Below are 91,840 nucleotides of genomic sequence, written 5' to 3' on the forward strand. Positions count from 1 at the left end.
CTCCTCGCGCTGGGCCTGATTGCCTCCGCCCTGCCCGCCGCGCAAGCGCAGGAAACCACGAGCGCCCAGCCCGCCCCCGCCGCCGGCGAAGTGCAGGCCGTGGTCGTCACCGGCACCCGTTCGCTGAACCGCCGCACCCTCGAAACCGAATCGCCGGTCGACGTCATCTCCAGCCGTGAGCTGCTGAGTACCGGCTCGAACGAACTGGCGACCGTGCTCTCGCGTTTGCTGCCTTCAATGAACTTCCCGCGCCCGGTCGGCGCCGATGCCAGCGACGCCGTGCGTCCGGCCCAGCTGCGCGGCCTGTCGCCGGACCAGACCCTGGTGCTGGTGAACGGCAAGCGCCGCCACACCTCGGCCGTGGTCAACGTCAACGGCACCCAGGGCCGCGGCTCGGCGCCGGTCGACCTGAACGCGATCCCGCTGGCCGCGATCGACCACATCGAAGTCCTGCGCGACGGCGCCGCCGCCCAATACGGCTCGGACGCCATCGCCGGCGTGGTCAACATCATCCTGAAGAAAGGCGCCGAAGGCGGCGAGGCGGAAATCCAGTACGGCGAATACGACAAGGGCGACGGCGAACAGACCACCGTACGCGGCTCGACCGGCTTTGCGCTGGGCGACAAGGGCTGGGTGCGCGTGGCCGTCGAAGCCGCCAACCGCAACCCGACCAACCGCGCCTTTCCCGACCCGCGTCCGGAAGCCGGCCCGCGCCAGGGCACCATCACCCAGCGCTACGGCGACCCGGACAGCCGTCCGCGCAGCCTCTTCCTCAACAGCCAGTACAACATCAACGAGAACCTCGACTGGTACGCCTTCGCCAACTACGGCGAGCGCAAGACCTCGTCGGCCGCGACCTGGCGCCTGGCCGGCCGCTCGCCGCTGTACCCGGAAGGCTTCCTGCCGCTGGAGGACAGCAAATCGACGGATGCCTCGCTAGTGACGGGCCTGCGCGGCGACCTCGCCGGCTGGCGCTGGGACGCGAGCCTGAACTACGGCCGCAACCGCTTCAGCCTGGACGTCGACAACACCACCAACCTGAGCGCCGGTTTCCCGAACCCGGGCCAGACCAGCTTCTACGCCGGCAAGCTGACCTCGACCCAGGAAATCGCCAACCTCGACGTGGCGCGCGACATCCCGGTGTCGTGGATGAGCGGCCCGCTGACGGTGGCGCTGGGCGCCGAAGCACGCTACGAGTCGTATGAAATCGGCGCCGGCGAGCCGAACTCGTATTTCGGCGGCGGCGCCCAGGGCTTCTCCGGCTTCCGTCCTGAAAATGCCGGCAAGAACAGCCGCAACAACCAGTCGCTCTACCTGAACCTGGAAGGCGACATCACCAAACAGCTGTCCGGCTCCCTGGCCGTCCGGCACGAGCGCTACAGCGACTTCGGCAACACGACTTCGGGCAAGGTCGCGGCGCGCTACGCCTTCACGCCGCAGTTCGCACTGCGCGGCACCTTCTCGAACGGCTTCCGCGCGCCTTCGCTGGCCCAGGAGTTCTACACCATCACGACGACCAACTTCCTGGTCATCAACGGCCAGAACACGCCGATCGAAACCGGCACCTTCCCGGTCAACAGCGCCGCCGCCCAGGCCCTCGGCGCCCAGCCGCTCAAACCCGAACGCGCACGTAACCTGAGCTTCGGCGCCCAGTGGCAGCCGATCCGCAACTGGACCACCACCGTCGACCTGTACCGCATCGACATCGACGACCGCGTCATCTTCTCGTCCAACCTGCAGCTGTCCGGCGCTGCAGCGGCCGGCCTGAACGCGGCGCTGCAGAACCGCGGCATCTTCGTCGGCGCCGCGCGCTACTTCACCAACGCCGTCGATACCCGCACCAAGGGCGTGGACGTGGTCAGCACCTACCGGATGAACCTCGCCCAGGGCGCGCGCGCGGACTTCACACTAGCCTACAACCACAACGACAACGAAGTGCGCCACGTCGCCGCCACCCCGGCCGTGCTGGCCAATGCGGGCCTGGTGCTGGCGGACCGCCAGACCGTGAATCGCCTGACCGTCGGTTCGCCGAAGGACAAGCTGAGCCTGTCCGGCGACTACACCCGCGGCACCTGGAGCGGCCACGCCAACGTGACGCGTTACGGAAAATTCACCGTCCCGCAAAACAACGTGGCGCTGGACCAGACCTACGATCCGCAATGGGTGCTGGACCTGTCGACGTCCGTCCGCGTGGCCAGCAACTGGCGCGTGACGCTCGGCATCGACAACGTCACCAACCGCTATCCGGCGCAGGTGACGTCCCTGGGCAACCTGAACGTGAACGGCACCCAGCCGTACAGCGTGTGGGCGCCGAATGGCTTCAATGGGCGCTTCTTCTACGGTAAGGTGGGTTATACCTGGTAAGCCAACATAGGACTGGAGAATCGCTTTAAAAACGGCGGGCCGGATTTTTCTGGCGCCGCCGCTTTTTCGCACGCTAGCTATCCATTACCTGGCTTACTTCTGCCGCGCCGCGTCGAAGAACCATCCATCCCAATGGATGACAAGCCGGTCACGGTTTTTGATGAAAGCGATAGTGCAGCCGAGATTCACGACCGTTACCGGATTTGGCAAACCAAGCTTTCGAGCACTCGCATGCGCCTGCTCGCGCAGATATAGCCGAGGCTCGACACGCTCGGCATCGAGGTCGGGCGGGGGACAATTCCGCGATCCGAACTGCACGCTTTCCTGGCTGATCTTGATGGTTTTCCCGACCAACTGACGTGCTTCCCGCTCGTCGATAGACGTGATTTGCGATCCATCGAGTGCTGCAGTCAGCTTCCATTTGCCTAACACGCTTTGCTTCTGCTTTTCCGCGCCTTGAGCGGAACATGTCATCGACGCGGCCAGGCTAAAGACCGCGATCATAAAGAGAAGTCGGATATTTCCTGCCGATGGAGCGCGTATTTGAAGCAACATATTGTCTCCCTTATTGAGTAGCAGCTTCCTGCGTAATTCGAAATGGCGCACTCTCCTCTTCGCGACGCTTGATTAATCCAGGAGCGACAACATACTTTTTCTTGCCTTTCTCCCGGATTTCGACCTTTACCATCCGCGAGATATTCGATGCCGCCCCGTCGAAATCCTTGGCATTCACATAGCCATAAGTACCGCTTGCACCGGTTGGCCCAGTGTTATAGGTAAGGCTACAGAGCGCATCGAACTGTGATTGATTGAGCGGAACTTTGATGTTCCGCCGCACGGCGCGCTCCGCATCCGCGACGCGACGCTCGAACTCCTGGTCGACCATTTCGACAGAGACCTTCTTCCCTAATTCTTCAGGGCTGCAGACGCCCCGATGGGCCAGGATCCCCGCACCCCAGGTGCAATGCCCCTTGTCCTTTCCCATATCGTTGTAGTACTTGTAGATATTCTTTTCGGTAGCGCGCATACGTGCTTTTGCTCCAGGACTCATCTTCATATGCGCCACGGTACTGAGCACTGAAGAATTGACAGGCGTGCCGGTCATGGGAGAACGCCGTTATCGTCGAAACGATCAACGTAGCACTGCAGCTCTTCCATCGCTTGACGCCAAACAAGCAAGCTCAAGGGGACTTGGTTGAACATCGCAAGCTCCACATACCTTGGAGGAATCATGGCAATCGACGTCTACCTGCAAATCGACGGCATCAAAGGCGAGTCCCACGACGATAAACACAAGGACTGGATCGAGTGCGGCACCGTCAACTGGGGCATCCTCCAGCCACGCAGCGCCACTGCATCGACTGGCGGCGGCCATACTGCCGAACGCGTGGAAATTCAGGAAATCACATTCAGCAAGATGGCCGACTTGTCCTCGCCAATACTTATGCAGACCTGCGCCATGGGCAAGACTATCCCAAAGGCAAAGTTTGAATTTATGCGGGCGGACGGCGACGGCATGCCGATCAAGTATTTCGAGATCGAACTCGAGAACGTACTGATTGGCGCGATCGCCCCTGGCATCGAAGCCGGCTCGATACTGGGCGAACACGTCAGCCTGAAGTTCTCGAAAGTAAAATGGAAATACACCCAACAGAAAATTGGCGGCGGCGCGGGTGGTTCGACAGTGGGCGGATGGGACCTGGCTGCAAACAAAGTCGCATAAGTCCGCCGACCGTAGCGAACGCTGCCCCTGGGCCCAGTCTGGTTATCATCGGGGCATGCACAACATACCAATGTGGGCCCAGGCCGGCTTCTGGGGTTTCGTGGCCGGCGCCGCGCTGCTGATCGGCGCGGCGGTCGGTTATTTCATCAAGGTGCCGCAGCGCCTGATCGCCGGCATCATGGCCTTCGGCAGCGGCGTGCTGATCTCCGCCCTCTCCTTCGAACTAATGGACGAAGCCTACCGCCAGGGCGGCTTCGACGCCACCGCCTACGGCTTCCTGGGCGGCGCGGCGGTCTACACGGCAGCCAACTGGTACCTCAACCACCGCGGCGCCAGGCATCGCAAGCGCTCGGGCGAGCAGCAGCCCTCCGAGTCGGAGAACAGCGGCAGCGGCCTGGCGATCGCCGTCGGCGCCCTGCTCGACGGCATTCCCGAATCGATCGTGATCGGCCTGTCGATGCTGAAGGGCGGCGTGGTCAGCACCGTGGCAGTGGCGGCGATCTTCCTGTCCAACGTGCCCGAGGGCCTGTCCAGCGCCGCCGGCATGAAGAAGGCCAGGCGCTCCGCCATCTACGTGTTCGGCATCTGGGGCGGCATCGCGCTCGCCTCGGGCCTCGCCTCGCTGGTCGGCTATACCGTCTTCCAGAACTTCTCCAGCGAGATCGTGGCCGCGACCACCGCGGTGGCGGCCGGCGCGATCCTGGCGATGCTGGTCGATACCATGATCCCCGAAGCTTTCGAGGTGGCGCACGACTTTGCCGGCCTGATTACCGTGGCCGGCTTCCTGGCGGCGTTCGCACTCAGCCGGCTCGGTGGCTAGCCTCTCAGACGCGTGGCGGATCGGTTTGCCACCCCATTCGTGGGGCTAACAACCTGAAACGTCGCGCGCTATCGTGCAGGCCTCGCACCTCCCCATAACGATTAAAGCAAAGAGGCAACCATGACCCGCATTTCTTCCAAGCTTGTTTCCATGTGCGCGGCCGGCGCCTGCCTGCTGGCGATGAACGCCGCCCACGCCCAGTTGTCCGCGCTCGGCGGCCTGGCCAGCAGCCTCGGCGGCATGCTGGGCAAGGCCGTGAACCCGATGGCCGGCGCCGACGCCTACGACGTCGACGCGAATCACATCGACACCTTCGTGCGCAAGTCCGCGGAACTCTCGGAAATCGCCGGCCGCTCGGTCACCGCGATCAACGCCGCTTTCGCCAGCGAAGAACAGCTGATGGCCAAGCGCGCGGCACTGGCGGCCATCGCCGCGGTGACGGATCCGAAGGACCGCGCGGCGCGCTACCGCGCGCTCTACGACCTTGAAGCCAGCGAAACGAAGCGCCTGATCGACTCCGGCGGCATGGAAAAACGCATGGCGGCGCTGGACGGCGAGAAGAAAAAGCTGATCGGCCAGGCCCTGCTGAACTTCGCGATCGGCGCGCTGCAGGCGGTGGAACTGGGCCGCCAGGGCAAGTCGATCGCGGCATCAAGCGCCATGAACCCGGTGGAACTGGTGCGACTGACGCCGGTGAAGGATGCGATCCCGATGCTGGCCAAGGTGGCGATCGATGTGTCCGGGTTCATGGGGACGGTGGTGAAGCTGGCGAAGAGTGCGGATATTGCGGTGCCGAAGGTGGGGGTGGATAGCAAGGCGGTGGCTTTGAATGTTTGAAGCGCTGCGGGGCCACTGGGCACCCATAGCTTGTAAACGTCATTCCCGCGCAGGCGGGAATCCAAGTTAGCGTGAGGAGCCAAGCACTTTTGCTTGCGGCCCGCGACGAACTTGGGTTCCCGCCTTCGCGGGAACGACGGGCATCTGCCGCAGGCCTCACTTCACCCGCTGCTTCTCCAGCTTCCGCGCCAGGGTCCGCCGGTGCAAGCCCAGCCGCCTGGCCGCCTCGGAAATATTGAAATCCGTCTCCGCCAGCACCGCGTGGATCCGCTCCCACTCCAGGGTCTTGATCGAAGTCGCGCGGTTGGTCAGTTCCAGCTCCGTGTTCCCCGCCACATGGCCGAAAGCCGCCTCGATGTCGTCGGTGTTCGAGGGCTTGGCCAGGTATTGCGAGGCGCCCAGCTTGATCGCCTCGACCGCGGTGCCGATGCTGGCGAAGCCGGTCAGCACCACGATCTGCATCTCCTCGTCATGCGCATGCAGTAGCTGCACGCAGGCCAGGCCGGAGCTGTTGCCCTTCAGTTTGAGGTCGACCACCGCATAGTTCGGGTTGTGCTCCTTCAGCAGTTCCTGGGCTTCGTCGAAGCCGGGCGCGTGCAGCACCGTATAGCCGCGCCGTTCGAAGGAGCGGCCGAGGGTGCGCGCAAAGGCGTCGTCGTCCTCGATGATCAGGAGCAGGCGATCCTGATCATGGTCTTCGTCCTGGTCCTGGTCCTGCATGTTCTCTTCTTCGTTCACTCTTGCTCCAATGCGATCGCCTTCAGCGGCAGGCTCAGGCGCACCTCGGCGCCGCCCTGCGGCCGGTTCGAGGCCGACACGCTGCCGCCCAGGGTGCGCGCCACGTTCACCACCAGGAACAGCCCGAGCCCGCCGCCCGGCCGGCCCTTGGTCGACTGGTAGGGCTTGCCGAACTGGGCCAGCATGCCCGGGGCAAAGCCGGGGCCGCGGTCCGTCACCGACAGCTGCAGCGTACCGCCGGCGGCGCTGGCTTCGAGGCCGACCCAGTCGGGCGAGGCTTCCAGTGCATTATCCAGCACATTGTCGATCATCTGCTTGAGGGCCGAATCGAAGGCCACCGGCAAGTCCTTCTCGATGCGGTTCACGTAGGCGAATTCGCGCACGGGCCGCGATTCCTGCCATTCCTCGACCAGTTCATCCATGAAGGTCCGGATGGTGGTGCGCACCGCCGATTCGCCGCGCGCCTCGCCGGCCGACAGCAGAATGCCGCTGACGATGGACTTGCAGCGCTTCAGTTGCGCCTGCATCTCCGTGATCTCCTCGATCAAGTCCGGGTTGGCCTTGAATTCGCGCATGCGCTTCCAGTCGCCCAGGATCACCGACAGGGTTGCCAGCGGGGTTCCCAGTTCGTGGGCCGCACCCGAGGCCAGCAGGCCCATGCGAACGATATGCTCTTCCTCGGCGGCGCGCTGGCGCAGGTCGGCCAGCTGGGCGGCCTTGCCGCGCAGGGTGTTCGTGATGCGCGAGATGAAGACCACCAGCAGCGCCGCGTTCAGCACGAAGCAGATCAGCATGCCCTGCACGTACAGGCTGGAGATGCCGCGCGCGTGGTCGAAGGGCAGCGGCAGCGGGCGCGCGAAGATCGACAGCCCGGCCAGGCAGGCCAGGGTGATGCCGACGATGGTCCAGGTCGACCAGGCTTCCAGCAGCACCGCCGACAGGATCACCTGCAGCAGGAACAGGAAGGCGAAGGGATTGGTGGTGCCGCCCGACAGGTAGAGCTGCATGGTCAGGCTGGCGACGTCGACCAGCAGGGCCAGGAACAGTTCGTTGTTGGTGACGGGGCGGTGCTCGTGCCAGCGCAGGTGGCTGGCGACGTTGAAGGCGATCAGGCAGGCCAGCACCTCGAGCATCTGCACCAGCGGCAGCTTGACGTCGAAGATCAGGATCGCGCCCGCGATCGTGGTGATCTGGCCGATGACGGCGATCCAGCGCAGCTCGATCAGCTGCAGCATGTTCTTGTGGCCGGCGACGTATTCGACGTCGGCGGCGGTGTTTTTCAGTACGTCAGTCGTCGTGCTCATCGTTCCCTGCCCTGCCCGGATCGGCTGCCGAAGCGCCGGCGCCGCGCGTGACCCACCACCAGGCGGCGGCCACCATCAAGGCGAGAGCATACCAAGTCACGGCATACATCAGGTGGCTGTTGTGGAAACTGACCACCGTGAGGCCGCCCTGTGGCTGGTCCGGCGAACCGGCCGGGTTCTGGCCGGCGGCGGCGTCGATGAAGTAAGGCGCGGTGAGCGTGGCCGGCAGGCCGCGCGCGGCGGCGATCGCCGGCACGTCGCGCGCGTACCAGCGGTTCGCGGCCGGATCGTTGGTGCGCAGGAAGAAGCCCTTCGGCTCGCTGATCCGCAGCAGGCCGACCAGCTGCACGGCGCCGCCGGCGTTCGCGGCGCAGGGATAAGCCTCCGACTTGCGCGGCGCATAGCGGGTGCGTTCGCCGGGCGTGGCGGGAATGAAGCCGCGGTTGACGAGGATGACGTGGCCGTCCGTGGTGCACAGAGGCGTCAGCAGCCAATAGCCGCTGCCCCGCTCGGTGAGCGCCTGGACCGGTGTGGTGTATTCGTAGAGATAGGTGCCGGCGACCTGCACCCGGCGGTATTCGTCGGATTCGGCAGTGATGCCGGCCCAGCGCGCCATCGGGGGCGGCGCGACGGGGGCGGCGTGCACGCGCTGTTCGACGCGCGCCATCAGGTCCAGCTTCCATTGCAGGCGCACGACCTGCCAGGTGCCCAGACCCGCGAAGAGAACGATCAGCAGCAGCGCGAAGGCCGCCAAGATCAGGCGCGGGGCCCGCCCGGGGCCGCTCGCCGCTGCCGCTGGATCGCTTACTGCCATTTACTGCATGTCGTGCATGCCATGCACGGACGAACCCTCGTTGCTCATGCTAGGCATCATGTTGGCGTTCATGTGGTACATGACCCAGATCGAGCCGGTCATCACGATGAACAGCAGGATGACGGTCAGCAGCAGCGCCATCATGTTCCAGCCGCCCTCGGACTTCGAGTTCATGTGCAGGAAGTAGACCATGTGGACCACGAGCTGCACGGCGGCGAAGCCGAGGATCACGGCCTTGGTCGTGCCCGGGGCCAGCTGGTGGGTCATCACCAGCCAGAACGGGATCGCGGTCAGGATCACCGACAGGATGAAACCGATCGAGTAATCCTTCAGGCTGCCGTGGGCTTCCATGTGGTCGTGGTGGTCCACGCCGTGGCCGTGGCCATGGTCGTCGTGGCCGTGAGCGTGGGTGTGGTGATCGCTCATGGCAGAACTCCCATCAGGTAGACAAAGGTGAACACGCCGATCCAGACGACGTCCAGGAAGTGCCAGAACATCGACAGGCAGGCGAGGCGGCGGTAGTTGGCGGCGGTGATGCCGTGCTTACCGAGCTGGAACATCAGCGTGACCAGCCACACGATACCGAAGGTCACGTGCAGGCCGTGGGTGCCGACCAGCGAGAAGAACGCGGTCAGGAAGCCCGAACGCCACGGACCGAAGCCTTCGTGGATCAGATGCGCGAACTCGTACAGTTCCAGGCCCAGGAAGCAGGCGCCCAGCACGCCGGTGATCGCCAGCCAGAGCTGGGTCTTGCCCAGGTTCTTCTGTTGCGCGGCCAGCATGGCGAAGCCGTAGGTGATCGACGAGAACAGCAGGAAGCCGGTATTCACGGCCACCAGCGGCAGCTCGAAGATCTCGGCGCCCGACGGGCCGCCTGCGTAGTTGCGGCCCAATACGGCGTAGGTCGCGAACAGGCAGGCGAAGATGAGCGTGTCGCTCATCAGGTAGATCCAGAAACCGAGCAGCGTGCCGTTTTCCGGGTGATGCTCGCGCGCATAGAAGCGCGAGCTGATGTCGGCGCCGGTGGCGCTGACGGTGTTGGTATTAATGTCAGACATGGGCTTCCAGCAGTCGGGTATGGGCTTCTTCCGTACGCGTCACTTCTTCCGCAGGGATGTAGTAATCGCGCTTGTAGTTGAACGTGTGGTAAATCGTGATGGCGACCGTTGCCACGAAGGACAGCGCCACCAGCAACCACATGTGCCAGATGATACCGAAGCCCAGCACGAAGGTGGCCATCGGGATCACCGGGCCGGCCCAGGTGTTGGCCGGCATGTGGATCGCGACGAAGTCCTTCAGCGGACGCTTGTAGCCGGCCTTCTTCATGTCGGCCCAGGTGTCGTTGTCGAACACGACCGGGGTGAACGCGAAGTTGTAGTCAGGCGGCGGCGACGAAGTGGCCCATTCCAGGGTACGGCCGTTCCACGGATCGCCGGTGACGTCGCGCAGCTTCTTGCGGTTGATGATGGACACGGCGAACTGCATGATCATGCAGCCGATGCCGGCGGCGATCATCAGGGTGCCCAGCAGCGACACCTGGAACAGCCAGTGGATCGACGGATCTTCGAAGTGGCTCAGGCGGCGGGTGACGCCCATGAAGCCCAGGACGTATGGCGGGGTGAAGGCGACCCAGAAACCGATCGACCACAGCCAGAACGAGTACACGCCCCACTTGCGGTCCAGCTTGAAGCCGAACATCTTCGGCCACCAGTAGTTCACGCCTGCGAACAGGCCGAACAGCACGCCGCCGATGATGACGTTGTGGAAGTGGGCGATCAGGAACAGCGAGTTGTGCAGCACGAAGTCGGCCGGCGGGACCGCCAGCATCACGCCGGTCATGCCGCCGATGATGAAGGTGATCATGAAGGACACGGTCCACATCATCGGCAGTTCATAGCGGATGCGGCCCTTGTACATGGTGAACAGCCAGTTGAAGATCTTGGCGCCGGTCGGGATCGAGATGATCATCGTGGTGATGCCGAAGAAGGAGTTCACGCTGGCGCCCGAACCCATCGTGAAGAAGTGGTGCAGCCACACGAGGTAGGACAGGACCATGATCACGACGGTCGCGTAGACCATCGACGAGTAGCCGAACAGGCGCTTGTTGCAGAAGGTCGCGACGACTTCCGAGTAGATGCCGAAGGCCGGCAGGATCAGGATGTACACCTCCGGGTGGCCCCAGATCCAGATCAGGTTCACGTACATCATCGCGTTGCCACCCAGTTCATTCGTGAAGAAGTGGGTGTCGAACAGGCGGTCCAGACCCAGCATCGCCAGGGTGACGGTCAGGATCGGGAAAGCCATCACGATCAGGATGTTGGTGCACAGCGCGGTCCAGGTGAAGACTGGCATCTTCATCAGGTCCATGCCCGGGGCGCGCATCTTGACGATGGTGACCACCAGGTTGATACCCGACAGCAGCGTGCCGACACCGGCAATCTGCAATGACCAGATGTAGTAGTCCACCCCGACGTCAGGACTTGCCAGGATGCCGGACAGCGGCGGATAGGCCAGCCAGCCGGTACGGGCGAATTCGCCGACGAACAGCGAGGCCATCACGAGCAGCGCGCCCATGGTGGTCATCCAGAACGAGAAGTTGTTCAGGAAGGGGAAGGCGACGTCGCGCGCGCCGATCTGCAGCGGCACCACGTAGTTCATCAGGCCCGTCACCAGCGGCATCGCCACGAAGAAGATCATGATCACGCCGTGGGCGGTGAAGACCTGGTCGTAGTGGTGCGGCGGCAGGAAGCCATGCGAATCGCCGAAGGAGAACGCCTGCTGGGCGCGCATCATCAGTGCGTCGGCAAAGCCGCGCAGGAACATGATCAGACCAAGGATCATGTACATGATGCCGATCTTCTTGTGGTCGATACTGGTGAACCAGTCGTTCCAGAGATAGCCCCACAGCTTGAATTTGGTGATGGCGCCGAGGACGACCAGGCCGCCCAGGATGACCATGGCAAAGGTACCGATCAGGATCGGCTCGTGATAGGGAATCGCTTCCCAGCTGAGCCGACCGAAGATCAACTTCATTAAGTCTAGTTGCTCGTGCATGATTACTTCTTCTTCACAGATTCATCGGGCGTGGTGCAGACCTCGCCGTTGTTGGCCTGGGCCAGGCGGGTCGCTGCCGCGTGTTGGGGCATCCGGTTCATCGCCATCTCACGCGCCTTGCGGGCGTCGTCCATCATCATCTTGTCCTGGCACACGACGCCATCGGCGACGCAGCGGTTCAGGATGCGATAGTACATATCGTCGTCGACGGAACCGTAGTGGCGGACCGGATCCTTGATGCTCGGCTTTTCCAGCACCAGGTAATTGGCGCGGTCCAGCTTGCCGGTACCGGTGCTCTTGACCGAAGCGACCCAGGCGTCGAAGTCGCCCTGGGCCACGCCGCGGTAGCCGAACTTCATGTCCGAGTAACCGGCGCCGCTGTAGTTGGACGAGATGCCGAAGGACTGCACCGGCTTGTTCTGGACCGCGTTCAGCGTGATTTCCATGCCCGGCATCGCGTACACCATGCCTGCCAGTTCCGGCACGTAGAAGGCATTCATGACCGAAGTCGCGCTGACCTTGAAGCGGACCGGCACGTCGACCGGGACCACCAGTTCATTGACGGTGGCGATGCCCTGCTCCGGATAGATGAACAGCCATTTCCAGTCCATCGCCACGGCCTGCACGACCAGCGGCTTGGCGGTGGCGGGAATCGGACGGCCCTCGGCGATGCGGTCGAGCGGACGGTAGGGGTCGAGCTTGTGGGTGTAGATCCAGGTCACCAGGCCGAGCACGATGACGATCAGCAGGGGCGCGCCCCAGATCACGAGTTCGAGCTTGGTCGAGTGGTCCCAGTCCGGCTCGTAGGCCGCTTCGGTATTGCTAGCGCGGTATTTACGGGCAAAGTAGATGATGAGGAACATCACCGGGACGATAATCAACAGCATCAGGATCACCGAAACGATGATCAGATGCGCCTGCTGCTTGGCTATGTCTCCGGAAGGATTCATCACCACCGTGTTGCAGCCCGCCAGGGCCGCCAACAGGGGGGTGAGAAGCAATCCGCGACTTACGGTCTTGGGAATCATGCTTGTGTTTTACGTTACATGGGAAAAATAACATGCTAATGTAACGCCAACGGTGCACGTTTGGCGATTGGACGTTTTGTCCCACCCTTCGCACTTTTTTTGTTGTTGACGTTTCATCCCGAAGGGTATTGCCCAGTTGTCATTGACTATAGGAGAAGAAATATGCAGCAGAACACCACCACCACTTACGGCGACGCAGCCGCTTCTCCCATCACTGCGCCGCACAGCGGCGCGCGCAACATCAATTCCCGCGATACCGCCATTTCTCCCGGCGACATCGCCGTCGGCGTGGTCATCGGCCGCGCCTCGGAATACTTCGACTTCTTCGTCTACGCGATCGCCTCGGTGCTCGTGTTCCCGGCGGTCTTTTTCCCCTTCGCGGACCGGCTGGAAGGCACCCTGTACTCGTTTGCCATCTTCGCCCTTGCCTACATCGCAAGGCCGATCGGCACCCTGGTCTTCATGTCCATCCAGCGCCACTTCAGCCGCGAGATCAAGCTGACCATCGCCCTGTTCATGCTGGGCACGGCCACCGTCGCCGTGTCCGCCCTGCCGACCTATTCGCGCTGGGGCGAGTGGGCCATCATCGCGCTCGCCGTACTGCGCCTGGGCCAGGGCTTCGCCCTGGGCGGCACCTGGGACGGCCTGCCTTCGCTGCTGGCACTGAACGCCCCCGAGCACAAGCGCGGATGGTACGCGATGTTGGGACAACTTGGCGCACCGGTCGGATTCATCATCGCCGCCGGCGTGTTTTCCTACCTGATGGCCGAGCTCTCGCAGGACGATTTCCTGGTCTGGGGCTGGCGTTTCCCCTTCTATGTCGCCTTCGCCATCAACGTGGTCGCGCTGTTCGCCCGCCTGCGCCTGATCTCGACGCCGGACTACACCCACCTGCTGGACGAGCACCAGCTGGACGCCGTGCCGGTCCGTGAAGTGGCCGGCAAGCAGGGCAGCACCATCGTGCTGGGCGCCCTCGCCGCCCTGGCCAGCTACGCGCTGTTCCACCTCGTGACCGTGTTCCCGCTGTCCTGGCTGCAGCTCTACGACACCCGCTCGATGTCGGACTTCCTGGTCGTCCAGATCTGGGGCGGCGGCCTCGCGATCGTCGGCGTGCTGGCCTCCGGCCTGATCGCCGACAAGTTCGGCCGCAGGAATACCCTCGGCACCCTGGCCGCGCTGATCGCCCTGTTCTCGGGCTTCGTGCCGACCCTGATGGACGGCGGCGTGACGGGCCAGAACACCTTCATCCTGGTCGGCTTCCTGCTGCTCGGCATGTCCTACGGCCAGGCCGCCGGCGCCGTGACCTCGAACTTCCTGCCGGAATACCGCTACACCGGCGCGGCCCTGACCTCCGACCTCGCCTGGCTGGTGGGCGCCGCCTTCGCGCCATTGGTCGCGCTGGGCCTGGCCGCCAACTACGGCCTCGGCTACGTCAGCCTCTACCTGCTCTCGGGCGCGCTCGCCTCGCTGGCGGCGCTGAGCCTGAACCGCGCGCTGGAGATCCGAAACTGAGGCTAAAGTAGGAAGCAGCAGAGCTTACGCCCCGGCCGATGCCGGGGCTTTTTTTTGCGCGCTGCGTGTTTACGCCCCTCGCTATAATCGCCCAACCAGTGCCGGCCCAGCCCGGCATTGCCGGGTTGGCGTTCCAGGGGGCCATCATGCGAAGACAGTTGACGTTCGGCCTCACGCTGATGCTGGCTCTGGCGGCGCTCGTCCTGCCGCCCTGGCTGGCCTGGCGCGAGGCCGAGCGCCAGGCCTTCGACGCCGAGACTGCCCTCACGCTGGGCTACGCGCGCGACGTGCTGCACCGGACCGACGAAACAGGCCGCCAGGCCCTGGCCGGGATCCAGGCCCTGGTCCATTCCGGGCTGCCGCCCTGCTCCAACGGCGCGCGCGAGCTGATGCGCGAAATCGACCTGACCTCGACCTACCTGCAGGCGATCGGCTATGTGCGCGACGGTGTGATGGTGTGCTCCTCGATGACCGGGGCCCCTGTGCCGCTCGGCGCGATGAGCTTCCGCACGTCCAGGGATGTCGAGTTCTATCTGGACGTGCCGATCCGCACCACCTACGGCCACCCGCTGCTCGCGATGGCGAAGGATGGCTACGCGGTCCTGATCCACCGCGACCTTCCTCTCGACATCTGGACCGACGTACCCGACGTCTCGCTCGCCATGATGCACCTCGAGCGCCGCCGCACCAGCGTTCAGCGAGGCCACATCGATCCCGCCTGGCTCGATCGCCTCGGCAAGGAGACCGGCGCCACCTTCAGCGACGGCCGCTACCTCGTCACCATCACACGCTCGCAGCACTTCCTGACCGCCGCCATTGCCGCCACCCCGATTTCCCACCTGAACGCGCGCACCCGCGAGATCGCCATGCGCCTGGTGCCGGCCGGCCTGTTCGCCGGCCTGGCGGCGGCCGCCGCGGTGCTGCTGCTGGCGCGCCAGCAGCTGTCGCTGGTCTCGAGCCTGCGCGTGGGCCTGCGCCGCAACCAGTTCTTCCTCGAGTACCAGCCGCTGATCGACCTGCGCAGCGGCCATTGCGTGGGCGTCGAAGCGCTGCTGCGCTGGCGCGACGGCGCCGGCGAGCTGGTATCGCCGGACATCTTCATCCCGGTGGCGGAGTCCAGCGGCCTGATCGGCAAACTGACGGAAAGGGTAATCGAGCTGGTGTGCAACGATGCCGGCCATTTCCTGGCCAGCCATCCCGGCTTTCATGTGGCGATCAACCTGTCGCCGGCCGACCTGCGCTCGACCGCCATCGTCGGCATGCTGGACCGCATGATGGCGCGCAGCGGCGCCCTGCCCTCCAACGTGATCGTCGAGATCACGGAGCGCGGCTTCGTCGACAAGGAAAAGGCGCGCGAAGTGATCGCCGCCCTGCACGCGCGCGGCATCGAAGTGGCGATCGACGATTTCGGCACCGGCTATTCGAGCCTGTCCTACCTGGAGTCGCTGGATCTCGACTTCCTGAAGATCGACCGCTCCTTTATCGAATCGATCGGCACCGGGGCGCCCACCAGCCAGGTGGTCAGCCACATCATCGGCATGGCCCACAACCTGGAGCTGAGGATGATCGCCGAGGGGGTCGAGAACCACGAGCAGGCGGCCTTCCTGCGGGTGCGCGGGGTCGGCTATGCGCAGGGCTGGCTGTTCGGCCATCCGGGCCGCTTCGAGCATGCCGCCAATCTGCACCGCGCGGCGCTCGAGAGCCGGGCCCGATGCCTGCCGCAGCCGACGCATGCAGGCCCGGAGGCGGAACCGGGCCAGGGCGGTTAGCCGAGCGCGGTATCCAGCACCGTCATCAAGATGAAGCCGAAGATCAGCGCCACGCTGGCCCAGGTCCCGTGGCCGTGCTGGTGCGATTCCGGCACCACGTCGTTGGCGATCACGAACAGCATCGCGCCCGCGGCCGCAGCAAGAGCGAACGGCAGCAGGCCGGCCGAGATGCCGATCAGGGCGACCCCGAGCACCGCCGCCACCGGCTCGATCAGGCCGGAGGCCACGCCCAGCGCGGTGGAGAGGACCCGCCCGTAGCCGACCGTGCGCAGCGCCAGCGCCACCACCAGGCCCTCCGGCACGTCCTGGATCGAGATCCCGGTAGCCAGCGAATTCGCTTTGCCGAGGTCGACGCCGGCATAGGCAACGCCGATCGCCAGCCCTTCCGGCATGTTGTGCAGGGACACGGCCCAGACGAAGAGCCAGGCGCGCTTGAAGGAGATGTTACTGAGGGAGATGTTACTGCGGGAATGGGCGCCGCCCGGCTCGTTCGGCTTGAGGATGCCGTCGGTGGTGATCAGGCGGTCCAGCGCCAGCAGCAGGCCGGCGCCCATCAGGATGCCGGCGCCGACGCTCAGGCTGGCGCCCCAGTTGCCGGCGCCGCCCGCCTTGGCGGCGGCAAGCGCCGGGATCACCAGCGAGAACGAGGTGGCGCCCAGCATCACGCCGGCGCCGAAACCGAGGAAGCAGTCGTAGGTCCGCTTCGAAAAATTTTGCGACAGCAGCACCGGGATGGTGCCGAGCGCGGTCGCGGCGGCAGCCGTCCCGCCGCCGATCAGCGCGGCGCGCAGGTTGGTCGTGCCATCCATCAGCTCGGCGAACAGTCTGGTGAGCAGCAGTACGCAGCCCAGGCCGCAGATCAGGATACCGATCGCCTTGCGCGGCGTCAGCGCGCGTATCACTTGTGTATTCATGCATGTCCTTCCAACGACAGGCGCCGCACAGCGGAATGCTGCGCGGCGCCAACGGTCACACTTCCCGCGCGGATGGGTTTACTTGCCCTTGCCCTTGCCCTGCACGGTGGCGCCGTCCGCCATGGTCTGGTTGCCCATGCCCAGTTCGGCGCCGGTCGGCGGGTCGATGGACGGGTCCGACTTGGTGCGCTCGGCCATGGCGCGCAGGATGTCGATGTCCTTGGCCGGCAGCTTGACTTCGGCCTCGCCGCTGCCGCCATCCACCGCCATCTGCTTCTCGCGGTCGGTGACAAAGTCCCATTTCTCGCCCTGGTTCCAGGAGCCGCGCATTTCGCCCGGGCCCTGCGACATGTTGAAATAGGTGTCGGCAAAGCGCGGGTCGCCCGGCAGCTTCCCGGCCGGGAAGTTCGGATTCATCGAGTACAGCGCTTTCTCGAAGGACTTCTGGTGCGCGATCTCGCGCGTCATCAGGAAGCCCAGCGCCTCCTTCACGCCCGGGTCATCGGTGCAGGCGATCAGGCGTTCGTAGACGATCTTGGCGCGCGCCTCGGCCGCGATGTTCGAGCGCAGATCGGCGCTCGGCTCACCGATCGAGTCGACATAGGCCGCGCTCCAGGGCACGCCTGCGGAGTTGATCAGCGCCGGGCCGCCGCCGTAGAGGATCTGGGTCACATGGCTGTCGTTGCCGGCGCCGTTGATCTTGCGGTACATCTCGGCGGCGCTGTCGGTGGCCTCGGCCAGCTCACCCTTGGCGGCCTTGTTCAGCATGGCGACGATGTGGCCGATGATCTCGAGGTGGCTGAGCTCTTCGGTTGCAATGTCGAACAGCATGTCCTTGCGGCCCGGATCGTCTTCGCCGACGGCCTGGGTGAAGTAGCGCATGGCCGCAGCCAGCTCGCCCTGCGGGCCGCCGAATTGTTCCAGCATGAGATTGGCCAGTCCCGGATTCGGCTCGCTGACGCGTACCGTGTACTGCAGACGTTTGTTGTGTGCAAACATTGCCTGTCCTCCGTTTATATATGTTGGATTCGCGCGCCGGAACGCGTCCTGCCTTGCCGGCGCAGCCTGCCGGCCGCACTGTTGTGCAACCGGCCATGGCCCATCATCGCAGGCTTGCCGGCAGTGGGCATCAGCGTGTTCGCCGTGTCCGTGTAGGACGGAAAGCGACATCCAGTTGATGTAAACCAATAGCAATGTAATAATGCAATAAACGCCATTCATAGCCTGGTTCTATCGATCCGATAGCGTTTTTCCTTTCCTGTCGCTGCTCATGCACACCTCCTTCACGCTCCGCGATGCCCAGCCCGCCGATGCCGCCGCCATCGCCGCCATCTACAACCATTACGTGGCCACCACCACGATCTCGATGGAGTCCGATCCGGTCGCGCCCGAGGAGATGGCCCGGCGCATCGCCGACATCCAGGACGGCGGCCTGCCCTGGCTGGTGCTGCTCGAAGACGGCGAACTGCGCGGCTATGCCTACGCGAGCAAATGGCGCGCCCGCCCCGGCTACCGCAACTCGGTCGAGTCCAGCGTCTACGTGGCGCCGGGCCAGCGCGGCCGCGGCCACGGGCTTGCCCTTTACCGCCCGCTGCTGGCGCGCCTGCAGGGACATTTCCATAGCGTGATCGGCGGCATCGCCCTGCCGAACGCCGCCAGCATCGCCCTGCACGAACGCCTGGGCTTCCGCCAGGTGGCCTGCTTCCACGAGGTGGGCTTCAAGTTCGGCGCCTGGGTCGACGTCGGTTACTGGCAGCTGACCCTGCCCTGACGGGGCGGCGGACGGCACGGTTTTCCCGACTGCGGGCCTGGACGGTCCGGACCATGGCTTCTGCGCTGACAAAGCCATGCGCCGCGCTCCTACGCGGCGGCCATGGCGTGCGCACTAACATTTGTCTATCCGACTACAACGACAGGAGAAGATGATGTTTTCTCTAAAAAAACTGAGCCCATCGATCACCGACATGATCCGCTTCGATCACTCGCATGTGATGGTGACCTTCCACCAGTACACCGGCGACAAGCGCCCGAGCGTGAAGAAGGCCCTGGCCGAGACCATCTGCGACGCCCTCGAGATCCACGCGACGCTGGAGGAAGAAATCTTCTACCCGGCGATGCGTCCGCGCGCCGCCAACCAGAAGGTGATGGAAAAGAGCGAGCCGGAGCATATGGAAATGCGCCGCCTGATCCATGAACTGCGCAATACCGACCCGCGCGACAGCCGCCACGACGAACTGGTGTTCGAACTGATGCGCGACGTCCAGCACCACGTGGCCGACGAGGAAACCGTGCTGCTGCCGGAAGCCGAGCAGACCATGACCAAGGACCGCCTGTCGGAACTGGGCACCCAGATGACCAAGCGCCGCCTGGAACTGGTGACGCCGAAGGCCGGCAAGATCGCGAAGAACACCGCGGTCGGCTTCTCCGGCAGCACCGCCGCCGTGGTCATGGGCGTGGCCGGCGCCCTGTTCGCCGCGCGCGCCTTTACCCGCAAGCCTTCCTGAGACCCGCGGCTTTCCGCAGCGGCCCTGCCGTTTGCGCTCCCCCGGCACGCGCTCCCGCCGTGCCAAGCCCGTCTTCGCGTGAATGCGCGAGGACGGGCACCTCCTTCTTCGCTATGCGTGTAAAGTAACGCCGCGGGTCACCATGTCCGCCAGTCCCTGCTGCGAGAGCGCCGGGCTGAAGTAATACCCTTGCATCTGGTCGCAGTCGTGGTCGCGCAGGAAGACCATCTGCTCACGGGTTTCGACGCCCTCCGCGATCACCTTCAGTTTCAGGCTGTGGCCGAGGGCGATGATGGCGCGCGTAATCACCGAGTGGCCGTTGCTGTCGACGTTGCAGAGGAAGGAGCGGTCGATCTTGATATGGTCGACCGGAAAGGCCTGCAGCTGGCTCAGGCTCGAATAGCCGGTGCCGAAATCGTCGATCGACAGGCGCACGCCGAGCTTCTTGAGGTGGGCCATCACTTCCTTGGCTTCCTCGGGGCGCTCCATCAGCAGGCTTTCGGTCACCTCCAGCTCCAGGCAGGACGGCGGCACATCGTGGCGGCGCAGGCTGTCCGCCAGGCGGTCGACGAACTGGCGCTGGCGCAGCTGGCGCAGCGACAGGTTGACCGAGATGACGAAGTCGTCGATGCCCTGCCGATGCAGGGCCTGCAGCGCGCCGCAGGCCTCGTCGATCACCCATTCGCCCAGCGGGACAATGAGGCCGGTCTGCTCGGCCACCGGGATGAAGCTGTCCGGCCCCATCAGGCCATGTTCGGGGTGGTTCCAGCGTACCAGCGCCTCGGCGCCCACCATCCTGCCGCTGCGCAGGTCGACCTTGGGCTGGTAGCCCAGCACCATTTCATGGTTGCCGATCGCGCGGCCCAGGCTGGCCTCGAGCAGCAGGTGCTCGTGCACCAGGCGGTTCAACTCGGTCGAGAAGAACTGGCAGTTGTTTTTGCCCAGGCTCTTGGCGTGGTACATGGCGGCGTCCGCGGCGCGCATCACCTTGTCGACCGAGCCGCCGTCGCGCGGGAACAGCGCCACGCCGATGCTGGTGCCGGACACCACCTCCTTGCCGTCCAGGAGCATCGGCCGTGCGACGCTGCGGCGCACCCGTTCGACCAGGTCGGCCACCTGTTCCGGACTGCCCTGGTCGCAGATCACCAGCACGAATTCATCGCCGCCGACCCGCGCCACGGTGTCTTCCTCGCGCATGTTGGCGCGCAGGCGTTCGGCCGTTTCGCGCAGCACGGCGTCGCCGATGTCGTGGCCCAGGTTGTCGTTGATGTGCTTGAAGTTATCGAGGTCCAGGAAAGCCAGCGCGCCCACCGTGTGGTTGCGCGTCGCATGCTGGATGGCCTGCTTGAGGCGCTCCTGCAGCAGGGTACGGTTGGCCAGTCCGGTCAGGGGGTCGTGGTGGGCCAGGTGGTGCAGGCGGCGCTCGTAGTGGCGGGCCTCGGTGACGTCGTTGATCACGGCCACGAAGTGGGTGACTTCGCCGTCGGCGTTCATCACCGGATCGATGCGCAGGTCGTTGTAGAACACCTCGCCGTTCTTGCGCGCATTGCGCAGCACCGAACGCACGCTCTGCTTCTTGCGCAGGGCCTCGTGGATGCGCTTGTGCTCGCCGCTGTCACAGCCTTCGATGCGCATGAAGCGCGGGTCGCGGCCCTTGATCTCGGCCAGATCATAGCCGGTGATGCGTTCGAAGGCCGGGTTGACGTATTCGATGCGGTTGTTCGGGCCGTCGCAGCAGGTGATGCAGATCGCGTTCACGCTGGCGAAGATGGCGCGCTCGCGCACCTTCAGCACGTGTTCCGCCTCCTTGCGCATGGTGATATCGAGCCCGGTGCCGAACACGCATGGCAGGCTGCCGACGCTGGTGCGCGCGCACTGGAACAGGTAGCTGGTGCGCTTGCCGTGGCGGCCGACCAGCTCCGCCTCGTGCCAGGAGGAGCCGTGCTCGAAGGCGTCCAGGATCTTCTGCACGATCGCGGCCCGGCTGGTCTCGTCGAAGAAGTACTTCACCTCGACCGTCGGCAGGTCCTCGCTCGGCATCTCCAGCGCTTCCTCGAGCTGGTGGTTCCAGAGCAACAGGCGGCCGCTCTGGTCGATCACATAGAACACGCAAGGCAGGCCTTCGATGATGTCGTTGACCGGCAGGTCCTGGATCAGCGCATAGCGCGAGGGCGCGGTGGCCCCGCGCGGCACCACGATGACGCTGTAGCTGCCCTGCTGTTCGAGGTCCAGCGACTGCGGGGCAACCGTCACGCGCACCGGCACGCGGCGGCCATCCGCGCACACCAGGCAGCCTGCGCTGTCCTGGTCGACGCGCGCCTGGATCGATGCGTTTTTGCCCGCGCTGTCCTCGAATTCGACCAGATCGGCGAGCGTACGGCCGCGCATCTCGGCGGCGGTGTAGCCGGCGAGCTTTTCGCATGCCCGGTTCCAGCTCGTGATCGCGCCGCTGGCATCCGCGACGAAGACCGCGAGCGGCAGTGGAGAGAGATTCAAGACGTTCTCCTGATCCAGACTACCTGGGAGAACAATGATACGCCGCCACACGCCTGTTGGCGCGCGATACGTTCCAGCGCCCGCCTAGCGCCCCATCCACCCCAGCAGCAAGGGCACCAGCCAGGGCGCGAAGATTGCCGTCAGCACGCCGTTCAGGCCCATCCCGAGGCCCGCGTAGGCGCCCATCTCCGGACTGACCTGGAAGGCGCGCGCGGTGCCGATGCCGTGCGCGGCCACGCCCAGCGCCAGCCCGCGCGCGGCATGCGATTCGATCCGCAGGGCGTTCAACAAGAACCTTGCAGTGATGGCCCCGAAGATGCCGGTGCCGATCACCAGCACCGCGGTCAGCGCCGGGATCCCGCCCAGGTGTTCCGAAACCGCCATCGCGATCGGCGTGGTGGCCGACTTCGGCGCAATGGTGCGCGCCAGCTCGGGCGAGGCGCCCAGCATGACGGCCACCACGACCGCGGTCACGATCGCCGCCACGCAGCCGCAGACCAGCGCGCAGGCCAGCGGGAACAGGCTGCGGCGCAGGCGCGGCATCTGGCGCGCGAGCGGCAGCGCCAGTGCCACCGTGGCCGGGCCGAGCAGGAAGTGGACGAACTGGGCGCCGGCAAAGTAGCGCTGGTAGGACATGCCGCTCGCGACCAGCACCAGGCTGATGAGGGCGATCGCGATCGCCACCGGGTTCGCCAGCGGCGACATGCCGCAGCGTACATAGACCCAGTGCGCGAACACATAGGCGCACAGGGTCAGCGTGAGACCGAGCAGCGGCGAGGCGGACAGGTAGACCCAGAAGTGGGTCAGCTCTTCGAAGCCCAGTTCATTAAAACTAAACATCCTTCCGCTCCGGCGCCGGCTTGGCGCGCGGCATCAGGCTTTGAAGGACGAGCGCCGTGAGAGCCAGCGTGACCAGGGTGCTGGCCACCACCGAAGCCGCGATCGCCAGCCACTGCCCGCTGCCGCTCGAGGCCGCGACGACGATGCCGACCCCGGCCGGCACGAACAGCAGGGACAGGTGGCGCAGCAGCTCATTGGCGCCGCTCTCCACGACTTCCTGCAGGCGCGGAAAGGCGACCAGGGCAGCCAGCAGGAGCAGCATGCCGGTCACCGGGCCAGGCACGGGCCAGCCGAACAGGAACACCAGGCCTTCGCCCAGGCATTGGAACACCAGCAGGACGGCAAACGCTTGCAGCAAGATTTTCTCCGGATCGGGTCGATCCGGCGAGGATATCAGAAGCGGCGGGTAAGGCTCAGCACCATCGCGCGGCGGCCGGCACTGGCGGCCCAGGGCCGGCCATCGGCCCGCACGTTGCCGGTGCTGTAGCGGTCGTAGATGCTGGTGCCGCCGCCCCCCCGATCGCGCGGGTCAGGTTCAGGGCCACCAGCCAGCCGCCTTCCAGCCGGGTGCTGAGGCCGGCCGCGAGGTCGCGCCAGTTCCAGACGCCATTGCCGGCGCCGGCCACGCGGCCATCGCCGGCGTGCAGCTTGAGCAGCAGGCCCGGGCCGAATTCGTGCCTGGCGCCGAGGTCGAGATAGCCGGTGCCGCGCGCGTCGGCGACGCCGAAGAAGTCGCGGGTGAACGTGTAGTTATATCTGGCGTAGACCGCCTTCCAGCTCAGGCCGGCCGCCAGCTCGCCGTAATCGAAGCCGATGCTGCTGCCCGGCACGCGCGCGCCCGGATAGTGGTACCAGGTGGCGCGGGCGCTGTAGCCGAGGTCCCCGACCGTGCGGCTATAGCCGGCGTAGACGTCCATTTCGAGCGAGCCGTTGTCGATGAAGCGGTCGTCGACGGTGGAAGTCCAGGCGCCGGCGCGCCAGCCGTCCGGGCGCACGTAGTCGATGCCGGCCTGCAGCGCGGGCCGCCCCCAGCTCTGGCGGATGCCGCGCGAAACGTACTGCGAAGCGACGGTGACGCGCGCGCTCAGCGGCGCCGGTGCGAGGGCGGATTCGATGGCGGCGGCGTAGGGGCCGGTGCTGGGTGCGACGTCGGCGGCATGGGCCAGCGGCATGACGGCCGCAAGCAGCAAGGCTGCGCAGGGCGCGAGCCGGAGTGCTGGATGCATGGGATTGTCCGTGTGGGGTGGCGTGGAGAGATTCCACACGGCAATTCTAGAAGGATCAGCGGCGGATTTGCGCGGATCGGGGGTGAAAAACTACCGGAAATGCGGCTATGCGGTGCGCATACAACACTTTTGGTAGTGAACGATGACGAACTGAAAATACAGCTTGGCTACATTGGGCCCTGCGGCCCCAATACGTCATTCCCGCGGAAGCGGGAATCCATACTGAGCAACCGATGTCCGAACCGGCAGCATTGCGGCTTCGCCACATTCAGCATGGATTCCCGCTTTCGCGGGAATGACGGCAAATCACGCCGCCGTCTTCAAGGCCCCACGCTTCAACTGATCCCGCTCCATCGACTCGAACAGCGCCTTGAAATTCCCCTCGCCAAAGCCCTCATCCCCCTTGCGCTGGATGAACTCGAAGAACACCGGCCCCAACTGGTTCTCCGAGAAGATCTGCAGCAGCAGGCGTTTGGAACCGTCTTCGACCTTGCCATCGACCAGCAGGCCGCGCGCTTTCAGGGCGCCGACGTCTTCGCCGTGGCCAGGCAGGCGGGCTTCGAGCATTTCGTAATAGGTTTCCGGCGGCGCCGCCATCAGCGGGATGCCGGCGGCGCGCAGGCCGTCGACGGTGGCGAAGATGTCTTCCGTCAGCAGGGCGATGTGCTGGATGCCTTCGCCGTTGAAGCGCAGCAGGAATTCCTCGATCTGGCCGCCGCCGGTCTTCGATTCCTCGTTCAGCGGAATGCGGATCTTGCCGTCCGGCGCGGTCATCGCCTTCGAGGTCAGGCCGGTGTATTCACCCTGGATGTCGAAGTAGCGGATCTCGCGGAAGTTGAACAGCTTCTCGTAGAAGCCGGCCCAGTAAGCCATGCGGCCGCGATAGACGTTGTGGGTCAGGTGGTCGATGATCTGCAGGCCGTGTCCCTGCGGATGACGATCCACGCCCTCGATGAATTCGAAGTCGATGTCATAGATGGACTTGCCGTCCTCGAAGCGGTCGATCAGGTACAGCGGCGCGCCGCCGATGCCCTTGATGGCCGGCAGGCGCAGTTCCATCGGGCCGGTCGGGATCTCCAGCGGGATCGCGCCCAGTTCCAGCGCGCGGGCGTAAGCCTTGTGCGCATCCCTGACGCGGAAGGCCATGCCGCAGGCCGAGGCGCCGTGCTCGGCCGCGAAATAGGCGGCGGCGCTTTTCGGCTCGTTGTTGACGATGAAGTTGATCTCGCCCTGGCGATACAGCACCACGTCCTTCGAGCGGTGGACGGCCACCCTGGTGAAGCCCAGTTTCTCGAAGATCGGCTCGAGCATGCCCGGGGTCGGCGAAGCGAATTCCACGAACTCGAAGCCCATCAGGCCCATCGGATTCTCAAACAGGTCAGCCATTGTCTTGTCCTCTATCTCATTAGTTATGTACTACTCCGCGAACACGTCCGCGATCAGTCCCCGCAGCCACTGGACGCCGGGGTCATGGTTGAAGCGCCGGTGCCAGAACACGTTGGTCTGCAGGGTCGGCAGCTCCAGCGGCGGCGTAATCCATTTCAAACCGAACGGCGCCGCCGCGCTTTCCGCCAGCTTCTGCGGCACCGTCACCACCAGGTCGGAGCCAGCCACGATATACGGCACCGCGGTGAAATGCGGCACCCTGAATCTCGCCTGGGCCGTCACGCCGGCCTTCTCGAGCAGCGCGTTGATCCGGTCGTAGGGGCTCTGGGCCGCGTCCACGATCAGATGCGTCGCCTGCACGAAGCGCGCCAGGTCCACCGCGCCCGCCGCCAGCGGATGCCCCTTGCGGAACATGCTGACGAAAGGCTGCCGGAACAGCTGGCGCTGGTACAAGGCCTCCGACACCTCCTCGAAGGCGCCGATTGCCAGGTCTACCCTGCCCGTCTCCATGTCGTCCTTCAGCGTCAGCGGATTCGCCCGCCGCGACGCGATCTCCACGCTCGGCGCAAGCGCGCGGCAGCGCTCGATCAGCACCGGCATGAAGTAGACCTCGCCGACGTCGGTCATCGCCAGCGTGAAGCGGCGCGTGCTCGTCGCTGGCTCGAAGCGGCTGCGCTGGCTCAGCGCCAGGGCGACCTGGGCCATCGCGGCGCCGATCGGCTCGGCCATCTGCTGCGCCAGCGGCGTCGGCTGCATGCCGTGCGCGGTACGCACGAACAATTCGTCGCCGAAGGTACGGCGCAGGCGCGCCAGCGCATTGCTGACGGCAGACTGGGTCAGGCCGAGGCGGCGCGCCGCGCCCGAAATCTGGCGCTCGCGGTAGACCTCCTGGAACACGGACAACAGGTTCAGGTCGATGCTAGACGGTTCGATCATGCGCTCGATAGTGTTATTGATGTGCTGAATAGTCTACATTTTTATATTCATCTCGTAAAATTGGCCGGTCTCCTCTACAGTGACAAAAACGTCACACCGATCATCAGGAGATTGCATTGACCCAGGGATACATGTCCGGCTTCGCCAACGAGTTCGCCACCGAAGCCCTGCCCGGCGCCCTGCCGGCGCACCGCAACTCGCCGCAGCGCGTGGCTTACGGCCTGTACGCCGAGCAGATCTCCGGCACCGCCTTCACCGCCGCACGCAGCCATAACCGCCGCTCCTGGCTTTACCGGATCCGCCCGGCGGCCATGCACGGGAGCTTCGTGCCGCTGGCACAGACCCGCATCGTGGGCGGCTTCGACGGCCTGGCGCCCTCGCCCAACCAGATGCGCTGGAGCCCGCTGCCCATCCCCGACGTCCCCACCGACTTCGTCGACGGCCTGGTCACCATGGCCGGCAACGGCTCGCCGGGCGCGATGGCCGGCTGTGCGATCCACCTGTACGCGGCCAACCAGCCGATGAAGGGCCGCTACTTTTACTCTGCCGACGGCGAACTGCTGGTCGTGCCGCAACAGGGCCGCCTCTCCATCGCCACCGAACTCGGCCTGCTGGAAGTCGAACCGCAGGAGATCGCCGTGATCCCGCGCGGCGTGCGCTTCAGCGTAGCCCTGCCGGACGGCGCGGCGCGCGGCTACATCTGCGAGAACTTCGGCGCCCTGCTGCGCCTGCCGGACCTGGGCCCGATCGGCTCCAACGGCCTGGCGAATCCGCGCGATTTCCTGAGCCCGGTGGCGCGCTACGAGGACGTCGAAGGCGAGTTCGAATTGATCGCCAAGTTCGGCGGCAAGCTGTGGGCCGCGCCCATCAGTCACTCGCCGCTGGACGTAGTGGCCTGGCACGGCAACTACGCCCCTTACAAATATGACCTGCGCCACTTCAACACCATCGGCTCGATCAGCTACGACCACCCGGACCCGTCGATCTTCCTGGTGCTGCATGCGCCCACCAGCACGCCCGGCGTGGACGACCTCGACTTCGTGATCTTCCCGCCGCGCTGGCTGGCCGCGGAAGATACTTTCCGCCCGCCCTGGTTCCACCGCAACGTCGCCAGCGAATTCATGGGCCTGATCCACGGCGCCTACGACGCCAAGGCCGAAGGCTTCGTGCCGGGCGGCGCCAGCCTGCACAACTGCATGAGCGGCCACGGGCCCGACGCGGCGACCTTCGACAAGGCCAGCAGCGCGGATACCTCGAAGCCGCACAAGGTGGCGGACACCATGGCCTTCATGTTCGAGACCCGCACGCCGATCGCGGCGACGGAATACGCCCTGAATTCGCCGCAGCTGCAGCAGAATTACCAGGATTGCTGGGCCGGGATTGGCAAGCATTTCTCGCCAAATCAGCCTTAAAACAGAGAATAACGGCAGAGCTCAATCGTGCGCGAGTTGGCGCACGATTGCCGCCGTGCGATGATCAGGCCGACAACCAACAGGACCTGCATGGCCGACATCATCATCATTCTTGCCCTCATATTGCTCAATGGCATCTTCGCAATGTCCGAGCTGGCCGTGGTCTCGGCCAAGCGCCTGCGCCTCGAAAAGATGGCACTCGACGGCAGCGCCGGCGCCCGCAGCGCCATCAAGCTTTCCGACGATCCCAGCCGTTTTCTTTCCACGGTACAGGTCGGCATCACCCTGATCAGCATCTTCAACGGCGCATTCGGCGAAGCCTCGCTGGTAGCGCGCCTGGCGCCCAGCCTGACCGCAATGGGAATGGCCGACAACTACGCCCGGCCGGTGGCCCTCACCATCGTCGTGGTGGCGATCACCTTCGCCTCGATCGTGCTGGGCGAACTGGTCCCCAAGCGCATCGCCATACTCTATCCGGAAGTGCTCGCCTCGCGCGTGGCGCGTCCGCTGCGCCAGCTCTCGCGCCTGATGCACCCCTTCGTGCAGCTGCTGTCGCTGACCACCGACGCCATCATGCGCCTGCTCGGCATGCGCCACCACAAGGACGAAACGCCCACCGAGGAAGAAGTCACCGGCATGATCAAGGAGAGCACCGACGCCGGCGTGTTCGAGAAGGCCGAATACGACATCGCCGCGCGCGCGCTGCGCCTGGACGACTGGCATCTGCGCGCCCTGATGACGCCGCGCGTCGACCTCGAATTCCTCGACCTCGGCGAACCGCTGGCCAAGAACCTGGCGCGGCTGGCCGAGATCCCCTTCGCCCGCTTCCCGGTCTACCGCGGCGACCGCTCCCAGGTGCTGGGCATCGTCAACGCGCGCGACCTGTTCCGCCAGGCGATCCGCAAGGGCTCGCTGCAGGAGATCGACATCGAGGCCGAGCTCGACGTGCCGCTCTACGTGCCGGAATCCGTGAGCGCGATCGACTTGCTCGAACAGCTCAAGAAGAACCACGCGGAACTCGCCATGGTCGTCGACGAATACGGCGAAATCCAGGGCATGATCACCCTCACCGACGTCATGACCGCGCTGGTGGGCGAAGTGCCGGCGGTGGAGGACGAGGAAGCGCCGGACGCCGTGCGGCGCGAGGACGGCAGCTGGTTCATCGACGGCGGCATGGTCCTCGACCGCTTCCGCTACCTGACCGGCGCCGAGCTGAGATTCCCGGACGAAGGCGACGACGCCTACCACACGCTGGCCGGCTTCATCCTCTACCAGCTCGGCTACATCCCCAAGCCCGGCGAAACCCTGGACTGGGAAGGCTGGCGCTTCGAGGTGGCCGACATGGACGGCAACCGGATCGACCGGCTCATGGTGATACCCGTCAAGCGCGCCGAGGGCTGACGCAGGAACCGCCCAGCCGGGCGCAGGTCTATTGTTGAACGCACCAGGAGACCACATGCAGCCTAGCACGCTCATTGCCGCCGCCCTCTTTGCCGCATGCGCATCGGCATCCACAGTAACCCTGGCCGGCGCAGCCCAGGACTCGAAGCCGCAGGTGGCGCCCGCCGGCGAAGCCAAGGCGCCCAGGACCCGCGTGCTGGAAGCCGGCGCCAGGGTCCTGCAGCGCAATGCGCCGCTGGCGAAATTCGACATCTACCTGAACGGCTTCCACCCGATGAAGGACCAGCCGGACCAGCAGGTCGAGGCCCACCACTTCTGCCACCAGATGAACGAGGACATGGCCCAGTGCGCCCTGTTCGACGGCAACACGAGCAACGCCAACCTGAACGGCATCGAATACATCATCTCGGAAAAGCTGTTCAACACCCTGCCCCAGGAGGAGCGCCGCTTCTGGCACCCGCACAACGGCGAGATCCTGAGCGGCCAGCTGGTCGCACCCGGCATCCCGGAAGCCGCCGAGCACGAGCTGATGAAAAAGAAGATGAACAGCTACGGCAAGACCTGGCACGTCTGGAACACCGGCGCCAACGGCAAGGAGGGCGACAGCCTGCCGCTGGGACCCGCGATGCTGGCCTGGTCCTTCAACCGCGACGGCGAAATGCTGCCCAACCTGCAGGAAGAACGCGACACCCGCATGAAAATCCGCACCGCGGAAAAACGCAGGAAGCGCGCCGACCTCGGCAAGCTGGCCAGGCCGCAGTCGGGAGTGGACGACCTGAAAGGCAAGTTCGGGCGCGCCAGCCAGGAGATCCCGGGCGTCAGCGACAGCCGGACCCAGCAATAATCTATTGAATTATATAATATCGTTTGATAGACTGAAGTCATGAAAGACGATATCCGTTCCACGCCAGACTTCGATCCGGCAGCCATGCGCGTGGCTGCCCGCCGCGCCGGCGCGCTACTGAAAGCCCTCGCCAATTCCGACCGCCTGCTCCTGCTGTGCCAGCTTACCCTGGGCGAACAGCGGGTCGGCGAGCTCGAGAACGTACTCGACCTGCGCCAGCCCTCGCTGTCCCAGCAGCTGGGCGTGCTGCGCCAGGAAGGCCTGGTCGCCACCCGCCGCGAAGGCAAGCAGATCTATTACAGCATCGCCAGCGAGGAAGCGCTGGCCGTGTTGCGGCTGCTGTACCGGCTTTATTGCAAGCAGGAGGTAACAGCATGAGCATCGACTGGCTACACTTCACCCCGCTGGCATCGACGGCTGGCGGCCTGCTGATCGGGCTCGGCGCCGCCCTGCTGCTGCTCGCCAACGGCCGCATCGCCGGCATCAGCGGCATTACCGGCGGCCTGCTGCGCCCGGCGCGCGGCGATATCGGCTGGCGCTTGGCCTTCCTGCTCGGCCTGCTTGCCTCGCCGCTGATCTGGCTGGCGATGCAGGCCATGCCGCCGGCCCAGATCGACCACACGCCCGGCCTGCTGGCCGTGTCCGGGCTGCTGGTCGGCCTCGGCACCCGCTTCGGCTCGGGCTGCACCAGCGGCCACGGCGTGTGCGGCATCGCGCGCGCATCAAAGCGTTCGCTGGTGGCCACGGCCTGCTTCATGCTGGCCGGCTTCGCCACCGTTTTCGTGATGCGTCACATCATCGGAGGCTGAGATGCCCATGCTGACCGCCTTCATCGCCGGGCTGCTGTTCGGCTCCGGCCTGATCCTGTCCGGGATGAGCAATCCGGCCAAGGTGCTGGCCTTCCTCGACATCGCCGGGCGCTGGGATCCCTCGCTCGTGTTCGTGATGATCGGCGCGATCCTGGTCGCCGCCATCGCCTTCCGCATCGGCGGCGCGCGCGCCCGCACCGTGTTCGGCGGCGCCAATCACATGCCCGGCGCGGCGCGCGTCGACGGCCGGCTGGTGCTGGGCGCCGTGGTGTTCGGCGTCGGCTGGGGCCTGGTCGGCTACTGTCCCGGCCCGGCGCTTACCAGCCTCGGCGTGGGCGGCTGGCCGACGCTGCTGTTCGTGGCGGCCATGATCGCCGGGATGGCCGTGTTCGAAGTCAGCGAGCGCATCGCCGCCTGGCGCTCGACCCGGAGGGACCCACACACCGCCTAGGAGGTGAAAATGAAACGCGAAGAGGTATTCATCGCCGGCGCCGGCCCGACCGGCCTGGTGCTGGCCCTGTGGCTCGCGCGCCAGGGCGTGGGCGTGCGCATCGTCGACAAGACCCCAGGGCCCGGCACCACCTCGCGCGCCGTGGTGGTGCACGCGCGCACGCTGGAGCTCTACCGCCAGCTCGGCCTGGCCGAGGAAGTGGTGGCGGCCGGCATGCCCAACCCCGGCATCAACCTCTGGGTGCACGGCAAGCGCCGCGCCCACATCACCTTCGGCGATGCCGGCGCCGGGCTCACGCCCTACCCCTTTATCCTGGTCTACCCGCAGGACCGCCACGAACGCCTGCTCATCTCGCATCTGGAAGACATGGGCGTGCGGGTCGAACGCGAGACCGAGCTGCTCGGCTTCGAACAGCATGATGATCACGTGCAGGTGCGCCTGCGCGGACCGAGCGGCGAAGAAACCTGCGAAGCGCGCTACCTGGCCGGCTGCGACGGCGCCAAATCGCCGGTCCGCCACGGCCTGAACGCCAGCTTCGAGGGCGGCACCTACGACCAGCTGTTCTATGTGGCCGACGTGATCGCGGCCGGCCCTGCGGCCGACGGCCAGGTTCATCTGTCGCTCGACGACGCCGACTTCCTCGCCTTGTTCTCCTATACCGCCGACGGCCAGGCGCGGCTGATCGGCAGCATTCGCGAGGACCGCATCTCGCCGGACCGCGATTTGACTTTCGACGACGTCGGCGAGCGCGCCCTTCACGGCCTCGGGGTCGAGGTGAAGAAGGTGAACTGGTTCTCGACCTATAAAGTGCACCATCGCCTGACCGAGCACTTCCGCCACGGCCGCGTCTTCCTGCTCGGCGACGCCGCCCACATCCACAGCCCCGCCGGCGGCCAGGGCATGAACACCGGCATCGGCGATGCCATCAACCTGGCATGGAAACTGAAAGCAGTGCTGCGCGAGGAAGCCGACGAGCGCCTGCTGGACAGCTTCGACAGCGAGCGCCTGGCCTTCGCCCACAAGCTGGTCGAAACCACCGACCGCGTATTCACCTTCGTCTCTGCCGAAGGCAACTTCGCGAACTTCGTCCGCACGCGGATCGCGCCGCTGTTCGTCAGCGCGGCCTACAGCGTGGACGCGGTGAAGGAGTTCATGTTCCGCCTGGTCTCGCAGTGCATGCTGAACTACCACGGCAGTGCGCTCAGCCATGGCGCCGCCGGCAAGGTGAAAGGCGGCGATCGCATGCCCTGGGCGGCCGGCGCAGCCATCGACAACTTCGCACCGACCGGAACGGTGGACTGGCAGGTGCACGTGTACGGCGCCGCCAGCGATGCACTGTCGAGCTGGTGCCACCAGGCCGGACTGCCGCTGCGCGTGTTCGACTGGGAGCGGGCGCACGAGCATGCTGGCTTGATGCGGAATGCGGTTTACCTGGTGCGGCCGGATGGGTATGTGGGCTTGGCGGATGCCGGTGGGAAGGTGGAGGGATTGCGGGATTATTTCGAGGGGATCGGGTACAGGCGCTTCACCTGACGTCGTTCCCGCTGCCCCTCGTCGTTCCCGCTGCCCCTCGTCGTTCCCGCGCAGGCGGGAACCTAAGTTCGGCGAACAGCGACAAACCGTGCCGCCGGCCCGCCTGCACCCTGGATTCTCGCCTTCGCGGGAATGACAGTGGTTGCGGCATGGTTCTCACCATGGCACACTGCGCCATCAAGCAACCTGTATAGGCATCGCATGAATCCCATCCAGCTCTTCGACCCCGTCTCCTCGACCTTTACCTACATCATCGCCGGCCCCGGCGACAAGGACGCTGCGATCATCGACCCGGTCGACGAGCACTGGGAGCGCGACCTCGCGCACATCGAGCGCCTGGGCCTGCGCCTGGCCTACATCCTCGAGACTCACGCCCATGCCGACCACGTGACCTCGGCCGGCCGCCTGCGCGCGCTGACCGGCGCCAAGGCCGCGGTGCCGAGCGGCTGCGGCATCCCGCCCGCCGAGCTGCAGCTGTGCGACGGCGACACCATCCGCTTCGGCAAGGACGAAACGATCGCCGTGCTGCACACGCCCGGCCATACGGCGGGCAGCATGTGCTACGTCTGGAGGGGGAATGTGTTCACCGGCGACACCCTGCTGATCGACGGCTGCGGCCGCACCGACTTCCAGGGCGGCAGCGCGGCGGCGCTCTACGACAGCGTGACGCGCAAGCTGTTCGCGCTGCCGGACGCAACCCGGATCTGGCCGGGCCACGACTACAAGGGACAATCGGTGTCGACCATCGGCTGGGAAAAGCAGCACAACGCGCGCCTGGCGAACCGTTCGCTCGCCGATTTCGTCGTGCTGATGGGGCAGCTGAACCTGCCCCGGCCGAAGCTGATCGACGTCGCCGTACCGGCAAACCGCAATCTTGGTTTGCCGCACAGCGTTTAATTACATTCCCGGGCCGCCGCCGCCGAAGCCGCCAGGGCCGCCGGGACCACCCGGCGGCGGACCGCCACGCCAGCCTTCGCCGCCCGGACCACGGCCTTCACGCCCTTCGCGGCGCTGGCTCTGCACGCCGCCGAAGTGATAGGACAGGCCGATGAAGGCGGTGCGACCGGCGTAGCGCGTGATCGAGTGCTGCTTCAGGTAGTCGGTATCGGTGATCGTCTCCGTTTTCTGGGAGCGGAATACGTCGGCCACATTCATCACCAGGCTCAGTGACGGCGTGAGGCTGCGCTTGTAGCTCAGGTTCAGGGTCGCCATCGGTTCGCGGTAGCCGGTGCCCGCCAGGGTCTTGCCCTGCGCGTTGACCATCACCTGCAGCTGGTCCTGCGGAGTGAGCGAATAGTTGAGGCGCCCGCGCACGGTCAGCGAGGAAGCCGAGCGTTTGTACTCGGCGCCGGTGATGTCGATCTGTTCCTGCTCGGTGAAGGCCAGGTTGCCGCTGGTGTTGATCGAGAGCTTGGGCGTGAGCTTGCCGCTCAGCGTGAACTCCAGGCCGCCGGCGCGGTTGCTGCCGCCGTTCTCCAGCGTCGTCAGCAGGATGGTGTCGTTGACCACCGTCTGGCGGCTGCGGATCATGTCGCGGTCGGCGCGATAGTAGGCGCGCAGGTTGGCGTTCAGCTGGCCCGCCTTGGTCTCGTAGCCGATCTCGAAGGAGTCGGTCTGCACCGGCTTCAGCTTCGGATTGCCGCTCGACTCGTTCAGCTCATCCTGGTAGACCACGAAAGGATTCAGCTGGTTTCCGGTGGCGCGGCGGATCCGGTGCGCGTAAGCGAAACGCAAATTGGTATCGGCGCTCAGCTTGTAGGTAGCGAAGGCGCTTGGAATCCAGTTCATGTAGCTGTTGGTGACGCTCGAGCCCATCGTGACCTGGTCCAGGTCCATGTGCGTGTACTCGGTGCGCATGCCGACCAGGGCGCCCCAGCGCTCGCTCACTTTCCACTGGTAGGAACCATAGACGGCGGCGTCGCGCTCGTCGACCTCGAAGGCGTTCGTCAGCCGCGCATTCGCCAGCGCGGCGGCGGTGACCGGGTCGAGATCGTAGTAACGGTTGTCGAACTGGCTGTTGGTGTCGATGATCTTGTAGCCCAGCTTGACGATGGCGCCGCTTTCGAGCGGGGTCTCGTAGTCGCCGGTGTAGTCGACGATCCGGATTTTCGTGGCCGAATCCTGCAGGCTGGTCCCATCGATGCCCGAGAACGGCATGCTCGGATCGATTGGATGCGGCGCCGAATACAGGTAGTCGTTGGTCGCCGTGACCTCGTTGCTGTTGTCGGTGTTCGAAACGCGCAGGTCCATCCGGAACAGTTCGCCCAGCTTCTCGCCCTTGTGGTCCCAGCGCGCACCCCAGGTCGAGTTGGTATTCTCGCCGCTGCGCTTCGACGTACGCACGTAATCGCGGTACGGCACGCCATCGTTGGCGATGACGTAGTGGTTCTGGCTGACGTTGTCGTTGTCGCGCTTGAGGAGGCCGGCGTTGGCTTCCAGCGTGTCGTCCTGGCCGAGATTGTAGGTCAGCTGGCCGCGCGCGCCGGCCATGTCGTTCAAGCCGGTGCTGGTGCCCGTCGTGGTCGTGTGCTGGTCGACGCCGGTCCGCGGATCGATGCGGTCGCGCTCCGACTCGCTGGTCGAGTCGCGGCCGTCGTGGCGGACGTTGACGCCGCCCTGCACGCCCCAGCGTCCGGTGTTGTACTGCCCGTTCAGCTGTGCGTTGTAGCGCCCCGCCGTGCCGTAGTTCGCATTGACGACGCCGAAACCGCCGGGACGCCGCGAACGCTTCATGACCAGATTGAGGATGGGCCCACCGCCGCCTTCGTTGCCGAATTCCGCGCCGGGGTTGTTGATGACTTCGATCGAATCGATGTCCTCGGCCGGCATGGCCTGCAGCACCCCGCCGCGGCCCTCCCCCTGCAGCATGGCCGAAGGCTTGCCGTCGACCAGGATCTGGACGTTCGTATTGCCACGCAAGGAAACGGTGCCGTCCGGGTCGACGCCGACCGAAGGCACGTTGCCAAGCGCGTCGGCGGCGCTACCGTTGGAGCTGTTGACGTCGCTCTTGACGTCGTACACCTGGCGGTCGATGCGGTTGGTCGGGCGCTCGCCGACCACGGTCACGGCCTGGATCTTGCCGTCGCCGCCAGCCTGGCCGGACGTGGCGGCGCCGGTCGATGCCGCGGCCGCTGCCGTACTTGTGCCGGTGCTGGTGCCGGTGCTTGCTGCCGGTGCGCTCTGCGTCGACTGCGCCATCGCGGGCTGCAGGGCGACCAGGTCGCACAGGGCCAGGCCAAGCGCCAGATAATGCGCGCGACGGCGCCGGGACGCGCCACCGGTGCGCTTTCGTGGGGAGTGGTTCATTTGATTGTTGTAGGCGTTGCCGGACGAACGAAGCGTGAAGAATACCTGAACGGCCGAGAAAGTTGCCGGCCCTTACAATTCTTTGCACACGTCAATACAGACTGTCAGCCCTACGTGCGCGGGATAAATCTCCCCGCCTCCCCGCGCATGGATTATTATTCCTGTCTTTTAGGCAATATCATCAAAGGCGGGTACCGATGGCGCTCCACGAAAATCACCTTAAGCGCGGCCTCAAGAGCCGGCACATCCAGCTGATCGCCCTCGGCGGCGCCATCGGCACCGGCCTGTTCCTCGGGGTGGCCGAGACGGTCAGGATGGCCGGCCCTTCGATCCTGCTCGGCTACGCGGTGGCCGGCCTGGTCGCCTTCCTGATCATGCGCCAGCTGAGCGAAATGATGGTCGACGAGCCGGTGGCCGGCTCGTTCAGTCACTTCGCGGATAAATACTGCGGCCGCTTTGCCGGCTTCCTGACCGGCTGGAACTACTGGGTGCTCTACGTCCTGGTCAGCATGGCGGAATTGTCCGCGGTCGGCATCTACGTGCAGTACTGGTTCCCGGAGATACCGACCTGGGTCTCGGCGCTCGGCTGCTTCGTGTTCGCCAACGCGATCAGCATGTTCAACGTGCGCGCCTTCGGCGAGACCGAATTCTGGTTCGCCGTGGTCAAGGTGGTCGCCATCGTCGCCATGATCATCTACGGCATCTTCCTGCTGTTCTCCGGCGGCGCCGGCCCGCAGGCTGGCGTGGCCAACCTGTGGCAGCACGGCGGGTTCTTCGCCCATGGCGTCTCGGGGCTGGTGATGTCGATGGCGGTGCTGATGTTCTCCTTCGGCGGGCTGGAAGTCATCGGTATCACTGCGGCGGAAGCGGACAATCCGTCCAAGTCGATTCCGAAGGCGACCAACCAGGCGCTGTGGCGCATCCTGGTGTTTTATGTCGGTTCGCTGGCGGTGCTGTTGTCGCTTTATCCGTGGGACCAGATCAAGCCTGGGGCCAGTCCCTTCGTCCTGATCTTCAAAGCGCTGGATGCCGGCGTGGTTGCGCACGTGCTGAACCTCGTCGTGCTGACGGCCGCGGTGTCGGTCTATAACAGCTGTGTGTACTCGAACAGCCGCATGCTGTACGGCCTGGCGACGCAGGGGCATGCGCCGCGTGCGCTGCTGAAGGTGAATGAGCGTGGGGTGCCGCTGGTTTCGCTGGGCGTGTCGGCGGTGGCTACCGTTATTTGCGTGGCGGTGAACTTTGCCATGCCGGGCAAGGCGCTTGGAATGCTGATGGGGCTTGCTGTGGCGGGGATGATGATTAACTGGGCGATGATTAGCTGGAGCCATTTGCGGTTTCGGCAGGCGAAGGCGGTGCAGGGTTTCAAGCCGGTGTTTGGCAGCCCGTTTTATCCGGTGACGAACTGGTTATGCCTGGCGTTTTTGGCGGGGATTTTGGTGATCATGTTCCTGACGCCGGGGATGCAGGTGTCGGTGTACCTGATCCCGGTCTGGCTGTTGGTGCTGGGTGTGGGCTTCTGGCTACGCCAGCGGCGCGAACTGGCGCCGGCCCAGAGCTCCTGACCGTTTTCCTTCAAATCGCGTCCAAGCAAAGCCATGAGTACCAAGCCTCCAGCCGCGAAATTCGAGATGTTTGCCCGCCCGGGCGCCGGGCAGCACGGCGAGTTGCTGCAATACGTGTCGAGGGACGCGACTTTCCCCACCGCATACCTCAGAGCGGTGGCGGCCATCGCCGGCTCCGACGGCGTCGTCAACATCGCCGACTTCAATGCGTTGAACGATGTGGCATCTCTGCTGGGCGACTCGGCATTGGCAAAGGTCGTACTGCTCGAGGGAATCGAGCAACCCTTGCCATTAAAGGACGCTCTCGCTCAACTCAACACCGCTTCCGCCGACATCGACCAGGCAAGCGCTGCCACCGCCTTTGGCGCGGCACGCGCGCTCTTGTCGCTGCAGGGTACGCGCAGCCGGGAGCTGGCGAAGAGCCTGGCTGCCGCCCTGCGCTACGAATGCCGTCCGGGCGAGCTGGAGGCCTTCCCGGCCGACGAACAGGGCATCTGGAGCAAGCTCAGTACAGGCTCGACGCGCATCCTCAAGGGGCGCAAGTACGCGGACCTCGCTGACCTGTGCATTCGTGCCACTGGCGACCTGGCGCTCGCCAAGGCGGTGCTCGAATACGAAAACGGCACCCAGGACAAGGCCGAACTTGCTCGACGCATGAACACGGCATGCGCGCGCACGAGCCAGGACATCGCTGTCTTCAACCAGCGCATCGCGGACTTCGAAAAGACCCGCGAGATGGCATCCGCCTTCCTGGAGTCCGCCTATGCGCTGCAGAAGCAGGTGAGCCAGCGCCTGGCGATTGCCGATGCGCGCATCGAATTCGAGCGCGACACGTTCGACGAAGATCTCGAAGAAACCATCCACGACGGGGGCAATGCCTTCGAACGCGAGGTTGCCGAGCGTCTTGGAACCGACCAGTGGAAACGCGCGATCGTATGGGAAAGCATCGCCAAATCGAGCTTTGGCAAGGAGTTGGAGCGCAGGGTCAACCGCATCATCGCACGCCGCGAGGAGTCGCTTCGCCTGATCCGTGAAGACCTGCGTCTGTTCCAGGAAGAGATGGCGCTATCGCGCAGCACCCTGCTCAAGCGCATGCACCACAGCCAGCTCGCCGACGCGGCGCCGGGCTTACGCTGGAGTACGCGCGTCCTGAACGGCGTCGAGACCGCTGCCGACACGACCCTGAAAGTCGGCGGTCTCGCCATCCTGGGCACAGGCGCAGCCTACTTCCTGGGCGCGAGCGCCGTGTTGCCGGTCGTGGCGCCGGCAGCGCCCATCGTCGGCGGCGTGCTGCTGGTCGCCGGCGTGTTCAAGTGGCTGATGAATCCGGCGGAGCGCAAGGCGGGAGAAATCGGCCACAAGCGCGAGAAATTCGAGCAGGTGTTCCGGGAACAGCTCGATCTGGCGCGCCAGGCGTTGGGCACGCAACTGGATGTCACCGCGGCGCAGTTCCACGAGGCCGCCGAGCGCTTGGTGCAGCCTGTGGTTCTCGAAGCGCAGGCGGCGGACCGGCTGGCCGTGCTACATCTCGAGCTGGCGCGCAAGCTGAACGAACACTCCCAAAAGGCGCTCGCGGACATGCTCGCGGAGCTCCCCGACTAGGCGTTTGTCCCCGCCGGGGCGCGGCCACCCGGCGGGACATCAGAAGGCGTGCCGCAGCCCGATCATCGCCGATCTGTTACCGGTCCCCGACTCGATCGCACTACCCACCGTATAGCTCGCCCCATTCCGGTTATCGATCTTCGCTATCGCCACATTGACGTCAGTCCGCTTGGACAAACTATAGCGATATCCCAGCGCGATCTGTGAAGCATCCTGATTGAACCCCGTCCGGTCATCCTTGCGGATGTACGAAGCCAGCAAGGCATGTACGCCAAACGGCACCGTCAGGCCGATCAAGGCATCCCGGCTGTCGGTCGAGGCCCGCGCCGGCCGCCCGAAGAACTCGGTGGTGCTGCGCAGGACCGAACTGTTCAAGCCCCGGTTCCAGTCATACAGCCCATGCAGCTTGACCACACCGAAGTCATACACCGCGGCCAGCACGGTATTGCGGGCATTGTCGGTACCGTGCAAAGTAGCGGTATCGTTGTTCCGGTCATGGTAGCCAAGCCGCACCTGCAGCGGCCCATTCGTCCAGGCCAGCGACCCGCCCAACTGCCGCCCGGACGCACTGCTGCCGCTCACCTCACCCGGCGCCGCAGCCAGCTCCGCACTGAATCCACCGACGACGGGCGAGATGTACTTGACCGTGTTATCCATCCGGCTGAACGAGTTGCCGGTGGTGCCAAGCAGGTTCTTCGAGTCCCCCACCCAGCCCGAGCCGAAGGGATCGGCAAACACCTGCACCATGTAGTGCGGCGTGTACTGCCGCCCCGCCAGCACGGTGCCGAAGCCGCCCTGCAGGCCGACATAGGCCTGGCGCCCGAACAGCAGGCCGCCCTGCCCCATGGCGCCGGTGTCGCCCTGGAAGCCGTTCTCCAGCAGGAAGACCGCCTTCAGGCCGTTGCCGAGATCCTCGCTGCCCTTGAAGCCGAGCCGCGAGCCGCCGGTGGTGCCGCTGGTGACCTTGGTCGCCGGCCCGGCCACGCCGCCGCTCTCGCGCACCGCCGCCATGTCGATCATGCCGTAGATGGTCACGTTGCTCTGCGCGCTGGCCAGCGGCGCGGCGGCCGCCAGCATTGCGGATACGATTAACTTCTTCTTCATCCAGGATCTCCGCATCATTTCGGGTTGACTGCCTTGGCGGGCAGCGCAAAGGTCAGCGCGCAGCCGACCAGCAGGCAGACGGCAATCGCGATCACGCCGGCGTTGGTGCTGTTGGTCATGGTCTTCACCACGCCCAGCATGTACGGCGCAATCATCCCGGAGACGCTGCCGACCGAGTTGGCCAGCGCGATGCCGGCGGCGGCGGCGGCGCCGGTGAGCACAGCCGGCGGCAGCAGCCAGAATTGCGAGATCGTGGTGATGATGCCCATCGTCGCCAGGGTCAGCGCCAGCATGGCGATCGGCGTGTTGTCGCCGTAGGCCGCACTCCAGGTCAGGCCGACCGCACCGGCGACGCCCGCCAGCGCCAGGTGCCAGCGCCGTTCGCGCCGGATGTCCGAGCTGCGCCCAACCAGGATCATGGTGACGGTAGCGGCTGCGTACGGAATGCTGGTCAGCATGCCAATGTCGAAGGTACTGGAGACACCGCTGGCCTTGATGATGGTCGGCAGCCAGAAGCTGATGCCGTACAGGCCCATGGTGTAGAACAGGTAGATCGCACTCAGGAGCCAGACCCGCGGGTTCACCAGGCCGTCGCGCAGGTTGTGCAGGTGGCCGCCCTGCTTGTCCTGGTTCAGCTCATGCTCGATAAGCGACTTCTCGCTGTCGTCCAGCCACTTGGCGTCCGCGACCTTGTCGTCGAGGTAGAACCAGGCCATGCAGCCGAGGATGATGGTCGGGATGGCCTCCAGCACGAACACCCACTGCCAGGCGTGGTAGCCGCCCACATTGTCCATCGTGCCCATGATCAGGCCGGAAAGCGGGCCGCCGATCACGCCGGACATCGGAATGCCGGTCATGAACAGCGCCGTCACCTTGCCGCGGCGGCCGGCCGGGAACCAGTAGGTGAGGTACAGCAGGATGGCCGGGAAGAAGCCCGCCTCGGCGACGCCCAGCAGGAAGCGCAGCGCGTAGAAGCTGGCCGGCGTCGACACGTACATCATCGCGGCCGAGATCACGCCCCAGGTCACCATGATGCGGGTGATCCACTTGCGGGCGCCGACCTTCAGCATGACGATGTTACTGGGAACTTCGAACATGAGGTAACCGGCGAAGAAGACGCCGGCGCCCATGCCGTAGACGGCCTCGGACAGCCCGAGATCGGACATCATCTGCAGCTTCGCGAAGCCGACGTTGACGCGATCGAGATAGGCAAAGACGTAGCACAGGAATAGAAATGGTAGAAGACGCCATGCGACCTTCGAATAGGCTTTCGAAGCCTCATCGATGGTCGATGCGCCTACTGCGACTTTGGTTGAGCTCAGCATTGTTTTGTCTCCAGATATGGTTGTGAACGTGCCCGGTTAGCGCGGCATCTTGTGGATGCCGCATCCGTGGTCTGTCATGTGAAACAATGGAGCAGCGGGATACTTAATCGAACATATCGGGCTGCGTATTCTTCAGTTGGTCCCAGATCGGCTGGAAGTGCAGCCAGCCGATGTATTCGCTGCCGACGTGCTCGCGGCTGTAGCGCGAACGGTCCGGCGGCACCAACACCGGCTTGATGCCGGTCGCTTCGATCATCAGCTGTTGCTGGCAGCAGCGTTCCAGCGCGATGAACCAGAATGCCGCCGATTCGATGCTGTGGCGGCTGGCGGTCAGCAGGCCGTGGTTCTGGTGGATGGCCGCTTTCACGCCCTTGAACCAGTCGCACACTGCCGTGCCGGCCTTTTCTTCCACCGCCACCTGGCCCGCTTCTTCGCGGATCACCACGTGGTCCTCGAAGAAGGCGGCGGCGTCCTGGCTGATCGGCTCCAGCTCGCGGCCCAGCGATGCGAAGGCGGTGCCGTACACGGTGTGCGCGTGGCACATGGCGACGATGTCCGGATGCGCCTCGTGCACCGCGGCGTGCAGCACGAAGCCGGCGCGGTTGATCGCGTACTCGCCTTCGACCACGCGGCCCTGGTGGTCGGCCAGGATCAGGTTCGACACCTTCACCTGCGAGAAGTGGACGCACATCGGATTGGTCCAGTACAGCTCCGGATGCTCGGGGTCGCGCACCGTCAGGTGGCCGGCGAAGCCGTAGTCGAAGCCGTGCTGGGCGAAGGCGCGGCAGGCGGCGACCAGCCGCTCCTTGCGGTGGCGGCGTTCCTGCGCGGGATCGTCGAAGGACGGGATCTCGGGATAGATGACGTCGGCCTGGCGCGGGTGGTAGATGGAGCGGATCGCGTCCTGTTGCGACTTCGCGATGCGCTCCGCCTCGACGGGGGCGATCTGTTTTACTTTGTCCAGCATGATGTCTCCTTCAGTGATTTATAGGTCGAGTACCAGCACCGGGCTGGTGGCGCGCGACACGCAGGCGGTCAGGAACTGCCCGTGCTCGTCGTCGCCGAGGATGTAGTCGCGGTGGTCGACCTCGCCCTCGAGATAGCGGATCTTGCAGGTCGCGCAGAGGCCGGCCTGGCAGGATGTCTCGATGCGGATGTCGTTCTGCTCGAGGACGTCGGCGATGCTGCGGTCGGCCGGCACCTCCAGCATGGCGCCGGTGCTGGCGATCTTCACCATGAAGGCGCCGGGCGCCAGTGTTTTCGCGTCTGCCGCAGGTTCGGGCGCCTTGAAGTGCTCGAAGTGGACGGCGCCCGCCGGCCAGTGGCTCGCAGCCTCCGCACAGGCCTTCATGAAGCCGGCCGGGCCGCAGTAGAACAGGTGGGTGCCCGCTTCCGGTTCGCGCAGCAGGCCGGCGATGTCGAGGCCTTCTTCCGGCTTGCCATGGTCGAAATGGTGCACCAGCTTGCCGTGGGCCCAGGCGATGCCCAGCTCTTCGCGGAAGGCCGCGCAGCCGGGATTGCGGGCGCAGTAGTGCAGCTCGAAGGGGATCCCGGCCTGGTCGAGCGCATGCGCCATCGACTTCAGCGGCGTGACACCGATGCCGCCGGCCAGCAGGATCACCTTCCTCGCTTCCGGTATCAGTTCGAAGTTGTTGCGCGGCTGGCTGACCAGCGCCAGGTCCTGCACGCGGAGCAGCTCGTGCAGCGCTTTCGAGCCGCCGCGGCCCTTCTCGTCGCGCAGCACGGCGATCACGTAGCGGTGCCGCTCGGCCGGCGAATTGCACAGGGAGTACTGGCGCGTCATCCCGTTCGGCAGGTGAATGTCGATGTGGGCGCCGGCGCTGAAGGCCGGCAGCTCCTCGCCCTGCGGGTGCACCAGCTCATAGGAGTTGATGCCGCTCGCCTCGAAGCGGATCTGGCGCACCAGCAGCGAGAGCCTGGTTTGGTCGCGGCTGATGATATGGGTCTGGGTCATTTCCATGTTCGTTCTCCCGGCGGATCACTTCCTGGTCGACTGTTCGAGCTCGTCGAACTTCTGGCGCACGAAGGCTGCGCGCTCATCACCCTTCAGGCTTTCGCTTTGCGTCAGGATGGCGACGATCTGGCGCGTCACGTGACGGCGGCGCGTCACTTCCTCCTCGACGGTCTCGCCTTCCGGCACCTCGAGCACGTTGCCCGAGCAGTAGCTGTTCGGTGCGGCGGCGTTATCGCGCAGCCACTGCGCGAATTCCTGCGGGCCGGCGGCCGGGTTGCTGCCGCGGACGGCGTCGCGCAGCATCTTCCGGAACAGGAATACGCCGGCGTCGAACTTGGTCGGGTTCTCCAGCGCGTGCACCGCGATCGGGCGCTGGCTGATGATGGCTTCGTAGTCGCCCGGCGCATACTGGCATTCCTTGTAATTGGCGCGGGCGCGGTGGTCGGACGGGATCGGCGGCATGTCTTCCAGCTTGTACTTGCCGAAGCGCTCCGGGCGGCGCATCGCCACTTGCCCCTCGAGGAAGTCGATGGTTTCGTAGCCGACCATCTCCTTGTTGCCGATGCCGCGGGTGTCGATGCCCGGACCCATCACGCGCCAGCCGATCATCTTCGCGTTGACGTCGTCGACCGGTACGGTCCAGCGCACGATGTGGAAGCGGCTGAACAGCTTCTTGTTCGAGCCGTCTTCGGACGTGTAGGCGTGCAGGCTCAGGTTCGGCAGCACCTGGTGCTGGACGCGCACGAACAGCTTGTCCTTGTTGACGCGGCGGGCGCCGGCGCAGGCCAGGCCGCGGCCGCCGTGCACCGGAATGAACTGCATGTCCGGCGCGACTTCCATCGAGGCGGCGCCGACTTCGTCGAAGGTCGTGCCCTGGTACTGCTTGTTGACGACGTTCTTGGCCGAGTGCAGTGCGGTCGGGTGGAAGTTGTCGGCCGCGTTGTCCTGTACCTGCAGCCAGTTACAATGCTGGAAGTTACTGTAGGGGACAAGCTCGTCGCCCTCGGCCACCGTGAAGTTGCCCTCCCATTCCGGGAACGGCGGCTCTTCTTCCGGCGGGCCCATATAGGCGAACACCAGGCCATTGCGCTCGAAGGCCTTATAGGCGCCCTGCTTGATCGAGCAGGCGTACTTCTCGGCTTCCCTCTCCTCGCCTTTCGGGAAAGGCACGTGCAGGCAGGTGCCGTCGATGTCGAACACCATCCCGTGGTAGCAGCACATGATGCCCTTGTCCTGGATCGCGCCGTACTCCAGCGAGGCGCCGCGGTGGACGCAGTGGGCATGCAGCAGGCCGATGCGGCCGGAACCGTCGCGGAAGGCGACCAGCTCTTCGCCGAGGATCTTCAGGAAGTGCGGCGTGTCGGTCAGTTCCATCGACATGCAGACCGGATGCCAGAAGCGGCGCATGTACTCGCCCATCGGGGTGCCCGGACCAACCTCAGTCAGCTCCGGATCGTGGCCCGGCACCTTGTTGGTGTGGTAGCCGCCGAAGGGGATCAGCTTCTTGACGACCGGCTGGGTCTGGGCGGCGGCTTCTGCGGTCTTGTCGCGGGTGTTCATGTGTGTCTCCTCTGGCTCGATGGTGGCTGCATTCTGTGGCGCAACCGTGTTCCGTATTCTGTATACAAAGCGTTCGGACAAAATTTTTGCGCTTTTCCCGCTCCGCCTCGTACACTCTGTGTTCTGTATACAGAGTACAGTTTCGACCTGTCCCGCTTCGATGTCAACCACTTTTTTTGTAACGCGCGCCTGCGATTCGGCCGGTCGGGTTCATAAATTGACTTTAAGTCGGCCTCACGTATACTGAATACAAAGGTGAACACATGCTCAAACAATTATCGAAAATCCAGGTACGTCCCGACCTCGTCGACCAGGTCTACCAGTCGCTGCTGGACGCCATCAGCGACGGCTCGCTGCCACCCGGCGCCCGCATCACGCAGGAAGAGATCGCCGAGCAGATGGACGTCTCGCGCTCGCCGGTTCTGCAGGCACTGCGGCTACTGAAGAAGGATGGGCTGGTGCAGGACGCGCCCGGGCGCGGCGTGCTCGTGGCCGAACTCGATCCCGAGTGGATCGGCAACCTCTATCAGGTGCGCGGCGCCCTCGACACGCTGGCGGCGCGCCTGGCGGCGGAGCGCAAGGCGGCGATCGACCCGGACATCATTGCCAAAGGCCGCAAGGCGGCGCGCGGCAAGGACGTTAAGGCCATGATCGACGCCGACATCGCCTTCCACACGGCCATCTATAAAGCCTCGGGCAATCCGCTGATCTTCGAAACCACGCAGTTTCATTGGGTGCACCTGCGCCGCGTGATGGGCGCGGTGCTGCAATCGGCGGTACAGCGCGAGTCGATCTGGGACGAACATGAGGCGATGGCGAAGGCGATCGCCGAAGGTGACGTGGCGCGGGCGGTCGAGATGTCCGACCACCATGCGACCGAGGCGCGGGAGAACCTGGTGGCGCGGCTGACCGAGGTGCTCAAGGAGCCGGCGCACCTGGCCCGGCGCGCCTCGTAGGCAGCGTTCAGCGCGCGCCGATGAAGCGAAGACGGTCGATCGCGATCACGTTGCCTTGCGCAGCCGCCAGACCATACCAGCGCCGTGCCTCCTCCAGGTTTTTCCCGACCTGCGTCCCATGTTCGTACATCGCAGCCACCGCAAGCTGCGCCATGGCCTCGCCGCCTTCCGCGGCGCCGAACTCCAGCTCCAGCGACGCACTTCGCTCGCGCTCCGTTTTGCCCTGAATCTCGAGGATGGCGCCGAGTACATAGCGCGACCGCGCATTACCCTCGAGGGCTGCCTTCGCAAGTCTCTGCATCAACCTGCCGGTTGAGGGTTCGAGCGTCCAGAAATACTGCATGGGCAGCCACATTTGATGTGCTTGGCCGTCCACGGTCCCAGGCATGTAGCGGCATTTCTGAAAGGCGAGCTCCGTGGTCTCGTCCAGGACGCGCGAGCCGCTCGACAGCAGGACTTTCGTCTCGAGGACGGCGCCGTTCGCGTCCACGTGGACGCCAAGAAAGAGCAGGCCTTCCTCCTCGTTCTTCAAGGCGGATTTCGGATACTGCGGATACGCGCACTGTTTCCAGTCGACTGAAGGCATGCTGACGACGGGTTCCCTGGCAAAGGCAGGTCCGTCAAACAAGGATATGGTCGCGACAAGGACAAACGTCGAAGTGATGCGGTTCATGGGCGCTCGATGTTCGAATGGGCGGATCGGCAAAGATGAGCTATTGACAGCCCAGCAGCAGGCTTTGTTCCCGTCTACGTCCGCTAAAGCGCTTCCGGTGTTCCCGGCATGGAACGGCGCCCCGATCGGTCCAAGCGAAAAGGAGGATTTTTGATCACCAACGTCACCGTGGGCGGATCGAAGATCGGTTGATGATTACCAATATTCCTGCGGTAGATAAAGGCAAGAATGCACCTTTCGCTGCCACTATGGAGGTGCATTATGGCGATTGAGGGTGAATCAGCCGAAGAGCGCTACCGCATCGACTGCCGGAGGCCATACTGCAGAACGCTGCGAACACAAAAGCATCTCGTTGACCAAGCTGACCGATCTCGCATCGCCAATACTGATGCAGACCTGTTCCGCCGGCCGCACAATCCCGAAAGCCAAGCTTGAATTCATGCGTGCGGACGGAGATGGAAATCCCATCAAGTATTACGAAGTCGAACTGGAAAACGTGATCGTTGGCAGCATCGATCAGGTCAGTCATCCTGGGTCAGGATTGCACGACACTTTCACACTCAAGTTTTCGAGAGTCCGCTGGCGCTACACGCAGCAGAAAATCGGCGGCGGCGCAGGCGGCTCGACTGTCGGTGGGTGGGATCTTTCGACCAACCGACTCGCTTGATGGGTGCTCCCCATGACTGAAGTTCCTCCCCAGGATTCACGCAGTTTCTTCATGCTTCCCCAAGCTCCCGAAGGCGCAGGCTACTACGTATATGGCATCCCAAACCGCGGCGCCGCACAATACGCCCACCCGGCGATGATGACGCTGTTGCTGATGGTTGAAAGAGAATGGGCCCTTATCGACCGGCGCAAATTCGGGGTTGGCAATATCAGCGTCGCCGGAGGTTTGTATTTCGGGCACAAATCACACCGAAAAGGACTGGAAGTTGACGTGCGGCCGGTTCGAAAAGATGGCTTGCATGAGCCTGTCACCTACCTGAGTCGCGATTACGACCTTGAAGCAACACGCGTTCTAATCCAGTTATTTCGCGCCTGCACCGCCTCTCCACTAGTAATCTTCTTTAACGATAACAGGATTCCTGGCGTACTACCGCTGGCAGGCCATGACAACCATTTTCATGTTCAGTTTTAGGGTATGAAACAAAAACACGTCCTTATGATTGCCGCCGCAATCGCAACAACATCGATCGCCTATGCGGGAGCAAAAAAAAATTGGGATGGCACCTACGCCAGCGCCACGATCCATTACCTGTTCTATTCGAACGATCTGGATGAAGCCCAAGCGCCAACTTCCACCGACCAGCGCCTGTCGATCGCAATCACCGGCGACCCGGCCAAACAAATCTTCGACGCGATCGGGCCGGACCTGAAGGTCGGCTGCGGCACAACGCTGGGGATGCGCCAACGCCAGCGAGGCGACATCGACTGCTCCTACGACAAGGAGCAGTCGCCCTCACCCTATACCTGCCATTTCGGTTTCAACCTGCGCAAGGGGAAAAGCATCGCCGGCGCCACCTGTTGATGCTGCTTAGTGCGCCGGCATCACCAGCAACTGCACCCCCGAAGCCGTCTGCGCCGCATGATAAACCCGCTGCATCGCCGCCTTGAAATCCTCCGGCCTGGCCTTCGGGATCGAGGTGAAGGTCTGTGGATTCAGGTCGATCAACGGGAACCAGGAGCTCTGCACCTGCACCATGATGCGGTGGCCGCGGCGGAAGGTGTGGTTGACGTCGCCGAGGTGGTAGCTGATTGCCTCGACCTTGCCCGGCACGAAAGGCTCGGGCTTCTCGAAGCTGTTGCGGAACTTGCCGCGCAGCGGATTGCCGCGCACCAGCTGCTGGAAGCCGGCGAGGCTGGTTTCCGGTGCGCCGACGTCCTTGCCGCGCTGCTTCTGCTCGCCCGACGGATATTCGGACGGATAGACGTCGATCAGCTTGACGACCCAGTCGGCGTCGGTGCCGGTGGTCGAGACGAACAGCTTGGGCGTGACCGGGCCGGCCACCGTCACGTCTTCGTCCAGCACGTCCGACTGGTAGGTCAGCACGTCCGGACGGGTGGCGGCGAAGCGCTGATCGGACACCATGTACTCCTGCGGCACGTGGGTCGACGCATAGCCGATATAGGGCACCGGCTTCTTCGGGTCCGACACGTACTCGTCATAATCGGACTGCGCGGCGCCGCCGGCAGGCTGGGTCCAGGACAGCTTGCCGCCGGCGCCGAAGTACAGCGTGCGCGCCCTGGCCTGCACCGGCGGCCAGGCCGTGTACTGGCGCCAGACGTTGGAGCCGGTCTCGAAGGCGGTCACCTCGGCGATCGGCTTGTTGGGCTTCACGCCCTTCAGGTGCTGCTCGAAGAAGGGGAACTGGAGCTGGGTGCGGAAGTACTCGCCGGTCTTGCTGTCGAAGCGCACGTGGCCCAGTTGCGCGCCGTCGTAACGCGCCCAGCCGCCATGTACCCAGGGGCCCATCACCAGTCCGCTGAAGGTGCCCGGGTTGTACTTCTTGACCGCGTGGTAGGTCGTGAACGGACCTTGCGGGTCTTCGGCGTCGAACCAGCCGCCCACCGTCAGCACGGCGGCCTTGACTCCCTTCAGGTGGCGCGAAATGTCGCGGGTCTGCCAGAACTGGTCGTAGGTGTCGTGCTCGATGGTCGGCGCGAGGTAGGCGCGCTGGCCGTCGGTGAGCGTGCCGAGGATGTTCGGCATGCTCTGGTGCTTCAGGAAGAAGTCGTAGGCATCGGCCGCGCCGTAGTCGAAGCTCTCGCGGTTCTTCGGCCCGGTGGTCGGGTTCTTCTGCTCGACGAAGTTCGCGTAGAAGCCGAAATTGGCGGCTAACATGAACGCGCCGCCGTGGTAGGAGTCGTCGCCCATGTACAGGTCCGTCACCGGCGCCTGCGGCGATGCCGCCTTGATCGACGGGTGCGAATCGATGATGCTGGCCGCGGCGTAGAAGCCCGGATAGCTGATGCCGTAGATGCCGGCCTTGCCGTTGTTGTTGGGGACGTGCTTGAGCAGCCATTCCATGGTGTCGTACATGTCCTGGCTTTCCTGGCCCTCGCCCGCCGCGCGCTTCGCGCTCACGTGCGGCGTCATCTCGACCCACTTGCCCTCGGACATATAGCGGCCGCGCACATCCTGCTTGACGAAGATGTAGCCGGCGTCCTCGAACTCCTTCGACGGGCCGATCGAGGCCGGGAACCAGTCCTCGCCGTAGCGCAGCTGGCCGTCGGCGTAGACGCCCGAGCTGTACGGCGTGCGGTTCAGCAGGAAGGGATAGCTCTTCGACGCGTCCTTCGGCACGTAGACCACCGTGAACAGCTTGGTCCCGTCGCGCATCGGGATGCGGTACTCGTACTTGGTGTACAGCGAACGGAGGTCGCGCTGCGGCGCGGGCGCGTCGGCTGCCGACCCGGCTGCGGCTGCGGCCGTGGTGCCGGCATGGGCGCCGGCGGCAAAAGCGAGGGACAGCGACAGCGCGATGATCGAGAGGCGGCGGTTCATAAGGGTCCTGGTGGTCCTTGGCGGAATGACAAAACCACGAGTATAAGGTCGATGATTTGTGACTGCCAATCAAAAATACTTCGACAGGTAATAAACGCCCGAATCCGGGAACACGGTCGCCACCCGCAAGCCTTGCAGCCTGGGCAGCAGTTGCGCAATCCCGGCCGCCACGCAGCCGCTGGAGCCGCCCGCCAGGATGCCCTCCTTCTGTGCCAGTCGCCGGCACCAGTCGAGCGCGTCCTCGTCCCTCACCTGCACCACGTCGTCGACCACGGCCGGGTCGAAGCTGCGCGAGGCCTGGCGCTTGCCGACGCCTTCGATCGCGCTCTTGAAGACCCCTTCGGCCGGACGGTCGGTCACGAGCTTGCGGTAGGCGGAATGCGGCGGCTCGACGCCGATCACGCGCACGCGTGCATCCTGCTCCTTCAGGTAGCGCCCGATGCCGGAGATGGTGCCGCCCGAGCCGACGCCGCAGACGAAGACGTCGACCTCGCCGGCCAGCTGGCGCCACAGTTCGGGGCCGGTGTCGCGGTAATGGGCCTCGCGGTTCAAGGGCGTGCAGTACTGGTCCAGGTAGTGGGCGTCATGCTCGTCGACCAGGCGCTCGGCGGCGGCGTGGTAATCGTCGGGGGCGCACAGGTGGACCGCTGCGCCGTAGGCCGCGATGCGCTTGACCTTCTCGCTGCTGGTGGTATCGGGCACCGTGACGTCGCAGCGCAGGCCCATCACGGCGCTGGCCATCGCCAGCGCCGCGCCAGTGTTCCCGGACGAGCTCTCGACCACGTGCGCGGTCCCCGACGGCATCCCGCGCAGCATGTGCCGCACCATGCGGTCCTTGATGCTGCCGCCGGGGTTCATGTACTCCAGTTTGGCGACCACGCTCGCCGCCGGAAATATCCGGCCCAACCTGACCACGGGCGTCTCGCCGATCGCCTCCATCACCGATGCTTTTACTTGGGATTGCACGCTATCTCTTCCTTGGGGAGTTTCCACAAAGAAACGTTAGCACGTGCAGAAATTTACCGGCGCGAGATTGGCAATCGTGCAAACGCCGGCTCAGGCGCGCTTGCCGCGACGGGTATGTTCGTCGACGGCCGCCAGCAGGGCGTGCTTCAGCTGCATGTCGGTGAAGGGCTTGGTCAGCACCCGCGCCGCCATGTCGGACGCCCCCGCCACCAGGCTGCCGTAACCGGAGGCGAACACCAGCGCCACGCCCGGATGGGCGGCGACGATGCGGCGCGCCAGGCTGAGGCCATCCTGGTCCGGCAGGCTGTAGTCGACCACGGCTGCGTCGAAACGTTCGCGGCCCAGGATCTCCATCGCCGCGGCCGCGGTCGGGGCCTCGGCCACGCGGTAGCCGGCCGCTTCCAGGATGTCGCGGTAGAGCTCGCGCGCCTGCGCATCGTCTTCGATCAGCAGCACGCGCAGGCCGTCCGGCCGGATCTCGCGCGCGGCCTTGGCGGCCGGCGCCGCGGCCGGCTGCTCCTGCCCGCCCAGCATCTGGCGCACCTTGGCGGCCAGCTTCTCGCGCCGATACGGTTTGCTGAGCAGCTCCACGCCCGGGTCCAGCCGGCCGCCGTGGATGATGGCATTCTGCGTGTAGCCCGAGGTGTACAGTACCTTCAGGTTGGGCAGCAGGGCCCTGGCTTGGCGCGCCATCTCGGGGCTCTTGATCTTGCCCGGCATGACGACGTCGGTGAACAACAGGTCGCAGCGCACGCCGGCGCGCAGTACGGCCAGCGCCATTTCCGCGTTATCGGCGCGCAGCACCTGGTAGCCGAGTTCGGACAGCATGCCGACCACGGTGGCCTGCACGTTCAGGTCGTCCTCGACCACCAGGATGGTCTCGGTGCCGCCGCGGACGTCGCCGGTCGCCTGCTCCGGCAAGGCCTGCTCCGCCTCCAGCGAGCGCGGGAAGTAGGCCTTGATGGTGGTGCCGTCTCCGACCTCGCTGTAGATGCGGAAGTGGCCGCCGCTCTGCTTGACGAAGCCGAAGGCCATCGACAGGCCCAGGCCCGTGCCCTGCCCCTCGCCCTTGGTCGTGAAGAAGGGTTCGACGGCGCGCGCCAGCACCTCGGGCGCCATGCCGGTGCCGGTGTCGCTGATTGCCAGCAGCACGTACTGCCCCGGCGGCACCCCGTGCGCTGCGCTCACATAGCTATCGTCGAGCATCGTATTCGATAGCTCGATCGTCAGCTTGCCGCCGTGCGGCATGGCGTCGCGCGCGTTGATGGCCAGGTTCAGCACCACGTTCTCGAGCTGGTGCGGGTCGATCAGGGTATTCCACAACGAAGCCGAAACCGCGGTCTCCACCTCGATGGTCTCGCCGACGGCGCGCTGCACCAGGTCTTCCAGGCCGCGCACGACGCGCCCGGCGTTGAGCACCACCGGCTGCAGCGGCTGGCGGCGCGCGAAGGCCAGCAGCTGGGCCGCCAGCTTGCCGCCGCGATCGACCGCCGACATCGCCATGCCGAGGTGGCGCTGCGCGGCAGGAATCCCGGCCACGGTGCCGCTCAGGAGCTGCAGGCTGCCGCCGATGACTTGCAGGATGTTGTTGAAGTCGTGCGCCACGCCGCCGGTCAGCTTGCCGACCGCTTCCAGGCGCTGCGAGTGCTGCAGGGCTTCGCGCGCATCCTCGAGCTGGGTGCGCTGGGTGACGTCGCGGGTGATCTTGGCAAAGCCGACCAGCTTGCCGTCGGCGTCGTGGATCGCATCGATGACGACGTTCGCGCGGAAGGTGCTGCCGTCCTTGCGTACCCGCAGGCCTTCGGCTTCGAAGCGGCCCTGCTGGCGCACCTGTTCCAGGATCCTTTCCGGCAGGCCGGCGCGGCGGTCCTCGTCGGTATAGAAGCGGCTGAAATGGCTGCCGACGATCTCCTCGGCCGTATAGCCCTTGATCTTGCGCGCACCGGCATTCCAGGTCGTGACCACGCCCTCCGGCGACAGCATGTAGATCGCGTAGTCGACCACGCTGTCGACCAGCAGCCGGAACTGCTCCTCGGTGCGGCGCAGCGCCTCGCGCGCCAGCTTCTTGTCGGTGATGTCGCGGGTGATCTTGGCAAAGCCGAACAGCTGCCCGCTATCGTCGTGGATGGCGTCGATCACGACCGAGGCCCAGAACCTGGTGCCGTCCTTGCGCACGCGCCAGCCTTCGGCCTCGAAGCGGCCGCTTTCCAGCGCCGTCTTCAGCGCGTAGGCGGGCACGCCGGCTGCGCGGTCCTCGTCCGTGTAGAAGCGCGAGAAATGCTGGCCGAGGATCTCCTGCTCCGTATAACCCTTGAAGCGGCGCGCGCCGGCATTCCAGCTGGCCACCGTGCCGTCGGGATTCAGCATGTAGATCGCGTAGTCGGCCACCCGCTCGATCAGGAGCTGGGCGCGGCGCTGGGCATTGAAGTCGCTCGACATGAATTAGGGGCCTGGAAAGTATGGTGCGGCGAGTATAACAGCCAGATATGGAGCGATGTCATTTTGAACACACCACCGCTGCCTGCAGCGATTCGCCGCGTCTTATACAATCGTTATCGGGCCAATCCGCAACGACAGGAGAAAAGCATGTCCGGTTACAGCATCAACATCGAAGAAAAAACCCTCGCAGGGAACAACTTCCGCGAAGTCCTCTACACGACCCAGCGCAGCCAGCTGGTCATCATGACCCTGCAGCCGGGCGAAGAGATCGGCATGGAGCACCATACGGGTCACGACCAGTTCATCCGCGTCGAAGCCGGCACCGGCATAGCCATCCTCGACGGCGAAGAACACCAGCTGGAAGACGGCGTGGCCGTGGTGATCCCGGCCGGCACCGAGCACAATGTGATCAACAAATCGCAAACCGAACCGTTGCGCCTGTACACGCTGTACACGCCGCCGGAGCACCCGGACGGCATCGTGCATGCGACCAAGGCCGAGGCCGACGAGTACGAGAAGCACCACCACGAAGAATAATTCTTAACCCTTGCAAGCAAAGCCGTAGCGGGTCATTTCGCAGCCGCGCTGGATGCACTGGCGTTCGTCGTAGCCGTGGGCGCGGCATTGCAGCAGGGTTTCTTCACGGCGCTGGCGGGCCGAGGGTTCCGCATCCGGGATGCGGGCCCGGGCCACCTGCTGCGGCCTGGCCTGCTTGCGTTCCTTGCTGCGCTGGCGCTTCGGCGGCGCGATGGGCTCTTCGCCGAGGGCGACCGGCTTCACGGTGCGGTCGGTAACGCTGAAAGACGAGGTGTCGACGGCGCCGGCGCCGGAGGCCGTCGACGGGCCCACCGAACCGCCGACCGCGCCGATGCCCGCTCCTGTTCCCGTGCCTGCTCCAGCCGCCGCGCCCGGCGTATCCGGCGCAACGGGCCTTGCGGCGGGCACCGTTGCCGGCGGCAGCGCGGACACCGGCGCCAGGATCGCGGCCGAACTGTCGGCCTTGGCGGCCGGGGCGCTTTGCGGCGCCGGCTGCGCTTCCGCTACCCGGCCCGTTCGCAGCACATTCGCTTCCGGCGACGGGTTTGTGTTCGCCACCACCACCAGTGCCCCTTCCACCCGGCTCTGCTCGTACAGCCAGAAGCCGCCGCCGGCCACCAGCGCCAGCAGCACACCCGCCGCGCCCCAACTCAGGACACGGGTCTTCCAGCGGCCGTTCCATTCCGCACGATCGTGCACGGCCACGTCGCGCGCCAGACGCTCCGTGAGCCAGTCGGGATCGCCGCCGGCCGCGGGCGTATTTGGCGGCCACTCGCGCACCGTGGTGTCGGACAGCGGCGGCGTGAGGCCGGACGCGGTCGGCTGGGGTGCGAAGCCGCGGGCACGGCCGGGGAGCGGCGCGGTGGCCTGCGTGCCGTCCGGGGCCTGTGCCTGTGCCTGCACCTGCGGCGACGGTGGCGGCTCGAGTGGCGGTGACGCTGGCATCACGGGCGGAGGGAATTTTACCGTGGCGCCGGCATCCACTTGCTGATGCGGACGCTGCCACACGGCCGGGCGCGGCCGCGCGGCGGGACTGGGGACGGACGTAGCCGATGGCGGCGGCGTGGTCGACGCGGGTGGCGGCGCCGCAGCGTCGACAGGCGCAGCCGGTGCCGGGGGCAGGACCTCGGCCGGCACAACCGTTGCCTCAATTTCCGCAGGCGCAGCAGGCGCGGCAGGCGCGGCAGACGCAGGCGGTGCGGCAGGCGGCTCAGGCGACGCGGCAGGCGGCTCAGGGCGCGCGCCGGCGCCTGGCCGCGGCGTGCCGGCATGGTCCGCGCGGCTGTCGTTGAAATCCTGTAGCAGTTGGGTCTTCATGGGCGATCGCGTCGCTTCTGCGTTCCGGACTCCCAGTCTACCGGATCGCCCACCTTGCCGGAGCGCGCCTGAACGCGTCCGGCTTACTGCTCAGCGCTATAACTCATCAGTAAAAACAAGCACTTACAGCGTCACCGACACCGTCATCGCACTCTGGCGCAGGGCCGGCAGGTCGACTTCCAGCAGGCGCTTATGGGCGTTCCAGCGGTAGGCCAGGGCCTTGCCGCCGGCCTGCACCGCGCGTGGCTTGCGCGCGACGTTGTGCACCTTCAGCGCGAAGCTGTGCGACGACGCGGCATAGCTGGCCCCGGCTTCCGGCGCCATGCCGATCTCGAGCTTGCCGCCGTCGAAGCGGCTGCTAAAGCGCACCAGCTCGTACTTGCCGGCCGCCCAGGCATTCGGCGTCTTGCCGTCGTCGTCGTACAACTGGCCGCTGGAGGCCGCTACGCCCTCATCGTGCCAGTAGTGCAGATCCAGCGCGCGGGTGTTGTAGTCGCGGGTGCTCTGCACCACCTTCGCCATCGGCACGAAGGCGCCGGCGCGCACATAGGTCGGGATGTGGCCGGCAACCGGCGTCACGATTTCTGTAATGCCGCCGCGGTGCGGCTGGTCGTCATAGAAATCGAACCAGACCGAACCCCTGGTCGGGAAGTGGATCTCCTTGCGCGTCGCGCCCGGTTCGACCACCGGCGCCACCAGGAAGCTCGGGCCCCACAGATAGGTCGACGAGATGCCTGCCGCGCCTTCGTCGTCCTGCTCCTCGAACAGCATCGGACGCATCATCGGCATGCCGCTGCGGCTGTTCTCGAAGGCGATCGTGTAGTTATACGGCAGCATGGCATAGCGCAGCCGCACCGCCTCGCGCGCCAGCGCCTTCGTCTTCGGCTCGCGGAACACGGGTTCCGGCGCCACGTCCTCCTGCGCATGCGGACGGAACACCGGCTGGAACACGCCGTACTGCAGCCAGCGCACGTACAGCTCGTCGTCCAGCACCGGCCCGGCAAAGCCGCCCAGGTCGGAGTGCATCCAGGCCTGGCCCTGCATGCCCATCTGCAGCGAGATCTCCATCTGCGATTGCAGCCCGCCCCAGCCGCGGCTGACGTCGCCGGACCATGGGATCATGCCGAAGCGCTGCGAGCCCGAGTAACCCGAGCGCATCAGGATGAAGGGACGCTCGGCCGGATAGTCGCGCGCGTAGCCGTCGTTGATCATGCGCGCCCATTCGTGGCCGTAGATGTTGTGGACCTGGTCGGCGCTGCCCGTCGCATGTTGTGCTGCCGCCGGATGCATCTCCGGCTCGCCGAGGTCGCCCCACCAGCCGGCCACGCCGCCCGCCTTCAGCTCCTTGTAGATGTTCCAGAACCAGTCGCGCGCTTCCGGCTTGAACACGTCGACCAGGCCGGTGTTTCCGAAATAGAAATCGTAGGTGAAGGGCTTGCCGTCCGCGCCTGTCGCCAGGACCTGCTTCTGCGCGGCTTCGTTCCAGCGGCTGGAAGTCGTCAGGATGAAGGGTTCGGTGATCACCACCGTCTGCACACCCTTCTGCTTCAGATCCGCCATCATCTTCTCGGCATGCGGGAAGGTATCGCGGTCCCAGGCCAGGTTGCCCATCGTGCCCTTGACGGTCTTGCCGAACCAGTAGAGGTCGAGCACCACGGCGTCAAGCGGAATGCCGTCGGCGATGAACTTGTCGACCACGGCGCGCGTCTCCGCCTCGGTGTGGTAGCCGAAGCGGCTGGCGAAGTTACCGAAAGCCCAGCGCGGCGGCAGCGGCTGGCGGCCGGTCAGGCGGGTGTAGCCGTCCATGACCTGGGCCCAGTCGTCGCCGGCCACCACCTGGTAGGTCTTCGGACCGCCGATGGCCTCGAAGCGCAGCGTGCCGTCCTTGCGGCTGTCAAGGTCGAGGTAGCCGGCCTGCGGATTGTCGAAGTGGATCGCATAGCGCTTCGACGACAGCGCCATCGGAATCCCGTAGCCCATCTGCTCGGCATGCGCGCCGAAACCATAGGACGCCTTGTTATACAGCGGGAAGCGGTAGCCGCGGCGGTTCATGCCGACCGCACGCGAGCCGGCGCCGTACAGGGCTTCGTTGCCCTCGACCGCGAATTCGATCTCCTCGAGCTTGTCCCGGTGGGTATAGCCGCGCTTCTCGGCCACCAGCGGCTTGCCCTTGTAGCTGTAGCCGATGCGGAAGGGCGACTTCTCGACCGTCACCGTGATGCCTTCGGTGGCCAGCACGATGCGGTTCGCGTCTTCCTGGACTTTGGCTTTGATCTGCTCTGGGGCCAGCACCACTGCATGCGAAGGGGCTTGCGGCTTGCCCTCCTCTGCTGACGGGATGAAGCTGGTCTCGACGATGTTGGTCGCGTAGGGCTTGATCAGGTAGCGGCCGTCGCTGGTGGCGATCTCGATGCCGTTGCCAACGTTTTTTACACCGATGAAATGGCGGTCGGCGTTCTGGGCGTGGGCCAGCGGGCCGGTGGCCAGGGTGGCGAATGCCGCGGTCATGGCCGCCGCGAAGGGAGTGAATTTCATGGTCTCGTCGTCGTTGTGATGATCGTATGCCGGCCATGCAGGCCGCAGCCGAAAGCATGCCAGAATTTGCACGCCTAAGGTAGTAAATTTACAGCGATACAATACCTTGTCAGCACCGGACACTAAATCTCGCGCAATTGCTTTCGTAGTTTGACTACTTCCACGCAATGGCGCCGACTGGGTTCCTACCTTCCGCCCACCCCTGTCGGCGTTTTTTACATCTCCCTCCGAGTTTCGGCGCCCTAATCCGCCAAACTGCTGTTTCTTAAGGAAAATAATGCGTTGGCACAAGTCTTGCGTATTGACGATTTCTAATTAAAAAAGGGGAGTTACCATGAAAAAGATCGCCTTGCTTATGCTCGTCGCGGGTATTTGCGGCGCCGCCAACGCCTCTGTGACCTACATGCCGACAGGGGTTCAAACCAACGTTGCCCTGACGACGGTGGTGAATGGGGGCTGGACGCAATGCTATGCAGCTACCTTCGGCGCCATCATCGGCACTTCCGGCGAGTCCGTCCTGAACGCCTGCCACGGGGACAACCTGATGATGGCCGGCCGTGCCACCGGCAGCGACACCTTCCTCGTCCTGGCCGCCGCCGACTATGCCGACACGATCATCGACACCGGCAAGACCTCGAACACGCACCTTGCGAATGGCTCGGCGTGGTACTACTCGCCCGACTGGTCGTGGGGATTCACCGCGGCCGCCGACACGGTCGAAAACAGGCAATGCGATGTCGGCGACAGCCCAACCAGCATGTGCCTTCATACCGTGGACTTCACGGGCGGCTACCGGATTAACAACATCATTGCCCTGAACGACTCCTCGGCCTATGAAAAGGTCTTTTTCGTGTCCAACGATGCCGTCGACCCGGGCGTGGTACCCGAGCCTGCATCGCTCGCCCTCTTCGGGCTCGGCGCCGCAGGGCTGGCAGCTCTGCGCCGCCGCCACGCAAAGCGCGCCTGAGGCCGGCCCCACCCGGCGGGCGGCCTTCCGGCGTCTTGCCCGAAGGCCGCCTGCCGAGGCGGGCGCAAGCCGGGCAGGTGTTCAGGTATCATCGTTTCAGTCCAAGTCCTACGGATACCGAGCATGAAACGACCCATGAGGATCGCCACCTTCAACGTCAACGGCATCAACAGCCGTCTCCCCGCCCTGCTTCAATGGCTGGAAGAGACCCAGCCGGACGTCGCCTGCCTGCAGGAGCTGAAGGCGCCGCAGGAAAAATTCCCGGAGATGGAAATCCGCGCCGCCGGCTATCACCCGATCTGGCACGGCCAGAAAAGCTGGAACGGCGTCGCCATCCTGGCGCGCGATGTGGAACCGCAGGAAGTCGGGCGCGGCCTGCCGGGCGATCCGGAGGACGAGCAAAGCCGCTACATCGAGGCGGCGGTGAACGGCATCCTGATCTGCTGCCTGTATCTCCCGAACGGCAACCCGGCGCCGGGTCCCAAGTTCGACTACAAGCTGCGCTGGTTCGCGCGCCTGCACAAACGCGCCCAGGAGCTGATCGACAGCGGCGCCCCGGTGGTCATCTGCGGCGACTACAACGTGATGCCCACCGAACTGGACGTCTACAAGCCCGAACGCTGGCTCGACGACGCCCTGTTCCGCCCCGAGACCCGCGCCGCCTGGCGCAAACTGGTCGACCAGGGTTGGCTGGATGCCCTGCGCGCGACCCACCCGGATGAGGTCATCTACACCTTCTTCGACTACATGCGCGACGCCTACGGCCGCAACGCCGGCCTGCGCATCGACCACCTGCTGCTCAGCCCATCGCTGGCGCCGAAGCTGAAGGCGGCCGGCGTCGACCACGAAGTGCGCGGGCGCGAGAAGCCGAGCGACCATGTGCCAACCTGGGTCGACCTGGACTGGCCCTGAGCCAGCCTAGGCAAGCGCGGGCCGGGGCTCCACCATCACCAGGCGCATCGCGCTGTCGGTCACGCTGTCGATGTCCGGCGCGTAGCCATCCTCGATCCAGCGCAGCGCGATGTGGATCACGCCGCCCACCACGCCCGCCTGCAGCAGCGGATCGGACACGCCGGCTTCCGGTCCGGCGATGCGCGCGACTTCTTCGCCGATCGCGCGCAGCGAGGTGTCGAAGGCCTTGTCGACGGCGCGGCTGACGCCGCGGATCTCGACCAGGAACACGCGTGCCGAGCGCGGATCGCGCTGCAGCGCCGCGAAGTAGGCGCGCAGCATCGCGCGCGCCCGCTCCGCGCGGGTGGCGCCCGACGACACGCCGGACGCGCGGATCTCGCCGAACACCGCGTAGGTCACCGCGTTGTAGGACGCGATCAGCAGGTCCTCGCTGTTGGCAAAGGATTCGTAAAAATAGCGTTCCGTCAGGCCGGCCGCTTCGCACACCGCCTTCACGGTGGCCTGCCGATAGCCGCGCTCTCCATACACCTGGATGGCGGCTGCGATCAATTGGCTGCGCCGCTGGGCGCGGCGTTCGTCCTGCGACACGCCCCGGTAGGGACGCGCTGGTGGGGATTCTCGAGACATCCTTCTATTTTGCCACGGAATGTTGTCAGAACAAATGTGACAATGTAGAGTGTCACTATAAAGAACCAGAACAAAGAGACAACATGCACTCCCCTTCGAACCGGCAGGACGCGCATCTGGACGCTCCCCTGGACGTCCTGATCGTCGGCGCCGGCCTGTCCGGCATCGGCGCGGCCTGGTACCTGCAGCGGCGCTGCCCGCACAAGCGCTACGCCATCCTCGAGGCGCGCGAGGCCATCGGCGGCACCTGGGATCTGTTCCGCTATCCCGGCGTGCGTTCCGACTCCGACATGTACACGCTGGGCTACGCCTTCCAGCCCTGGACCGCCGGCAAGGCCATCGCCGACGGCCCCTCGATCCGCAACTACATCCAGGACACCGCGCACGACAACGGCATCGACCGCCACATCCGCTTCAGGCACAAGGTGACCAGTGCCGCGTGGTCGAGCGCGGACGCCTGCTGGACGGTGGAGGCCGAGCATGCGGGCGCTCCGGTGACGATCCGCACCCGCTTCCTGTACATGTGCAGCGGCTATTACAGCTACGAGGAAGCTTACCGCCCGCGCTTCGAGGGGGAAGATGAATACCTGGGCCGCATCGTGCAGCCGCAGTTCTGGCCCAAGGATCTCGACTACCGGCGCAAGCAGGTGGTGGTGGTCGGCAGCGGCGCCACCGCGGTGACCCTGGTGCCGGCGATGGCCGAGAAGGCCGCCCACGTTACCATGCTGCAGCGCTCGCCGACCTATGTCGTCACGCGGCCGTCCGAATACGCGTTCGCGAAACGCTTCCGCAGCTGGCTGCCCGAAAAGGCCGCCTACTGGGCCACGCGCTGGCGCGTGATTTTCGAGAGCATGCTGCTGTACCGCGTCGCGCGCAGCAAGCCGGAGCTGGCCAAGCAGAAGATCGTGGCGATGGCGCGGCACCAGCTAGGTAAGGATTTCGACGTCGACACCCACTTCACGCCCGACTACAAACCCTGGGACCAGCGCGTCTGCGTGGTGCCGGACGGCGACATGTTCAAGGCCATCCGCAAGGGCTGGGCCTCGGTCGTGACCGACCACATCGAGCGTTTCACCGAGACCGGCGTGCTGCTCAAGTCGGGCAAGGAACTGGCGGCCGACGTGGTGGTGCTGGCGACCGGCCTGAAGATCAAGATCCTGGGCGGGATCGCCATCACCGTCGACGGCAAGCCTTTCCACCCCAGCGAAGCGATGTCCTACAAGGGCATGATGCTCAGCGAGCTGCCGAACTGCGTGATGACCTTCGGCTATACCAACGCCTCCTGGACCCTGAAGGCCGACCTCACTGCGGCCTATGTGTGCCGGCTGCTGCGCTACATGGACCGCAAGGGCATCGCCATTGCCATGCCGCGCCGCGAGGCCGGGGTCGAGCCCGAGCCCTTCCTGAACTTCACCTCGGGCTATGTGCAGCGCGCGAAGGGAGAACTGCCGCAGCAGGGTTCGCGCAAGCCCTGGCAGGTCTACCAGAACTACCTGCAGGACATGATCACCATCCGCTACGGCCGCATCGCCGACGGCGTCATGCATTTCGGCGCCGCCAAAGCCCAACAAGAAGGAGCCACGCCTTGAAGCTCAGTAACCGCGTCGCCGTCATCACCGGCGCCGGCAGCGGCATCGGCCGCGCCACCGCACTCGCCATGGCCCGCCGCGGCTGCCACCTCGCCCTGGCCGACATCAACGAAGCCGGCGCCCACGACACCGCGCGCGCGGCCCAGGCCCTGGGCGTGCGCGCCACCGCGCACCGCCTGGACGTGGCCGACCGCGCCGCCGTCGCCGCCTTTCCTGTGGAAGTAAAACAGGCGCACGAGCGCGTCGACATCCTGATGAACAATGCCGGCGTGGCGCTGGGCGGGAACTTCGAGCAGGTCGGCGAAGCCGATTTCGACTGGCTCATGGAAATCAACTTCCATGGCGTGGTGCGCATGACCCGCGCCTTCCTGCCGCTGCTGCACGGCTCGGACGACGCCCGCATCGTCAACGTCTCCAGCATCTACGGCATCATCACCCCGCCCGGCCAGGCGGCCTACTCGGCCAGCAAGTTCGCGGTGCGCGGCTTCTCGAACGTGCTGCGCCACGAGCTCGAAGGCAGCACGGTCGGGGTCTCGGTGGTGCACCCGGGCGGCATCGCCACTTCGATCGCGAGGAACGCGCGCATCCCGGCCGGCGCTCCGGCGGACGAGGTGGAACGCGGCCGCAAGACCATGGAAAAGCTGCTGCGCATGCCGCCGGAACAGGCCGGCGAGATCATCGTGCGCGGCATCGAGAAGCGCCAGGCCCGCATCCTGGTCGGCAGCGACGCCAAGGCCGCCGCCCTGCTGGAACGCCTGGCGCCCGTGGGTTACTGGAACCTCCTCAAGAAAGCGATCAAGCGATGAACATTGTCCTTACCGTGATTGGTTTCCTGGCCGGCTTCGTGCTGCTGTCTGTCGTCATCCTCGCCCTGTTCACCGCCTGGACCGCGCGCAAGGTCGAAGCGGTGCTGCCGGCCAAAGGACGCTTCATCGACGTGCCGGGCGCGCGCCTGCACGTCCGCGACTTCGGCGAGGCGCATGCCGAACGCCCGTCCATCGTGATGATCCACGGCCTGGCCGGCCAGCTGTCGCACTACACCTATGGCGTGGCCGGCAGGCTGTCCGCGCATCACCGCGTGATCGTGGTCGACCGCCCGGGCTCGGGCTACTCGACGCGGGCGCCGGGGACCTCGGCCGACCTGTCCGCGCAGGCCTCCGCGGTCGCGGCCCTGATCCGCACCCTGGGCGCGGGCCCGGCCTTCGTGGTCGGCCATTCGCTGGGCGGCGCGGTGGCGCTGACCCTGGCCCTCGAGCATCCGCAGGTGGTGGCCGGCCTGGGCCTGCTGGCGCCGCTCACGCATCTGCGCGAGGACGTGCCGCCGGCGTTTGCCGGGCTGACCATCCAGTCGTCTTTCGTGCGCAAGCTGGTGGCGTGGACGCTGGCGGTGCCAGCCTCGATCAGGAAAAGCGCCGCGACCCTGGACATGGTGTTCGGGCCGGAAGCGGTGCCGAAGGATTTCGCGACCAGGGGCGGCGGTTTACTGAGCCTGCGCCCGTCGGCGTTTCTCTCGGCGTCTGCCGACCTGCAGGCCTTGCCGGCGCGCCTGCCGCTGGTGCAGGAGCGCTACGGCGAGCTGCGCGTGCCGGTGAGCGTGCTGTATGGGAAGGATGACCGGATCCTGGACTGGAAGGCGAACGGGCAGGCGCTGGTGGACAAGGTGCCCGGGGCGCGGCTGGAGCTGGTGGAGGGTGGGCATATGCTGCCGGTGACGCAGGTGGAGAGGACGGTGGCGTTCATCGAGCAGGCCGTGCATGGCTTGTCCGCGATCCCGGCTAGTGACGCTGCAGCTGGCTGACTCGTTAGCTCGTCGTTCCCGCGGAGGCGGGAATCCAAGTTTTGCATGCGTTACGTTAGCTCGTCCAACTTGGATTCCCGCCTGCGCGGGAATGACGGTTTTTAGGTCAACACTACGTTTGACAGCACGTTAGACAGCGCTGTCAAATCATACGGCTTCCTCAGCACCACCGCATCCGGCCAGTTATTCACCTCCCCCTTCCCGGTCGCGAACACGATCCGGATCCCGGGCGCCAGCACGCGCGCCTCGGCCGCCAGCATATCGCCCGACATGCCCGGCAGCTGAACGTCGGTGATGAGCAGGTCGGACTCGCCGCAGATCAGTCCCAGCGCTTCCTCCGCGGTCCCGGCCGAGCGCACTTCGTGGCCGAGGTGGACAAGCAAGGCCTCGGTGGCGTCGCGGATTTCCTCTTCATCCTCCACCAGCACGATACGCAGCGATGCGGCTTCCGAACGCTCGTCCGCACGCGGATGCAGCACCGGCGGCTCGCCCAATGCGCGGCTGCGCTGGTTGGCCAGCACCTGGCGTATGCGGCGCGCCAGGCTTTCGCGGGTGTAGGGCTTGCCCAGCAGTTCGACGCCGGGGTCGAGGCGGCCGCCGTGCACAATCGAGTTTTCGGTATAGCCCGAGGTGAACAGCACCGCCAGCTTGGGCAGGCGTTCGCGCGCCATGCGCGCGAGTTCCGGGCTGCGGAGTAGGCCGGGCATGACCACGTCGGTGAACAGCACGTCGATCGGCACGCCGGATTCCACCACCGCCAGCGCGCTGGCTGCGTCGGCCGCCTTCAGCACGCGGTAGCCGAGGTCGGTCAGCATTTCGACCACCGTGCTGCGCACCGCTTCGTCGTCTTCGGCCACCAGGATGGTCTCGGTACCGCCCACCGGCGGCGCGAGCTCGGCCACCGGCGCCAGCACATCCTCGGCCGCCAGTGTGCGCGGCAGGTAGATCTTGACGGTGGTGCCCCGCCCCGGCTCGCTGTAGATCTTCACGTGGCCGCCGGACTGCTTGACGAAGCCGTACACCATCGACAGCCCCAGGCCGGTGCCCTTGCCCTCGTCCTTGGTCGAGAAGAAGGGTTCGAAGGCCTGGCGCAGCACCTCGGGCGACATGCCGGCGCCGGTGTCGGTCACGCCGATCATCACGTACTGCCCGGCCGCGACCTCCGCGTGGTTGCGGCAGTACAGGTCGTCCAGCACCGCGTTGTTGGCCTCGATCGTGAGCCTGCCCGCGCCGGCCATCGCATCGCGCGCATTGATCGCCAGGTTCAGCACCGCGTTCTCGACCTGGGCCACGTCGACGGCGGTGTTCCACAGGCCGCCGGAGATCACCAGCTCGACCTCGATCTCTTCGCCGAGCGCGCGGCGCAGCATGTCCTCCATGCCCATCACCACGCGGCTGATCTTGACGACGCGCGGCTCCAGCGGCTGGCGGCGGCCGAAGGCCAGCAGGTAGCTGGCCAGCTTGGCGCCCTTCTCGACGGCCGAGCGGGCATTGCCGATCCAGCGCTGGACCTCGAGGCCCTCGCAGTGCACTTCGAGCAGCTGCAGGTTGCCGGAGATGATCTGCAACAGGTTGTTGAAATCGTGGGCCACGCCACCGGTCAGTTTGCCGATGGTCTCCATCTTCTGCGACTGCTGCAGCGCCAGCTCGGTGCGGCGGATCTGCTCGGCCTGTTCGCGGTCGGCCGTGATGTCGCGTCCGATCGCGTGGATAAAGGCGGCGTCCGGCGCGGCCGACCAGGACAGCAGGCACCAGCTGCCGTCCTTGCGGCGGTAGCGGTTCTCGAATTTATAAACGTAATGGCCGCTGCCCAGCGAATCCATCTGCGCCGCCGTAGCGGCATGGTCGTCCGGGTGCACCAGGTCGAGCACGTTGCGGCCGGCCACGTCCGCCTCGCTCCAGCCCAACAGCGACGCGAACGCCGGGCTGACCGCCTCGATGCTGCCATCGAAGCCGGCCACCAGCATGATGTCCTTCGACAGCCGCCACATGCGGTCGCGCTCCGCCGTGCGTTGCGTCACCGCCTGTTCGAGGCTGGCGTTCAGGTGCTCGAGCCGCCGCTCGCTTTGCTTGCGGTCTTCGATATCGGTATTCGTGCCGACCCAGGCGCTGACCTCGCCATCGCCGCCGCGCAGCGGCACCGCGCGGCACAGGTGCCAGCGCCAGGCGCCGTCATGCGCGCGCAGGCGCATCTCCGCTTCATAGGTCGAACCGGACGCCACCGCGGTCGCCCAGCGCGTGGTCACCTGTGGCCGGTCGTCCGGGTGGACGGTCGCGGTCCAGCCGGTGCCTTTCAATTCTTCGAAACCGAGGCCACTGTAGGCATAGGCATAGTCGTTGAACCAGTCGTTCTTGCCGTCCGCGGTGGCGCTCCACACATGGTGAGGGATCGCCTGCGCGAAGCTGAGGAAGCGCGCCTCGCTCTCGCGCTGCGCCTGTTCCGCCAGCACGCGTTCGGTGACGTCGTGGCCCTGCACGAAGACGCCGGTCACGCTGCCGTCCTCGCCGCGCAGCGGCTGGTAGACGAAGTCGATGTAGTACAGGCGGCGCTCGAAATCGCCCTCGGACAGCCACAGCGGCGCGGCGGTGGCGGCAAACGACTCGCCGCTGCGGTAGACCCGGTCGAGCTGCTCGACGAAGCCCTGCGGCACCGTCTCCGGCAGCGCCTGGCGCACCGGGCGGCCGAGCACCGGGCGTTCGCCGATCAGGGTGCTGTAGGCCGCATTCACGAGCGCGAACACGTGCTCCGGGCCGGTGAGCTGGGCGACGAAGCCCGGCGCCTGCTGGAAGATCGCGCGCAGGCGGCTGTGTTCGGCGTCCAGGCCTGCCTCGGCCTTGACCTTGGCGGTGCTTTCGACCACCACCGCCATCACGCCGAGCACCTCGCCGTTTTCGTCAGCCACCGGCGAATAATCGAGGTCGAACCAGCACTGGGCCGGCCTGCCGTCGCGCTCCAGCGTCATCGCGATGTCGCGGTAGGACAGCGTGCCGCCGTCCAGCACGACCTTCAACACCTTGGCGTTGAATTCGGCGGCTTCATTCCAGGCTTCGCAGACGGGCTTGCCGAGCATGGCCGGGTGGCGCGACGCGGCAATCGCCGCATAGCCGGCGTTATAGATCATGACGCCCTCAGACCCCCACAGGATGGCGATCGGCGCCGGCGAGCGCAGCACCAGTTCGACGGTGGTGCGCATGGCGGCCGGCCAGCTGACTATGGGACCGAGGCTGGTGGCGCTCCAGTCGTGCTCGTCGATCAGTTTGCCGAGGATTCCGCCGTCACTGCCAAAGGTCCTTGCCGGGGCCGCGTCGCGCATCGCCATGTTGTCAATATGCCTACTATTCTCGTGAAGTCGGCAATTGTAAAGGGTTTGAAGATTCGAGGAAACACAATTCAAAAGGGCTTCGCACGCTTGGCGCAGTCCACACGGCTTCGCTGCGGCGCATGCTAGTGTCTTGTCCTGTGCCTGCCGAGAGAACCTGCCTTTAAGGGCGTTTTTCGTGCTGCAGGGCAGCAGAAAAATATTCTCGCAAAACATGCGTGTGCAGCTTCGCCGCAATTAATATGTTTTCTGCTGCACACACCTTTACCGAGGGAAAATGAACTATGAGCCAGAGTCAACCTCTGTCGCTGCACGTCCCGGAGCCTACCGGCCGTCCGGGTTGCAAGACTGATTTTTCGTATCTTGGATTGAATCCCGCCGGCGTCGTGCCGCGCCCGCCCGTCGACGTCCGCTACCAGGACACGGCGGATATCGCTTCCAGCCTGATCCGCGTACTCGACGAAAACGACGACGCCGTCGGCCCCTGGGCGCCGGAACTGGACAAGGAGACCCTCCTGGCCGGCCTGCGCACCATGATGAAGACCCGCATCTTCGACGCCCGCATGGTCATCGGCCAGCGCCAGAAGAAGATGTCCTTCTACATGACCTCGCTGGGCGAGGAAGCCATCGGCACCGCCCACGCGCTGGCGCTGAAGGATGGCGACATGTGCTTCCCGACCTATCGCCAGCAGAGTCTGCTGATGGCGCGCCAGTATCCGATGGTCGAGATGATCTGCCAGCTGCTGTCCAATGAACGCGATCCGCTGAAGGGACGCCAGCTGCCCGTGATGTACTCGTCCAGGAAGGACGGCTTCTTCACGATTTCCGGCAACCTCGCCACCCAGATCCCGCAGGCGGTCGGCTGGGCCATGGCCTCGGCCATCAAGGGCGACACGAAAATCGCCTCCGGCTGGATCGGCGACGGCGCCACCGCCGAAAGCGACTTCCACACCGGCCTCACCTTCGCCCACGTCTATCGCGCACCCGTGATCCTGAACGTGGTCAACAACCAGTGGGCGATCTCCAGCTTCCAGGCCATCGCCGGCGGCGAGAGCGTGACCTTCGCCGCGCGCGGCGTCGGCGCCGGCATCGCCTCGCTGCGGGTGGACGGCAACGACTTCCTGGCCGTGTATGCGGCCTCCTGCTGGGCCGCCGAGCGCGCCAGAAGCAACCTGGGTCCGACCCTGATCGAGTGGGTCACCTACCGCGCCGGTCCGCACTCGACCTCCGACGACCCCGCGCGTTACCGCCCGGCCGACGAATGGACCTATTTCCCGCTGGGCGACCCGATCGGCCGCCTGCGCCGTCACCTGGTCAAGAAGGGCTGGTGGTCCGACGCCGAACAAGAGGCGCTGCAGACCGAGCTGGAAGCCGAAGTCCTGGCCGCGCAAAAGGAAGCCGAGCAATTCGGCACGCTGATCGATGGCCGCGTGCCGAGCGCCGCATCGATGTTCGAGGATGTCTATAAAGAGATGCCCGAGCACCTGCGCCGCCAACGCCAACAACTGGGGGTGTAAAGTGATGCGAGATATCGAAAAGAGTTCCGTCGGCGCCGATGAGGCCGCGGAAGAAAAGACGACGCCGATGACCATGATCCAGGCCCTCCGCTCGGCCATGGACGTGATGATGGAACGCGACGACAACGTGGTCGTCTACGGCCAGGACGTCGGCTATTTCGGCGGCGTGTTCCGCGTCACCGACGGCCTGCAGGCCAAGTACGGCAAGCACCGCGCCTTCGACGCCCCGATTTCCGAGGGCGGCATCGTCGGCACCGCGGTCGGCATGGCCGCCTACGGCCTGCGCCCGGTGGTCGAGATCCAGTTCGCCGACTATTTTTATCCGGCAACCGACCAGATCGTCTCCGAGGCGGCGCGCCTGCGCTACCGCTCGGCCGGCGATTTCACCTCGCCGCTGACCATCCGCATGCCCTGCGGCGGCGGCATCTACGGCGGCCAGACCCATAGCCAGAGCCCGGAAGCCTTCTTCACCCACGTCTGCGGCCTGCGCACCGTGATGCCCTCGAATCCCTACGATGCAAAAGGCCTCCTGATCGCCTCGATCGAGAACGACGACCCGGTGATCTTCCTGGAGCCCAAGCGCCTGTACAACGGCCCCTTCGACGGCCACCACGACCGCCCGGTCACTTCATGGTCCAAGCACCCCTTGGGCAAGGTACCCGAGGGCTATTACACGGTCCCGCTGGACAAGGCGGCGATCTTCCGCCCCGGCGCGGATCTCACCGTGCTGACCTACGGCACCATGGTCTGGGTATCGGAAGCGGCGGCGAACGAAACCGGCATCGACGCCGAGATCATCGACCTGCGCACCCTGTGGCCGCTGGACCTGGACACCATCGTCGAATCGGTCAAGAAGACCGGCCGCTGCGTGGTGGTGCATGAGGCGACCAAGACCAGCGGTTTCGGCGCGGAACTCGCCTCGCTGGTCCAGGAGCACTGCTTCTACCACCTGGAAGCGCCGATCGAGCGTGTGACCGGCTGGGACACGCCCTACCCGCATGCGCAGGAGTGGGCGTACTTCCCGGGACCGGACCGCGTCGGCGCGGCATTCAAACGAGCAATGGAGACATAACAGGTGGGTATTCACATCATCAAGATGCCCGACGTGGGCGAAGGCATTGCGGAATGCGAAGTGGTGGCCTGGCGCGTCCAGCCCGGCGATACGATCACGGAAGACCAGATCCTGGCCGACGTCATGACCGACAAGGCCACCGTCGAGATTCCGTCGCCGGTCCATGGAAAAGTCATGGCGCTCGGCGGCAAGGTCGGCGAATCGCTGCCGGTGGGCGGCGAGCTGATCCGCATCGAAGTCGAGGGTGCGGGCAATTTCAAGGGCGATGCAGCGAAGCCGGCTGCTGCCGCGCCTGCTGCTCCCGCTCCTGCGGCGGACGAGCCGGCGGAGGTGCCGCATGGTTTCGTGCCGGAGCCGCAGCGCGTTGCCGCTGGTGCAGCCAGCGTGTCCGCCGCCGCTGCGCCTGCCGCCGCGGCGCGCGCACCTGCCGCTGCCCCGTCGCCGGCAGCGCGTTCGGCGCGGCCTGAACCACAAGGAAACGGCGCCGCTTCGCGCGCGCTTTTCCGTGATCCGAACGAAAAGCCCCTGGCCGCGCCCGCCGTGCGCAAGCGCGCCTGGGACATGGGCATCGAACTGCAATACGTGGCCGGCAGCGGCCCGGCCGGCCAGATCACCCATGCCGACCTCGATGCTTACGTATCCGGAAGCCGGCGCGGCCACGCCACCGAGGCGGGCGGCGACAAGCGCTATGCCGAACTGCATGGGGAGGAAGCGGTGCCGCTGATCGGCCTGCGCCGCAAGATCGCCGAGAAGATGCAGCTGTCGAAGCGGCAGATCCCGCACTTCACCTACGTGGAAGAAGTCGACGTCACCGAACTCGAAGCCCTGCGCGCCCAGCTCAACGATCGCTATGGCAAGGAGCGCGGCAAGCTGACCCTGCTGCCGCTGCTGATGCGCGCGGTGGTGCTGGCGATCCGCAAGTTCCCCGAGGTGAATGCGCGCTTCGACGACCAGGCCGGCATCGTCACCCGCTACCAGCCGGTTCACCTGGGCATCGCTACCCAGACCGACGCCGGCCTGATGGTGCCTGTGATCCGCAATGCCGAGGCCCGCGACCCGTGGTCCAGCGCGAAGGAAATCCTGCGCCTGGCGGAAGCCGCGCGCACCGGCAAGGCGGCGCGCGACGAGTTGTCCGGCTCGACCATCACCATCACCAGCCTGGGTCCGCTGGGCGGCATCGTCTCCACCCCGGTGATCAACCATCCTGAAGTGGCGATCGTCGGCGTCAACCGCATCCTCGATCGCCCGGTCGTGAAGAACGGCGGCCTGGTGCCGCGCAAGCTGATGAATCTGTCGTCCTCCTTCGACCACCGGGTTATCGACGGCATGGTCGCGGCCGAGTTCATCCAGACCGTCCGCGGCTACCTCGAGTCGCCGGCAACGCTGTTCGTCGAATAAGGGTTTACCAAGAAGATGACGATGGAAACGACTTTACTCATCATCGGCGGCGGACCGGGCGGCTATGTGGCCGCCATCCGCGCCGGCCAGCTGGGCATCAAGACCGTGCTGGTCGAAGGGGCGCAACTGGGCGGTACCTGCCTGAACGTGGGCTGCATCCCGTCCAAGGCGATGATCCACGCGGCCGAGGAATTTCACAAGGCCTGCCATTACGCGGGCGATTCTCCGCTGGGCATCCGCACGGCCACGCCCAGTATCGACGTGGGCCGCACGGTCGCCTGGAAGGAAGGCATCGTCAAGCGCCTGACCGGCGGCGTCGGCGCGCTGCTGAAGAAGAACGGCGTGCAAGTGGTGCGCGGCTGGGCCCGTATCCTGGACGGCAAGACGGTCGAGGTGCGCGGCGTGGAAGGCGGCGGCAGCACGGGCGCCGGCGCGGCCAACGATGCCGGCGGCCAGACTACGCGCATCCGCTGCGAGCACCTGCTGCTGGCTACCGGTTCGGAAGCCGTCGAGCTGCCCTTCATGCCTTTCGGCGGCAATGTCGTCTCGGCCACCGAAGCGCTGTCGCCCGAGACCCTGCCGGGCCACCTGGTAGTGGTCGGCGCCGGCTACATCGGCCTGGAGCTGGGCACCGCCTACCGCAAGCTGGGCGCGCGCGTGACGGTGGTCGAAGCCGCCGGCCGCGTGCTGCCGGCCTACGACGACGAACTGGTGCGTCCGGTGGCGGCGCGTTTGAAATCACTGGGCGTCGAGCTGCATCTGGAATCGAGCGTGCTGGGCATGAGCGAGGACGGCAAGTCCGTGCGCATGAAGAACGCCGGCGGCGAGGAAGTGGCGATCGAGGCCGACCGTGTGCTGGTGGCCGTCGGCCGCCGCCCGCGCACCGCCGGCTTCGGGCTGGAAAGCCTGATGCTGGACATGAACGGACGCGCCGTCCGCATCGACAACCAGTGCCGCACTTCGATGCGCAACGTCTGGGCGATCGGCGACCTGACCGGCGAGCCGATGCTGGCCCACCGCGCCATGGCGCAGGGCGAGATGGTGGCGGAGATCATCGCCGGCAAGCGCCGCCACTTCATGCCGGCGGCGATTCCGGCGGTCTGCTTCACCGATCCGGAAGTGGTGGTGGTCGGCCTGACGCCGCAGGAGGCCGCCAAGCAGGGGCTGGACTGTATCGTCGCCAATTTCCCCTACGCCGCCAACGGCCGCGCCATGACCATCGAAGGCACGGAAGGCTTCGTGCGCGTGGTGGCGCGCAAGGACAATCACCTGATCGTCGGCTGGCAGGCGGTGGGCAGCGCGATTTCCGAGCTCAGCACGGCGTTCGTGCAGTCGATCGAGATGGGGGCGCAGCTGGAGGATGTGGGTGGGACGATTCATGCACATCCGACCTTGGGCGAGGCGGTGCAGGAGGCGGCGTTGCGGGCTTTAGGGCACGCGCTGCACATTTAATAGCTAACCCGTCGTCCCCGCGCAGGCGGGGATCCAAGTTGGACGCGCCACGTTAGCGCATACAGAACTTGGCGGGAATCATGCCGGGGCATGATTCCCGCCTGCGCGGGAACGACGGTTATTTATTCCGCTTATCCTCTTCAGACTGCCGGCTCCCGGCATTCCCGGTACTCAGGCTCTCGACCCCGCCCAAGCCAGTCTGCAACTCGCCAGCCTCCTCGATGCCGGCCCCGGTATCCGACCCGACCACATCATCCAGCCGCGAATCCGACTGCCTGTTGCCGCCGACGTCGCTGTGCCCCCAGTCATTGTGCTGGTTACCGGCGCCGCCAATGTCGGCACCGCCCTTTGGTTCTTTCGGTCCGTTGTCTATCGTCATCAATCGCTCCTTCACTGGCGGTTGCCGGATTTATCGCGGTTCGTGTTGCCGCTCAGCTTCTCGATACCTTCCATGCCCGTCTTCAATGAATCCGGTGCGCTGGGGCGGAAACCCTGGCGTTGTTCCTGATCGCTGTCGGAAGTCATCAGGTCGTCGGTCCGCGTATCCGACTGGGAATTGCCGGGGCCGGCTTCGCCCGACATCCGGCCGATGTCGCCGGTCCCGCCCGTGCCCATGGTGCCGGCCGAGCTGGTCCCGTCCTTCGTGACCTGATCGTAGTTGCGCCCTTTCGGGTCCTTGCCTTCGCTCTGGTTCGACATGAGGTCCTCCTTTCGGTAAGGTCATATTCATCATAGCCCTGGCGGTGGCGATGACAAATAGGCAGGCGCCCGGCTGGCTTGTAGGACATGTCGGGCGGGGCATTGTGGAATAATCAAGATCATGAACAAACAACATATCCTCGTCCTGTACGCCCACCCTGCCCCGCAGCGCTCGCCGCTCAACCGCCGCCTGGCCGACGCCGCGCGCGCCACGCCCGGTGTCCTCGTCCAGGATCTGTACGACACCTACCCGGACTTCGACATCGACGCGGAACGCGAACGCGCCCTGGTGCAGGACGCCAGCCTGCTGGTCTTCCTGCACCCGATCCGCTGGTACGGCATGCCTTCGCTGCTGAAAGAGTGGATGGATGTGGTGATGGTACCCGGCTGGGCCTACGGCAAGCCGGATTCCGTGCTGCGCGGTAAAGGCTACTGGCTGGTGGCCACCACCGGCAGCGGCGAGGACGCCTACCAGCCGGGCGGCCTGCACGGGCGGCCTTTCAGTGACTTCCTCGCGCCCTTCGAGCAGACCGCGGCCCTGTGCGGCATGGACTGGATCGCGCCGCTGGTGATGCACGGCGCGGCGCAGGCAGCCGAGCCGGCGGTCGACGCCCACATCGCCGAATTCACGCGCCGGCTGCACGCTTATGCGGCGCCGCTGCAGGCCGCGCAGGCCGCGCAGGCGCAGGAGTAAACGATGGAACACAGCATCCTCACCAATGCCCTCGTCTACCTCGCGGCGGCCGTGGTCGCCGTCCCGCTGTCGAAACGACTGGGCATGGGCACCGTGCTCGGCTACCTGGCGGCCGGCATCCTGATCGGACCCTATGGCCTGAAACTGATCGGCAACGTCGAAGACGCCCTGCACTTCGCCGAATTCGGCGTGGTGCTGCTGCTGTTCCTGATCGGCCTCGAACTGGAACCGGACCGCCTTTGGGCGCTGCGCCGGCCCATCTTCGGCTGGGGCGGCGCCCAGGTCGCGGCCGTCGCGCTGGCCCTGTTCGGCGCCGCGCTGCTGGCTGGCGTCGGCTGGAAGCTGGCGCTGATCGCCGGACTCGGGCTGTCGCTGTCCTCGACCGCCATCGCACTGGCCTCGCTGGAAGAGCGCAACCTGATGCCCACGCCCGCCGGCCAGGCCGGCTTCGCGATCCTGCTGTTCCAGGACATCGCCGCAATCCCGATGATCGCCATCGTGCCCCTGCTCGGCATCCCCGACGAGGCCGGCTCGAGCGGCAACTTCTGGCTCGCGACCCTGAAAGTGGTCGGCGTGCTGGCCGGGATCATCGTCGGCGGCCGCTACCTGGTGCGCCCGCTGCTGCAGATCATCGCCCGCACCGACACGCGCGAGATCTTCACCGCTTTCGCGCTGCTGCTCGTGATCGCGATCGGGCTGCTGATGCAATGGATCGAGATGTCGATGGCGCTGGGCGCCTTCATGGCCGGCGTGCTGCTGGCCGATTCCGAATACCGCCATGCGCTCGAGACCGACCTCGAACCCTTCAAGGGCCTGCTGCTCGGGCTGTTCTTCATCGCGGTCGGCATGTCGGTGGATTTCGCGGTCTTCCTGGCGCGGCCGCTGATGATCCTGGGCCTGGTGGCGGCCTTCCTGCTGATCAAGACCGCGGTGCTGTACGGGCTCTCGCGCATCTTCGGCATCGCGCGCGGCCAGCATTTGCAGTTTGCGCTGCTGCTGTCGCAGGGCGGCGAATTCGCCTTCGTGGTGTTCGGCGCGGCCGCCACCGCCAGGGTCTTCACCGACGATGTCGCCTCGATGCTGGTGGTCGTTGTGGCGCTGTCGATGGTGGTCACGCCGCTGGTGCTGATGGCCTGGGACCGCATCATGGCCCGCCGGGAGTGCAAGGACAACAAGCCGGACGCCGACGCCATCGAGCCGAACGAGGACCACGTGATCATCGCCGGCTTCGGCCGCTTCGGCCAGATCGTCGGCCGCTTCCTCAATGCGAACGATGTGAAGCTGACGGTGCTGGACCACGATCCCGACCAGATCGAGGTGCTGCGCCGCTTCGGCTTCAAGGTCTTCTACGGCGACGCCACCCGCGCCGACCTGCTGCGCGCCGCCGGCGCCGCCCGCGCCCGCGCACTGGTGGTGGCGATCGACGACGTCGACGACAGCCTGGAACTGGTCGAAACCGTGCGCCGCGACTGGCCGGACCTGCAGATCTTTGCGCGCGCCCGCAACGTCACCCACTACTACCAGCTGATGGACCGCGGCGTGACGATGATCGAGCGCGAGACCTTCGAATCATCCCTGCAGATGGGGCGCGCGGTGCTGACTGCGGGACTCGGCCACAATGCCTACCGCGTGCGCCAGGCGGCGCTGAAGTTCAGGAAGCACAATATCGCCAACGTGCATGCGGTCTATCCCTACTACAAGGATCGCGAGCAGTACGAGTCGATGGCCAAGCGGGCGCGCGAGGAGTTGGAGGAGATGATAGCGCGCGACCGCCGCGCGCAGGAGGGGGAGACGCGCCACGACTGGGATTGAGCGGCGCCGGCAAGCGCAGCCTCAGCGCGGATAGGTGAAGCCCGTGCGTATATCCATCGGCAGCAGCCGTCCGCCCTCGCGCACCATCACGCGCTTGGGCGGCTCGTCACCCGCCAGCGCGCCTGGCGCCACAGTCAGGCCCTCGCCCTTGCGCATCAGCGGATCGCAGCGTTCGTACACGTTGGCGCAGCCCGTGGCCTTGATCAGGGCCTGGACAACCGCCACTTTCCATTGGTCGACGCCGCCGGCGTTGAACTGGCACACCAGATAGCCGTCCGCCCCGCCATAGCTGTGGACCAGCAGGCCAGGCAAGCCGTCCTTGTCGCCGTCGACCAGCAAGACCAGCGTCTCCGGATCCGCACTGCGCAGCGCATCGGCGCGCAAGGCGACGCCGGCCTGGACGCGCCGCTTGATCATCGCGTGGTCGACCGGTTCGTCCTCGCGCAAGGTCCAGACGCGGGCGGCGACTTGCGATTTGGCGTTGTAGGCGGCGCGGGCGAGGAACTGCCGCGACGAGGACAGCACGACCGCGGTCGCGCCGGGCTTGTTTCGCGCTGAGGGCTTACCCTCGACCTTGTCGATGGCGGAAATATAGATCAGCGGGTCGCCGGCAAGGATGCTTCTTTCCTTGCCCTGTTTGATGGTAATGGTGAGCATGTGCAGCTTTCGTTAGCAGGGACGGGATGATACAGCAAGCTGCGGATGCGTCCGGCGCAAGCACAACGCCAGCACCAGTCATTCGCGACTTTGACGGGGTGTCCTGAGACACGCGCGAAGTGAAATCGTGCCCATTCCAGTATTGATCGATCCAGAGGCAGGCAAGCTTCCTATCCTGCTAGCCTGATTCTGGAAGAATCACAGGAGGCGCGTCATGGTGGATGAGCCGGATCCGGGACCCGAGTCGTCGTCGCTCCAATTCGAAATCAAGAAGCACGCGCATGAACGATGGTGGCGCGAGGACGAACTCGTCAACCAGCGGATGACCTGGCTCTTGACGACTCAGGGCGTACTCGGGACTGCCTTTGGATTCATCCTTTATCGAATTGCAGAGGTTAATTACACCCTTGAAAGCCCGCCGAAACTCGATACCGTCCATTACGTCAACATCCTCTCATTGTTTTCTAATTTTTTGGTAGCGATTGGCATCGGAAGCTCTTTCATGTCCTTCATCGGCATATTGGCCGCATGCTTGGCACAATATTCTTTACGCAAGCAGTGCGGCGACTTCCTCGGCGTGACGGTCTGGACGACCTGGATGGGCCATCTGGTTGCCGTCTTCACACCGATACTGTGCGTCGTCGCATGGAATTATGGCTTGCTGCTGCTCTTAATATTGATTACCAAAAAATAGAGAGGGCCCGACGGTTCAGGTGTCGCGGCGACGGGCAAGAACACTATCATTTCTTTCAGGAAGCTTTTCCAGCTCTGACACGTTAACATCCTGCTCAGCTACCCGCTCGGCATTCGTCGAACGGGTTCCCAATGATGAGTCAGGAGACACGATGCGCGCAGCAACACTCTTACGCCGATTCACCCTCAAAGCGGTCTGCGCAGGCGCAGCCCTCACCCTGCTCGGCGCCTCCGCCGCCGCCTTTGCCGCGCCTTTCGAGTCCACCCGCATCACGGTCCGTACCGAAGGCGCCGGCCCGGATGTGGTGCTGATCCCCGGCCTGAACTCCTCGCCGCGCGTCTGGACCGAAATGGTCGCGGCCGTGCCGGGCTACCGTTATCACCTGGTGCAGGTGTCCGGTTTCGCTGGCCAGCCGAAAGGCGGCAACGCCGAGGGTACGGTCGCCGCGCCGGTGGCCGAGGAGATCGACCGCTACATCAAGGAATCCGGCCTGAAGCAGCCGGCCGTGATCGGCCACTCGATGGGCGGGACCATCGGCATGATGCTGGCGGCGCGGCATCCGGCCGATTTGTCGCGGCTGATGGTGGTGGACATGGTGCCTTTCCTGGGCGTGTTCTTCGGCGGCCCGGGCGCGAATGCGGCGAACATCGTGCCGGTGGCCGACCGCATCGAAGCCGGCATGCGCGCGGCCACGCCCGACGACCGCAGCAAGCGTGCGGTCGCCACCATCAACAGCATGGTCGACACGGAGTCCATGCGCGCCGGCGCGATCGAGGATTCGCAGCGCAGTGACGTTGACGTGGGCACGCGGGCTTACCGCGAGCTGATCGTCACTGATCTGGGGCCGGAGCTCTCGAAGATTTCGGTGCCGGTGACGGTGCTTTACATCCAGCCGAAGTATGTGCCGGTTCCGGCCGAGCAGTTCGATGCGGTGTACAAGGGGGCGTTTGCGCCGGTGCAGAAGCTGGCGCTAAAGCGGGTGAATGACAGTGCGCACTTCATCATGTGGGATCAGCCGGCCAGGTTCCAGGCGGAGGTGAAGGAGTTTTTGGCCAGATAATCGTCGTTCCCGCGCAGGCGGGAACCCAAGTTTGCTCGCGCAGACGTAACGCATGGAGAACTTGGGTTCCCGCCTGCGCGGGAACGACGGTTATTTTGGCGCCGGCTGTTCAGTCCACGTAGGCCCCATCGTCACCGGCTTCCCTTCGACCCAGTCCACCCTGTCGATACACATCCTGCGCGCGGTTCTAGCCGGATCCCAGGCGTGGTACACGATCCAGTCCTCGCTCCCATCCGGCGACACCGTGAACGAGTTATGCCCTGGCCCCAGCAACTCGCCGGACGAAGGCGTCCGCATCAGCAGCGCTTCGTGCCCGCCCTCCGGCCGGCGGTAGGGCCCCTCGGCGTGCCTGGCCACCACATAGCTAACGCCATAGTTTTCCTTCTCCCAGGCGCCGCCGCTGTAGAAGCAGTAGTAGTGGCTGTCGCGGTAGAGCACCGCAGCCCCCTCCACCGTGTGCCAGTCGTAGACGCTGCCATACATGGGCCGGTCCTTGCGGAACACGTGCCAGTCCTGGTGGGGGCGCACCACCACGCGCGGCTCGCCGGCCAGGGTCGTCATGTCGAGCAGCTTGTCGACCACGATGCCGGTGCCGATGCGCTCGTCGTGCGAGGCTTCGAGGAAGTCGACACAGTAGAACAGCCACCACTGCCCTTCGTCGTCGCGGAAGGGATGGGCGTCGATCGAGAAGGGCTGGCCGGGCACCAGCACCTTGCCGGCGTCCAGGAAGGGGCCTGCCGGATGGTCGGCTACCGCGACCCGCAGCTTCTGGTCGGTGCCCTCGGGCGCATTGCCGGACGAGTAGTACATGTAGAAGCGGCCGTCGTGGCTGGCCACTTCCGGCGCCCAGAAGTGATAACCCTGCTCCGCCTCCATGCCGGCGGCCGGCACCAGCGCGTGGCCCAATGCCTCCCAGTTCACCAGGTCGGTGGAGCGCAGCACCGGGATCTGCCGGCCACCGGCGGCGCCCGGTGCGGTGCCGTAGGCGTAGTAGACCCCGTCGTGCCGCAGCACGAAGGGATCGGCAAAGATCTCCGGATAAACCGGATTACGGTAGGTGCTCATAGCGAGAAGCGCAGCCCCAGCCCGTAGGTGGTCGGGTTGTAGCGAATGTCGCGCGGACGGATCGGGTCGTTCAGGTAGCTCTCGAACTTCTCCTTGGTGATGTTGATCGCGTCGAATTGCAGCGAGATGTTGGGCGTGATCGCATACGACAGGCTCAGGTCGACGAAGGTCGCGGCCTTGACGTGGCGGTCCTGGCCGAAGCGCGGCTCGGCGATCTGCTCGACGTAGTCGCCGCGGTGGGTGGCCGACAGGCGCCCGGTGATGCCGTTACCCTCATACAGCAAGGCGAAGTTGTAGTTCTTCTTCGCCACGCCGATCAATGGCGTGGTCGTGAACTGGTTCCCCGTCGACGAGACCAGGGTCTGGTTCTCGCCCGAAATCCAGGTGTAGTTGGCCTGCGCGCCGAAGTTGCTCCAGATACCGGGCAGGAAGTCGAAGAACTTCTGGATGCCCAGCTCGGCGCCCTTCAAGGTGCCCGAACCGGAATTCTGCGGCCGCGTGACGCGGTAGTTCAGGCCACCGATGGTCTCGTTCGACTCCATGTTCTGCAGGTAGCCGTCGATATCGCGGTGGAACAGCGCGATCTGCGCATAGCCGTTCTTCGGGAAGTAGTATTCCAGGGTCGCGTCGAAGTTCTTCGAGCGGGTCGGGCTCAGGTTCGGGTTACCGGCCGATCCCGTGCCCGGCGCATTCACTGTCGGCGGAATCAGGGACAGCGCCGGGTTCAGCGAAGCGAAGTCAGGATAGGTCAGGGTCTTGCCATAGGAGATGTGCGACTGCAGATCCGGCATCCACGAAATCACCGCCGAAGCGCTGGGCAGGAAGTTGTTGTCGCGCGAAGACACGTCGATCGGGCTGATCACGTCGCCGATACGGCTATTGCCGAGCAGGCTGCGGCTGATGCGCATGTAGCGCCCGCCGATGGTGCCGCTGACGCCGATCTCGTTGAATTTGGTCTCCCAGCGGCCCTGCAGGTAGAGGGTCGTGTTGTTCTCGTTCTGGCTGAAGGCGCGGGTCGGGTCTTCCGCCACGCGGCCCGGCGCGGCGCCGTAGAAGGCGCGCACGGTGTCCGCCTGGTCGATCAGGAAGTCGTGCGAAGGCGTCATCCACGGGCCGCCGAGGCGGTCCAGGCCCGGCACCAGGGTCTCGAAGGACGGACCGAAGGCGCCGATCGGCGAGGCGCGGGTGCCGCTGATGTCGCTGTGGCCTTCGGCGCCCTTGAAGCCGGCGCGGCGCTGCGACAGGCGGATGCCGCTGTCGATGCTGCGCAAGAAGCCGTCGCCCAGGCGGTAACTGCTGTCGAAGCGCCACTGGGTCTGCTCGCCGGTCGAAATGCCCCAGTTCTGCACCATCCCGCGCAGCACGAACTGGTTGGGGTCGCGCAGCGCGGCGCTGCTGGTGGGCGTGGTGACGGTGTTGTAGCCGCCGTGGCCATCGCGGCCATAGGTGTAGACATCGATGCTGGCGCCCGGGATCTGCTGGTCGACGATCACGGTGTCGTTGACGAAGGTCGACTTGGTCCAGGCGAAATTGGACGAAGCCTTCCACGGACCGTTCCTGTAGTTGACCGCGAGGTTCATGTAGTGCGTGGTCGTGTGCTCCTTCTGGCCCCAGGTCGAAGTGGCGGTGTACGGGTCCCAGTCATAGGGACCGCCGAACTGCGCCGCGCCCGCATGGGCCGACTGGATCGGGCAGATCGAACCGTTGGGCGTATTGCAGTAGTCGCCCTGCGGCGCCAGCACCACATTGGTCAGGCGCGGCGTCCAGGTGACGATGCCGAGGATGTAGTCGACCGCATTGCGCGCGCGGTAGCCGGTGCCGAGGTACTGGGCCGTGACGTCCATCTGCGGGCTGATCTTCCACTGCAGGGCGCCGTGGATACTGCCGCGGTCGCGCTTGCCCTGGTTGTAGATGCCGCCGACGTTCGGCAGCTCGCCCAGGCGGTCGCCGGGATTCAGCGGCGCGATCGGCTGGTCGTCGTTCAGGCGCACCGCGGTGCCGTCCGGGCTCACCGAGAAGATACGGTCGGGACGGTCGACCCACTGCACCGGATAGCCCCAGTTCTCGCGGTTGAACTGGACGTCGACCAGGGCGCCGATCTCGCCGTAGCTGGTGTTCCAGCGGTTGCTGACGGCAAAGCCGCCGGCCGGATTGTTCTTGTCGCTGGTGGCGCTGGAGCCGTTCACCTTCTGGCGGCGGTCTTCGAGGAAGCCGGTGGCGCTGAAGCCTTTCACATCGAAGGGCGAGCGCAGGCGCACGTTGACGGCGCCGGCGATGCCGCCTTCGAGCTGGTTGGCGGTAGCGCTCTTGTAGACATCCAGGCCGCCGATCGACTGCACCGGCAGGTCCTGGTAAGAAAGGCGCCGGCCATTGCCGGTGAAGATCTGGTTGCCGTCGATGGTCGTAACCACGTCCGGCAGGCCGCGGATGATGACGGTGCTGGTCTCGCCGCGGTCGCGGCCGACCTGCACGCCGGCGATGCGCTGCAGGGCGTCGCCGGTGGCGCGGTCGGGGAACTTGCCGATGTCCTCGGCGTTGATCGAGTCGACCACCTGGTCGGCATTGCGCTTGATCGCCTCCGCGCTGCGGATGCTGCTGCGCAGACCGGTGACTTGCACCTGCTGGATCTGCGCGGGCTGGGCCGGCGCGGCCGGCGTGACCTCGGTCTGGGGCGGCGCGTCGGCATTGGCGGCGCCGGCGGTGCTGGCAGAGGCGTCGGTGCTCTGGGCGAAGGCGGCGTGGGCGATCAGGGCAAGAACGGCCGCGCACACCGGGCGAAGCTGGAAGGTGGTCATTAGCGAGTCTCCTGAAAAAATATTAGTAATAATTTTTATCAGGAAGCTAACGCAAAAGACCTGGGCGGAGCGCGCGCTTGGCCGGAATCCGTATCGGTTTTACAACGCCGGCGGCGCCACCGAATCGCGGCTCACCAGCGGGCATTCACTCTTGAAAACCGTGTTTTCGACGCGCCCGCCGCGCGCCTGGGCGATCAGATTTTCCGCGGCCCAACGCCCCATTTCGTAGTTTGGTAACAACACTGTGGTCAAGGGCGGATGGGTGTAGCGCGCCAGATCCTGGTCGTCGTAACCGACCACGGACAGCGCGCGCGGCACCGCCAGTTTCAGTTCGCGCGCCGCATCCAGCGCCCCCAGGGCCATCAGGTCGTTGGCGCAGAACAGCGCACTGGGACGGTCGGACGCGGTCAACAGCGACAGCGCATGCGCATAGCCGCTGTCGACCTGCCAGTCGCCTTCCCGCACGAGCTGCGGGTCGAAGGCGATGCCCGCCTCCGCCAGCGCCAGCCGGTAGCCCTTCAGGCGGTCGCCGGCGGCCTCGATCCAGGCTTCGCCGTTGATGAAGCCGATGCGGCGGTGGCCGTTCGCCACCAGGTGCATGGTGGCCGTGTAGCCGCCCTGCTGCTCCGCCGGCACCACCGCCGGGTGGCTGCGTTCGCGTTCGTGGCAATTCAGGAGCACCGTCGGCACGCCTTCCAGCGCCGGCGGCAGGGTCACGGCGCGCGTGAAAATGGTGGCGTAGATTACGCCAAGCAGCGCCGGGTGGTCGAGCATGCGCGCCAGCACCGCCTGCTCCTGTTCGGGGTCGCCGCGGGTGGCGAAAGCGGCCACCAGGCAGTCCTGGTCCCAGGCGCCGTCCTTGGCGCCGTCCATGGTCTGCATCGCGTGCGGGCTGGTGGTCAGCTCGTCGGTCAGGTAGATGATGAGGTTACGGGCAGCGCCGGGACGGTTGTCGTGGCGGCCGTGGTGGCGTTCGAGCGGATACCCGAGTTCGCGGGCGATGCGCAGCACCGTCTCGCGGGTCGCGCGCGCGACCTTGGCCCCGCTCAGGTGATTGATCACCAGCGAGACCGTCGACTGCGACACGCCGGCCAGCTTGGCAATGTCGGTCATGGTCGGACGGCGGCCGCGCGCCGGCCTGCTCATCGCGGGCGCCCCTATAGAGCCGGCGCCGCCGTCCGGCTGCTGCGTTCGCGCGCCGGCATGGCCGCGCCGTCGGCGCCGAACAGATAGGCCTGGCCCGGTTCGAAGGCCAGCAGCACCGGCGAGCCGACCGCCGGCGCAGGCTGGCCGCCGCCGCATTTGACGGCCACCATCTCCGGCACGCCGTCGACCTGCACGTAAGCCAGGATGACGTCGCCCAGGTATTCGACCAGGCCGACCGTGCCCGGGATGCCGCCGGCCGCGCCCTCCCCCGCGCGCTGCATACGCAGATGCTCGGGCCGCACGCCCAGCGTCAGCCTGGCGCCCACCGCCGCGTTGTCGGCATCGGCGGCGACCTCCACCTGCGCCTTGCCCGCCAGGCGCACGGTGGCGATGTGGCCCTGCTCGCCCACCAGGCTGGCCTCCAGGAAGTTCATGCGCGGTGAACCGAGGAAGCCGGCCACGAACAGGTTCGCCGGCCGTTCGTACAGCTCGAACGGCGTGCCGACCTGCTCGATGCGGCCGCCGTTGAACACGACGATCTTCTGGCCCAGGGTCATGGCCTCGACCTGGTCGTGGGTCACGTAGATCATGGTGGTGGCGAGTTCGCGGTGCAGCCGGGCCAGCTCGACCCGGGTCTGGGCGCGCAGGGCCGCGTCCAGGTTGGACAGCGGTTCGTCGAACAGGAAGACCTCGGGTTTGCGCACGATGGCGCGGCCGATTGCCACGCGCTGGCGCTGGCCGCCCGACAGCGCTTTCGGCTTGCGCTCCAGCAGATGCCCGATCTGCAGGATCTCGGCGGCGCGCTGCACGCGGTCCGCGATCTCGTCCTTCGGCACCTTCGCCAGCTTGAGCGCAAAGCCCATGTTCTCGGCCACCGTCATGTGCGGGTATAGCGCATAGCTCTGGAAGACCATGGCGATGCCGCGCCGCGACGGATCGACGCCCAAGCTGGGCACGCCGCCGATCTCGAGCTCGCCGTCGGTCACGTCTTCCAGACCGGCGATGATGCGCAGCAGGGTCGACTTGCCGCAGCCGGAGGGACCGACGAAGACCACGAACTGGCCATCCGCGATGTCGAGGTCGATGCCCTTGATGACCGGGTTGTCTCCGTAGTCCTTCCTGATGCCGCGCAGCCTTACAGATGCCATATCGAGATTCTCCTTGTTCTTATCCTTTTAGTCCGCTGGCTGCCAGGAAGCCTTGCGTCACCCGGCGCTGGAAGGCCACGTAGGCCAGCGCCACCGGCATCGCCCCCAGCAGCGCCGCCGCCATCAGCTGGGCATAGCGCACCCCGAAGGCGTCGTAGGTCTGGGTCAGGCCCAGCGGAATGGTCATCATATCGTTCGAGGTGACGATAATGAAGGGCCAGAGGAAGTTGTTCCAGGCCGCGATGAAGGTCACGATGGCCATCGCCCACACGATGTTCCCCGAGATCGGCAAATACACGCTCCACAGCACGCGCAGCGGGCCGGCGCCGTCCATCGTCGCCGCCTCCCTGAAGTCGGCCGGGATCTCGTCGAAGAACTGCTTGAACACGTAGATGACCACCGGCGCCACCACCTGCGGCAGCACGATGCCCGCATAGCTGTTGATCAGGCCGAGCTGGTTCATGGTGCGGAACAGCGGCACCAGCAGCGCCTCGAAGGGCAGCAGGAAGGCCAGCATGGCGATGCCGAACAGGAGCGAGCGGCCGCGGAAGCGCAGCTGGGAGAAGGCGTAGGCCGCCATCAGGCTGATCGCCATCGTCACCACCGTCACCAGCAGCGCCACCAGGAAGCTGTTGAAGAGCCAGCGCAGCACGTTGCCGGCGGCCAGGGTCCTGGCGAAGGCGTCCAGGGTCCAGGTCTGCGGCAGCCAGTGGAAGTCCGCAGAGACGGTTTCCAGTTCCGGCCGCAGCGCGGTAGACAAGGCCCACAACAAGGGCGCGGCCCACAGCGCAGCCAGGACCACGGCAGCAAGTATGCCGACGATCGTCCAGCCCATATTTGAACGGCCGTTCATATGTCCCTCCTCGCCAGCCAGCGCACGACCCCGGCCTGCAGCACCGACAGCAGGATCACGATGGTCACGAAAGCCATCGCGATGGCCGCGGCATAGCCGGCGTCGCTCTGGGTGAATGCGGTTTCGTACATGTAGTGCAGCGTGACCCGCGTGGTGTTGAAGGGTCCGCCGGAAGTGAGGATATAGGTCTGGCCGAACACTTTTAATGAAGCGATGATCTGCAGGATCAGGGCAGTGGTCGCGACCGGACGCAGGGCCGGCCAGGTGATCGAACGGAACAGCGTGAAGCCGCGCGCGCCGTCCAGCGCCGCCGCTTCGTACAGGTCGGCCGGGATGTTGCGCAGGCCGGCCAGGAACAGCAGCATGTTGAAGCCGACCGTCCACCACACGGTGCCGATGGCCACCGCCGGCAGTGCCCAGTACGGGTCCGCCAGCCAGGGCCGCTGGCCACCGAGGATGTGGTTGATCACGCCGCTCGAGGGCTGCAGCATCCAGTCCGCGATCAAGGTCATCACCGAGATCGGCAGCACGAAGGGCAGGAAGAACACGCCCTGCAGCCAGGCCTGGGCCTTGACGAAGCGGTTCACCAGCAGCGCCATCACCAGGCCCAGGGCCGTCAGCGGGATCACGGTCAGCAGCGCGAAATAGAAGGTGTTCAGCACCGAGTCCCAGAACGAGGGATCGTTGAGCAGAGTGTGGTAGTTGGCCAGGCCGACGAAGGCATTGGTACGGGTCAGGCTGCTCTCCGTAAGGCTCATCCAGAAGGTGACGCCGGCCGGCACCAGGAAGAACAGCAGGAAAACGATCAGGAAAGGCGCCAGCAGCATCGTGGCCGGCAAGCCTTCGCGGCGGGCGCTCCTCAAGGCCAGGTCGTTCGGTTTCATCCGGCGTTCATCCTTGGGTCCTCATTAATAACGCGGCGGGTTCTTGCGGATCAGCCGGGCGCCCTCGGTCTCGAAGCGGTGGATCGCCTGCGCCGGCGTCATGTAGCCGTACAGCGCGGCCGGCAGGAACTTCGAGGCGATCGCTTCCAGCGGCCCGGCGGCGCCCATGTACCAGCCGTCCGGATCGTAGACCACGTTGTGCGCGGCCTCCGCGTACTGGGCATTCGGCTGCAGGGCCAGCGCCTCGGGCGACTCCGCCACCGCGCGGTAGGCCGGGATGTGGCCGCCCTCGGCCCAGCCCATCGAGTGCTTGCTGACGTAGGCGACAAAGGTAAGGATGGCCTTGACCTTGGCCGGGGACGGCGCATTGCCGGCGTTCGCGGGCATGGCGAAGGCGTGCGAATCGGCCCAGGCGCTGGCGTTCGCATACATTTTCGGGAGCGGGACGATGCCGTATTCAAAGCCCAGGGTGCCGGCTTTCGAGGCGCGCACAAGCTCGGGTACTTCCCAGACCCCATTCAACATGAACGCTGCGCCGCCACCCATGAACTGGCTGGTCGAGGCCGGGTAATCCAGGCCAGCCTGGGCATAGCCCTTGCGGAACCAGTCGCTGATGCGGGTGAGGGTCGCCGTGCCGGCCGGGCCGTAGCTGTACTTGCCGTTGCGGACGATGGCGATGTTCTGCTGGGCCAGCATCGACAGCCACAGGCGCCAGATCGCAAAGGAGCTCTGGCTGCTCTCCATGGTCAGGCCGCGGCGGTGGGTGGTCTCGGTGGCGATCCGGAAGGCGTCGGTCAGCGCGTCGACGCCTTCGATGGGCTTCAGATTGCCCGCGGCGTCGAGCAGCCCGGTCGGCTTCAGCAGGGTCTTGTTGTAGTAGAGGACCAGCGGGTGCATGTCCAGCGGGACCGCCCAGGTCTGGCCCTGCCAGCGCGACTTCTCCCACTGGCGCGGCAGATAGTCGCTCCCTTTGAGGCCGACTGCCGCCAGTTCGGCGTCCGTAATCGGGCGCAACACGCCGCCGCCGGCCAGGTTGACCAGGCGCGACAGGTGCACGGTAGCCAGATCCGGCCCCGCGCCGACCACCGACGCGGTGATCAGCTTCGTATAAAACGGCTCGCCCCATTTCAGGGTCGTGCTCACCACGCGCACCTCGCGCTGGCTGGCGTTGAAGTCCTCGACCAGGGCCCGCATACGGGCGCCGTCGCCGCCGCTGAGCAGCGTCCACATCCTGACTTCGACCTGCGCCCACGCCGGCGCCGGCCCTGCGGCCAGCGTCACCAGCAGCGCGACGGCGGCGGCGAGGGTCCATCCTCGTCTCGCCACATCGCCTCCTTGTTTTTTATATCGGAGCGCCGCCGTGTCAGTCAAACCGATCCAGTCAGGCCGCCTTGCGCCGTGCACGCGCTCCCGCGCCGCCACGGCTCCGGCGTTCGAATCCTCCGGGACCGGTGGGCGGACTGGCCGGCGGATCGTCCGGACCCGGATCGTTCGGCCCCGACGCCGACCCGTTGACCACGCCCTGGCGCTCGCCCGGATAGGCTAACACTTCTGCAATTTCTCCGACGCGCGTCCATTCTATAGGGAAATCCGGCCCGCGCCGCGCCAGCCAGCGCCTGGCGTGGCCGAGGGGGTCGAGATGCCAGTCCTGCAGATGGGCGTCGGGGCCGCGGGTGGCCTTGGCCAGCGCCTCCACCGGCGCCTTCGGCACCCGGTCCTCGGTCAGCAGGCCGTTCTTTTCGAGGAAGGTGTCGGTCAGCTGGGTGTAGCAGAAGCCGGACAGCGGGCGGCAGGCGTGGACCGCCGCCATCAGCTGCTGGTAGCGGGCCAGCAGTTCCTTGCCGTCCTTGGCCTTCGAATAGCCCCAGCCCGGCTCCTCGCTGGTCTTCATCAGGGCGATGCCGCCGAACTCGGACAGGAACAGCGGCTTGCCGACGCCCGTGAAACCGTCGATGACCAGGCGCCGGCGGTCCGGCTGCACGTGCTGCAGGGTGTAGGCGACGGCGTCGCGGCTGCCGTAGCGCTCGACCAGCACCTTGGGATCCTGCTCGTAGTCGTGCACGCAGACCAGGTCGCCGCAGGGCATCTCCCAGCCGTCGTTGCCGACCACAGGGCGTGTTCCGTCCAGCGCGCGCGTCATGTGGTACAGCGCGCGCACGAAGTCGACCTGGCGGCGGTCGTTCATCAGTTCCGGCACGCCCCAGGATTCGTTGGTCGGCACCCAGGCCACGATGCAGGGGTGGGAGATGTCGCGCTCGACCAGCTCCTTCCACTCTTCCATCACGCCGTGCACGGTGGCGCTGGAGAAGCCGTAGGCCGAGGGCATCTCGCCCCACACGCACAGGCCCAGCACGTCGCACCAGTAGAGCCAGCGCGGGTCTTCCGACTTCTGGTGCTTGCGCACGCCGTTGAAGCCGAGCCGCTTGATCAGCAGGACGTCGTGGCGCAACTGGTCGCTGGAAGCCACCATCAGGCTGTCCGGCCAGTAGCCCTGGTCGAGCACCATGCGCAGATAATACGGGCGGCTGTTCAGCACGAAGCGGTCGCCCTCCACGCTCACCGTGCGCAGCGCCGTGTAGCTCTGCACGCTGTCGATCAGGTTGCCGTCCGCGGTGCGGATTTCGATTTCGGCGTCGATCAGCTGCGGGCTCTCCGGGCTCCACATCCACAGCGCCCGCGCATCGTCGATGCCGGGATCGGGCAGCTGGAAGATGCGCGACAGGCGCGGCCCGGTCAGCAGGCAGCGGTCGGCCACCAGCAGCTTGTCGCCCAGCTTCAGGGTGACGTTCGCCATCCCGCCTTCCGGCACGTGGGCGACGTCGGCGTCGAGCCGGATCTGCCAGGACGCGACGTCCGCGGTCCAGCGCAGCTGGCTCACGTGGGCGCGCGGGACCTTCTCGATCCACACCGTGCGCCAGATGCCGCTGGAGCGCGGATACCAGATCTTGTGCGGCTCGGGCTCCCAGTCCATCTTGCCGCGCGCCTTGTGCATGTCCTGCGGGTCGTCCTCGGCCTGCACCACGACCTCGAGCAGCGAACCGTCTAGGTGGCGGCTGACGTCGATCGAGAACGGGCTGTGGCCGCCGCGGTGCTCGACCGCGAAGCGGCCGTTGACCCACACGCGGGCGCGGTAGTTGACCGCGCCGAAGTGCAGGATCAGGCGTTCGTCGCGCGAGGGCGCCATCGACGGGTCGAGCTGGATCTGGCGCTTGTACCAGACCCGGCGCCGGTAGCCGCGGTCATGCACGCCGCTGGCACGCGCCTCGGGCGGATACGGGACCACGATGGTGCGGTCCCAGTCGACTTCCGATGGGTCGGCGCAGACGGCGAGGTCGTCGAGCATGGCCTGCCATGGGCCATCCAGGCTGCGCCAGGCGGCGCGGCGTAATTGGGGGCGGGGGTATTCCACGATGTGCTCCAGATGTCTTCTTATGAGCCTATTTAATGACCCGCCGCACCCGAAAGCAAGCGCTTTCGCCTGCCGTTACAACTGGTTTCACGCCCTGTATTTTTATGGCGACAGCGCGCTGACGGCGACCCGCACGAAGGTGGCGCGCCGGCCCGCGCCGCCCATCGCGACCAGCCCCAGACGGGCGTCCCGGCCGAGCCGGTGGCGCCAGGTGCCGCCGCCGACCCAGTTGCGTCCATCCTGGCTCGAATACCCTGTATAACGTTCGAGGTCCCCGGTCCGGTGGACATCGAGCCGCAGCCAGGTGGTGGCGCCGGGCGTACCGGCCAGCGTGTTGCCGTAGCGCGGGTGGTAAGCTTCGACCGGCGCCATCTCCTTCGCGAACTCGACCTGGCGCAAGCCCTCGCGCGCCATCTCGACCAGCTTGACGTAGTTGTCGTCGTCGCGCATGACGACCAGGCCCGCCTGCACCGCGGTGGTGCAGCAGTCTTCCGGCGCGTCCAGCCGGATCTCGGCTTCGATACGGTAGTCGCCCTGCGGCAGCGCGGCCTGCAGCACGCCGGCCGTGTTGCGGTCGACGTAGAGGTCGCCGTTCTGGGTAGCCAGGACCAGGCCTTCGCGGCCGAGCGACCATTCCTTGTCGGCGCGCGGCCGGAGCCATGACCAGCGCGGGTTCAGCGCGCGGCCGCGGAAGTCGTCATGCCACAGCGGCTTGGCGCTCGCCGCAGCCTGCACTGCCAGCGGATGCGGCTCGGCGCTGTCGCCCTCGGCGACGATGGGTGCGGCCATCGCCTGGTCGCTCGGCGCTCGCCCTCCACCCGCCACCGGCCAGCCGTCGACCCAGTCGATGCGGTCGAGCAGCGCCAGGCGCCGGGTCAGCTTGTCCTTCGCGCTGAAAAATGGCTCGGCCTGGTCGATGCCGTGGTAGATGGTCCACCACTGGCCGGCGGCGTCCGTGAACACGGTGTTGTGGCCGACGCCGATCCAGCGGTTGCCGTTCTGGAGCAGCAGCGGCGTGCCGCCCGATCGCCCCTTCGCCATGTCGTTGCCGTAACGGTCGAGGAAAGGCCCCTCCGGTCTGCGGGCGCGACCGGTGTAGACGGCGTAGCCGGTCAGCGGCCCGTTGCAGCAGTCGGTGGCGGAGGCGAACATATACCACCAGCCGTCGTGGAACTTGAGCTCGGCGCCCTCGTAGCGGCCGGGCGCGCCGACCATGGTGGCCCGCCCTTCGGCGCGCAGGCCGTCGTCGCTCAGCCGCGTCACGAAGATGCCGCCGCCGTAGCTGCCGTAGTAGAGATACTTGCGTTTGTCGGCTTCGATCACCTTGGGGTCGAAGGTCCAGTCGAAATTGCAGCCGGCCTTGGCGCGCCGCGGCATGACCACCGGCGTCGTGCTGGCGCGCCAGGGGCCGGTGGGCGAATCGGCCGTGGCGACGCCGATCGCGCTGTCGTTGCCGCAGCCCTTTTCCGGGCTGTGCGCGTCCACCACATCGGTGACCGTGAAATAGAGGTAGTAGCGGCCGTTCAGGTATTCCGGCTCCGGCGCCCACAGGCCGGAGGTCGGCGCGGCCAGGCCGGCCGGGCGGTCGGAGAAGGCGTCGCTGACGAAATCCCAGTGCACCAGGTCGGTGGAGCGGTAGATCGGGATCATGCGGAAATGCCAGCCGCCGTCCTTGCCGGCCGGGTCCCTTTCCTTCTTGCTGACCGGGTCGCTGGTGCAGTACATGTACCACGTCGGCGTTTTGGCGCGTGGATCGCGCAGCACGGCCGGGTCGGCGCAGTTCTGGGCTGGTTCGCCGCTGGCGAGGCGCACGGTCAGGGGGTTGTGGTAGGCGCGGGTGGCCGGGGCTTGATCGGCGGCGCCGGCGAGCAGGGGCAGCGTCAGCAGGACCGCGGCAAGGGAGCGGAACGGGGGCATCGGTGTCTCCTCGGATTTTTGCGGAAGAGGATACCGTAGGGTTTTAGTGGGTGTTGCACGTTTGAAAACCAGAACCCGCTACGCGTGAACGTCGTTCCCGCGTAGGCGGGAACCCAAGTTCATGGTACTGCCCGCGGCGTCACTACGCGCCGGCGCCTTGGATTCCCGCCTGCGCGGGAATGACGTTTACGGGCAGCGGGCTACACTAATGCCCAGCCGTCTTCGAAAACAGATTCATCACCAGCACCCCCGCCAGGATCAGCGCCATCCCCGCC

Annotated in this window: 78 protein-coding genes and 1 pseudogene; 36 read left to right on the top strand and 43 right to left on the bottom strand. The window is 65.8% G+C overall.

Translation table 11 applies throughout. The annotated features are described in order from the left end of the window. Window positions 1-2,364: TonB-dependent receptor plug domain-containing protein (locus LQV39_RS23225; RefSeq protein ID WP_374199464.1), on the top strand; the 2,364-nt coding region annotated here is incomplete at its 5' end. A gap of 93 nt (window positions 2,365-2,457) precedes the next feature. Here the strand turns inward: LQV39_RS23225 and LQV39_RS23230 are convergent. Next, window positions 2,458-2,868, bottom strand: coding sequence for a hypothetical protein (locus LQV39_RS23230; RefSeq protein WP_230029557.1), 411 nt, complete (start codon window positions 2,866-2,868; stop codon window positions 2,458-2,460). A gap of 61 nt (window positions 2,869-2,929) precedes the next feature. Beyond that, entirely contained in the window at window positions 2,930-3,469 is a 540-nt protein-coding gene (locus LQV39_RS23235; RefSeq protein ID WP_230029558.1) for a lysozyme, read from the bottom strand. Between the two features lie 126 nt (window positions 3,470-3,595). Between LQV39_RS23235 and LQV39_RS23240 the strand changes: the two genes are divergently transcribed. The 3 genes from LQV39_RS23240 to LQV39_RS23250 all read left to right on the top strand — a co-directional run bounded on the left by LQV39_RS23240 (window position 3,596) and on the right by LQV39_RS23250 (window position 5,744). Then, entirely contained in the window at window positions 3,596-4,087 is a 492-nt protein-coding gene (locus tag LQV39_RS23240; RefSeq protein ID WP_230029559.1) for a type VI secretion system tube protein Hcp, read from the top strand. A 55-nt stretch (window positions 4,088-4,142) separates the two neighbouring features. Further along, the gene (locus LQV39_RS23245; protein WP_230029560.1) at window positions 4,143-4,907 is read left to right on the top strand and encodes a ZIP family metal transporter; all 765 of its coding nucleotides are present in this window, start codon (window positions 4,143-4,145) and stop codon (window positions 4,905-4,907) included. A gap of 120 nt (window positions 4,908-5,027) precedes the next feature. Next, window positions 5,028-5,744, top strand: coding sequence for a hypothetical protein (locus LQV39_RS23250; RefSeq protein ID WP_230029561.1), 717 nt, complete (start codon window positions 5,028-5,030; stop codon window positions 5,742-5,744). A gap of 156 nt (window positions 5,745-5,900) precedes the next feature. Here LQV39_RS23250 and LQV39_RS23255 read toward each other — a convergent pair whose 3' ends face one another. The 7 genes from LQV39_RS23255 to cyoA are packed head-to-tail and all read right to left on the bottom strand — an operon-like array spanning window position 5,901 to window position 12,682. Continuing rightward, window positions 5,901-6,464: a response regulator transcription factor gene (locus tag LQV39_RS23255; protein WP_230029630.1), complete on the bottom strand. Its 564-nt coding sequence runs from the start codon at window positions 6,462-6,464 to the stop codon at window positions 5,901-5,903. A 14-nt stretch (window positions 6,465-6,478) separates the two neighbouring features. Beyond that, window positions 6,479-7,786 (bottom strand): ATP-binding protein, encoded by a 1,308-nt coding sequence (locus LQV39_RS23260; protein ID WP_230029562.1) that lies wholly within the window; start codon window positions 7,784-7,786, stop codon window positions 6,479-6,481. Beyond that, on the bottom strand, window positions 7,770-8,600 hold the full coding sequence (locus tag LQV39_RS23265) for an SURF1 family protein (protein WP_230029563.1): 831 nt from the start codon (window positions 8,598-8,600) through the stop codon (window positions 7,770-7,772). The genes LQV39_RS23260 and LQV39_RS23265 overlap by 17 nt, the downstream gene beginning before the upstream one ends. Next, entirely contained in the window at window positions 8,601-9,026 is a 426-nt protein-coding gene (gene cyoD, locus LQV39_RS23270) for a cytochrome o ubiquinol oxidase subunit IV (RefSeq protein WP_230029564.1), read from the bottom strand. Continuing rightward, window positions 9,023-9,658 carry a cytochrome o ubiquinol oxidase subunit III gene (gene cyoC / locus LQV39_RS23275; RefSeq protein WP_230029565.1) on the bottom strand — a complete coding sequence of 212 codons (636 nt, stop codon included), beginning with the start codon at window positions 9,656-9,658 and terminating at the stop codon, window positions 9,023-9,025. Before cyoC ends, cyoD begins: the two co-directional genes overlap by 4 nt. Continuing rightward, entirely contained in the window at window positions 9,651-11,654 is a 2,004-nt protein-coding gene (gene cyoB, locus LQV39_RS23280; protein WP_230029566.1) for a cytochrome o ubiquinol oxidase subunit I, read from the bottom strand. Before cyoB ends, cyoC begins: the two co-directional genes overlap by 8 nt. A gap of 2 nt (window positions 11,655-11,656) precedes the next feature. Next, complete coding sequence (gene cyoA, locus LQV39_RS23285; protein ID WP_230029567.1) at window positions 11,657-12,682, bottom strand: ubiquinol oxidase subunit II; 1,026 nt, start codon at window positions 12,680-12,682, stop codon at window positions 11,657-11,659. Window positions 12,683-12,844: 162 nt separating this feature from the next. Here cyoA and LQV39_RS23290 point away from each other — a divergent pair, with 162 nt between their 5' ends. Both LQV39_RS23290 and LQV39_RS23295 read left to right on the top strand, forming a co-directional pair. Further along, window positions 12,845-14,194, top strand: a complete 1,350-nt coding sequence (locus LQV39_RS23290) for an MFS transporter (protein WP_230029568.1) — start codon at window positions 12,845-12,847, stop codon at window positions 14,192-14,194. A gap of 146 nt (window positions 14,195-14,340) precedes the next feature. Next, on the top strand, window positions 14,341-15,963 hold the full coding sequence (locus LQV39_RS23295) for an EAL domain-containing protein (protein WP_230029569.1): 1,623 nt from the start codon (window positions 14,341-14,343) through the stop codon (window positions 15,961-15,963). Here the strand turns inward: LQV39_RS23295 and LQV39_RS23300 are convergent. Both LQV39_RS23300 and LQV39_RS23305 read right to left on the bottom strand, forming a co-directional pair. After that, window positions 15,960-16,877 (bottom strand): ZIP family metal transporter, encoded by a 918-nt coding sequence (locus tag LQV39_RS23300; RefSeq protein ID WP_230029570.1) that lies wholly within the window; start codon window positions 16,875-16,877, stop codon window positions 15,960-15,962. The two genes, LQV39_RS23295 and LQV39_RS23300, sit on opposite strands and share 4 nt — an antisense overlap. A gap of 78 nt (window positions 16,878-16,955) precedes the next feature. Then, on the bottom strand, window positions 16,956-17,876 hold the full coding sequence (locus LQV39_RS23305) for a manganese catalase family protein (RefSeq protein ID WP_230029571.1): 921 nt from the start codon (window positions 17,874-17,876) through the stop codon (window positions 16,956-16,958). Window positions 17,877-18,147: 271 nt separating this feature from the next. Between LQV39_RS23305 and LQV39_RS23310 the strand changes: the two genes are divergently transcribed. After that, window positions 18,148-18,648 (top strand): arsinothricin resistance N-acetyltransferase ArsN1 family B, encoded by a 501-nt coding sequence (locus LQV39_RS23310; protein ID WP_230029572.1) that lies wholly within the window; start codon window positions 18,148-18,150, stop codon window positions 18,646-18,648. A gap of 154 nt (window positions 18,649-18,802) precedes the next feature. After that, window positions 18,803-19,381 carry a hemerythrin domain-containing protein gene (locus LQV39_RS23315; protein ID WP_230029573.1) on the top strand — a complete coding sequence of 193 codons (579 nt, stop codon included), beginning with the start codon at window positions 18,803-18,805 and terminating at the stop codon, window positions 19,379-19,381. Window positions 19,382-19,492: 111 nt separating this feature from the next. On the opposite strand, the gene LQV39_RS23320 is transcribed toward LQV39_RS23315, so the two are convergent. From LQV39_RS23320 to LQV39_RS23345, 6 genes are all read right to left on the bottom strand, one after another. Then, a complete protein-coding gene (locus tag LQV39_RS23320; protein WP_230029574.1) occupies window positions 19,493-21,877 on the bottom strand; it encodes a bifunctional diguanylate cyclase/phosphodiesterase in 2,385 nt (794 codons plus the stop codon). A gap of 84 nt (window positions 21,878-21,961) precedes the next feature. Next, window positions 21,962-22,717: an LrgB family protein gene (locus LQV39_RS23325; protein ID WP_230029575.1), complete on the bottom strand. Its 756-nt coding sequence runs from the start codon at window positions 22,715-22,717 to the stop codon at window positions 21,962-21,964. Further along, window positions 22,710-23,075, bottom strand: a complete 366-nt coding sequence (locus tag LQV39_RS23330) for a CidA/LrgA family protein (RefSeq protein WP_230029576.1) — start codon at window positions 23,073-23,075, stop codon at window positions 22,710-22,712. Before LQV39_RS23330 ends, LQV39_RS23325 begins: the two co-directional genes overlap by 8 nt. A 55-nt stretch (window positions 23,076-23,130) precedes the next feature. Continuing rightward, a complete protein-coding gene (locus LQV39_RS23335) occupies window positions 23,131-23,943 on the bottom strand; it encodes a TorF family putative porin (protein ID WP_230029577.1) in 813 nt (270 codons plus the stop codon). A 306-nt stretch (window positions 23,944-24,249) separates the two neighbouring features. After that, window positions 24,250-25,329 (bottom strand): 4-hydroxyphenylpyruvate dioxygenase, encoded by a 1,080-nt coding sequence (hppD, locus tag LQV39_RS23340; RefSeq protein WP_230029578.1) that lies wholly within the window; start codon window positions 25,327-25,329, stop codon window positions 24,250-24,252. A 30-nt stretch (window positions 25,330-25,359) separates the two neighbouring features. Further along, a complete protein-coding gene (locus tag LQV39_RS23345) occupies window positions 25,360-26,265 on the bottom strand; it encodes a LysR family transcriptional regulator (protein WP_230029579.1) in 906 nt (301 codons plus the stop codon). Between the two features lie 131 nt (window positions 26,266-26,396). Here LQV39_RS23345 and hmgA point away from each other — a divergent pair, with 131 nt between their 5' ends. The 8 genes from hmgA to LQV39_RS23385 all read left to right on the top strand — a co-directional run bounded on the left by hmgA (window position 26,397) and on the right by LQV39_RS23385 (window position 33,612). After that, a complete protein-coding gene (gene hmgA, locus LQV39_RS23350; protein ID WP_230029631.1) occupies window positions 26,397-27,677 on the top strand; it encodes a homogentisate 1,2-dioxygenase in 1,281 nt (426 codons plus the stop codon). 90 nt (window positions 27,678-27,767) lie between these two features. Beyond that, window positions 27,768-29,078, top strand: coding sequence for a hemolysin family protein (locus LQV39_RS23355; RefSeq protein ID WP_230029580.1), 1,311 nt, complete (start codon window positions 27,768-27,770; stop codon window positions 29,076-29,078). Window positions 29,079-29,133: 55 nt separating this feature from the next. Beyond that, the gene (locus tag LQV39_RS23360) at window positions 29,134-29,922 is read left to right on the top strand and encodes an OBAP family protein (protein WP_230029581.1); all 789 of its coding nucleotides are present in this window, start codon (window positions 29,134-29,136) and stop codon (window positions 29,920-29,922) included. A 39-nt stretch (window positions 29,923-29,961) separates the two neighbouring features. After that, entirely contained in the window at window positions 29,962-30,300 is a 339-nt protein-coding gene (locus LQV39_RS23365) for a helix-turn-helix transcriptional regulator (protein WP_230029582.1), read from the top strand. After that, window positions 30,297-30,731: a YeeE/YedE family protein gene (locus tag LQV39_RS23370; RefSeq protein WP_230029583.1), complete on the top strand. Its 435-nt coding sequence runs from the start codon at window positions 30,297-30,299 to the stop codon at window positions 30,729-30,731. Before LQV39_RS23365 ends, LQV39_RS23370 begins: the two co-directional genes overlap by 4 nt. Window position 30,732: 1 nt before the next feature. Then, window positions 30,733-31,182, top strand: coding sequence for a YeeE/YedE family protein (locus LQV39_RS23375; RefSeq protein ID WP_230029584.1), 450 nt, complete (start codon window positions 30,733-30,735; stop codon window positions 31,180-31,182). A gap of 9 nt (window positions 31,183-31,191) precedes the next feature. After that, window positions 31,192-32,715 carry an FAD-dependent monooxygenase gene (locus tag LQV39_RS23380; protein WP_230029585.1) on the top strand — a complete coding sequence of 508 codons (1,524 nt, stop codon included), beginning with the start codon at window positions 31,192-31,194 and terminating at the stop codon, window positions 32,713-32,715. 201 nt (window positions 32,716-32,916) lie between these two features. Continuing rightward, on the top strand, window positions 32,917-33,612 hold the full coding sequence (locus LQV39_RS23385; RefSeq protein ID WP_230029586.1) for an MBL fold metallo-hydrolase: 696 nt from the start codon (window positions 32,917-32,919) through the stop codon (window positions 33,610-33,612). On the opposite strand, the gene LQV39_RS23390 is transcribed toward LQV39_RS23385, so the two are convergent. After that, entirely contained in the window at window positions 33,613-36,021 is a 2,409-nt protein-coding gene (locus LQV39_RS23390; protein ID WP_230029587.1) for an outer membrane beta-barrel family protein, read from the bottom strand. A gap of 197 nt (window positions 36,022-36,218) precedes the next feature. Between LQV39_RS23390 and LQV39_RS23395 the strand changes: the two genes are divergently transcribed. Further along, on the top strand, window positions 36,219-37,586 hold the full coding sequence (locus tag LQV39_RS23395) for an amino acid permease (RefSeq protein WP_230029588.1): 1,368 nt from the start codon (window positions 36,219-36,221) through the stop codon (window positions 37,584-37,586). 33 nt (window positions 37,587-37,619) lie between these two features. Continuing rightward, window positions 37,620-39,188 carry a hypothetical protein gene (locus LQV39_RS23400; RefSeq protein ID WP_230029589.1) on the top strand — a complete coding sequence of 523 codons (1,569 nt, stop codon included), beginning with the start codon at window positions 37,620-37,622 and terminating at the stop codon, window positions 39,186-39,188. A gap of 39 nt (window positions 39,189-39,227) precedes the next feature. Here LQV39_RS23400 and LQV39_RS23405 read toward each other — a convergent pair whose 3' ends face one another. The 5 genes from LQV39_RS23405 to LQV39_RS23425 form a co-directional block, all read right to left on the bottom strand. Then, window positions 39,228-40,292 (bottom strand): porin, encoded by a 1,065-nt coding sequence (locus LQV39_RS23405; protein WP_230029590.1) that lies wholly within the window; start codon window positions 40,290-40,292, stop codon window positions 39,228-39,230. A 14-nt stretch (window positions 40,293-40,306) separates the two neighbouring features. Next, a complete protein-coding gene (locus LQV39_RS23410) occupies window positions 40,307-41,617 on the bottom strand; it encodes an MFS transporter (RefSeq protein ID WP_230029591.1) in 1,311 nt (436 codons plus the stop codon). A 103-nt stretch (window positions 41,618-41,720) separates the two neighbouring features. After that, window positions 41,721-42,584 (bottom strand): class II aldolase/adducin family protein, encoded by an 864-nt coding sequence (locus tag LQV39_RS23415; protein WP_230029592.1) that lies wholly within the window; start codon window positions 42,582-42,584, stop codon window positions 41,721-41,723. 18 nt (window positions 42,585-42,602) lie between these two features. After that, complete coding sequence (locus LQV39_RS23420) at window positions 42,603-43,598, bottom strand: 2Fe-2S iron-sulfur cluster-binding protein (RefSeq protein WP_374199465.1); 996 nt, start codon at window positions 43,596-43,598, stop codon at window positions 42,603-42,605. 18 nt (window positions 43,599-43,616) lie between these two features. After that, window positions 43,617-45,152: a Rieske 2Fe-2S domain-containing protein gene (locus LQV39_RS23425; protein WP_230029593.1), complete on the bottom strand. Its 1,536-nt coding sequence runs from the start codon at window positions 45,150-45,152 to the stop codon at window positions 43,617-43,619. 263 nt (window positions 45,153-45,415) lie between these two features. Between LQV39_RS23425 and LQV39_RS23430 the strand changes: the two genes are divergently transcribed. Next, a complete protein-coding gene (locus LQV39_RS23430; RefSeq protein ID WP_230029594.1) occupies window positions 45,416-46,108 on the top strand; it encodes a GntR family transcriptional regulator in 693 nt (230 codons plus the stop codon). A 7-nt stretch (window positions 46,109-46,115) separates the two neighbouring features. Here LQV39_RS23430 and LQV39_RS23435 read toward each other — a convergent pair whose 3' ends face one another. After that, on the bottom strand, window positions 46,116-46,781 hold the full coding sequence (locus LQV39_RS23435; protein ID WP_230029595.1) for a TonB family protein: 666 nt from the start codon (window positions 46,779-46,781) through the stop codon (window positions 46,116-46,118). A gap of 274 nt (window positions 46,782-47,055) precedes the next feature. Here LQV39_RS23435 and LQV39_RS23440 point away from each other — a divergent pair. From LQV39_RS23440 to LQV39_RS23450, 3 genes and pseudogenes are all read left to right on the top strand, one after another. Then, window positions 47,056-47,448 (top strand): annotated as a pseudogene (locus tag LQV39_RS23440) (Hcp family type VI secretion system effector); the annotation flags it as partial. Between the two features lie 12 nt (window positions 47,449-47,460). Continuing rightward, window positions 47,461-47,919 (top strand): penicillin-insensitive murein endopeptidase, encoded by a 459-nt coding sequence (locus LQV39_RS23445; RefSeq protein WP_230029596.1) that lies wholly within the window; start codon window positions 47,461-47,463, stop codon window positions 47,917-47,919. Between the two features lie 3 nt (window positions 47,920-47,922). Then, entirely contained in the window at window positions 47,923-48,309 is a 387-nt protein-coding gene (locus tag LQV39_RS23450) for a hypothetical protein (protein ID WP_230029597.1), read from the top strand. Window positions 48,310-48,315: 6 nt separating this feature from the next. Here the strand turns inward: LQV39_RS23450 and LQV39_RS23455 are convergent, their stop codons facing one another. The 3 genes from LQV39_RS23455 to LQV39_RS23465 form a co-directional block, all read right to left on the bottom strand. Beyond that, a complete protein-coding gene (locus LQV39_RS23455; RefSeq protein ID WP_230029598.1) occupies window positions 48,316-50,286 on the bottom strand; it encodes a CocE/NonD family hydrolase in 1,971 nt (656 codons plus the stop codon). Between the two features lie 69 nt (window positions 50,287-50,355). Continuing rightward, entirely contained in the window at window positions 50,356-51,252 is an 897-nt protein-coding gene (locus LQV39_RS23460) for a PLP-dependent cysteine synthase family protein (protein WP_230029599.1), read from the bottom strand. A gap of 90 nt (window positions 51,253-51,342) precedes the next feature. Continuing rightward, window positions 51,343-53,691, bottom strand: a complete 2,349-nt coding sequence (locus LQV39_RS23465; RefSeq protein ID WP_230029600.1) for a PAS domain S-box protein — start codon at window positions 53,689-53,691, stop codon at window positions 51,343-51,345. A 147-nt stretch (window positions 53,692-53,838) separates the two neighbouring features. On the opposite strand from LQV39_RS23465, the gene LQV39_RS23470 reads away from it, so the two are divergent. Further along, on the top strand, window positions 53,839-54,228 hold the full coding sequence (locus LQV39_RS23470) for a cupin domain-containing protein (RefSeq protein WP_230029601.1): 390 nt from the start codon (window positions 53,839-53,841) through the stop codon (window positions 54,226-54,228). 3 nt (window positions 54,229-54,231) lie between these two features. Here LQV39_RS23470 and LQV39_RS23475 read toward each other — a convergent pair whose 3' ends face one another. Together LQV39_RS23475 and LQV39_RS23480 are read right to left on the bottom strand one after the other, a co-directional pair. Continuing rightward, window positions 54,232-55,545: a hypothetical protein gene (locus LQV39_RS23475; RefSeq protein ID WP_230029602.1), complete on the bottom strand. Its 1,314-nt coding sequence runs from the start codon at window positions 55,543-55,545 to the stop codon at window positions 54,232-54,234. A gap of 123 nt (window positions 55,546-55,668) precedes the next feature. Next, window positions 55,669-58,080, bottom strand: a complete 2,412-nt coding sequence (locus LQV39_RS23480; RefSeq protein ID WP_230029603.1) for a TIM-barrel domain-containing protein — start codon at window positions 58,078-58,080, stop codon at window positions 55,669-55,671. Between the two features lie 334 nt (window positions 58,081-58,414). Between LQV39_RS23480 and LQV39_RS23485 the strand changes: the two genes are divergently transcribed. Together LQV39_RS23485 and xth are read left to right on the top strand one after the other, a co-directional pair. Beyond that, a complete protein-coding gene (locus tag LQV39_RS23485) occupies window positions 58,415-59,047 on the top strand; it encodes a PEP-CTERM sorting domain-containing protein (protein ID WP_230029604.1) in 633 nt (210 codons plus the stop codon). A 135-nt stretch (window positions 59,048-59,182) separates the two neighbouring features. Then, on the top strand, window positions 59,183-59,959 hold the full coding sequence (gene xth, locus LQV39_RS23490; RefSeq protein WP_230029633.1) for an exodeoxyribonuclease III: 777 nt from the start codon (window positions 59,183-59,185) through the stop codon (window positions 59,957-59,959). Between the two features lie 6 nt (window positions 59,960-59,965). Here xth and LQV39_RS23495 read toward each other — a convergent pair whose 3' ends face one another. Next, window positions 59,966-60,586, bottom strand: coding sequence for a TetR/AcrR family transcriptional regulator (locus LQV39_RS23495; protein ID WP_230029605.1), 621 nt, complete (start codon window positions 60,584-60,586; stop codon window positions 59,966-59,968). An 83-nt stretch (window positions 60,587-60,669) separates the two neighbouring features. Between LQV39_RS23495 and LQV39_RS23500 the strand changes: the two genes are divergently transcribed. From LQV39_RS23500 to LQV39_RS23510, 3 genes are read left to right on the top strand one after another with little or no spacing between them, the layout of a single operon-like run. Beyond that, on the top strand, window positions 60,670-62,175 hold the full coding sequence (locus LQV39_RS23500) for an NAD(P)/FAD-dependent oxidoreductase (protein ID WP_230029606.1): 1,506 nt from the start codon (window positions 60,670-60,672) through the stop codon (window positions 62,173-62,175). After that, the gene (locus LQV39_RS23505; protein WP_230029607.1) at window positions 62,172-62,981 is read left to right on the top strand and encodes an SDR family oxidoreductase; all 810 of its coding nucleotides are present in this window, start codon (window positions 62,172-62,174) and stop codon (window positions 62,979-62,981) included. Before LQV39_RS23500 ends, LQV39_RS23505 begins: the two co-directional genes overlap by 4 nt. Beyond that, a complete protein-coding gene (locus tag LQV39_RS23510; RefSeq protein ID WP_230029608.1) occupies window positions 62,978-63,973 on the top strand; it encodes an alpha/beta fold hydrolase in 996 nt (331 codons plus the stop codon). Before LQV39_RS23505 ends, LQV39_RS23510 begins: the two co-directional genes overlap by 4 nt. Window positions 63,974-64,074: 101 nt before the next feature. Here the strand turns inward: LQV39_RS23510 and LQV39_RS23515 are convergent, their stop codons facing one another. Next, on the bottom strand, window positions 64,075-67,293 hold the full coding sequence (locus LQV39_RS23515; protein ID WP_230029609.1) for a PAS domain S-box protein: 3,219 nt from the start codon (window positions 67,291-67,293) through the stop codon (window positions 64,075-64,077). 284 nt (window positions 67,294-67,577) lie between these two features. On the opposite strand from LQV39_RS23515, the gene LQV39_RS23520 reads away from it, so the two are divergent. The 4 genes from LQV39_RS23520 to lpdA are packed head-to-tail and all read left to right on the top strand — an operon-like array spanning window position 67,578 to window position 72,732. Beyond that, a complete protein-coding gene (locus LQV39_RS23520) occupies window positions 67,578-68,810 on the top strand; it encodes a 3-methyl-2-oxobutanoate dehydrogenase (2-methylpropanoyl-transferring) subunit alpha (RefSeq protein ID WP_230029610.1) in 1,233 nt (410 codons plus the stop codon). A 4-nt stretch (window positions 68,811-68,814) separates the two neighbouring features. After that, the gene (locus LQV39_RS23525; protein WP_374199466.1) at window positions 68,815-69,882 is read left to right on the top strand and encodes an alpha-ketoacid dehydrogenase subunit beta; all 1,068 of its coding nucleotides are present in this window, start codon (window positions 68,815-68,817) and stop codon (window positions 69,880-69,882) included. Between the two features lie 3 nt (window positions 69,883-69,885). Continuing rightward, the gene (locus LQV39_RS23530; RefSeq protein WP_230029611.1) at window positions 69,886-71,280 is read left to right on the top strand and encodes a dihydrolipoamide acetyltransferase family protein; all 1,395 of its coding nucleotides are present in this window, start codon (window positions 69,886-69,888) and stop codon (window positions 71,278-71,280) included. Window positions 71,281-71,295: 15 nt separating this feature from the next. Next, entirely contained in the window at window positions 71,296-72,732 is a 1,437-nt protein-coding gene (gene lpdA / locus LQV39_RS23535) for a dihydrolipoyl dehydrogenase (RefSeq protein WP_230029612.1), read from the top strand. A gap of 118 nt (window positions 72,733-72,850) precedes the next feature. On the opposite strand, the gene LQV39_RS23540 is transcribed toward lpdA, so the two are convergent. Further along, on the bottom strand, window positions 72,851-73,111 hold the full coding sequence (locus LQV39_RS23540; protein ID WP_230029613.1) for a hypothetical protein: 261 nt from the start codon (window positions 73,109-73,111) through the stop codon (window positions 72,851-72,853). An 11-nt stretch (window positions 73,112-73,122) separates the two neighbouring features. Further along, window positions 73,123-73,431: a hypothetical protein gene (locus LQV39_RS23545; RefSeq protein WP_230029614.1), complete on the bottom strand. Its 309-nt coding sequence runs from the start codon at window positions 73,429-73,431 to the stop codon at window positions 73,123-73,125. Window positions 73,432-73,552: 121 nt separating this feature from the next. On the opposite strand from LQV39_RS23545, the gene LQV39_RS23550 reads away from it, so the two are divergent. Both LQV39_RS23550 and kefC read left to right on the top strand, forming a co-directional pair. Then, on the top strand, window positions 73,553-74,125 hold the full coding sequence (locus LQV39_RS23550) for an NAD(P)H-dependent oxidoreductase (RefSeq protein ID WP_230029615.1): 573 nt from the start codon (window positions 73,553-73,555) through the stop codon (window positions 74,123-74,125). Between the two features lie 3 nt (window positions 74,126-74,128). Further along, window positions 74,129-75,937 carry a glutathione-regulated potassium-efflux system protein KefC gene (kefC, locus tag LQV39_RS23555; RefSeq protein WP_230029616.1) on the top strand — a complete coding sequence of 603 codons (1,809 nt, stop codon included), beginning with the start codon at window positions 74,129-74,131 and terminating at the stop codon, window positions 75,935-75,937. Between the two features lie 21 nt (window positions 75,938-75,958). Here the strand turns inward: kefC and LQV39_RS23560 are convergent, their stop codons facing one another. Then, on the bottom strand, window positions 75,959-76,594 hold the full coding sequence (locus tag LQV39_RS23560; RefSeq protein WP_230029617.1) for an SAM-dependent methyltransferase: 636 nt from the start codon (window positions 76,592-76,594) through the stop codon (window positions 75,959-75,961). 214 nt (window positions 76,595-76,808) lie between these two features. Here LQV39_RS23560 and LQV39_RS23565 point away from each other — a divergent pair, with 214 nt between their 5' ends. Together LQV39_RS23565 and LQV39_RS23570 are read left to right on the top strand one after the other, a co-directional pair. Further along, window positions 76,809-77,288, top strand: a complete 480-nt coding sequence (locus LQV39_RS23565) for a hypothetical protein (RefSeq protein ID WP_230029618.1) — start codon at window positions 76,809-76,811, stop codon at window positions 77,286-77,288. 151 nt (window positions 77,289-77,439) lie between these two features. Further along, complete coding sequence (locus LQV39_RS23570; protein ID WP_230029619.1) at window positions 77,440-78,348, top strand: alpha/beta fold hydrolase; 909 nt, start codon at window positions 77,440-77,442, stop codon at window positions 78,346-78,348. A 90-nt stretch (window positions 78,349-78,438) separates the two neighbouring features. Here LQV39_RS23570 and LQV39_RS23575 read toward each other — a convergent pair whose 3' ends face one another. The 9 genes from LQV39_RS23575 to LQV39_RS23615 form a co-directional block, all read right to left on the bottom strand. Continuing rightward, window positions 78,439-79,413, bottom strand: coding sequence for a glycoside hydrolase family 43 protein (locus LQV39_RS23575; protein ID WP_230029620.1), 975 nt, complete (start codon window positions 79,411-79,413; stop codon window positions 78,439-78,441). Next, on the bottom strand, window positions 79,410-82,208 hold the full coding sequence (locus LQV39_RS23580) for a TonB-dependent receptor (protein WP_230029621.1): 2,799 nt from the start codon (window positions 82,206-82,208) through the stop codon (window positions 79,410-79,412). Before LQV39_RS23580 ends, LQV39_RS23575 begins: the two co-directional genes overlap by 4 nt. A 99-nt stretch (window positions 82,209-82,307) precedes the next feature. Then, window positions 82,308-83,354, bottom strand: coding sequence for a LacI family DNA-binding transcriptional regulator (locus LQV39_RS23585; RefSeq protein WP_230029622.1), 1,047 nt, complete (start codon window positions 83,352-83,354; stop codon window positions 82,308-82,310). A gap of 11 nt (window positions 83,355-83,365) precedes the next feature. Beyond that, window positions 83,366-84,502, bottom strand: coding sequence for an ABC transporter ATP-binding protein (locus LQV39_RS23590; protein WP_230029623.1), 1,137 nt, complete (start codon window positions 84,500-84,502; stop codon window positions 83,366-83,368). A gap of 19 nt (window positions 84,503-84,521) precedes the next feature. Continuing rightward, window positions 84,522-85,355, bottom strand: coding sequence for a carbohydrate ABC transporter permease (locus tag LQV39_RS23595; RefSeq protein WP_230029624.1), 834 nt, complete (start codon window positions 85,353-85,355; stop codon window positions 84,522-84,524). Next, window positions 85,352-86,239, bottom strand: a complete 888-nt coding sequence (locus tag LQV39_RS23600) for a carbohydrate ABC transporter permease (protein ID WP_230029625.1) — start codon at window positions 86,237-86,239, stop codon at window positions 85,352-85,354. Before LQV39_RS23600 ends, LQV39_RS23595 begins: the two co-directional genes overlap by 4 nt. Before the next feature lie 24 nt (window positions 86,240-86,263). Further along, window positions 86,264-87,565: an extracellular solute-binding protein gene (locus LQV39_RS23605; protein ID WP_230029626.1), complete on the bottom strand. Its 1,302-nt coding sequence runs from the start codon at window positions 87,563-87,565 to the stop codon at window positions 86,264-86,266. A 55-nt stretch (window positions 87,566-87,620) separates the two neighbouring features. After that, on the bottom strand, window positions 87,621-89,648 hold the full coding sequence (locus LQV39_RS23610; RefSeq protein WP_230029627.1) for a glycoside hydrolase family 2 TIM barrel-domain containing protein: 2,028 nt from the start codon (window positions 89,646-89,648) through the stop codon (window positions 87,621-87,623). A gap of 102 nt (window positions 89,649-89,750) precedes the next feature. After that, window positions 89,751-91,565, bottom strand: coding sequence for a family 43 glycosylhydrolase (locus LQV39_RS23615; protein WP_230029628.1), 1,815 nt, complete (start codon window positions 91,563-91,565; stop codon window positions 89,751-89,753). Window positions 91,566-91,840: the final 275 nt, after the last annotated feature.

The organism is Massilia sp. Bi118, assembly GCF_918697865.1.
Taxonomy (GTDB): domain Bacteria; phylum Pseudomonadota; class Gammaproteobacteria; order Burkholderiales; family Burkholderiaceae_D; genus Telluria.

Coding starts and splice junctions, on each gene's coding strand:
- LQV39_RS23380 (WP_230029585.1), top strand. CDS start 31,192: ATGAAACGCGAAGAGGTATTCATCGCCGGCGCCGGCCCGACCGGCCTG.
- LQV39_RS23565 (WP_230029618.1), top strand. CDS start 76,809: ATGGTGGATGAGCCGGATCCGGGACCCGAGTCGTCGTCGCTCCAATTC.
- LQV39_RS23345 (WP_230029579.1), bottom strand. CDS start 26,265: ATGATCGAACCGTCTAGCATCGACCTGAACCTGTTGTCCGTGTTCCAG.
- LQV39_RS23470 (WP_230029601.1), top strand. CDS start 53,839: ATGTCCGGTTACAGCATCAACATCGAAGAAAAAACCCTCGCAGGGAAC.
- LQV39_RS23585 (WP_230029622.1), bottom strand. CDS start 83,354: ATGAGCAGGCCGGCGCGCGGCCGCCGTCCGACCATGACCGACATTGCC.
- LQV39_RS23425 (WP_230029593.1), bottom strand. CDS start 45,152: ATGAACACCCGCGACAAGACCGCAGAAGCCGCCGCCCAGACCCAGCCG.
- LQV39_RS23515 (WP_230029609.1), bottom strand. CDS start 67,293: ATGGCGATGCGCGACGCGGCCCCGGCAAGGACCTTTGGCAGTGACGGC.
- LQV39_RS23355 (WP_230029580.1), top strand. CDS start 27,768: ATGGCCGACATCATCATCATTCTTGCCCTCATATTGCTCAATGGCATC.
- LQV39_RS23600 (WP_230029625.1), bottom strand. CDS start 86,239: ATGAAACCGAACGACCTGGCCTTGAGGAGCGCCCGCCGCGAAGGCTTG.
- LQV39_RS23245 (WP_230029560.1), top strand. CDS start 4,143: ATGCACAACATACCAATGTGGGCCCAGGCCGGCTTCTGGGGTTTCGTG.
- LQV39_RS23365 (WP_230029582.1), top strand. CDS start 29,962: ATGAAAGACGATATCCGTTCCACGCCAGACTTCGATCCGGCAGCCATG.
- LQV39_RS23370 (WP_230029583.1), top strand. CDS start 30,297: ATGAGCATCGACTGGCTACACTTCACCCCGCTGGCATCGACGGCTGGC.
- LQV39_RS23500 (WP_230029606.1), top strand. CDS start 60,670: ATGCACTCCCCTTCGAACCGGCAGGACGCGCATCTGGACGCTCCCCTG.
- LQV39_RS23525 (WP_374199466.1), top strand. CDS start 68,815: ATGCGAGATATCGAAAAGAGTTCCGTCGGCGCCGATGAGGCCGCGGAA.
- LQV39_RS23310 (WP_230029572.1), top strand. CDS start 18,148: ATGCACACCTCCTTCACGCTCCGCGATGCCCAGCCCGCCGATGCCGCC.
- LQV39_RS23595 (WP_230029624.1), bottom strand. CDS start 85,355: ATGAACGGCCGTTCAAATATGGGCTGGACGATCGTCGGCATACTTGCT.
- hmgA (WP_230029631.1), top strand. CDS start 26,397: ATGTCCGGCTTCGCCAACGAGTTCGCCACCGAAGCCCTGCCCGGCGCC.
- LQV39_RS23520 (WP_230029610.1), top strand. CDS start 67,578: ATGAGCCAGAGTCAACCTCTGTCGCTGCACGTCCCGGAGCCTACCGGC.
- LQV39_RS23580 (WP_230029621.1), bottom strand. CDS start 82,208: ATGACCACCTTCCAGCTTCGCCCGGTGTGCGCGGCCGTTCTTGCCCTG.
- LQV39_RS23405 (WP_230029590.1), bottom strand. CDS start 40,292: ATGAAGAAGAAGTTAATCGTATCCGCAATGCTGGCGGCCGCCGCGCCG.
- LQV39_RS23430 (WP_230029594.1), top strand. CDS start 45,416: ATGCTCAAACAATTATCGAAAATCCAGGTACGTCCCGACCTCGTCGAC.
- LQV39_RS23400 (WP_230029589.1), top strand. CDS start 37,620: ATGAGTACCAAGCCTCCAGCCGCGAAATTCGAGATGTTTGCCCGCCCG.
- LQV39_RS23590 (WP_230029623.1), bottom strand. CDS start 84,502: ATGGCATCTGTAAGGCTGCGCGGCATCAGGAAGGACTACGGAGACAAC.
- LQV39_RS23475 (WP_230029602.1), bottom strand. CDS start 55,545: ATGAAGACCCAACTGCTACAGGATTTCAACGACAGCCGCGCGGACCAT.
- LQV39_RS23570 (WP_230029619.1), top strand. CDS start 77,440: ATGCGCGCAGCAACACTCTTACGCCGATTCACCCTCAAAGCGGTCTGC.
- LQV39_RS23265 (WP_230029563.1), bottom strand. CDS start 8,600: ATGGCAGTAAGCGATCCAGCGGCAGCGGCGAGCGGCCCCGGGCGGGCC.
- LQV39_RS23315 (WP_230029573.1), top strand. CDS start 18,803: ATGTTTTCTCTAAAAAAACTGAGCCCATCGATCACCGACATGATCCGC.
- LQV39_RS23420 (WP_374199465.1), bottom strand. CDS start 43,598: ATGGAAATGACCCAGACCCATATCATCAGCCGCGACCAAACCAGGCTC.
- cyoD (WP_230029564.1), bottom strand. CDS start 9,026: ATGAGCGATCACCACACCCACGCTCACGGCCACGACGACCATGGCCAC.
- LQV39_RS23510 (WP_230029608.1), top strand. CDS start 62,978: ATGAACATTGTCCTTACCGTGATTGGTTTCCTGGCCGGCTTCGTGCTG.
- cyoC (WP_230029565.1), bottom strand. CDS start 9,658: ATGTCTGACATTAATACCAACACCGTCAGCGCCACCGGCGCCGACATC.
- LQV39_RS23395 (WP_230029588.1), top strand. CDS start 36,219: ATGGCGCTCCACGAAAATCACCTTAAGCGCGGCCTCAAGAGCCGGCAC.
- LQV39_RS23540 (WP_230029613.1), bottom strand. CDS start 73,111: ATGACGATAGACAACGGACCGAAAGAACCAAAGGGCGGTGCCGACATT.
- LQV39_RS23465 (WP_230029600.1), bottom strand. CDS start 53,691: ATGTCGAGCGACTTCAATGCCCAGCGCCGCGCCCAGCTCCTGATCGAG.
- cyoB (WP_230029566.1), bottom strand. CDS start 11,654: ATGCACGAGCAACTAGACTTAATGAAGTTGATCTTCGGTCGGCTCAGC.
- LQV39_RS23260 (WP_230029562.1), bottom strand. CDS start 7,786: ATGAGCACGACGACTGACGTACTGAAAAACACCGCCGCCGACGTCGAA.
- LQV39_RS23325 (WP_230029575.1), bottom strand. CDS start 22,717: ATGTTTAGTTTTAATGAACTGGGCTTCGAAGAGCTGACCCACTTCTGG.
- LQV39_RS23335 (WP_230029577.1), bottom strand. CDS start 23,943: ATGCATCCAGCACTCCGGCTCGCGCCCTGCGCAGCCTTGCTGCTTGCG.
- LQV39_RS23305 (WP_230029571.1), bottom strand. CDS start 17,876: ATGTTTGCACACAACAAACGTCTGCAGTACACGGTACGCGTCAGCGAG.
- LQV39_RS23240 (WP_230029559.1), top strand. CDS start 3,596: ATGGCAATCGACGTCTACCTGCAAATCGACGGCATCAAAGGCGAGTCC.
- LQV39_RS23480 (WP_230029603.1), bottom strand. CDS start 58,080: ATGAAATTCACTCCCTTCGCGGCGGCCATGACCGCGGCATTCGCCACC.
- LQV39_RS23375 (WP_230029584.1), top strand. CDS start 30,733: ATGCCCATGCTGACCGCCTTCATCGCCGGGCTGCTGTTCGGCTCCGGC.
- LQV39_RS23415 (WP_230029592.1), bottom strand. CDS start 42,584: ATGCTGGACAAAGTAAAACAGATCGCCCCCGTCGAGGCGGAGCGCATC.
- LQV39_RS23235 (WP_230029558.1), bottom strand. CDS start 3,469: ATGACCGGCACGCCTGTCAATTCTTCAGTGCTCAGTACCGTGGCGCAT.
- LQV39_RS23445 (WP_230029596.1), top strand. CDS start 47,461: ATGACTGAAGTTCCTCCCCAGGATTCACGCAGTTTCTTCATGCTTCCC.
- kefC (WP_230029616.1), top strand. CDS start 74,129: ATGGAACACAGCATCCTCACCAATGCCCTCGTCTACCTCGCGGCGGCC.
- LQV39_RS23360 (WP_230029581.1), top strand. CDS start 29,134: ATGCAGCCTAGCACGCTCATTGCCGCCGCCCTCTTTGCCGCATGCGCA.
- LQV39_RS23495 (WP_230029605.1), bottom strand. CDS start 60,586: ATGTCTCGAGAATCCCCACCAGCGCGTCCCTACCGGGGCGTGTCGCAG.
- LQV39_RS23295 (WP_230029569.1), top strand. CDS start 14,341: ATGCGAAGACAGTTGACGTTCGGCCTCACGCTGATGCTGGCTCTGGCG.
- LQV39_RS23290 (WP_230029568.1), top strand. CDS start 12,845: ATGCAGCAGAACACCACCACCACTTACGGCGACGCAGCCGCTTCTCCC.
- LQV39_RS23230 (WP_230029557.1), bottom strand. CDS start 2,868: ATGATCGCGGTCTTTAGCCTGGCCGCGTCGATGACATGTTCCGCTCAA.
- LQV39_RS23560 (WP_230029617.1), bottom strand. CDS start 76,594: ATGCTCACCATTACCATCAAACAGGGCAAGGAAAGAAGCATCCTTGCC.
- LQV39_RS23455 (WP_230029598.1), bottom strand. CDS start 50,286: ATGAACCGCCGCCTCTCGATCATCGCGCTGTCGCTGTCCCTCGCTTTT.
- LQV39_RS23390 (WP_230029587.1), bottom strand. CDS start 36,021: ATGAACCACTCCCCACGAAAGCGCACCGGTGGCGCGTCCCGGCGCCGT.
- lpdA (WP_230029612.1), top strand. CDS start 71,296: ATGACGATGGAAACGACTTTACTCATCATCGGCGGCGGACCGGGCGGC.
- LQV39_RS23545 (WP_230029614.1), bottom strand. CDS start 73,431: ATGTCGAACCAGAGCGAAGGCAAGGACCCGAAAGGGCGCAACTACGAT.
- LQV39_RS23550 (WP_230029615.1), top strand. CDS start 73,553: ATGAACAAACAACATATCCTCGTCCTGTACGCCCACCCTGCCCCGCAG.
- cyoA (WP_230029567.1), bottom strand. CDS start 12,682: ATGATTCCCAAGACCGTAAGTCGCGGATTGCTTCTCACCCCCCTGTTG.
- LQV39_RS23255 (WP_230029630.1), bottom strand. CDS start 6,464: ATGCAGGACCAGGACCAGGACGAAGACCATGATCAGGATCGCCTGCTC.
- LQV39_RS23250 (WP_230029561.1), top strand. CDS start 5,028: ATGACCCGCATTTCTTCCAAGCTTGTTTCCATGTGCGCGGCCGGCGCC.
- LQV39_RS23615 (WP_230029628.1), bottom strand. CDS start 91,565: ATGCCCCCGTTCCGCTCCCTTGCCGCGGTCCTGCTGACGCTGCCCCTG.
- LQV39_RS23410 (WP_230029591.1), bottom strand. CDS start 41,617: ATGCTGAGCTCAACCAAAGTCGCAGTAGGCGCATCGACCATCGATGAG.
- LQV39_RS23575 (WP_230029620.1), bottom strand. CDS start 79,413: ATGAGCACCTACCGTAATCCGGTTTATCCGGAGATCTTTGCCGATCCC.
- LQV39_RS23450 (WP_230029597.1), top strand. CDS start 47,923: ATGAAACAAAAACACGTCCTTATGATTGCCGCCGCAATCGCAACAACA.
- LQV39_RS23385 (WP_230029586.1), top strand. CDS start 32,917: ATGAATCCCATCCAGCTCTTCGACCCCGTCTCCTCGACCTTTACCTAC.
- LQV39_RS23485 (WP_230029604.1), top strand. CDS start 58,415: ATGAAAAAGATCGCCTTGCTTATGCTCGTCGCGGGTATTTGCGGCGCC.
- hppD (WP_230029578.1), bottom strand. CDS start 25,329: ATGGCTGACCTGTTTGAGAATCCGATGGGCCTGATGGGCTTCGAGTTC.
- LQV39_RS23435 (WP_230029595.1), bottom strand. CDS start 46,781: ATGAACCGCATCACTTCGACGTTTGTCCTTGTCGCGACCATATCCTTG.
- LQV39_RS23300 (WP_230029570.1), bottom strand. CDS start 16,877: ATGAATACACAAGTGATACGCGCGCTGACGCCGCGCAAGGCGATCGGT.
- xth (WP_230029633.1), top strand. CDS start 59,183: ATGAGGATCGCCACCTTCAACGTCAACGGCATCAACAGCCGTCTCCCC.